The sequence below is a fragment of the Alcaligenes sp. GW821-FHT11D07 genome (assembly GCF_058808495.1).
In genome coordinates, this window is sequence record NZ_JBXART010000001.1 from 1 (window position 1) to 113,749 (window position 113,749).

Here is a 113,749-nt window from a genome sequence, read left to right on the forward strand (position 1 = left end):
CTGCTTGTGGGGGTTTTGTTTTGTGCGCTCGAAATAGACATCCACGACCAACGGTGGCGTACCTGCCACGGTCATACAGTTAAAGCTCAAAGTATGGGTAAAATGGTTCGGTATAGTTATTGTTAATGCTTGTTTCAGGAGAACCGAATGAATCAGCCCATTAGCCCCGAGCTTGAACCAGGCTTGTCGCTGCGCAAGATTACGCACATCTGCTACGGCTTGTTTTCTCTGGCTATGATCAGCGCAGGTATCTTCGGTGCTGCGGCAGTAGCAGCTGTGATTCTTGCCTACGTCAAACGCGGTGATGCATCCGGCACGATCTATGCCAGTCATCTGGACTGGGTCATCAAAACATTCTGGTGGGGTCTGCTCTGGATGGTGCTGAGCGCCTTGTTGACCACCATCTTTATTGGTTGGGTGACGGCTCTGGTCGCGCTTGTCTGGATTATCCACCGTCTGGTTAAAGGCTGGTTGGCCTTGTCGGGTGGCCAGGCTTTAGGCCACGATTACTAAACTGGCTATTTCCCAGACGGAAGTTTTAAAAAAGGTGCTCTTTGAGCACCTTTTTTTATATCTGCAGGATAGGGTATATGGACCCGCTACGTGAGTAGCCGCTTGGCCACCTACCTTTATCAAGGCACCAGCAAATGAATTTGTTCAATATGCATGTGGTGCAAGCATTCGCGTAACAGCAAGAGATAGGCGCCCAAGTTCTGATTGTTGACCAGCTTATGAACATTGTCCAAGGAGGCGGTGTCGATCATTTTCAGACTGATAGACCCTTGGCTGGCAGCGGCATAGAGCGTGAACAGGTCGTCAATAGTGTCGCGGCTGAGAATATGTTGTTCTGTTCCCTGAGCCTCGTTTAGCCAGAGGCTAAGTTCTTCTGCAAGCTCGCCACTGGCAAACACCATAAACTGACGCAGATCCAAGCTGGCGGGCATGATGGCGTCTTCAACCACCTCGATAGCATGCTCTAACTGTGCCGCGCGTGAACTGGAATCCGCAAAGCAACTGGCCAGGAGCTGGACCCCACTGAGTTCGGGGAATTGCTCGGTATGAACGGGCACGCCTTTGTGCGCCAAGCTGATTTCAGCCATATCTGTGCTGAAGTGCAGCACGGCGACTTGAGCCTGAGGGTGGGCGGCTTGCAGATTCTTCAGCAACGCGGGAGTGCTTGTATGAGGTGGTGGTCTAGAGCTGTCTGACATAGATATCCTTAAAGCGTATTTCACTCTATTTAATCTGAGGTCACGGTTTTTTGAAACAAGGCCAAGGCAAGAAGCCTTTGTGCATCATGATCCACGATAGGGGTAGGGTAGTGCTCACCCAAGGAAAACTCGAGTGGGAGCTGTTTAGCCTGCCAAGGGGCGTGAATAGCCTGTTTATCCAGAGCGGCTAATTCGGGCACATAGCGCCGAATGAATTGTCCTTCCGGATCGAATTTACGTGATTGGGTGACGGGATTAAAGATGCGAAAGTAAGGTTGCGCGTCACAGCCGGTGGAGGCTGCCCATTGCCAGCCACCCACATTCGAGGCCATATCGTAGTCAAGCAGCTTCTCTGCAAAGTATTGCTCACCCCAACGCCAGTCTATCAGCAAGTCCTTGACCAGAAAGGAAGCGCTGATCATTCGCAGCCGGTTATGCATATAGGCAGACTGGTTAAGCTGACGCATTGCCGCATCCACAATGGGATAGCCAGTTTGTCCATTTTTCCAGGCCTCGAACCAGTCTTTGCGATTAGGAAAGGCCAAGTTTTTATAAGCTGGCTTGAAGCTCTCTGTGGCACTCTCTGGGTGGTGCCATAGAAACTGCTGATAAAACTCTCGCCAGATCAGCTCGCTAAGCCAGGTGGCAGCACCTTCGGAATCACTGGGCCAGGCAAGGGAAACCGCCTGACGAACTGACAAGGTGCCAAAACGCAGGTGGGGAGCCAGATAAGACACACCCCGTTGAGCAGGAAAGTCCCGGCGTTCTTGATAGGCATGAATTCTGGGCTCGAATTGCTCCAGTAAAGTCTGTGCACCTTGCCAGCCGGCGGGGTTCAGCAGCCTTCCCCGCTGACTGTCACTGAAACCTAGGTCGGCCAAGCTGGGTAGGGTTTGTGCGGGAAGTTGAGCCCACTTCCCTTCAGAGCAATCGTAGGCCTGTACATCCTGCGCACGTATGCGGCTAAGCCAATTGCGTTTGTACGGCGTGAAGACGGTGTAGGGCTGTTGCTGTTGAGTCAGAGTTTCATCACGGGCGAAGATGAGCTGATCTTTAGATAGGGCCAGGGTACGGCCTTGCTCGGCCAATGTTCGCGCGATAGCCTGGTCACGAGCGATAGCTGCGGGCTCATAGTCTTCATTGGCATAGATTGTCTGCGCATTGAGCTTGGCCGCCAGTTCAGGGATCTTTTGCTTAGGATTGCCGTAAACGCAGATGAGCTCGCTGCCGCGCTGGTGAAGTAAATCTTGTACCTGTAGCAGGCTGTCGTGGATAAAGACCAGTCTTAAGTCGTCTGCCGGTAGAGGCTCCAGAATGGTGCTGTCAAAAATGAATACACAGGCGACGGGCAGACCGCTGGATAAGGCGTGATGCAAAGCGGCATGATCGTGCAGGCGCAAGTCTCGGCGCAGCCAGCACAATACGCGCGGCTCAGTATGGGGTGGGGTGTAAGTGTGAGTCGACATGGCAAGGTGAAAGCAGGGCGGGCTTGTGCCGCGCCATGAAAAAAGGCCGCGGCTGAAAACTCAGCGTCGCGGCCCGATAGTGCCTAAGGTGCGTAGGCACCCCTTGCTTATTTCAGGTGGGCGCTGACCAGTTTAGTCAGTTCGAACATGGAGACCTGTTCCTTTCCGAACAAGGGACGCAGCTTATCGTCAGCATTGATGTTGCGACGGTTTTTGGGGTCCTGAAGATCGTGCTTCTTTATGTATTCCCAGATCTTCTTGGTCACTTCAGTACGCGGCAGCGCGCCAGGGCCAATCACCGCAGCCAGGGTCGGGCTAGGAGTGAGTGGTTTCATGAAGGCTGCATTGGGTTTGCGGGTAGCAGGCTTTTTTTCAGTGCTGGCCATGAACGGAACTCCTGAGAAACGAGTTGAAGGGGCGGGTTATGCGCTAGGGCACGACTTGTCTGTCAGCATACCGTGATACCCCCTGTACATCCAAGCCCTTTGTGCGTATGAGCTTTTCTGGTCTGTAAGCAGATTTTCCAGTGTTTACAGCCTGCTGCATTGCACCCTGAATTCGGGCTGGGCATTCCTGTGCGCAATCATGCGCGGGGCAGGTAGCTGTAGCATAATGATGGATTCGGCCTGCTGAAAGGCAATGTTCACGCTTGTTGCTTTATTGACGGTCATAAAGCTGCGGCGTTTTGTTTGATATTGAGTATAGAGATGAGCCCTACTGTGGATACCCTAGTAATACGTCGCCCTGATGATTGGCATTTGCACTTGCGTGACGGCGCGGTGCTGGAATCGGTGTTGGGCCATACTGCGGCGCAATTTGGTCGGGCCATCATCATGCCTAACCTGACTCCTCCTGTCACCACGACGGAGCAGGCATTGGCATACCGCGAGCGTATCTTGACTGCCTTGGGCAAGACCGAGTACGTCGGAAAGTTCGAACCCTTGATGACACTGTATTTGACCGACAATACCCAGCCAGATGAAATCCGCCGTGCTAAAGACAGCGGCGTCGTGCACGGGGTAAAACTGTATCCCGCCGGGGCGACGACTAATTCCGACGCGGGTGTCACCGATTTGTTGAAAAACTGTTCCAAAGTGCTGGAGCAGATGCAGGAATCAGGTATGCCATTGTTGATGCATGGTGAAGTCACTGATCCTCGTATTGACTTATTTGACCGCGAAGCCGTCTTTATTGAGCAGGTCATGATCCCCATGCGTAAGGCATTCCCGGAGCTGAAGGTGGTATTTGAGCACCTGACGACAGCAGAAGGAGCCGAGTATGTCAGCCAGGCAGAGGGCCCGGTGGCCGCCACCATTACTGCACATCACCTGCTGTATAACCGCAATGCCTTGTTCCAAGGGGGGCTGCAGCCGCACTGGTACTGTTTGCCGGTTCTGAAACGTGAGAAGCACCGTCAGGCCTTGTTGGCTGCTGCCACCAGCGACAGCAATCGTTTCTTCCTGGGAACAGACAGCGCTCCGCACTCCCGTAGCCGTAAGGAACAAAGCTGTGGCTGTGCGGGCTGCTACACGGCACTGCACGCTATGGAGCTGTATGCCACGGCCTTTGACAAAGCCGGGCGCCTGGACCGTCTGGAGGCGTTTGCCAGCCTGAATGGGCCCGCTTTTTACAACCTGCCTGTCAATGAACAGACCATGACCTTGAAACGCGGCGAGTTCTTGATTCCCGAGTCAGTGGAAATGGCGGGTGAGCCGCTCATCCCTCTGGCTGCGGGTGAATCTCTGAACTGGAGTGTGGTGAGCTAAGTATTAAAGACACGGCCCGTCTCAGGTCTTGAAAACAGATTGGGGCGGGCAGGTCTTGATACCTCGTTTCACCGCGTGATAAGTCCGTGGATACAGTTTTTCTTGATGTTGCGTGGTCCGCCCTTGCGGTACGCATGGTGGCGACGGGCTTGGTTGTCGTGTTGGTGTCCTGGTCCGTAGGAGCCTTTGGGCCGCTGATTGGCGGTGCTTTAGCGGGTTTGCCCATGGTGCTGGGGCCAGGGTTTTATTTTCTGGCGCAACAGTTTCCGGCCGATTACGTGCAGCAGGCGGCCACCTATGCGGTGTATTCGCTCAGTGCGACCCAGCTGTTTTTGCTGTTGATCATCTTGTGCGCTCCCACCTTGTCGCCCTGGCGCACCTTGTTGTGCGCGGTGCTTGGCTGGGCAGCTGCCGCTTTTATGCTGTCCTTCATGCCCGTGCAGCCTTGGTTGGGCATTACTTTGTTCATTGCCATTACGGCCTTTAGTCTGCGCATGTCACGTCGCCTGGCAGGTATGAAGGGGACAAGTAAAGCTGCAGCTGGCTGGGGCTTGCTGATATTCAGAGGGACACTGGCAGGCTTGTTGGTCGCTGTCGTGACTACGAGCAGCTCTTTGCTGGGACCTAGCCTGTCAGGCCTGATTATGGCCTTTCCTATTGGCTACACCGTGGTGGCGGTGACCATTCATCAAACTCTGGGAGCAGGCAGTCTTGTGGCCACCTTACGCTCGGCCTTGTGGGGCACAGGTAGCTTGGCGGGGTTCTGCAGCACGCTGGCGCTAAGTTTCACCTACTTTCACTGGCTGACAGCCTTATTACTGGCTGCTGCCGTGTCCATCGCCATTACTTTGACGCTGGTTTTCCGCCCTTGGGCACGCCGGGCTTAAGGTTTATTCAGCGTCGAATAGCTCCTGACCCTGAGTGTTGCGTGGCGGCGTAAGCCCCAGGTGACGCCAGGTGTTCAGGGTTGCAATGCGGCCGCGTGGGGTGCGTTGCAGGAAACCATGTTGAATCAGGTAGGGCTCGATCACATCTTCGATGGTGTCACGCTCTTCACCAATGGCTGCTGCCAAGCTGTCTACGCCCACCGGCCCACCATCAAATCTGTGGATGATGGCTTCCAGCAGCTTTCTGTCCATCAGATCTAAACCTTGCGGGTCTACTTCCAGCATAGCCAAGGCGGCTTGTGCGCACTCAGTGTGGATGATTCCGCCTGTCTTTACCTCGGCATAGTCGCGCACACGTCGCAACAAGCGGTTGGCAATACGGGGGGTGCCGCGTGAACGGCGGGCAATTTCGTAAGTCCCTTCGTCCGTGGTGCTGACATTTAACAGCCGAGCACTGCGTGCCACGATGTGGGTCAGGTCTTTGACATCGTAAAACTCCAGGCGGGACACAATGCCAAAGCGGTCTCGCAAGGGGTTGGTCAACATGCCAGCGCGGGTGGTCGCACCCACCAGGGTAAAGGGCTGCAAATCCAATTTGACACTACGTGCTGCCGGGCCTTCACCAATCAGAATATCAATCTGAAAGTCTTCCAGCGCGGGGTACAGGATTTCCTCCACGACGGGCGAGAGACGGTGAATCTCGTCAATAAACAAGACGTCGTTGGGTTCCAGATTAGTCAGCAAGGCGGCCAGATCACCAGGGCGTTCCAGCACGGGGCCGGAGGTCTGGCGCAGGTTCACCCCCATCTCATGGGCAATGATGTGCGCCAGGGTGGTTTTGCCCAAGCCGGGCGGGCCAAAGAGTAAGACGTGATCCAAGGCTTCCTGGCGTTGCCGTGCAGCAGCAATAAAGATTTCCAACTGCTCGCATGCCCGCGCCTGTCCCACATAGTCGTCCAGCATCTTGGGCCGTAAGGCGCGCTCGATGGACTCTTCGTTGGGCGACAAGGGTTTGGGCGTGATGATGCGCTGTTCAGAAGGCAGGCTGGAGAGCGAATCGGAGTGAATTGCCATGATGACTAAGCTGATTGAATATACAGTATGGTACACCAAGCGCTAGCCGCCTGAGTACTGGGGACCCATCCATAGGGCAAGCAGCTGCACTTCAACCTCGTGCGCCGGGATGCCATGGCCGATTTTGTGTTGGCGGGTCTAGGCCTCTTTGCCAGGCATCCCGCATAATGTGGGCTGGATTTTTCAATCGAGATCTTAGCCATGTCCCTGGAATTACCTGATTTTTCTGATGTTGTGGCGGCCGCAGAGCGCTTGGCACCTGTAGCCCACCGCACGCCGGTATTGACTTCAAGCACCCTGAATGAGCGCCTGAATGGCGAAGTCTACTTCAAGTGCGAGAACTTTCAGCGTATTGGCGCTTTCAAGTTTCGAGGTGGTTTCAATGCCTTGGCGCGTTTAACGGCTGAACAGAAAAAGGCCGGTGTGGTGGCATTTTCTTCTGGCAACCATGCCCAGGCCGTGGCCTTGTCGGCCAAGCTGTTGGGAATTCCCGCCACCATCATCATGAATTCCGATGCCCCTGCTGCCAAGCTGGCGGCAACGCGCGGTTATGGGGCCAAAGTGATTGAATATGATCGCTTGACTGAAGACCGTGCCCAGATTGCACAAACGCTGGTAGAGCGTGAAGGCCTGACTTTGATTCCGCCTTTTGCTCATCCTGATGTGATTGCGGGTCAGGGGACTGCGGCACTGGAGCTGTTCCAGGAAGTCCCTGATTTGCAGCAGTTCTATGTTCCTTTAGGGGGAGGTGGTTTGTTGTCGGGTTGCCTGCTGGCGGCCAAGGCAATGGCTCCTCATTGCGAAGTCTTTGGGGTGGAGCCTCAGGCAGGCGATGATGCCCAGCAGTCTTTACGTAGTGGGGAGATCGTCAAGATTGCACCTCCCGCATCGATTGCTGATGGTGCTTTGACGCAAGCCTTGGCTCCCATGACTTTTGAATTGATAAGTAGCATGGTCACCGATATTTTGACGGTGCCTGATGACGAGTTGGTTCAGGCCATGCGTTTCTTTGCAGAACGAATGAAGATGGTGGTGGAGCCTACCGGATGTCTAGGGGCTGCGGCCGTCATGCGTCAGGGGGATCTGCAAGGCCGTAAAGTAGGTGTGCTGATCAGTGGCGGTAATGTGGATGTTTCCAACTTGGGGCGACTGCTTGCCTGATCGCTGGAATTATTTCTGAGCGCAGGAAAGACAGGCGTCCACTCTCCAAACAGTGGGTCACACTTGACTGGCGAACCAGCGAACCAGCGAACCAGCGAACCAGCGAACCAGCGAACCAGCGAACCAGCGAACCGATGAACAGGTAAGCAGGTAAGTAGGCAAGCAGATAAGCAGGCAAGTAGACAAGAGCGCAGAAACAAAAGGGGCCGTTCACATGAACGGCCCCTTTTTTATACGTAACAGCCCTTGTTATCCGCGGGATAAGGATTTCAAAGCCTGTTTGATCCCTTCAGATACATCAATATCATCGGGCAAGGTCTTGACCGCCAAACTGGCTTCCTTATTGGAATATCCCAGTGCTTCCAGTGCGTGCAAAACATCATCACGGCTATTGGGGACGGCGTTGACAGTACCACCTGTACCTAGATCGGCACCTAGTTTGCCACGCAATTCCAGCAGCAGACGTTCAGCTGTTTTCTTGCCAATACCGGGAACCTTTACCAGACGCGCTGTTTCCTGGCGCGTGATGGCATCTGCCAGTTCGTCGGCACTCATGCCCGACAACAGCGATAAAGCGGTACGGGCTCCAATGCCAGTTACTTTGATCAAGGCTTTGAACGTGCTGCGCTCATTCAGGCTGGAAAAGCCAAACAGCACATGAGCATCCTCACGAATCGCCAAGTGCGTGAACAGGGTGACCTGTGCGCCCAGTTCCGGCATTTGGTAGAGCGTGCTCATGGGGACATCAATTTCGTAACCGACTCCGCCCACATCCACACAGATGGTAGGAGGGTGTTTTTCGATCAAGGTACCCCGAATGCGACCTATCATGACATTCCTTCTGGATAGTTAACCCAAGATCCGGCCAGCGCGAATGCGGCGGCGCGGACCTGTCGTTATGGCTCCGCTTTTTTGCAGGCCGCCCACCACGCTGGCGTGATGAGCATGACTGATGGCGCAGGCCAGCGCATCGGCCGAGTCAGGTGCGGGCAGGCCATTTAATTGCAGCAGCCGCTGGACCATCAGTTGTATTTGTTCTTTGGCGGCATGGCCGCTGCCAGTGACCGTTTTTTTGATCTGCAAGGCAGTGTATTCATGCACATCCAGGCCACCCACGGCCAAGGCGCACAAGGCAGCACCCCGTGCTTGCCCCAGCAGCAGGGTAGAGGCGGGATTGCTGTTTACAAAGACTTTTTCAATGGCAGAGGTATCGGGCTTGCTTTGTTCAATCACTTCGGTGATATGAGTGAGAATCCGCTTTAGCCGCTCTGCAAGAGGCAGGTCGGACGGGACCACAATGGTCCCGCTGGCCACGTAGAGCAATCTGGGCCCCTGGACATCAATCACACCGAAACCGGTGCGACGCAAGCCAGGGTCTATGCCCAGAATTCGCATCTTAGTGACGGAAGTGACGTGTGCCGGTCAGGACCATGGCAATTCCACGCTCGTTGGCGGCGGCAATGACTTCGTCATCGCGCACACTGCCACCGGGTTGAATCACGCAGGTCGCGCCAGCTTCGGCGACGACATCCAGACCGTCGCGGAAAGGGAAGAAAGCATCGGATGCGACGGCTGAACCTTGCAGGGTCAGACCAGCATTTTCAGCCTTGATGGAGGCAATTCGCGCGGAGTCCACACGGCTCATCTGGCCGGCACCGACGCCCAGCGTCATGCCTTGTCCGCAGAACACGATGGCATTGGACTTAACGTACTTGGCCACGTTCCAGGCAAACAGCATGTCTTGCATTTGTTGGGCAGTAGGCTGAACTTGCGTGACAACCTTGAAGGCTTCCGTACTGTCGCGGAAGGTGTCGGGTGTTTGCACCAACCAGCCACCACCGACGCGCTTCACGTCAAAAGCATTGTGCGCCTGACCAGGCTGGATGCTCAGCACGCGCACGTTTTTCTTGGCCGCGAACACGTCCAGGGCGCCCTGGGTGTAGGAGGGAGCTAGCAAGACTTCAACAAACTGGCTGCTGATGGCTTGGGCAGCCGCTTCATCCACTTCACGGTTGAAGGCAATAATGCCGCCAAAAGCCGAGGTGGGGTCAGTCTGGAAGGCTTTGCGGTAGGCTTGCTCAGCAGTTTCACCCAGAGCAACACCACAAGGGTTAGCGTGTTTGACGATGACGCAAGCGCCTGCATCGAAACTGCGTACACATTCCCAGGCGGCATCCGCATCCGCAATATTGTTGTAGGACAGCTCTTTGCCCTGCAATTGCTTGTAGCGACCCAGCAGGCCTTCACCGATGCTGGCATCGGTGTAGAAAGCGGCGCTTTGGTGAGGATTCTCGCCATAGCGCAGAGTCTGCTGCTGTTTGAGCTGAATGGTCAGCACATTAGGCCAAGTGTTGGTTTCGGGCGCGCTGTCTTGGGCTGGCTCAGCTTGAGCCAGACTGCTCAGGTAGGCTGCAATTGCACCGTCGTAGGCCGCTGTGTGGGCATAGACTTTGGCAGCCAGTTCCAGACGCAGGCCGTAAGAAGGATGACCGGCGGGGCCGTCCACATCCGCCAGTACACGCTTGTAGTCGGCAGGATCAATAACGACACAGGCGCCGCCTTCAGGGGTGCCGTGGTTCTTGGCGGCTGCGCGCAGCATGGCAGGGCCACCAATGTCGATGTTTTCTACAGCATCGGCAAATGTGCAGCCAGGCTTGGCAATGGTTTCACGAAACGGGTACAGGTTTACGACCAGCAGATCGATGCGGTCAATACCGTGCTCTTCAAGCGTCTTCAGGTGTTCGGCGCTGTCGCGGCGTGCCAGCAGGCCACCGTGAATCTTGGGATGCAGTGTCTTGACACGGCCATCCAGAATTTCCGGCGAACCGGTGTGCTGGGCCACTTCGGTAACGGTCAGGCCGGCTTGGGCCAGCAGCTTGGCAGTACCACCCGTGGATAAAAGCCGTACCCCGCGCTGGGCAAGGGCTTGAGCAAACTCGACAATACCGGTTTTGTCGGAGACAGAGAGAAGAGCTGTCTGGATTTTCATGGAAGGTGAGACGTGAGAGTTAGGAATCAGGGTTGCAGATTGTGGGCGCTAAGCTTTTTGCGCAGGGTACTGCGCGTGATGCCCAGCATTTCTGCGGCCTTGGATTGGTTGCCGGCGGATTTCTCCAGAGCAACTTGCAGGACAGGCCGTTCCACGCAGGAGATGACCATCGACAACAGATCGCGTGGCTCGGATTCGCCCAGATCGGCGAAGTAGCGTTCGAGGCGTTCACGTACGGACTGTTCTAGTGGGTTGGTCGTTGACATTTTTTTCTGAAGGTATACGTAGTACTTAAATACAAAAGAGCCACACAGCCGTCTTCTATTGGAGGTAGGGCTGGTCCAGTTCGCATTCTTGAAACCAGTGAGTAATGGCTTCTAATTGATCTGCACAGTTTTCGATACGATTAATCTGATCCAGCCAGTGTCGGGAGTCAGGCATGTCCGACAGATACCAGCCAATATGCTTGCGAGCAGTACGTACACCAGTGTGCTGCCCGTAGAAAGCGTAATGGTCTTGCAGGTGTTCGATCATGCAATCACGCAGTTCGCCAAAAGTGGGCGCTGCGCGATGTTCACCATGTTCGAGGTAATGCAGGATTTCCCGGAAAATCCAGGGGCGCCCTTGCGCGGCCCGACCGATCATGACGGCATCCGCTCCGGTGTACTCTAGTACGAATTTTGCCTTTTCGGGACTATCGATATCCCCATTGGCGATGACCGGAATAGAGAGACTGTTTTTGACTTCGCGTATGGTGTCGTATTCGGCATGGCCCTGATAAAAGTCGCAGCGGGTGCGGCCATGCAAGGTCAATGCGGCAATGCCGATATCTTCGGCCAAGCGGGCAATACGAACAGCATTGCGCGATTGCGCATCCCAGCCGGTGCGGGTCTTGAGTGTAACCGGAACCTGGTGGGGAGTACATGCCTTGACAACGTGTTCAAGGATTTCAACGATACGGGCTTCATCGCGCAGCAGGGCAGAACCGGACGCCACATTACAGACTTTCTTGGCCGGACAGCCCATATTAATGTCGATGATGCGCGCGCCTTTGCTAATGTTGAACACGGCAGCTTCGGCCATCATTTCCGGGTCGGAACCGGCGATCTGGACGGCGACAGGGTCAGCTTCGCCCTCGTGGTTCAGGCGTCGTGCTGTCTTGACGCTGTCCCACAAACGCTTATTGCTGGCCGCCATTTCCGAGACCGCGTAACCGGCGCCCAAGGCTTTGCACAGACGACGATAAGGTCTGTCTGTAACTCCAGCCATGGGGGCAATGAAAATGGGATTGGGAAGGGTCCAGGGGCCGATGCGCATGAAAAAGATTTTAACCCTGCAACACGGGGTCGTGGGCAAGGACTTACAAGAGAAAGGTGGAAGGCCCCGCGTTGGGGCCGGTCGATAGTCGTGTTTAGGCGCGCATGCCTTGCAACAGTTGTCGCGCAAAAGGTTGGCGCGCGAAAGGCAGGGTGTCCATGGCCAGTAAACCCAGACCGCAGGCGTGTTGAATCAGTGGATTCTTGGTGGCGAACAGGCGGGGCAAGGTATCGGTGATGGCGGCGGTAAGCCAACGGTCGGGACGACGCAGTCGAGCATAGCGCGCTAAAAATGGGCCAGGGTGCTGGCGGCAATCTGCTTGCCAGGCGGCCAGGCACTGTGACAATTGCGCGACATCCCGCAGCCCCAGATTCAGACCTTGGCCTGCAACCGGGTGCAATGTCTGCGCCGCATTGCCTACTGCCAGCAGGCGCTCCGACAGGCGGCTGGGACCTGCATGAAAGGCCAAGGGAAAGATATGGCGTTTGGAAACCAGCTCCAGACGGCCCAGACGTTCGCCAAAGGCTTGCATCAGTTCAGCCTGGAATTGAGCGACAGGCAGATCTGCCAGAGCTTGGCTGCGCTCCGGGCTATTGCACCAGACAATCCCGTACAGATCGGGGGCATCAGGATGGGGAAGGGCGGCGAAAGGGCCGTTGTCGGTAAAGCGTTCATACGCCCAGCCTTGTTGTGGCTGGCTGGCGCGCACGGTAGTCAGCAAAGCATGTTGACCGTAATCGCGTTGTACGCCGCGGGGACGCACGCCATCGCATTGCACGGCAATCAAGGCGCTGGCTTGACCGTCGTCGTGATCCACCAGGATTTGGGTGGGGGCGGAATGGGTTTGCGCAGCTTGGGCGGGCAGCAGAGTGACGCCACTCTCGCGCAGGCGTGCGTGCAGGTTCCAGAGCAAGTCGTCGTAATGGACCACGGCTCCCAGATCGGGTACGCCTAACTCGTCGGCTTGTATCAAGCAGCGGCCCAGACGTCCTTTTTGCGACACGTGTACCGTGCGCATCAGGGCGGCCCGTTCTGGCCAGGCCTTGAGCTGATTCATGATCAGGCGGCGGCTACCGTGATTCAGTGCCAGGGTGCGCGGATCGCCCTGGGCGTGTTCGGTGCTGGCCAGATTGAAGTTTTTCCCCAGAACGGCGATGCGTGACGGGCTTGGGTGCTGGGCAGCCAGCATTAGCGCCAAAGATGCGCCTACAGGACCGGCACCACAGATGGCGATGTCGTAGTCGGTGGCATTCATGGGGACCTCATGACGGCAAGGAAGTAATTCAGGTATTGTACGGGAAGGTGGCTGCCAAATAGACCTTAAGCAGGCCTTCAGACATATGGCAGCTGTGCGCAATGGCCAGAGCACAAGACCGGATGGGATGCCCCGCATGTCTCAGCAGACTTTGTCACTTGAACAAACCAGAGCTTTTCGCCATAAAGTCACCGCCGCGTGGCTGTCTCTTTTATTAGGGGCTGTGGGCGCCCATGGGCGATATCTGGGTAGGCGCTACTGGTATGCGCCGCTCGTGTTTACCGCGCTGTGCGTCCTGGGGGCGATTGTGTTCCACCAGGGCTTGGATTCCTTATTCCCCAATTTGTTGATCCTGCCTGTCAGTGCGGGAATTGTGGAAGCCGTGATTCTGGCCTTGCGCAGCCCCCAAAATTTCGATGCCATCTATAACCCGCAAAGCAGCCAGCATAACCAGCACGGTTGGCCCAGTGTGCTGACGGCCGTTGTGGCCACGGTAGCTTTTGCCAATGTCAGCCTGTTCTGGCTGGTGCACATCATCATGGCCTTTTATCGCTACATGGGCTGGCTGGACCTGTCTGTGTATTAGACGCATCAAGTGCCTTGTAAAGTAAAGGCTTTTCCTGTGCTCTCCCTTGTGGTGGGGGCCTTGGCACGTTACAATGCAAGTTCTTTCGTTTTATAGGAGCTGTGTGGTGAATCCCGACCCCGGCGACAGTGCTAGTCGATCTAAGTTCGACTTATCTATGTCCAGGCGCGTTCAGGCCCGCTGATTCCTTCACAGCTTGCCGCGTCCTGGAAGTTTCAGGGCGTGGTGTCTTTCAGGTAGCTGTTCTGCTGCCTTAATTCCCCGCCATTTCATACTCACGAAAGCTTGTGGCTTTCCGAGTCCTGCTGTGTTGCAACATTTATGTGCAATAGGGGGAATGTATGCGTATTTTCGATCTCTTTTTGCGCCGTGCCGGCATCCAGGCTTCTGCCCTGCGTGCCCGTGCTCCTTTGTCCGTCTCGCGTTTGACGGTTGTGTGCCCTCGTGGTGATTTGGCCCAGATTCGGCGCCGCATTTATGCGGATCTGAACACCGCGGGCATCCGCGTGGCCAATGTGCAGGTAGATCATTCCGATACTCACGATACTGCTTGCGTGACCTTGACCTGCCCGCCAGAGCTGCGTGCTGAACTGATGCAACGTGCGCGCATGATTCAGGATTATCCCGGTGTACTCAATGTGAAGTGGGCAGGGCGCCAGCGTATTGCTATAAACTAAACCGCAACTGGATCTGCGGATGGCGCTGCTATGTCCTTGCTTGACTGGCTGACACCTTGGGAGTTTTCTCCTGTTCTGCTTTTGACCTTTTTCCTGGTCATTGCTTTGTACGTACAGGGGCGGAAAGTACACCGCCCCAATTTGCTGCGTCAGTGTCTGTTTTGGTCTGGTCTTTTATTACTCTATCTTTCCCTGCACACGCGCCTGGACTATTACGCTGAGCGCATGTTCTTCATCCATCGGGCCCAGCATTTGATCTTGCATCATCTGGGCCCCTTGTTGTTGATGGGCGCCTACCCGGGGCAAACACTGCGAGCTGGCCTGCCCTTAAGCTGGCGCCGTGCTTTGGCCCAATGGCTACGCCGCCCCACCGGCCGACGCGTGCAGGCAGTCCTGACCAACCCCATCCTGGTCGCCTTCCTTTTTGTGTTTCTGGTCCTGATCTGGATGCTGCCCACAGTGCAGTTCTACTCCATGCTGGATTGGCGCCTGTACCGTTTCATGAATTGGTCCGTTGTCATCAGCGGTATTTTGTACTGGAACCTGATCCTGGACCGGCGGCCTTCTCCGCCTGCACGGCTGTCTGCAGGTGGGCGTATACTTTCGCCGGTCATCACGATGGTGCCGCAAATGCTTGTGGGTGCCATCATCACCTTTACCGAGTACGATCTGTACCCCATTTTTGATTTATGTGGCCGTGCCATTCCGGGAATGGACGCCTTGGCTGACCAAGTTATGGGTGGCCTGATCATGTGGGTGCTGGCGGGCCTGGTAGAAGTGTTTGGTCTTTTGTACGCGCTGGGCACCTTGATGCGCCTGTCTGCGCGTAACCGTTTGCCAGAATCTCGCAGGCGGACAAAGGCTATGATGGCCAGGGCCAATTGATTTTGTCGGGAGTAACAATGCAGTCTAAACCCGCCCGTTCCTTGCTGTCCTTAAGTGTGGCATTGTCGCTGGCGTTCAGCGCGATTGTGCCGGTGCAGGCGCAACCCATGGGGATACCTTCTATGGGCGCTGCCTCTGGCGCTGAGTTGTCCCCCGCCTTAGAGCGGACCTTGGGCAATGCCATCATGGAGCAGGGCAGGCGGTCACCCGAATATGTGTCGGACCCGGATATCAACCAATACCTGACAGATATGGGCCGCAAGCTGGCGCAGTATGGTCCCACCATGGCGCAGCCTGTGACTGTATTCGCCTTGCGCGATAGCAGCATTAACGCCTTTGCCTTGCCCGGTGGGTACATCGGCATTCACAGTGGTCTTTTTACCGCGTCGCAGTCTGAATCGGAGTTGGCCTCGGTGCTGGCCCACGAAATTGCTCACGTGGCGCAGCGTCACGTTGCACGGGGCATTACCCAAAGTGCACAAAGCAATCATTTGTTGATCGCGGCTTTGGCGGGGGCGCTGCTGGGTGCCTTGGCCGGTAGTGGTGATCTGGCGATGGGGGCGGCGGCTTTCGGTCAGGCAGCAGCAGTAGACCGGCAGTTAGGTTTCTCGCGTCAGGCCGAGCAAGAGGCTGACCGGGTGGGCTTCGACATGTTGCTCAAGGCGGGATATGAGCCGCAAGGCATGGTGCAGATGTTTCAGCGTCTGGCTGCGGCATCGCGCTTGAATGAGCGTGCGACGGCTAATGAATACGCCAGTACTCACCCTATCTCCCAACAGCGTGAATCCGACATCGGTAACCGGGTCCGTGGTTTGCCGAGCAACAATTATCAAGATACAGCCTCGTTCTGGTATATCCGCGCCAAATTGATGGTGATGCAGGCCGGTGGCGGGCAATCGCTGCGTGTGCTGGAGCAAGGGCTGCAAAGCAATGCAAACCAGGCGAAAACTGAACTAGAGCGTTCGGCGGCGCTGTATGGCTTGGCTTATATTGCACAAGGCCGTCAGGATTATGGGCAGGCGCGCTCCCTTTTGGCACAGGCACGCGCCCAAGACAAGTATCAGGCCCCTGAGCTGGATACCCTGGATATTCGTATTGCGATTGCGGACCGGGATGTCCAGGGAGCTTTGGCCTTAGCCAAGCAGGCTTGGCAGCGTTGGCCAAAGAGTCAGGGTGTTGCCTTGGCTTATGTGCAGGTGCTGCAGCAATTGGGGCAAAACGATCAGGCCCAGTTGTTCTTGATGGACCGCATCAAGCAATGGCCGGATGTACCGCAGTTGCACCAGCTATTGGCGCAGACCTACGACAGACTGGGGGATGGCGTGAAGGCTCGCCGTGCCATGGCCGAATATTATGAATTGGTGGGGGCGCTGCCGACGGCGGTTGAGCAATTGCAGCAGGCCCGCAATCTGACTGAAGACTTCTATCAGCAGTCCGAGCTGGATACGCAAATCCGCCAATTGCGCGAGCGTGTCGAAAGTGAACGCGTGCTGCTGGAGCGGTTCCGCTCCTGATATCCGAAGCGACTTGGCCTGCCTGAGCTGGTAGCTAATTAGCTATTGGTTTCAAAGAAGCGGGCCAAGCGCGCGGGCAACCAGCCCATATTGCCCGGAATGCTGCCCGTGATGAAACCCACATGCCCGCCTTGAGCTGGCTGGTGCAGCAAGATCGAATCGGAACAATCCTGAACGGTTGGCAAGCTGGCATGCGGCACGAAAGGATCGTTGCGGGCATTCAAGACCAGCGTAGGGACTTTGATATCACGCAGCAGGGGTTTGCTGGACGCACGGGTCCAGTAATCCAGAGCATGGCTAAAACCATGCATGGGGGCGGTATAGATATCGTCAAAGTCCCGTATGGTGCGGGCCTGATTCAAGCGGGCCGTATCGACCATGCCCGGGAAACGGTGGGCCTTGTCTTGCAACTTGCGGCGCATGCTTTTCAGGAAGTAGGGCGAGTAAAACCATCGCCCCATCCGAGATTCAGACAGGTAACGACCGCAGGCCACCAAATCCAGAGGAACGGAAATAGAGGCGCAAGCCTGCAACCAAGGCAGCCCGTTGCCCGACTCACCGACAAACTTGAGCATGGCGTTGCCGCCCAATGACGTGCCAGCTGCATGCCAGCGCACATTGGGCAGATGGCTGCGAACTGTGTTCAGGATAAAGCTGATTTCTTCGGAGTCGCCCGAGTAGTAGGCGCGTGCCATGCGGTTGGGAAAGCCAGAGCATCCCCGGAAATGGGCGACCACGACAATCCAGCCACGGGCACGAAAATACTGGGCAATGGCTTGGATGTAATGGCTGCGGCTGCTGCCTTCCAGACCATGGAACAAGACCAATGCATGGGTATCTGCGCTGCTGGGCAGGCTATCCCAATCCTGGGGCTGCATCCAGCGCCGGGCGGCGGTGCGGGCCAGGTGGGCATCGGGCTGAGCGGTGGCGCCATTGGCCAGTTTGTCCGCAAATAGACCTGGCCCGGTCCAATCCAAATCCAGAAAGTCGCCATCAGGCGTATCGATCCGCTGGCGCACGAAGGCAATGTGGTGATGACGGGCAAAAAATGCCGCGTGAATGGTCTGCAGGTGTCCGCCAGGTAACCAGGCGGGCAGCGGGCAGGCGCTGGAGTCCAGACGTGCCACCACATCAGCTTGACGCCAGGGTTGCGCGTAAGCACCGGACGCAAGGTCCGGTTCTAAAGAGGCGCCAGAGGGGGGGGCAGTAGGGTCCAACGAAGCCAGATTCAGAAATTAATGACCGTGAACCTTCTCGCCTTCTTTCAGGCGGTAGCGGGCACCACAGTAAGGACAAGCGGCTTCGCCAGTTTTGCTGATATCGATAAACACGCGAGGGTGCATATTCCACAGTGGGCTGCCGGGACGGGGGCAGTGCACGGGCAGATCGTCGGCTCCGACCATAATCAGTTCGTGATCTGCTTTTTTAGGTTCGATAGCGGCGCTCATAGGGTTCCTGATAAACAATGAGAGGGGTAAGAATACCTTGCACGTGACGGCGGTGCCGAACTTTACATGCGTAGACTAGCGATTGTAGCAAGAGCCAGCCTCTTTTTTCGTGACCATATTGGGTGAGCGAGATGTTCTGCTCCGACTTTTGCTTCTAGAATAAGAAAATTACAAGCAAAGTGGCCACAGCTGTTTACAACCTGTCGGCAACTCATCTCAGGAGACGGCGTGTCAGCCATCACAAGATTATCGGCCTTGATGCCCGGTGCACAGGACCGTGTGCACATGCGCGCCGGGTTTATCGATTTCATACCCGCCATGATTGCCACCGTTGTCTGGGGCTTTGTGACCGGGGTGGCGATGGTCAAGTCAGGGCTGAGCATGTTCGAGGCCACCTTGATGACTTTGTTTGTCTACGCTGGCTCGGCGCAGCTCACGGCGTTGCCCTTGATTGAATCCCACGCACCATTGTGGCTGATTTTCACTGCGGGGTTCATCGTCAATATTCGCTTCATTATTTTTGGGGCGGCCTTGCAGCCTTTCTTTCGGCACCTGAGCTGGAAAAAACGCCTGGGCTTGGGTTACATCACCAGCGATATGGTGTTTGTGCTGTTCATGTCCAAGTATGGCGACGCCAAAGAGCGCGGCTCGCGCGAGCATTTATGGTATTACCTGGGCATTATCTTGCCGGGGTGGTTGAGCTGGCAGATCGCATCTTTGTCCGGCATTGTGCTTAGCACCTATGTGCCGCCGTCTTGGTCCCTGGAGTTTGCGGCCATTCTGGCCTTGCTGGCGCTGTTGATTCCGCTGGTCAATAACCGTGCCATGTGGTCCTGTTTGATCACAGCCAGCGTGATTGCATGGGTGGGGCAGGCCTTGCCCTTGCGTTTGGGGCTGGTCGCCGCGGTGCTCGGTGGAGTGCTGGCTGGCGTGGCGGCAGAACAACTGCAACGGCATAGGGATGCACGGTGATGAGCGATTGGCAGTATGATTGGTACGTTTTGGGTGCAATCGCCCTGTTGGTGTTGTGCAGCTTGCTGACCCGATCAGGCTATTTCATGTTTGGTGATTTGCTGCCCCTGACCGAACGTATGCGGCGCGCCTTGCGCTTTGCTCCGGTAGCTGCTCTGGCAGCAATTATTATCCCGGAACTTTTGCCTTGGTCTTATGGCGACACTCCCCGATTGGATATTAAAGCGCTGGCCAGCCTGGTAGCTGTGCTGGTCTTTATCCGTACCCGTAATGCGGTTTGGGTAATCGTGGCCGGGATGGTGGCATTTTGGCTACTACGTGCCGTGATGCCTTGAGATCCTGATGCGAAGACTTACTGTCCAATACTGCTGCACTGGCAGGCTGGCATAAGTTAAAATAGGATTGTTACAAATGCTTGCCGCTCGTGGCAAGCCGACTTTTTGCGTACATGACAGATAAAACTCCTTCGATCTCCGATGACCTTACGTTTGCTGATTTCGGTCTGCACCCTGGAATATTAAGCGCCGTTACCGCCGCTGGTTATTCCAAGCCTACGCCTATTCAGGCGGAGGCGATTCCCGTGGTGCTGGCCGGCCGTGATGTCATGGGGGCAGCCCAGACCGGTACAGGTAAGACGGCGGCTTTTTCCCTGCCCATCCTGAACCTGCTGATGGCACACGCCACGACCAGCGCGTCGCCCGCCCGCCACCCAGTGCGGGCTTTGGTGTTGACGCCAACTCGTGAGCTGGCTGATCAAGTGGCTGAAAGTATCGCGCTCTACAGCAAGTCGGTTCCGCTGCGCTCGACCGTGGTGTTTGGCGGTGTGGATATTGGCCCGCAAAAAGAAGCCCTGCGTCGTGGTGTTGAAATTGTCATCGCCACCCCAGGCCGTTTGCTTGATCACATCGATCAGCGCACGATCAATTTGAGCCAAGTCAGCGTTCTGGTGCTGGACGAGGCCGACCGCATGCTGGATATGGGCTTCTTGCCCGATCTGGACCGCATTGTTTCCATGCTGCCTAAAAGCCGTCAGGGCTTGTTGTTCTCGGCAACGTTCAGCAAGGAAATTCGCAAGCTGGCCCGCAACTTCCTGAATGATCCAGTCGAGATCGAAGTGGCGGCCCGCAATGCGACTGCCTCGAATGTGACCCAGGTGGTCTACCCGATGTCCGCGGACGACAAGCGTCGCGCGGTGGTGCATTTGGTCAAGACCAAGAAGCTGACCCAGACCATTGTCTTTTCCAATACCAAGATTGGTGCCGGGCAACTGGCTCGCTATCTTGAGCGTGAAGGCATTAAAGCAGAGTCCATTCACGGCAACAAAAGCCAGCTGGAACGCATGAAAGTGCTAGAGGCTTTCAAGGCCGGTACAGTGGATGTGTTGGTGGCAACGGATGTGGCCGCTCGCGGTCTGGACGTGGCCGGTATGCCGTGCGTAATCAACGTGGATTTGCCGTACAACGCCGAAGATTACGTGCACCGCATTGGCCGTACAGGTCGTGCTGGAGCCTCTGGCGAAGCCATTGCCTTGATGGCACCCGACGAAGAGCACTTGCTGCAAGATATCGAGAAGTTGATTGGTACCGTTGTACCGCGTCTGAAGCTGGATTTGCCGTCGACGGCTCCTGCCCGTTCCAGTTCCAACCGTCACGAACGCGGTGAGCGTCGCTCTTATCAGTCCAATACTCCGCCAGTGGACGACTTCTTCCTGAAGCCGTACGAGCCTTCAAGCACTGCCTCGTCCAAGCCTGCCGTAAGCACACCCGCCAATAGCGCCCGCAAGCGCTCTGTGGGCGTCCTGTTAGGCGGCGGCCGCTACTAAGGCGCGCAAGTCGCCAGGCCCGGCGTCAACAATCGGGCTGCGTTCTGAGATGCTGTGCACCAGACGCTCCAGATGTTCGATATGAGGCAACATGGGACCGTAAAAAACGGTCCCATTTTCATTTTGGATCAGCAAGGTCGGGAAGTCCTCGATATCTTCATCGCCCACCAGCTCGGGCTGCTCTTCAATATCAATCCAGATCAGGCAAGCCTGGGGAAAGTGTGTGGTCAAAGCCTCAAAAGCGGGCTGATATTGCTGACAGGTTTTGCACCATTCGGCGCAGAAACAGGCAATCAGCAAAGCATCCGGATTGGCTTGCAAGTGGGCCGCCAGGGCGGGTAGATCGTGTTGGGCGTTGAACAAGGCCATAATTTCATACAGACAAAAAGAAGCGACTGTGCCTATGATACTCGGGTAATTGATTTTGCTTAGCAGGAGCACTATGTCCGTTTCTTCGTCTGCCCAATCACGATCGGGCCCTGCAGGCAGCTGGGCCAGCGTTTCTACCGCTTTCAAGCGTTCCTTGGTATCGCAATTTCAGCCGCGCATGTTGGTGGCTCTGGTCATGCCATTTTTGATCATGTTTGTGGGCCTGATCTTGCTGAGCTGGCTGTTGTGGACGCCCATTCAAAACTGGCTGTTGCAGTTGCTGGGAGGCTGGAATGCCTTCGAATCCGTTGATCAGTGGCTTGTGGGGCTGGGGCTGTTTTCGCTCAAGGTGTATTTAGCTCCCTTGCTGGCGCTGGGTATTTTGTTGCCCTTGGCGGGTGTGCTCGGGCTGATTATCGCGGCCGTGCTGGTCATGCCTTTGGTATTGGGGCACTTGCAGCAGAAAGACTATCCCGATGTCATCCAACAAGGCCAAAATGCCACGGTCTTCAGTATCTGGAATGCCGTGTGGGTGGGCACTTTGTTCGTAGTGGGTTGGCTGGTGACGCTGCCTTTATGGATCTTTCCGCCTTTTGCCTTGATTCTGCCCGTGCTGTGGTGGGTCTTTGCCTTGACGCGTATTTTGCGAGTCGACTCTTTGGTTGAACACGCCACGGTAAAAGAGCGCAAGTTTCTGTGGTCTCGCCTGAACCGCCAGTATTGGCTGATCGGTCTGGTTTTTGCTTTATTGAACCTGATCCCGCCTGCCTGGCTGGTATTGCCCGTATTCTCGTCTTTGGTATTTGCCCACTTCTCTTTGGAAAACCTGCGTCGCCTGCGTCAGCAAGAAGCAGCGGCGGCTTCTCATTCGCTTATTGACTATGACAACTAAGGATCACGCCATCATTCGCCTGATTATCATCGGTGACGAAATCCTGTCTGGACGTCGTTACGATAAACATTTTTTAAAAATGATTGAGCTGCTGGGCGCCAGAGGCTTGCAACTGGGCGGGGCACAGATTATCCCTGATGATCTGGATACAATTGCCGCGACCTTGGAGCGTAGTTTCGCAACGCCGGACATTGTGTTTTGCTGTGGCGGGATTGGTGCCACGCCAGATGACCAAACCCGTCAGGCGGCTGCCAAGGCCTTGGGCCTTGCATTGACGCTGCACCCTGAAGCAGAAGCCTTGATTACTGAGCGTTGTGCCGAGAACGAGCGCAATGGCGTAGGCAGTGCGGACATGTCCCTGCCGGAGAATCAACAGCGCCTGCAGATGGGGATGTTTCCGGAAGGGGCGCAAATTGTGCCTAACTCCTATAACAAGATTCCCGGTTTTTTCATCCGCAACCACACTTTTATGCCCGGTTTCCCAGTTATGGCCTGGCCCATGATGGAGTGGACGCTGGATACCCGTTACCGGGACCTGCACCATTTGGCGCATCGGGTAGAGCATTCTTTCCTGGCCTTTAATTTGCCCGAATCCCGTATTACGCCGGCGATGGAGCATATAGAGCTGACTTGGCCGGGCGTGAAAGCATTCAGCTTGCCTAGCGTGGGGGAGTCAGGCGGACAGCCCCATATTGATCTGGGTGTAAAAGGGGAGCCCGAGCCGGCTGCCGAGGCCTTGGCGTATTTGCGGCAGCAGGTGTTGGACTTGGGAGGAAGTCTGAGTCCCGCGCTAAAATAGCACTTGCCAAGCGCGCGGCCATTTCATATTATGGAATTTGTTGCGTTGCATCATAATTCTCCTAATAATGACAACAAATTCCTTTACGCCAGCTAGTGCATCGTCCGGCAATGGTGGTCAGATGTCGATCCAGGTTCTGGAACGTGCCATGATTTTGTTGGACGAGCTGGCCAAACAATCTGAGCCGGTAGCTTTGAAGAATTTGGCCGCTGCAACTGGTCTGCATACATCGACAACTCACCGTATCCTGAATGATCTGGTGGTGGGCCGCTATGTCGAACGTGTGGACAGTGGCTTGTATCGTCTGGGCATGCGCTTGCTCGAACTAGGCTCCCTGGTCAAGGGACGCTTGAACGTACGCGCGGCCTCCTTGGCTCCTATGCGCGAGCTGCACAAATTCACCGGCCAAACAGTGAACTTGTCCTTGCAGCAAGGCGATGAAATTGTCTATGTAGAACGGTCCTGGAGCGAAAGCTCGGGAATGCAGGTGGTGCGCGCCATTGGTGGCCATGCTCCTTTGCATTTGACCTCCACCGGCAAGCTGTTTTTGGCTTCCTGGGAGCCTCGTCAAGTGCGAGCCTATGTGATGCGTACCGGCCTTGCTGGTGCTACCCGTAACAGCATCACTCAGTTGGAATTGCTGGAGCGCGAACTGGCCCAAGTGCGTCGTTTGGGTTATGCCCGCGACAATGAAGAACTGGAAATGGGCGTGCGCTGTATTGCTGCGGGTGTCTACGACGATACGGGCAAGCTTTTGGCGGGCCTGTCTCTGTCTGCTCCGGCTGAGCGCCTGCACGACGACTGGATCCCCGTTCTGCTCAGCACGGCGGCCAAGATTTCCGAAACCCTGGGATACGACAAGCAGCGCTAAGCCCGTGTTTTTACGGTGTTTATAGCGTCTGCAAGAAGAGTAAGTGTTATTTTGTTGCGTTGCAGCAAATCTCGTTGACTTTGCTTTGGATAGCGCTTAAAGTTGAATTGTTGCGCTGCAACATAGAAGGTTTGCCTTGCGTAGTTGCGAGTGGGCCGGGCCTTCTTAGACCCTTGTCTAGTAACACTGACACTAATTTCACGCTGGCTTAACCCAAGCCACGTATCTCCAAGGAAATCATCATGAGTGCTATTCCCCAAAACGTGCTGGAAGCTCAACAAGCTACTTTGAACAATCTGTTTGCCGCTCAAGGCCAATTGCTGCAAGGCTTTGAAAAACTGGTTGGTCTGAACCTGAATCTGCTGCGTAGTTCTTTTGAGCAAGCTGCTGGTCAATCCCAGCAAGCCATCAACGCCAAAGACGTGCAAGACGTAGTGGCTTTGTCGCAAAGCGCTGTCAAGCCTAATGCAGCTCAAGCTCTGCAATACGGGAAAAGCGTGTACGACATCTTCTCCGATCTGCAACTGAACCTGTCGCGCATCGCCGAAGCTCAACTGGCACAAGGCCAGCAACACGCTTCTGAAGCTATCGATCAACTGGCTAAAAATGCTCCTACGGGCACTGAAAGCGCCGTTGCTTTGCTGAAGTCTTCTTTCGCTACTGCTTCCAACGCTGCCGAGACTGTGGTTAAAGCCGCTCGTCAGGCTGCTGATGCTGCTGAAAGCAACTTCCAAGCTGCAACTAATGCCAGCCTGAAGGCTGCTGCTCAAGTTACCGAAGCCAGCAACCAGACTGTTGCAGCCGCTACCGCTGCTGCTAACGTCAAGAAGTAAATCCGGACCTGCTGCCTTTATTCGGCAGCAAGTAAAAAGCCAGCTCATTGAGCTGGCTTTTTTTATGCCTCATGCCCTTGCAAAGCGGGCAGGGCAAGTTTTACAGGGCTCGAATGCAATCGGAAATCAAAGCTGGGCCTTTGTAGATCAAACCCGTATACAGCTGAACGGCTTGAGCACCCGCCTGAATTTTTTCCTGAGCCTGACGGCCTGACTCAATACCACCCACACCAATAATGGGAAAGTCAGGGCCTAGCTGTTCGCGCAGACGGCGAATGACGTTCAAAGACAACTCATGAACGGGTGGGCCGGATAGACCGCCTTGCTCCTGAGCATGAGGAATCCCTTGGACCGCATCACGCGACAGGGTAGTGTTGGTGGCGATGATGCCATCCAAGCCTTGGCCGGGTACGGTGTCGGCAATGGCATCAATCTGCGACTGATCCAGATCGGGGGCGATCTTCACCACAATGGGCACGTAGCGTTTGTGCTCGTCGGCCAGTTCCAGGCGCAGCGCTTGCAGGGCACCCAGCAGTCGGGCCAGCTCATCCTGAGCTTGCAAGGCACGCAGGTTTTGCGTGTTGGGAGAAGAGATATTGACGGTGACGTAGTCGGCGTGAGGATAGACCGCACGCAGGCAGGTCAGGTAGTCCTGATCCGCTTGCTCAATCGGTGTACTCGCATTCTTGCCAATGTTCAGCCCCAAAATGCCACCTTGGCTGCGGAATTGGCTACGGCGCACATTTTCAATAAAGGTGTCCAGCCCGTCATTATTGAAACCAAAGCGGTTGATCAGGCTATTGGCCTGCGTCAGGCGGAAAAGACGCGGTTTAGGATTGCCGGGCTGCGCTTTGGGGGTGACAGTTCCCACTTCAACAAAACCAAAGCCCAAAGCGCCCAGTGCATCAATGTGCGCGCCGTTTTTATCCAGGCCCGCGGCCAGGCCAACGGGATTGCGCAGCTTTAGCCCCATCAGTTCCACAGGCTTGCTGGGAAGATCTTTCAGCAGGCTGCCCAGAACAGGGGTCTGGTGGGCGCAGTGCAGGGATTTCAGAGTAAGTTCGTGAGCGTGTTCAGCATCCAGACTGAACAGCACCCGGCGAGCCAAGGGATAAAGGCTGAATAGGGCAGACATGGGGATCGATACAAGAGGACGTTAAGCCAGCCATTCCCAACGACCTTTCATCAGGAGCTGGTAGGGGCGAAAGCGGGTTTTGTAGGCCATTTTACGGCTTTCTTCGATCCAATAGCCTAAATAGAGCCAGGGCAGGGATTGTTGTCGGCAATAGTCCAGTTGCCAGAGCACGGCATAGGTGCCCAGACTGCCGGTATCATCCGGGTCAAAAAAGGTATAAACGGCAGACAAGCCGTCTTGCAGCACATCGATTACCGCCACGATCTTCAAGGTGCCATCAGGTTCGCGGAACTCCAGCAAGCGTGATGTGACGTGGCTGGCCAGCAAAAACTGGGCGTACTGGGACTGGTCATCTTCGTCCATGCCTGCACCGGGGTGGCGGCTGGCTTGGTAGCGTCGGTACAGTGCGTAGTGTTCGGCGTTCCAGTGCAAGGGCAGATCTTGCACTACCAGGTTTTCATGTCGTTTTTTGGCTCGCCGTTGGGAACGATCGGGCTGAAAATGCAAGGTGTCGCAACGCAAAGGCAGGCAGGCACGGCACTGATCGCAATAGGGGCGGTACGTGAAGGTGCCGCTGCGCCGAAAGCCTTGCTGCACCAGTTTTGAATACACCGTATCGTTGATCAGGTGCGCAGGAGCGGCAACCAAAGAGCGCGCCTGTTGCTCAGGCAAGTAGCTGCAACGATAGCTGGCGGTGGAATAAAACTGCAGCGTTTGGGGACTGGGAGCTTTGGGATAATTCATGCGACTCTGCCAAGCGTGATAGAGCCATTATGGGATGCCCGCGCCTGGCTCGCAAGTTGGGGGCTGGCCTAAGGCCGCTGCGTATGACTCATCGGGGGTTCATCAAGCTGTGTCACTTGCCCCGCCGGGGTCTCAGGCCTTAGTCGTAAGGGGCCACGCGTCCAGGTGGGGGCGGGCTGTGCTTGGGCCCAGGCCAGAATATCCATGAAGTCCTCTCTGGGGACGGGGCTGGCTCCTAAACTGGCCAGATGCGCGGTCTCTTGCTGGCAATCAATGTACGGTACGCCCGCAGCCTGCAAGAAATCCACCAGATGCGCCAAGGCAATTTTGCTGGCATCGGTACGCAAGGCAAACATGGATTCGCCAAAAAAGAAGCGGCCCAAATTTACGCCATATAAGCCACCCACCAGTTCGCCATCCATCCAAGTCTCGATGCTGTGGGCGTAGCCGGTGTGATGCAGATCCGTATAGACATGTTGAATATCCGGGCTGATCCAAGTGCCACTGACGCTGCGCTGCGCGGCACATTGGCCAATGACTTGTTCAAACGCCAGATCACAGGTGACACGTATGCGGGCGTCGGGCAAATCCTGTTGCTTGGCGATTTGCCGCAGCTTCTTGCCCAAGGAGCGAGAGATCTTGAAGCGATCAACCGCCAGTATCATGCGTGGGTCCGGGGACCACCACAGAACCGGGTCGCCCGGGTTGTACCAGGGAAACATGCCCTGGCTATAGGCTTCCAGTAGGCGGGGAACGCTTAAGTCCAGTCCGGCAGCTACCAGTCCCTCGGGACTGGCGTGTTCTGGGCTGGGCAGGGCCTGATCAGGAGCGACCCAAACAAGCGTCATGATTAGTCGTGGTCGCGGGGGGCGATATCAAATTCGTGGATCTGAAAGCGGCCCGCTTTATGGTCTTCTACGTAGCGTTGCAAGGTCGCCGTTACGGTACGGAAGGCCAAATTGTCCCAAGGGATATCATCCAGATGAAAGAATCGGGCTTCCAGGGATTCTGGTCCTGGGTCCAGTACATCGCTGGTGACTTTGGCCAAATAGTAAGCATGGACCTGTTCGGCGTAAGGCACGCTGATCACGGTAAACAAAGGGCCAGGTTCAACCTGTGCGCCAGCTTCTTCTGCCATCTCGCGCAAAGCACCCTGGCCTAGCGTTTCGCCCAGTTCCATAAAGCCAGCGGGCAAGGTCCAGGTGTTGTAGCGTGGCTCGATGGCACGACGGCACAGCAACACCTGATCGTCCTTCCACATAGGCACAATACCCACCACATTGCGTGGGTTTTGATAATGAACGGCGCCACAGCTTTCGCAGACATCGCGCATGCGGTTATCGTCCGGTGGCACCAGGCGCGTCAGTTTGCTGCCGCATTGATTGCAGAAGTTTTGGGTGCGTGGTGCAGGGAAGTAGAAAGAGGCAGATGGCTGGGTCATGCAGATTCAATGATGGCGGTTCAAATAGGATCGGGTTCTGGCAAAACAATATACGCCAATTCCCGAGCGGGCGACACGCAGGAAGACCAGACTGTCAGGGAACAAGCGTTGGGATAGGCTGGCAAAAACCAACCTTCGCTGCGCTGGGCCTGGCTTAGATCCAGCGTGTCCAGCCCTTGCTGGTCCTGGTTACGCAATTGTTCCAGCAAAGCAGGCACGTCGCGGCCCGCCAGCAAAGCAGGGCCCAAGTTGCTGAGCAGATACAGCATGCCCTGAGCACTGATGTACCAGCCCAGGATCGTTTCCAGTTTGCGACCCGTGTGGTCTTGCAGATGGGCCTGGTCTTCGGACCAAGAGACAATCAAGGGCGCGCCGTCCAAGCGGACATAAACACGCTGCGGCCCGTTCTGTATAAACCAGCGACCTTGTTCATCCGCTTGGTAATTGCGATTGAAAAAGCTCTGTAAACCCTGGTGAGCCATACGTTCGCCCACTTGTTCAGGATGGGCAATGGCGTCTCCGTCTGGATGGTGACGCCAGTTGCCCGCTTGATCCAAAGAGATATAGCCCGTCACGGCGGGAACATTGGGCCATTTCTTCATGGCGTCAATTACGGCAGCATCCATAGCGTGTCTGATCTGTCAGAAAAGAAAACAAAGGGTGGTCACCGTAATGGTGCCACCCTTGAATGTATCAGGCCGGCGGTCAAGCCGGCCCATAAACCCGATACGTTTGTGTTTCAGGCCATATAGCTGCGTTGCAGCGTGCCGGGAACGCCATGGGAAAAGGGCTTTTCTACTTTGATGTCCTGGGTCTGGTCGCCTTGCAAGGCTTTGGACAATAAGCCGGACAGACGTTGACGTACATCTTGCGGTACATGGTTAAACACACCGGAGAGCCACTCAATGTAATAAGGCAGCAGGTGTTCGCACAGCTCTTGCCCGGCTTCGGTGAGTTTGACCGTGAGCACTCGGCGGTCCGACGTATTGTTTTGACGCACCAGCAGTTGCTGTTGCTCCAGACCATCGAGCAAACCGGTAATGGTGGCTCGGGTGACGCCTGCTTGTTCCGCCAACAGGGCAGGGCTTAGCCCGGCAGGTTGACGACTGAGCAAAAACAGCAGGACCAGGCGTCCTTCAGACAGGCCAAATTCATTCAGAACGCTGCTGGAGGCACGCGTAATGCTGGAGGCCAACGAAAGAACGCGTAAACACAGTTCAATATCCTCGGTTTTAGGGTGAGCCTGGCGTTGGGATTCGCTCAGGATTGTTTGATATTTAAGATCGAGTAATTTCATAGTGCTGTGCCGTTGAGTAAGGCGCGGCAGGAGCAGTAGTTAATTAGAAAGAATCAACAAAACCCAATTGAATAAGGTTTGCTTTCTTTTATTACTGAGCCGCTGATTTTAATGTGGAAATTTATCTTATTTTTTAATTCCATTTTTACTGATTTAAACATCTTTTATTGATCAGGAATTTTCATTTAGTAAAATAAGACCAGTTTTTTTCAGTATAAGCGGCCCGGCATTTATAAAGTAGTCTTAAAGCCTGGGTATATTCTTTCGCCTTTGTTTTTTTCTCAAATAACAAGGTTCCTGGACTTGATCCATGCGCCGATCTAACAGTCTTTACAGATAGATTGCTCCAGGTTTGATGGCTTTATGGGTTCAGAATGATGCAATCACGCAACGCTCGTGCTCAAAGCGCCAGACTCTTGTTACACGCAAGATGAGTGAGCTATATCTGAGATACACCGCTAAAGTATGCGGGTTTTCAACTGCAAGTCAGGAATTTATGGCAGCGCAATCCAAGAAAAACCGCAAAACGACGCGCATGTAGGCGCACGGCGTTTACAATGTTCACAGCGCTTCCCGAGCTCGACGATGCCTTCAAAAAAGGCGGTTGGATCATTCACCCCGCTTGGTGGATTGCAATAGAGGCCCGTTTTTTACGGGCCTTTGCTTTCCAAAATTGGATACAAGCATTATCCAAAGCTTATTAGCGGTATTTGCCAGCATGTCCCCGAGCCCCTGCCAAGTTCGCAAGAAATGGCAGGGCTTTGTTCCGTTTACAGTCCGGGATCGAGTATGAGGCGTATCAGAAAAGTCTTGCTATCGTTATTAAGGAAACGAAGGAATTATGAGTCAGTTCCGTATCGAACATGATTTGCTGGGAGACCGCCAGGTCCCCGATGAAGTCTATTATGGTGTTCATACCTTGCGTGCCAAGGAGAATTTCCACATTACCGGTACGCCTATTTCAACTTACCCGGAACTGATTAATGCTCTGGCGCTGGTCAAGCAGGCAGCTGCTCAGGCCAATTTCAAACTGGGTTTGCTGGAGCAGGATAAGCACGACGCCATTGTGGCCGCATGTCAGGCTGTACAGGCTGGCACGTGCCATGAGCATTTCGTGGTAGACATGATTCAAGGTGGCGCTGGTACATCGACCAATATGAATGCCAACGAGGTCATTTGTAATCTGGCCCTGGAGCATATGGGTCACAAGCGCGGCGAGTATCAATATCTTCATCCCAATGAAGATGTGAACATGGCCCAAAGCACCAACGATGTTTACCCCACGGCTTTGCACCTGGCGGCCTACCGTTCGCTGGACCCGCTGTTTGCCTCCATGGAGCGCCTGCGTGATGCCTTCTTGAAAAAGTCCGAGGAGTTCTCCTCGTACATGAAGATTGGCCGCACTCAGTTGCAAGATGCAGTGCCCATGACATTGGGTCAGGAGTTCAACGCTTTTGCCACCATGATTAACGAAGACATCGTGCGCCTGAAAGAATCGCGCAAATTGATGTGTGACGTGAACCTGGGTGGCACGGCAATTGGCACCGGTATCACTGCCCATCCTGAGTACGCTCAGCTGGCCGTGGCCTACTTGTCTGATTTGTCCGGCGTTCAACTGCGCGTCTCCGACGACCTGATCGAAGCGACTCAGGATTGCGGTGGCTTTCTGCATTTGTCGGGTGTCTTAAAGCGTGCGGCCGTCAAGCTGTCCAAGCTGTCCAACGACTTGCGCCTGCTCTCGAGCGGTCCTCGTGCCGGTATGGGTGAAATTTGCCTGCCAGCCGTGCAAGCCGGTTCGTCCATCATGCCCGGCAAAGTCAATCCTGTGATCCCTGAAGTGGTCAACCAGGTTGCCTTTGAAGTGATTGGTGCCGATATGACGGTAACGATGGCGGCTGAAGGTGGTCAGTTGCAGCTGAACGCGTTTGAGCCTGTGATCATTCACTCCTTGCTGCGCAGCATGGCGCTGTTGAGCAATGCGTGCGATACGCTGACTCAGTTCTGCGTGGTCGGTATTACAGCCAACCGTGAATGCCTGGAAAGCAATATCGAGCGTTCTATTTCCCTGGTCACTGCCTTGAACCCGATCATCGGTTACAAAGCGGCTACCTCGGTTGCCGCCGAAGCCTTCCAGACTGGTACCAATATTCGTGACGTTGTGCTCAAGCGCGGTCTGATGGACGCCGAGACCCTGAACGAAGTATTGCGTGCTGAATCGCTGATCCATCCTCGTGATCTGCGTGCTGTTGACCCAGCCTGAACCAATCTGAACCAGGCCTGATCGGCCAGCTCTGGCTGACGCCGGTGTCAGTTTGGGAAGCCTCCTTTAAGGAGGCTTTTTTCTGCCTGTTTATTTCTACACTTTATTCTGGCTACAGGGGATACTGTGGCTTGTTCAAACGCAGCAGCGGTAGGGGAATATGGAGTCTGTGTATCTTGCAGTGGCTTTTGGCGCCATTGTGGCGGGTTTTGTTCAGGGCTTGTCGGGATTTGCTTTTGGCATGGTCGCCATCTCCTGCTGGGCCTGGTTTCTGGAACCCCAGCTGGCGGCTGTGCTGGCAGTTTGCGGCGCCTGGACCGGGCAAATGATTGCTGCTTTTACCCGGCGGCGTATTTCCTATTGGCAAATTTTGCTGCCGTTCCTGTTAGGCGGCTTGGTCGGTGTGCCTTTGGGAACCTATCTATTACCGTTTCTGGACGCTGCTTTATTCAAGGCATTCCTGGGAACCTTGATGGTGATCTGGTGCCCCATCATGTTGATGTCCAGCCGTTTGGGACACGTTCGGGTACGCAGCCGCCTTGCCAATGGTGTGGCTGGTTTGATTGGCGGCATCATGGGCGGGTTGGGCGGCATGACGGGTGTCATCCCCACTTTGTGGACCACCATGACTGGCATGCCCAAGGACGAGCAACGCGCTGTTATCCAGAATTTCAATCTGGCCACCTTATCCGTGACCTTGTTGGCCTACATAGCCTCCGGCTCGATTCTGCCTTCCATGCTGCCATCCATCGGTTTAGTCATGCTGGCTGTGCTGATTCCCGTGCTGCTGGGTGCTCGTCTGTACGTGGGCATAAGCCAGAACACCTTCCGGGCTATTGTCTTGAGTCTGCTGACCTTGTCCGGCGTGGCCATGCTGGTGTCTTCTGTGCCTGAGCTGCTGGCCCGCTAAGGTTTTTGTTGAAGCCTCTAGGGTAATGCTCTATGGCGGTCAGGGTACTGGCCCCCTCATAATAAGTCTCGGCATCGGGAACGCATTTCGGGTTCCCGCCCACTGGAGCAGAGCCTGTGAGAGTTCTGGGATTTCAATTGTTGTTTGGTGATCACTTGGCACGCAGTGTGCGTGGGGTGTCCTGCGCTCCCCCCTGCAAGGTCTAAGTCCAAGTTGCAAGGCGTTTTTACGCCCTCTTTGATTACCTGAATGCATTTGGAGTCTGCTATGACTGACTTGTTTGAAAATCCAATGGGCCTGATGGGCTTTGAGTTCATCGAATTTGCCGCTCCCCAGCCTGGTGTGATGGAACCTGTTTTTGCCATGATGGGTTTCACCAAAGTGGCGGTACACCGTTCCAAGAAAGTGTCCCTGTACCGCCAGGGCGAGATCAACCTGATCCTGAATGAAGAACCCAAAAGCCACGCGGCCTACTTTGCTGCTGAGCACGGCCCTTCGGCCTGCGGCATGGCCTTTCGGGTGCGCGACGCACAACAAGCGTATGAGCGTGCACTGGAATTGGGTGCCCAGCCTGTCGATATCCCAACCGGTCCCATGGAACTGCGTCTGCCCGCCATCAAAGGCATTGGCGGCGCGCCCCTGTACCTGATTGATCGCTTTGGCGAAGGTAACTCGATCTACGACATCGACTTTGTGTATCTGGAGGGCGTAGATCGCCACCCGGTAGGCGCTGGCTTGAAGCTGATCGATCACCTGACCCATAACGTGTACCGTGGCCGCATGGCTTACTGGGCTCAGTTCTACGAGCACCTGTTCAATTTCCGCGAAATCCGTTACTTCGACATCAAGGGTGAGTACACCGGCCTGACTTCCAAAGCGATGACGGCACCGGATGGCATGATCCGCATTCCCCTGAACGAGGAATCGGCCAAGGGTTCGGGCCAGATCGAAGAGTTCCTGATGCAGTTTAATGGCGAGGGCATCCAGCACGTTGCTTTCCTGACGGACGATCTGATCGAGTCCTGGGACAAGCTCAAGGCCTTGGGCATGCGTTTTATGACAGCGCCGCCACAAACCTATTATGAAATGCTGGAAGGGCGCTTGCCTGAGCATGGTGAACCCACGCAGGAGCTGCAAAGCCGTGGCATTTTGCTGGACGGCACCTCCGAAGGAGGCCACCGCCGTCTCTTGCTGCAGATTTTCTCCGAAACGGTGATGGGCCCCGTGTTCTTTGAATTCATTCAGCGCAAGGGCGATGATGGCTTTGGTGAAGGCAATTTCAAGGCCTTGTTCGAGTCCATCGAGCGTGACCAACTGCGTCGTGGTGTATTGCAGGCTGATTAACCAGATTCTGCGCCCTTGCTAAACAAGCACAGGCGCTGATCTCTCCCCACCGTGTGGCGATGGCCTGCGGTGGGGATTTTTATTTGTGGGGTCTTAATCCTGCGGGGTACGAGGCGGCTGCAAAATTCTGAACAACTCCAGCATCAGATCGGACTGCGTAATCATGCCCACCAATTCTTTATGGTCGTTGACCACGGGCATGTGCCGATGACGACCTTGGCTGAACAAGGGAATTAGCTCGGCAACAGACCAGCTGGCATTGGCGGTAACAGCAGGCGAGGTCATGATTTCCGCCACCGTGGGTGCAGAGGGCTGCCGTGGGTTCAGAAAGCGCTTGATACGCTGGCGCAGATTGTCAGGCTGATCCAGTCCGGCGCGTTGCAAGAAGTCCGACAAGGCCAGAATGCCGATCACATGCTTGTTTTGATCCAGCACGGGCAATGCCTTGATTTTGCGCTCTCGCATCAGATCCCAGGCTTGCTGCAAAGGCGTGTTGGTCTGGCAAGACAGGGGCGAATCATTCATCAGGGTTGCGCAGCGGCGCGTACCCAGATTGCGGCGAAAGGCGGATTGATGTACATAGCTAACCAGCTTTTCCAAATCGTCATGGCTGATGTTCAGCGTCTGGTTGTAGTGGCTTAAGGCCGCATCGTAATCCTGGTCAGTAAAGCGTGCAGGGCTTGCAGCCGGGCGCGCTGCTGGCTTGTGTACCGGCGGGTAAGCCACTCCCGTCAGGCGGTTGTACAGCATCCCCAGCAAGATCAGAACGCAGGAATCGAACAGGACCGGGAACAGCACGAAATCGTAGTTCTGAATTCCATTCAAGGCGGGGAACACGGCCATCGCTACGCTGGGCGGGTGTACGCAGCGCAAGGCCAGCATGATGGGCATGGCCACGCATACGGCCATCGTAATGGCGGCAATGGGATGGGGTAGCAGAATGGCGCAGCTGATGCCGGTCAGTGCACCGACCAGATTACCCAGCAGCACATTCCAGGGCTGAGCCAGCGGGCTGCTGGGAACCAGAAAGATCAGCAGGGCGCTAGCTGCCAAAGACGCCACCAGCCAATGATGCGTGTGGGCGAAATCAGACAGGTACAGGCTCAGGGACGAGACAATTAGCACGCTTAGCGTGGCGCCCAGTGTGGCACGCAACATCTCAGGGCGCGCAATGGCCAGGGACTTGGGGCGCAGGCTGTCAAACCAGTGACGAAGTAAAGCAGGCATACCCACCAGGGGGAAGAAGAAAGACAGCTTTAAATCATACTGCTAAAGCGGCATTCAGGGCTTGGAAGCCTGTTGGATGCCCGGAATGATGGCCGGGCCCTGACGCTCGGTAGCAATTTGCTGAGGCACGGCGTCCACCGTAATGATGATGTGGTCGCGTTGTAAAGAATCCAGCAGCACGCCAGGTGCCAGCTCCTGGCCGGGGCGATAAGCTCGCACCGCTTGCTGATTAATGCTGAGCAAAGCGGCACCGTCCTTGCCACTGACAATCATGCCGTGCAAGCGCAGCTCGGGCAAAGCTGTCGTGCCGCCAAACCATTGTGCCAATTGATGGGTGCTGATCTGTTCACGATGATTTTCATCCAGCATCGGGGCAATGGTGCCGCCTGCGGGCAGGGACACATTAAGCATCAGGCTGATCAAGGCCAGGACGATGCTGGCTTGGCATAAACGCAGCCAAAGATGTGACGGAAATATGGCGGAAATAATACCCATTTAGACTGCATCGCATAGTGCTTAGGCAGACGGCCCTTGCGGCTGTCTTAAGGGCTCTTATTGTGCGTGCGCAGCATGAAGCCCGTATGACAAGAGCTTGGGTTTTTCTTGGTGGCTTATTTCTTTCATGTCTCAACCTACTTGTTCTCGCAGTCCGGCCCGTGTTTTGGCCGCCTCTGCCCAGTCTCGCGCCCAACAGGGTTTTTCTTTGATTGAGGTCATGGTGGTTGTGGTCATCATGGGGATCATGGCGGCTTTGGTTGTTCCAAGCCTGATGGATCGTCCTGACCAGGCCCGAGCGGTGGCTGCTCGCCAAGATATTGCGGCGCTGACGCAGGCACTCAAGCTGTACCGCTTGGATAACGGCCGTTATCCCACCACCGCGCAAGGCTTGTCGGCCTTGCATCAGCGGCCCGCTCAGCCTCCGGAGCCTCGTAACTGGCGTCCTTATATGGATCGTTTACCCAGTGATCCCTGGGGCGGCTCTTACCAATACTTGCAACCGGGAGTGCATGGCGAGATTGATGTGTTCTCTTTGGGGGCGGACGGGCAAGCCGGTGGCACGGGCAGCGATGCCGATATAGGCAATTGGGACTGATGTGATGCAGCGGGGCTTTTCCTTGATCGAGACCCTGGTGGTCTTGCTGATCGTGGGCATTGTCAGCAGCGCAGGTTTAAGCGTGCTGGTCCTGGACCGTGATCAGGGCATACAGCGTGAAGCCCGCCAGCTTTCTTTGCGTTTAGCTCAAGTGCAAAGCTATGTCCGTGAAAGCGGTCGTAGCGTTGCCTGGCTTGCCGATCAACAAGGCTATCGTTTCAGCCTGATTCCTGACTCGACCGATGGGAGTGCACAGGCACCGGCTTGGGTCCGCGATCAGGTCCGGTTTGCCCAATTGTTCCCTCAGCGCTCCTGGTCCTTGGAATCGGTACGAGTGCGCATGGAGCCCGCGGGTCCCTGGGTGTTTGTGAATGAATGGTTATCTGCCCCGCGTCAGCTGGAGCTGGATGACGGCCATGAAGTCCTGCATTTGCGCAGTGACGCCAGCGGCCGCTTTGATGTGCAGTCATGACAGAGCGAGGCATGAGTCTGATCGAAGTGTTGATTGCACTGGCCATTGTCTCGGTGGCGTTGACGGCGGGCCTGCGAGCCTTGGGCCTGAGCGCGTCGGGCAGCCAGGCCATGCATGAACGCAGTTTGGCCTTGCTGGCTGCAGATGCTGTGGTAGCCGAAATGCGTTTGCGTCGCCTGTTCCCGGACCCCGGTGAAACCGTGGTGCCGTGCCGTCAGGGCAATCTGGCTTTGCAATGCAGACAGACGGTTCAAGCCACGGCCAATCGTTTCTTTCGTCAGGTAACGGTGCAAGCTTTTGTGCCGGAAGGCCCAGTGCTGGCCGAGCTGCACGCGACCTTGGCTTCTTTGCCATGACGGATACGGACCAGGAGGGCTTTACCTTGGTGGAAATGCTGGTGGCATTGACCATCATGGCCCTGATCAGCCTGATGTCCTGGCGCGGGCTGGATGCTGTTTTACGTGCGGATGAGCAGCTTAGCCATCAAGCGCGGCAGACTCAGGCTCTCTTTAATGCCTTGTCCCAAATGGGCCGAGATCTGGAACTACATTTGCCCCCCGCGCCTCGCGTGGGAGATTCCACCGGGACGACGGCGGTTTTGCCTGCCAGCATTCATTGGCAAGCGCAGGGCGAAGGCCCGGCGATCTTGATGATAGAGCGCCGTGCCGAAGCTGGAGCAGGTACGCAACAGATTCAATGGCGTTTGCAGCAAGGCATTTTGCAACGGGCTATTGCCCAGGCCGGTAGCGCTTATCCCTTGCCCGAATTGGGGCCACTGCAAGATGTGCTGGAGCAGGTGACCGCCTGGCATCTGCGCATCTGGATTCCTGCTCGTGGCTGGCAGAGCTGGCCGTGGCCGGAGCAGGCGGGGGCGGCAGCAACAGGCATAGAACTGACGCTGCAACTGGAAGGGCAGGAGCACCCGTATCGCAAAGTGATGATGCTGCTATGAAACAGGCTGCGCAAAAGGGTATGGCAGTGATCAATGCCTTGGTCGTGGTGATGGCGGTATCAATGGCCACGATGGGCATTGTGCAGCGGCAAAGCGGTTTGGCGACGCAACTAGCCAGTGAGCGTGATTATCTTCAAGCCAATTGGCTGCTGCGCGGCGCGCTGGATTGGGGCGTGCTGGTCTTGCGCCTGGATTCGCAGCGTTCTGCCGTCACTCATAAGGGCGGGTTATGGGCCCAGCCACTGAGTGAGTTGAAGGTAGAGACACCGGACAAGACTCGCGCTGCTTATTTCTCCGGCTACATCCAGGACGAGCAAGGCAAGTTCAATCTGGCTCTATTGCTGAAGGATGGCCATGTTCAGTCTCGCTACGTGCAGGCATTGGAGCAGTTGCTAGGCAATGTGCAGCAGCCAACGTCTGTGGCCCTGGATTTGGCCCAGCGCCTGGAGCGGGCCCAAGCAGGCCAAGGGCCTTGGCCTTCCCATCTGCAAGATTTTTTCCCCAATGCGTCACAACAGGCCAAGCAGTTGGAAGCGTATTTGACCTATCTGCCCCAGGCCAAGTCCTTGAATGTAAATACGGCCAGCGCCGCCGTGCTGGCTGCCGTGCAGCCCTCGGTAAGCCTGGTGGAGTGGCGTGGTCTGCTGGAGCAGCGTGACCGGGGCCAATGGTTTCGGGATCAGGCCGATGTGCAGTCCCGTTTGCAGCGTCAGGAGTTTTTGGAAGGGCAGAGCCTATCCGTGCGCAGTGAATGGTTTTTATTAAGTGGCGAGCTGCGGCTTGACCATAGCCGGGTTGCCACCCAGGCCCTGATCAACAGGGCTGCGGACCGCAGCCAGATTGTCTGGATTCGTTGATGTCATGAGCAAAGTGCTGCGTATTTATTTGGATTCTCCACCCCGTCTGGATCAGCCGGTGGACTTTGTTCTGCGGGACAAGCGCGGCAAAGTGCTGCGCCGGGGACGGGGACATGGGGAGGAGGTCAGGACTTTGGCGCGCTCTCTGGAACTGGTGTTACCACCGGGTATGGCCACCGTCACACAGGCTCGCATTCCGCTTGTCAGTGCCTCGCGTCGGCAGGCTGTGGCATGTAGTGCGGTGGAGCCGTTGTGTCTAAGTCCGATTGAACAGGTCTGGGTAGCGTGTGCGGCCCCTGAACCTTCGGGGATGAGCGAACTGGCTTGGACGGAGCGCCAGCCTTTGCTGGCTTTGGGAGAGCAAGCGCGCCAATGGGGGCTGCCTGTAAGCGGCGTCTATGCGTGGTCCGCCGCCCATGAGCAGGATAGACAGGGCGAGAGCTCAATCGTGAGCAAGCCAGCGTGCTCTTTGCTGATGCCGGAGATGTCCTCAAAAAGAGGCAATAGCGTTTTGCGGCAAGGAGTGTGGTGGGGCCTGGCCGCTGTGTTGATTTGGGCTTTGGTGTTGCAGCAGCAGGCTCAAAACCTGCGGGGGCAGATGCGCCAGGTGCAAACGCAGATGGAGCAGACCCTGCGGCAAGCCTTGCCACATTTACCCGTGGTGGTGGCTCCCTTGACTCAGGCCCGCCAGCATAGAGATGCCTTGCTGGAGGAAAAAAGCCCTGCCTCTGCGCCTTTTGATCGCCTCTTAACGGCCAGTGCTGTTCAGTGGCCAGACCTGCAAGGTCAAGTCCGTGCCTTGGATTACAAGGACCAGCGCTTGGTCTTGAGCCTGGCCAGCGAAGTGCCGGTTCAGCCTCTGCCCGCGCAGTCCGAGTTGAGCTGGAGTCAGGGCGAGTCAGATCGGCAATGGAAGATTGGCTTTGCCAAAACACCTCAACAGGGGGCGCAGCCATGAATACGCTGACTGCGTTCAAACCGCTCGTGCAGGCAGTGCAGAGCAAGTTGGCGATTGCCCGACAGTACTTTCAAGCCTTGAGTCGTCGAGACCAACTGGCCTTGTCCGTTCTGGCCGTGCTCGTGGTTTTGATGCTCTTGTGGCTGCTGCTGTTACGTCCCGCTGTGCGCGATCTGGCCTTGGCGCGCCAGGATTTGCCCCGTTTGCAATACGAACTGGCGCAGTTGCAAACCGTACTGCAAGACATTCAAACCCTGGATCAGGAACTGGTAGCCCCTGTTGATGCGCAAGGGCAGGAAAAAGCCTTGCAGCGTAGCTTGCTGACTTTAGGCAGCAGTTGTCAGCAAGAGGATGCTCAGGCGGAGCAGCATGTGCTGGTGTGCCAGGCCGTAGCCGCCCCGATCCTGATGGATTGGTTGCTCCACGCTCCGCGCGTATTGGGCTTTTCGGTGCAGGAGTTAAGTGTGCATCGCTCGGTGGTAGATAGCCGTGAAAGGGCGGGCTTGCTGGATGGCCGCATTGTGCTGCGCGCGGGAGAGCCGTCATGAGAAAGCTGGCAAAAATTGCATTCGGTGGCCTGCTGGTGCTCTTGTTGCTTTTGATCAGCCTGCCTTTTTTACCAGCCCGTTTGATGCTGGCCTGGCAGCCGGAGCAGTCGCCCCTGCGATTGGAGACTGCACACGGCACCTTGGCATCAGGACAGGGTTTGTTAGTGGTGGGCTCGGGCTTGCTGGCCCGCACGGTTCCCGGCCCGGTGAGCTGGCGTTGGCGCTTGACCCCTTGGCCACAAATGGAGTTGAGCCATGCCTGGCTGGATCAGCCGCTGCGTGTGCAAGCCAGTTGGCAAGGCTGGCGTATTTCAGGCCAAAGCCTGACGGCACCGGCAGCGCTGCTGGGTCGCCTGCATCCCTTATTGCAAACCGTGCAACCTCAAGGCCAGCTGCAGTTGCGTTGGCCCAGCCAGGCCATTGCCTCCGGCACGGGGCCACTGCTGGAACTGGATTGGCGCGGTGCGCGTTCAGCCTTGGCAGCCCAAGCCGAGCTGGGAGATTACCAATTAGTGCTTAGCCGCCAAGGGCAAGGTGTGCAGTTGGCACTGCGCAGTTTGGCGGGTGATTTAACCCTGGCCGGACAAGGCCAGTGGGGGCCAAATGGCGGGCATTTTGATGGGCGAGCCCAAGCCAAACAAGCCGGCGATCAACGTTTCAACGATTTACTGGAGGCCTTGGGGCCTCAGCGTCAGGGTGTGACCCATTGGCGAATAGCCACAACGACTAGCAAGCAGGAATAACGATATTTTGACTATGAGTATCTTGACTAAGCGACTTCCCGGGCTGCAGCCTCGCTTCCTTCTTGGCGTAGGTGCAGCTGTGCTGTTGAGCGCCTGTGCCAGCACTGGTCAGAAACCCGAGCCAGGTCCGGACCCTTCATCGTTTTTTGCCGCTGTCGGCAAGACGCCCGTGCGCAGTGGTCAGGACGATCCGCGTTTTGCCAATAGCACAACACCCACCCCGCTCGTCACCCGGCGTACTCCCCAACGCGTAGGGGGCAGCGCGACGCCGATTGATGTGCCCGACGCGGCGGAGTTTCCGCAGGGCGACGACATTACCTTGAACTTTGTGGATGCCGAGCTGGATGGAGTCGTGGCGGCCCTGGCCCGTTTTACCGGCCAAAACTTCATTGTGGACCCCCGCGTCAAAGGGCAACTGACCCTGGTATCCGAGGTGCCGGTAGATGCGCGCACCGCATACGAGATGCTGTTGTCAGCCTTGCGCATGCAGGGTTTTGCGGTGCTGCGCAATGGCAAGGTCAGCCGAGTGGTGCCCGAGGCTGAAGCGCGTCAACAAGGTGGCGCGGTACGAGCAGCCGGTACTGGGGCCAGCGGTAGTGGCGAACTGGAAACCCGCGTGTTCAATTTGCGCTATGAAAATGCGACGGCACTGGTGCCTGTTTTGCGGCCCATGATTTCGCCTAACAATCCCATCAATGCCTATCCCGCCAATAACACGCTGGTGGTGACTGATTACGGAGACAATCTGGACCGGATTGCGCAAGTTATTGCCGGGATTGATACGCCTGCCGGTTTGAACACGGACATCATCCCGATTGATTACGGGGTGGCTCTGGATGTGGCGGCGCTGGCCTCGCAAATGCTGGATACGCCGGGCAACGATGTGGCCCAGCGCATTACTGTGGTGGCCGATCCGCGTAGCAACTCCGTACTGGTGCGCGCAGGTAGCCCAGCGCGTCTGGATCTGGCCCGCGATTTGATCCGGCGCATCGACAGCCCGGAAAGCAATAAAGGCAATCTGCATGTGGTCTATCTGCGAAACGCTCAGGCGGTGCAACTGGCCGAAGTGCTGCGTGCGGCACTGGCCGGGCAATCGGACTCCGGCACTTCCTCCGCCGGAAAGCAGCAGGGCAATGGGCTGGCGCCTTCAGGCAATAATTCCATGTCGCAGGCCGGAGCCAAGAGTGTTGATATCGCCGCAGCAAGTGGCCAGCCTCAAGGCGAAATGGGTCTGAGCGCTGTCAGCAATACCGGCGGAACGGTGGCATTCAGCGCCGGTGGCGCCACAGTCCAGGCAGACCCTTCCACGAACACATTGATTATTTCCGCTCCGGACCCGGTTTACCGCAGTTTGCGTGAAGTCATAGACCAATTGGACCAACGCCGGGCTCAGGTTCTGGTGGAAAGCTTGATTGTGGAAGTGAATGCCGAGGATGCGGCCGAGTTTGGTATCCAGTGGATGACTGGGGGCGGCAATATCGCTGATGGCGGTTCGGGCTTTGTGGGTGGTGCCAATTTGGGTGGCAGCGGCATTACCAAGGCTGGGGCGACCACGCTGGACTCCCTGGCGGCAGGCTTAAGCTTGGGTGTGGTGAAAGGCACGGTGAATGTGCTGGGTCAGCAGGTCGTTAACCTGGGCGTGCTGGCACGAGCGCTGGAGCGTCAGGGCGGCACCAATATCTTGTCCACGCCCAATTTGATGACGCTGGACAACGAAGAGGCCAGCATCATGGTGGGCCGCACGGTTCCCTTTGTGACAGGGCAGTACACCACGACGGGCGATGGGGCCAGCAATCCATTCCAGACCATACAGCGCGAGGACGTGGGCCTGACCTTGAAAGTACGCCCGCAGATTTCTGAAGGCGGTACCGTCAAGATGGCCTTGTACCAAGAGGTCAGCAGCATTGATACGGCCATGTCTGTATCTGCTAATTCCCCCGTTACCCGCAAGCGTGCGCTCAGCACTAATGTGCTGGTGGATGACGGTCAGATCATTGTGCTGGGCGGTTTGCTGGAAGATTCGATCGAAGATGGCACGCAGTCAGTCCCGCTGCTGGGTGATATTCCCTTGGTGGGCAATCTGTTCAAGTACGAAAAGCGCAAACGTACCAAAACCAATCTGATGGTGTTCCTGCGCCCGCACATTGTGCGCAATGCCCAAGACAGTCAGAGCTTGTCCCTGGACCGCTACAACTATATGCGGGCAGTGCAGACGGGTTTGCCGGACCGCTCCACCTGGTTCCATCCGGATGCCGGTCATATGGTGTTGCCGCAAGCGGGTGGTGCAGTGCCTGCCGTGGACTTGCGAGAGTCTCTATGACCCGTTTGCCGTATTCCTGGGCACGGCAACATAGAGCCGTGCTGACACAGCAGCAGGGAGTGGGCACGCTGGTAATCAGCGAGCGCACGCCTGATTGGGCCTTGGTAGAGTTGCGGCGGCGCTACCCTGAACTGGACGAACGGCAAATACTTGATGTTGAGCTGGATACCTTGATTGATGCCAGTTATGCGCAAGGTGATGATGCTGCCAGCGTCGTCGACGCTGCCGCGAACGAGGTTGATCTGGACCGGTTGATGCAGGAACTGCCAGCGGTCACAGACCTGTTGGAAAATCAGGATGACGCGCCGGTGATCCGCATGATCAATGCCTTGTTCACTCAGGCAGTACGTGACGGGGCCAGTGATATTCACCTGGAGCCATATGAAACGCATTCGGTTGTGCGGTATCGGGTGGATGGTCGTTTGCGCGACATCGTCAGCCCGCGGCGTGCTTTGCACGGTGCTTTGGTATCGCGTATCAAGATCATGGCCAGCCTGGATATTGCGGAAAAACGCTTGCCGCAGGATGGCCGTATTGCTTTGAAAGTAGGTGGTCGCGCACTGGATCTACGAGTCTCGATTTTGCCCACCGGACATGGCGAACGGGCGGTGATGCGCTTGCTGGACAAGTCCGCCGGGCAGCTGGAATTGGAACGTCTGGGTATGGCTCCCGATATTCTGGTGCAGCTTGATGAGCTGATTCATCAGCCGCACGGCATCGTGCTGGTCACCGGCCCAACTGGCAGCGGTAAAACCACGACTTTGTACGCTGCCTTGGGCCGCGTTGATACCGCCCGCAGCAATGTGCTGACGGTTGAAGACCCAATTGAGTATGACTTGCCAGGCGTCGGCCAGACGCAGGTCAATCCCCGGATTGAGTTGAGCTTTGCACGAGCCCTGCGTGCCATTTTGCGGCAAGACCCGGACATCATCATGATCGGCGAAATCCGTGATCTGGAAACGGCACAGATTGCGGTGCAGGCTTCCTTAACGGGCCACTTGGTGTTGGCCACCTTGCACACCAACGATGCGGTATCGGCAGCCACTCGCTTGGTGGATATGGGGATAGAGCCTTTCCTGCTGGCTTCCACCCTACGCGGTGTCCTGGCCCAACGTCTGATTCGCAAACTGTGCCGCCATTGCCGGGAGCCTGCCGAACAAGGCCAGTACCGGGCCAGTCCTACGGGCTGTGAGCACTGCGCTCACACCGGTTATCAGGGGCGTACCGGCATTCATGAGCTTTACCGCATTGACGAACGTGCCCAGCACTTATTGAATGCTGCCGGAGCGGAGCCAGCCTTGCGCCAGGCAGCGCGGGAGTCGGGCATGCGCAACCTGCGTGAGGATGCACAGCGTTGGGTGGAGCAAGGCGTCAGCACGACTGAAGAAGTACTGCGTGTGACACGCGAGTTATAGGCAAGCAGCACATCATGGGTACTTATCACTACGAGGCAGTCGATCAGGCGGGCCGCAGCGAGCGCGGTGTGCTGGAGGCGGAGAGCGAACGCTTGGCGCGTCAGCAACTGCTGGGCCGAGGCTTGTTGACAGTCTCCCTGAAGGCGGGGCGTAGCCGTGCCGCCGCTCGTGCCCGCAGTGTGGGTTTGCGTCGTACAGAACTGTCCTGGATGACCCGTCAACTAGCCAGCCTGGTTGCTGCTGGTTTGTCGCTGGAGGCCAGTCTGGGCGTGGTGATCGAACAAGCCAGCCGCCGCCCTTTGGTGCAATTGCTTACTGCTTTGCGAGCAGATATTCGCGCCGGGCAAAGTCTTAGTGATGCCTTGGCTAATCACCCACGGGACTTTCCGGACATTTATCGGGCTTTGGTACGCGCTGGCGAACAATCCGGCGAGCTGGAGCAGGTGCTGGATAGGCTGGCGAGCTTTATCGAAGATAGCGGAGCCTTGCGGGGCAAGGTACTGACGGCTTTTATTTACCCGGCCATCGTCAGCCTGATTTCAGTGGCGATGGTGGTGTTTTTGCTTAGCTATGTGGTCCCGCAAGTGGTGGGGGCTTTTACTCAGGCCAAGCAGCAATTACCCCTGCTGACTCGCGTCATGATCAGTGCCAGTGATTTATTGCGTGAATGGGGGGCGGTGCTCTTGGTGTTGATGGCGCTGGCAGCGGGTTTGTTTGTGTTTCTGCTGCGGCAAGCGCCCCTGAAGCTGGCCTTTCATCGCCGTTTGCTGGGCGTGCCGGTACTGGGGGGCTACTTGCTTGGCGTGGATACTGCCCGTTTTGCAGCCACCTTGGCGATTCTGGCTGGTAGCAATGTGGCCTTGTTGACGGCCCTGGAGGCAGCAGGACGTACGGTTTCCAATCTGGCTTTGCGTGAAGCCGTGAACCAAGCAGCCATCCATGTGCGCGAGGGCCTGCCCTTGGCGACAGCACTGCAGCGCAGTGCATTGTTTCCGCCTTTATTGGTGCAGTTGATCGCCAGTGGTGAAAAAACAGGGGAACTGGCCCCCATGCTGGATCGTGCGGCCAAGACCTTATCGACCGAACTGGAGCGCAAAGCCCTGACCATGACGGCCCTGCTGGAGCCCTTGATGATTTTGCTGATGGGCGGTTTGGTGCTGCTGATCGTGCTGGCAGTCATGTTGCCGATTATCGAGATGAATCAGCTGGTGCAGTAGGGGGATAGGGTTTTTAGCTACTAGCGTGGTTTTCTAAGTTTGAAAACAGTCTTGCGGTGATACGCCATAAAGGTTTGATGGCGATCCTCTAAGGTAATTCGGAAGCCTGTTTGGATTCCTAGCATTTCTACGCCTAGGTAGCCGGTAACAGCGCAGCGACTATCTTTATAAACAGTGCTTAGTCTTAAACCAGGCATAAAAAAACCCCGATGCTGCAGGCAGGCATCGGGGAAAAGTGCGTGTGGTGCGCACGCGCACATCGTCAGACTTTCAAGTTGAAGCGTTTACCAATTACAAGTAGGCTGGGATCCCCAAGGCCGGGTCGCTGACACCGTGCTCGCCGAACTCTACACGGCCGGCAAAGCGGCGGTAGAAGCTGGGGTCGCTGTTGCTGCGCACGACAAAGTCGTACCAGTGGCCGCTGGATTTCAAGGTCCAGGATTGCTTGGATTGCTTGCCGGGTTCCACGGTGACTTCCCATGGGCCATCTTCGCGGTAGGCCATGGACTGGATGGTAAAGGTGCAGGCAGTCTGGCCGCCATTCATCATTTCCAGATAGATGTCGCCTTTGGAGACTTCGTAGCAGACGCGGATTTCAGGACGGGCGGCTTCAGACTGGCTCAGCACACTGACGTCGCCTCGGAAGTGACGGTGAAAGCCGTTGGGGCCCAGCACCCACAAATCGTAGTGACCCAGGTTGTTCGCCTGCACGTCCCAGACATCATCCAGGATCTGATCAGGAGCAACCATATAGCGGCGCGGGATGCGGTCCAGATTCAGCTTGTCATAGACATGGAACACAGCAGCCGCTTTACCTGTGTTGGAAAACAGTAGCTGTACGCCTTTTTCGCTGTCGCAACGGGCACTGACATGCAGTTCGTAGGGCAGGGCGCGCGATGGGCGCACACCGGTTTGTTGGACTGGGATGCGCTGGTTGTCCACGGGTTGTGGAACCTGGGCCAGACGTTCCTGCGCGCTGCGGATGGAGTCCGCTTCCTGACGGTTGCGACGACCGTTCAGCGTGGGCAGGGGTTCATCGTTCGGGCTGGCAAAGTTGAAGGCGGTGGTCAGATCTCCGCACACTGCGCGGCGGTAGGGGCTGATATTGGGTTCCATCACACCAAAGCGCGCTTCCATGAAGCGGATGACGGAGGTGTGGTCGAATACTTGCGAGTTCACCCAACCGCCCCGGCTCCAAGGGGAGATCACATACATGGGCACACGTACTCCGGGGCCGAACGCTTTGCCGTCGCGTGGCGGCTGACCGGCCAGACCTTTGGGGCTGGGGTAGTTGTAGTACTCAAAGGCCAGCTCTTCTGCGCTTAAAGAGGTCTTGCCAGCAGGCTTGCCGGAGACTGGATCAATTGAAGGGGCGGAGGGCGATGGTACGTGGTCAAAGAAGCCGTCGTTTTCGTCAAAGTTGACCAGCAATACGGTCTTGCTCCAGACCTCAGGGTTGGCGGTGAGCGCATCCAGCAGCTCTTGCGTGTACCAGCCACCCTGCACCGGGCTTGATGGGCCTGGGTGTTCGGAGTAGTTGGCCGGGGCGACCACCCAGGAGATCTGCGGCAAATTGCCTTCTTCCACGTCCTTGCGCAACTGACCGAAAAAACCACCATCGGGCATGGTGTTAGCCACGCCTTTATAGAGAGGATTGCCCTTGTCGTCTGCCGGATCGTAGGGGCTGTTATTCGGTTTGCCCGACTGCTCGTTGGCGCGGCGATATTGTTTGAAGCCAGCCAGGGAGTTATCGGTGAAGTTGTCGGGCAAGTTCTGATATACCTTCCAGCTGATGCCCGCTTCTTCCAGGCGCTCTGGATAGGTTTTCCATTCATAGCCCAGGAGCGAACTTCCCAGGCTGTCCCAGGCATTGTTCACCGTACATTCGCCGCTGCCACTGGGACCGTTGGTGCCGGTCCACAAGAACATACGGTTGGAGTTGGTGCCCGTGTGCATGGAACAGTGGTAGGCATCACACAGGGTGAAGGCGTTGGCCATGGCGAACTGGAAGGGCACTTCGGCTTCGCGATAAAAGCCCATGGAGTGGCGGTTCTTGTGCTTGGGCCAAAAATCCATGCGGCCGTGATCCCAGGCGGCCTGGCCGTCAGACCAGGAGTGCGGCGTGCCGTTCACGCGTTGGGCATTACCCTTGGTGCTGTCCAGGTGATACGGCATGACGGTTTCGGTGGAACTGACGTTTTGCTGCCAGACGTTGCGGCCATTGGGCAAAGGGATGGTGAAGCGATCCCCAAAGCCACGTACACCTTTCAGAGTGCCGAAGTAGTGATCAAAGGAACGGTTTTCCTGCATCAGAACCACAATGTGTTCGACGTCTTTGATCGTGCCCGTTTTATTGTTGGCCGGGATGGCCAGTGCCTTGCGAATGCTGGGAGGAAAGGCAGCCAGGGAACCGGCCGCCAGGCTGGCACCAGTCATATTGCGTAGGAATGTGCGGCGTGAAGTCATTGTGCTTAATCTCGTCAGTCAATCAAGGGGCGCATTTGAGTTGCGGCGCAGGTTCAGGAGTGGGCTTGCCCGGTTCTGTTGGTTCCTCTGGCGAACCTGGATCTTGCGAGCCATCGGTGCCACTGCCGCTACTGCAGGCGGCCAGCAGGCCGCAGAACATCAGCAAAACGGATGCGCGTTTAAGGCGCTCGAAGGTCAATGAGGTGTTCTTGGAAGTCATGAAAAGTCCTTGCGTGGCGATCAGGGTTGGAGGCTGGACAAAGGTTGGCGGGACTCAAAAATGCTGGTCAGCTCGTCCGTGCTCAAGGCGCGGTCCCAGATGGCCAGTTCGCCAAAGTCCATATTGATGTCGCTGCGTCCCCAGCGTTTGTAGTACTGGCCGGTAACGTCTTCGTTCAAACCCAGCTCGCCGGTGCCGCTGCCGCCCAGAGCCTGAATCGTGCGGGCTTCCAGTGCGACGGAGCTGAACTGCGCGCCCTTTTTGGGATCGAATACGTGGCCCAGCATCTTGCCTTCGGCCTTGTCGATTACGACGGCTACATACGCCCACTCATTGGGTGTGACGTTGTAGCCTTGGCTCTCGTTACGGCCACCGCCGTAGCCGGTGTTAAAGCGAATGTCGCAGCCACCCGAATTGAACAGACCTAGTGCGAAACCGGCGGTGTTGCCCGAGTCGTAGTTCTTGTTGGCCATGATGGAGGCTCCATAGCCCTGACAGTTATCGGGGGTTCGGAACCAGAAGCCGATGGTCAGCTTGGGGACGCTGTTCAGGGAGAACAGATCGCGGCTCATGGACAGACGATAGCCACGGTTGCCATTGCTGTCGGCATTGCTGCCCAGAATGCGCAAACCGCCTTTGGCGCTGCTTGGGTCCAGAAAGTCAGCGGCAATTAACTGACCTGCAGGTACAGCCGGGGTGGAGGTTTGCAGGCTGCTGCCCCCTTTGCTGTCGCTAAAGGGCTGGGCACTAAACGTGTAGTAGCTTTGCAGACCTGTCTTTAGTGTGTCGGCCAGTTTCGGGGGAGGCTGGTAGCCCACCTCGGCCTTGAGGGTAGAGGCCGCTTTGCCGGTTTGCACCGAGTAATGCAGGGAATAGGTCTGTGCGCTATCCGAGGCGGGCAAAGGATCGGCGTATTGGGTCGATCCAGCAGGCAAGGTCGCGATCAGTTTGCCATCACGCATCACTTGGATTTCTTGGCTGGCCTCACCCTGCAGGACCCAGCTCAGATCCACCATATTCTTGTCGGCTGGTTTGCTATAAGCCAGGTTGCGAATACGGGTTTCGGCTTGCAAGGGCGAACCACGGAAGCGGTAGGGTTCGCTTTGTACGTCCAAGTGAGACAGCACCGTGGGGGCGATGTCGATGACGGCGGCCAGACTGTTCATGTCCGTGGTGCTGCTGACTGGGCTGTCAGCGGCAGGCAAGGAAGCCAAGGTTTTGTTTGTGGCAATGAAGCTGGTTTTGTTGCGATTGAACTGCGAACCGGTGGTGCCACCAAACTCGTCCATACCGTAGCTGGTTGTCAGAATGACCAGCCAGTCTTCTGACGCATCTGCCTGTTTGCGTGTTTCGATCAAGGCAAACAGCTTGTCCAAGGCAGCCAGAGATTCCTGCACCGCTTCTTGATAGGCCGGGCTACCCAAACCACCTTGTGCGGCAGCCCGGGCGGGAGCCTGGATTTGGGCCAGGATCAGGGACTTGCCTTCTTGCAGGTACTTTTGGGTTTGTTCGCTGACACAGCTATCGGAGTCTGTACAGTTGGCCGCTTCAATGATGCGGCCGTCTTGCAGGTCCTGGCTCCACAGTGTTCGGTAGTCCGCGTTGCTTAAGGCCAAGGCGGAGGCGGGTGTTTCTGATGCCAGGGCGACCAGCGTAGGCGCACTCAAAGCAGAAGTGGCATTGCCTACGCCACGCAAACCGTGCTGATCGGCCCAGACACCTGTAATCAGGGAAGCCCAACCGGGCAGCGGCAAGGTGCGCTGTTCGCTAGGGGTACCCACGTAGCCGCCGGTCTGGGCGGGAGCAATGATCAAGGATTTCAGAGCGGGGTGCTGACCTGCTTGACGGGCCTGCAACAAGGCCTCGTAGCTTAGGCCGTCGATGGTGACGAGCAGTGCTTTTTTGCCGCCTAATGCCTGTGGCTTGTCGCCTGGTTCGACTGTGGGTGTTTCTGGGTCGACGCCGGGGTTTGCTGTGCTGTCGCTACCGCTGGAGCCACCACTACCACACGCGCTGAGCAAGAGGGCTAGTGACAAGGAAATCCCGGCTTGTTGCATGCGATGCAAGGCCGGGGATTTGGAAAGACGGGGGGAGAAGGTCATACAGCCACTCGTAGAGGAAAGTGAAAAAGAGAGGCCGGACTGTGCGTGGGGGGCTTGCCCAGTCGGCATTGGATCAGGACTGGGGGCAGTGTAGGTAGGGCGTATGACTGCCCTGTGAACGGATGGCTAAATCCACCGATGATTGGATTGTGTTTTATGGGATGGGGGCTGAGGTGGCGTGTAGATAGGTGGGCAAGCGCTGGCCGGCTGCGGCTTGCCGGGGATGTGCTGCCTTGATGGATGGTTTGTTACGGTGGGGTGGGTTGGTGGGGTTTTAGGGTGTTTTTATGGTTTAGGTGGCAAATTTAAGGTGGGTTAGTATTGGTTTATGGCGGGTGCTTTGGTGTTTGGCTCGCTTTGAGTAGGCCGCCGCTCGAGGCCCCGGAGCAGGGGGCGGGGGCGGACAACTTGCCGACGCTATGCGTCGGTGCCCTTGTCGGAGACACCATCGGGGCGCAGTCTGAACTCGCGCGATAGCTCGTCCCCCGGACGAGCTATAAGCGTCGCGCTCAAACAGCAGACTGCTCGCATCCCCGATAGTGTCCCCGCCTGCGGCAAGTCGTTTGACTCGCCTTCGCCCCCTGCTCCGGGGCCCCAAGCGGCTCTCTATCCCTCAAGGTGATCAGGAAAGTGCGATTGAGGGACGTAAAAAACTTACCCGTAGGGGAGTTTTTTACGTCATCGCGTCACAGCGTCATCGCGTCACAGCGTCATCGCGTCACAGCGTCATCGCGTCACAGCGTCATCGCGTCACAGCGTCACAGCGTCACAGCGTCACAGCGTCAGGAGGGGCGTTCGAGGAAAGGGGAGCGGACCGGGTTGATGAGCAGACGGCTTGGTTGTTCGGTGGTTTCCGTCATGGGGAGCACGTTGCGGTATTGCGCTCTCGCAGTTTTTACTAGGTGCTGAGTGCTTGTTTCGGGAAGCTCAGCATCATGGGGTCGGCCAGTCCTGTCAGGGCGCGGATCACGCTTTGGGCCTGTGGGGCTGGGGCGCTGCTGATGAAGGCGCTGGTGCCTGCCTGTTCTTGTGTGTTCAGGCAACTGGCTTGTTCCAGACGTCGGTGCACTTGGGTGGCGACGGCAAAGGAAGGTTCCAGGATGTGGAAGCGCGAGCCGCTGATGGCTTCGATGCTAGGGCGCAAAAAGGGGTAGTGTGTGCAGCCCAGCACCAGGGTGTCGGCTTGGCTTTGTAGGGCAGGGGCTAATCGCTCTTTGAGTTCTGCTTCGATTTCGGGGCCTGACAGTTGCAGGGCCTCGACCCGGTCTGCCAGTCCTGGGCAGGGGATGCGTATGACTTCCACGTCGCAGGCATAGCGGTCGATCAGGCTTTGTAGGCCGCTGCTGTCCAGTGTGCGGCTGGTGGCCATCAAGGCGACGCTACGGCTGCGACTCAAGGCGGCAGCGGGTTTGATGGCTGGTTCGATGGCGATGATGGGGATGGAGAGCTTGGCGCGCAGCGCGGGGGCGGCAACCAAGGTGGCGGTATTGCAGGCAATGACCACCGCTTTGCAGCCCTGATCTACCAGCAATTGAATCATTTGCAGGCTGCGTTCCACAATCCATTCGGGGGAACGGTCGCCGTAGGGGGCGTAGTGTGAGTCGGCCAGGTAGAGGAGATGCTCGTTGGGCAAGGATTGGCGCAGGGCGCGCCAGATGGATAATCCGCCCACGCCCGAATCAAACACGCCAATAGGGGCTTGTGCAAATGCGGGGTGACTGGATGGACTCATGGCGCTGAACGATTCTTGTGGAGCAAAACTCCTATTATGGCGCTTTTGTCGGGTTTGGAGCAGGGGGCTGGGCCAGGGAAATAGCTTCACCCAAGCCTGTGTTGCGGGGGGTTATCTGCCGGCTAAGAAAAGCATGTTTGGACAAGCGGGGTGCTCTGGCAAGATCACCCCGCTCTGTGCTTTTACGCCAATTGCTTCAAAACTCCGCCTACCGCATCGAAGAGCGAACTGATCTGGGCAGGGGTAGAGGTAAACGTAGGCCCAAATTGCAGCGTGTCACCCCCAAAGCGAACATAAAAGCCTTGTTTCCAAAGCTGCAAACCCGCCTCGAAAGGACGAATGGCAGGGTCGCCATCGCGAGGAGCCAGTTGGATGGCACCGGCCAGCCCGCAGTTGCGGATATCGACTACGTTGGGGCTATCGCGCAATTGATGTAGTGTCTGCTCAAAGTGCGGAGCCAGTTCGGCAGAGCGCTGCAGCAAATTGTCCTGTTCCAGCAACTCCAGCGCTGCCAGTCCTGCTGCGCAGGCCACCGGGTGGGCCGAGTAGGTGTGGCCGTGGCTGAACTCCACCGCATGCAGCGGCAGATCCTGGCCCATAAAGGTTTGATAGATCTCTTTGCTAGCGATCACGGCACCCATAGGGATTGCGCCGTTGGTCAATTGCTTGGCCATGGTCATCAGATCGGGAGTGACGCCAAAGTATTCCGCCCCGGTGTAGGTACCCAGGCGGCCCAGTCCGGTGATGACTTCATCAAAGACCAGCAGAATATTGTGCTGGTCGCAGATCTGGCGAAGACGCTGTAGATAGCCGGTCGGCGGCACTAGCACTCCGGCCGAACCAGAGACAGGTTCCACAAAGACGGCCGCAATGGTGCTGGCATCGTGCAGCTCGATCAGTTTGAGCAGTTCGTCAGCCAAGCTCAGGCCGCCGGTTTCGGGCTGGCCGCGTGTAAAGGCGCAGTCTGCTTGCAACACATGCGGCAAGTGATCGGCATCCATCAGTTGACCAAACATCTTGCGGTTGCCGCCTATACCGCCCAGGCTGGTGCCAGCGACGTTCACGCCGTGGTAGCCACGAGCACGGCCAATCATGCGGGTCTTGGTGGCCTGGCCCTTGATGCGCCAGTACGCACGCACCATCTTGACGACGGTGTCAGTACATTCCGAACCCGAGTTGGTGAAAAACACATGATCCAGGCCTTCGGGTGTTTTCTGGATCAGCTTATCGGCCAGCTGAAATGCGGCGGGATGACCAAACTGGAAGGCGGGGGAGTAGTCCAGTTGCCCCAGCTGCCGGTGCACCGCTGCTTGAATTTCATGACGGGCATGGCCGGCACCGCAAGTCCACAGCCCAGACAGGCTGTCAAAAATCTGGCGGCCATCTTGATCGTAGAGCCAGTTGCCTTCGGCTTTAACGACCAGACGCGGGTCCTGCTGAAAATGTCGGTTAGCTGTAAACGGCATCCAGTGGGACTGTAGATTGAGTTCACTGGCAATCTGCTGCGGCGCAAAGTAGGGTGAGTTCACGTCGGTCTCCTCAAGGCGGTGAATACCCCCAGTGTAGGTAGCTAAGTTGTTGAGTAAAATACGTTTTTATTCAAGTTCACTTATTGATTTACTTACCTATATGCACATTAAAGGCTTGCTGCAGGTTTCCGATTTTGATTTGCGCTTGCTACGCGTGTTCAGGACGGTGGCGCAAGTAGGTGGCTTTTCAGCGGCGGAGGGGGTATTGGGCATTACTCGCTCGGCTATCAGCCTGCATATGAGCGATCTGGAAAAACGCCTGGGTGGAATCCGGCTTTGTCAGCGGGGGCGGGCGGGTTTTGCCTTGACGCAAGAAGGTCGGCAAGTTCTGCGCGCTAGTGAAACCTTGATGGCAGCGGTGGAAAACTTTCGCAGCGAGGTCAATCAATTGCACTCCAGCTTGCGGGGTGATTTGAATATTGGGCTGCTTAATAATCTGGTCACTGAGCCGCAAATGCACATTACTTCTGCCTTGCGCACCCTGCGTCAAAACAGCGAGGCGGTGCGGGTGCAGATCAGCATGAGTACGCCCGGTGAAATTGAGCGCGGCTTGCTGGACGGGCGCTTGCATATGGGGGTTTTGCCGGTCACCAACTCGTTGAGCGAATTGGAATATCGCCCTTTATATAAGGAACAGTATTTTCTGTACTGTTCTTCGCGGCATCCTTTGTTTGAGGCCGCGCAAAAAGGAGCGGTGCCTGATTCAGAATTAGTGCGTGCGGCCACTATTGCTCCCGCTTATCGCATGAGCCCCGAAGCGGTTGCTCAACATCAGGATTTGAATGGCATGGCTACCGCCAGTGACCGCGAAGGGATCGCTTTTCTGATTTTGACGGGGGAGTACATCGGCTTTTTGCCCGAGCATGCCGCCGCACGGTGGGTGGAGAAGCAGGAGATGGTGGCGCTTAATCCCCAGCAGCGTCAGTTTACGATTCCCCTGTCGCTGGCGATGCGCAAGGACCGGCGTGCCCATGCCATTGTGGATTATTTCTTAAGTATTCTGGATGCCGAGAACCAGAACTAAAACGGCCAGCTTGCGCTGGCCTTCTGTCTTTTCGCTGCCTGGTAATCAAGGGCCAATCAGCTGCCCACCCGTTCCCATAACAAAACGCCGACTCCTGGCACACCCTCGAACTCGACCTGGTTTTTCGTGCTCAGTTGCAAGAAACCCTGTTTGAATTCGACCAGCCGTTGTTGTGTCTCGTCTTTCCAGCTGGGCGCCAAGGCCATTTCCAAAAAATGGCTGACGCATTTGTTCTGCTCATCCACCTCGAAGGTGCCAGCATAGGCCAGATAGCTTTCCAGCAGAGCTTGGCATTCGTCCATGGAAGCCCTGTTACTACGACCTAGCTGTGCCGACATGTCGCCATTTTCGGTATAGATCAGCAAGCCTACCGGGTCCGGGCCAAACCCAGGACGGCTGGGGGAGCCATCAGCCGGGGTGAAGTCAAAGGACCTCAGTTTCCAGGTGCCGATCAGTTGAGTACGTAGTGATTGGGGCATTGCACACTCCAGTTGAGACAGTACGCTTCAGTCAGGAAGCTGCGCAATAATGAGGTTTTTATCTAATTATTTCAATCAATTAGCGATTTTTATTTTCTATTGATCAGTCCTTTGTTTCATTACTTTTTAAGTGACAAGGGTTTGCATAAATTGCCTAGTGTCTCCAGAGCAGGGAGGCTGCGTTCGGTCCAGGGATGACCAAAATTCAGACGCAGGCAATGGCTGTAATTTTGAGTGGTGGAAAAGATGGAGCCTGGCGCCAGGCTGATGCCTTGGGATAAAGCCTGTCGGTGCAATTCCAGGGTTTGCACGCTCTTGTCCAGTTCCACCCATAAAAAGTAACCACCTTCGGGCCGGGTTGCGCGTGTGCCTGCCGGGAAGTATCGGCCCAAGGCTTTGGAGAATTCGGCGTACTGCGCCTTGAGCTGCGCACGCAGACGGCGCAAGTGCTGATCGTAAGCGCCTTTTTCCAGATAGCTGGCCAGCGCCAACTGGGTGGGAACGGGAGAGGTCAACGTGGTGGTTAGTTTGGCTTGGGCGACTTCGCGGGTGTAGCGTCCAGGCACAGCCCAGCCTATACGATAGCCAGGGGCCAACGTTTTGGAAAAAGAGGAGCAATGCATCACCAGACCTTGCCGGTCAAAGGCTTTGGCGGGACGCGGGCGCTCCGTGTCAAAGTACAGCTCCCCATAAACATCGTCCTCGATCAAGGGGATTTCATGACGAGCCAGCAGTTCGACCAGCTGCGCTTTTTTGCTGTCCGGCATCAGGCTGCCCAGCGGATTTTGAAAGTTGGTCATCAGCCAGCAGGCCTTGGGAGCATGCCGCAGAATGGCTTTTTCCAGTGCGTCCAGATCAATGCCCTCGCGGGGATGGGTGGGAACTTCCAGCGCCTGCAGCTTCATGCGTTCCAGCGATTGCAGGGCAGCATAGAAAGTGGGGGACTCCACCAGCACGATATCGCCGGGCTGGGTGACAGCAGCCAGGCACAGGTTCAAGGCTTCCAGTGCGCCATTGGTAATCACAATGTCGTTGGCATTGATGGCCATGCCCTGCGCCAGATAGCGCAAGGCAATCTGTCGGCGCAAGGGGGCGTGGCCTTGTGTCAGGTCGTCCACGCTGGCCCAGGGGTCTTGTTGCTTAATGCTGGCTGATAGAAAGCGTCCCAGGCGCTCCAGTGGGAAAAGCAGGGGGCTGGGAAAAGCCGAACCCAAGGGGGCCACTGAGCGTTCTGAACTGGACTGCAAAATTGCCATGATCAGATCGCTATTGTTGACGCTGGTGGCTTGCAAGGGCGGCTCGGAGGCGGTATCGGCTTCCAGCGTATGAGGAGCCAGATTGGCGCATACGTAATATCCGGAGCGCGGCCTGGCCTTGATCAGGCCCTGTGCTTCCAGGCGGTAATACGCCTGGAAAATGGTCGAGGCGCTGATCTTGTGTTTGTCCATTAACTGCCGCACCGACGGCATGCGAGCGCCCGCTGCGACAGTGCCGTCCAGAATCGCTTGAGCCAGTTCTTTGGCCAGACTTTCGTACAGTTTCATCAAGGGTTCCTGTCCATCTGATACGGTAAATACAATAAATGTTGTTTTTTGATTATCTGATGCGTAGGTGAATAAGCACAAGCAAATGGCGTTTTAAGCCGCTTTCGCGCCAACTGATAGGGTTTTTTAAGCTTTAACTGATTCTTGGAATGCTCTGGGCTGACAGGTAGCCTTGCCGGGTGTTTTCGTCCGTGCCCCACGCGGGGTGCGGCCCTACCTAATCAGAGGAATACCATGAACCCGACGGCGCTTTTGCTTGCCGCATTCATCCTGTCGATTGCCGGACTTTTTGTCTTTATCTGGTCCTTGCGCAAGGGCCTGTTCGATGCCGATGTCAGCGGTGCGCGCACTATTTTCCACAAGGGCGAGATTGGTCAGCCCGAAGATCCCTCTGCCGATGCCGCTCAACGGCAGGCGCTGGCCTTGGCTGCCGTCGAACATTTGGCAGAAAACGATGGTCAGCAAACCAGTGCGGCGGAAATGCAAGCCCGTGAACTGGCAGACCGCTCCAGCTCGATGCCTGCATTTTTGCTGATTGTCTGTGCGGTGGTGTGGTTGGTGGTGGCCTCGTTTGCAGGCTTGATCAGCTCCTTAAAGCTGCACTGGCCCGAGTTTCTGGGGGACATCTCCTGGTTGAGCTTTGGCCGTTTGCGCACCATTCACTTAAATGGTGTGGCCTATGGCTGGGCCCCCATGGGCTTGCTGGGCCTGACGATCTGGATGTTGCCGCGCCTGCTGCAAACGCCTCTATTGGGTGGCCGTTTGGTGATGGTGGGCGGCATGGTTTGGAATGCCGCGTTGGTAGCAGGTATCGGCGCTTTGGCGATTGGCTTGAACGCCGGTCTGGAGTGGCTGGAAATTCCTTGGCAGATCGGGGTCTTGTTCGCTTTTGGCGGCATGATGATTGGCATGCCTTTGGCTTTGATGCTGTCGCAGCGCAAGGTCAAGCACCTGTATGTGTCGGTTTGGTATATCGGTGCCGCGCTGTTCTGGTTCCCGATCCTGTATCTGGTTGCTAAAGTGCCGGGCGTGCACTTCGGGGTAGAACAAGCCACCATGAACTGGTGGTTCGGGCATAACGTGCTGGGTCTGTTCTACACCCCCATGTCGATTGCCGCTATTTACTACTTCCTGCCTAAAGTTATCGGACGCCCTGTGCGCTCCTATAACTTGTCTTTGCTGGGTTTTTGGACCTTGGCGTTTTTCTATGGCCAGGTAGGTGCCCACCATTTGATTGGTGGTCCCATTCCTGAATGGCTGATTACCTTGTCCATCGTGCAAAGTGTGATGATGGTGATCCCGGTTCTGGCCTTCTCCGCTAACCAGCACTTGACCTTGAAAGGCCACTTCAGTGCGCTGCGTCACTCGCCAGTTCTGCGTTTCATCGTCTTTGGCGCCATGATGTACACCGCCGCTTCCTTGCAAGGTTCGGCAGAAGCGCTGCGTTCCTTGAACTCCATTACTCACTTTACCCACTTCACAGTGGCACATGCGCATTTGGGTATGTACGGCTTTGTGACGATGGTGATTTTTGGCGGCGTGTATTTCGCCTTGCCACGCATTCTGAATACGACCTGGCCGCGTCCCGCCTTGATTTCCTGGCACTTCTGGCTGGTGGTCGCAGGTTTTGCCGTCTACATGATTACGCTCAGCATCGGTGGTGTTCTGCAAGGTTTGGCTTTGCTTGACCCGGCTCGCAGCTTCATGGAATCCGTAGAAGTGACGATGCCCTGGTTGCAAGGTCGTTCTGTGGGTGGCGCCTTGATGACGCTGGGTCATCTGGTCTTTGCCTTGCACGTGCTGTTGATCATTGTGAAGTCGGGGGCTTTCGCCTTGACCGAGTCTGGTTCGGCTGCTGTGCGTCGTACCGCTGAGCTGGAGGTCTGATGAGATGGAAAACGAACTGAAACTAATCGTCGGGTCGATGGTGACCTTGTCATTGGCGACGGCCGCCATGATTGTTGTGCCTTTTTTGCAGTTGAAAGACGAGCCTGCGCCAGAGGGCTTGTCCCCCTATACCAGCCAGGAGCTGCGTGGCCGTGCGGCGTACCGGGCCAATGGGTGCATTACTTGCCACACGCAGCAGCCCAGCACGACTGGCGCGGGTGTAGCCGATGCCAGCCGTGGCTGGGGACGAGCATCGGTGGCGGGGGATTATCACTACGATGATCCGCCTTTGCTGGGCACCATGCGTACCGGTCCGGACCTGTTCAATATCGGGGTCCGTCAGCCTAGCCAGGATTGGCACTTGGGGCACTTGTACGATCCGCGTGCATACACGCCGGGCAGCAATATGCCTCCCTATCGTTTCTTGTTCGAGGCCAAGGACCCGGATCAGGTTCAGCCTGATGAGCGGGTGGTCAGCCTGCCGCCTGATGTTGCCCCGGCTGGAAAAGTGGTGGTCGCCCGTCCAGAAGCCTTGGATCTGGTGGTGTATTTGCAGTCGCTCAAGCGTGTTTATCCGGTGCTGAGTGCTGAGGCGGTGGAGCGCGAGAAATGAGCAAGCCAGTTCAAAGTCGTCAAAGCGAAAACGCAGATCCTCACGAACAGTACAACCCGATTCCCAAGGTGGTAATTCTGGTCATTCTGGCTCTGCTGGTGTGGGCGGTTTACTACATTGTTTCGGCTCAGCCCAATAGCTCTCCCCGCTTGGGGGACCAGCGTCCCTTGGCGGTCTTGGCCCCGGCTCCGGCCAGTGCAGCAGCAGATGGCAAGCAGCTTTATGCCAATGCTTGTGTGGCGTGCCACCAGGCAAGCGGGAAAGGTTTGCCGGGCGTGTTTCCCCCCTTGGCAGAGTCTGAGTGGGTAACGGGTGACGCCAAGGTGTTGGCTCAATTGGTGCTGCATGGCATGAGCGGGCCGATTACGGTCAAGGGGCAGCCGTATCAGGGGGCAATGCCTGCTTTTGCTGAACAGTTTGGAGATGCAGAGTTGGCGGCAGTGCTCAGCTTCATTCGTCATGAATGGGGCAATGAGGGTGATGCCATGACTCCCGAATTAATCGCGCAAGCACGCGCTGCCAGTGCGGATCGTAGCCAGCCCTGGCAGGGTGAAAAAGAGTTGCAGGACTGGATTGCGGCGCAGTAAGACGCCGTGGTTTGGATCTTCGTAGAGGGGATCAATAATTAGAAGTACGTTTTGAGACGGTAGCACGCCGGGAACAGGCCCCCGGCTTTTTGACACCAATGTCTTGCCCGACCCCAGGGCTGGGCATTGGTGTTTTTTTTGCTATGGGTGATTTTAGGCGAGCGCCTCTTGGGATGCCGGGCAGGGCTGTCTGCTAGCGCAGTGCGCCGTTGTCCCGGTCATAGGCAAGATTGATATATTTCTCCAGCCACAGTTTTAGCTAAGGTATCTATGAAATAGCCTTCTACCGTGACTAGGGCAGGCTTTGTTCTTTATATTTCTGGTTTCGTGCCGAAAACGACAAACGCACCGTTGTATCCCTCCACCATGGACTCTTCGCAAAATGTACGCATGAGGGTAATTCGTTCCCCCGCTTCAGTTCTTAAGTCCTTTGGGTACAGTTGTGGGCGCCATGTCAGGACGGAATCTAAAAACGCTCCTTTGCCAACTTGATCTGGGCTGATTAGTAGCACTTGAGAACGGACTTGCGTGAAGCCGGCTTCCTTCGTAAGTAGTGAAGTGATCACGCCTGGCCCACAGCCCAAATCAAGTACATTTGCACCTCGCTTTAAGCCGCCCCATAAGAGAATCTCCCTCTCTTGTTGCCAGGTGGCGCTCCCTTGCCTGACTAGGCGATCGATTTCCTTTTGTGGGAACTTGCGAGCATCGTAAGACCCAACAAGGTTGCGTTGCTTGCTGGCGGCCATCACAGCTTTGCTCCTTCGGACTTAATGGAAGCTGATAAACGGATATCCGCCATAAAACGCCTCAGTACCGCTATGCCGGGAAAGAGTAAGTTGGTTTCTTTGCGATAGTCTTCCCACTCTTTTCCTATGATGCGAAGACCACGTAAGTCCTGATGATACGTACCGACATACAAGTAAATAGTGGCCGAAATCGCAAGAAATAAGGTGTCTAGTGTCATCACAGGATGTAGCCAGAAAAAGAATATCAAGCAGGTGTGGTGAGGGAAGCGGATATAACGTTTAATACCTTGATTTCGCATTCGATAATAAACTTCAGATTTTTTTCCAGAAATTTTATTTGCGATTTGAACAATGCCAAGCCATTGCCAGAACGAAGTGGTAAATTTAAAGCAAAAGAAAAATAAAAATAGAGATAATGAAAGAAGTACAACGCTGATATGGTATGAGAATGAGCCTGGGATTAAATGGAATAAAAATATTCCGGATGGGCGCCAAAAATAGAAACCAAGGAAAATGGTTAGAACAGATATAATGCTGTAAACGAAATTCCATGTGTATTCTGGCAGGATTTTATTGTAAATATTAACTGCGGTTCTAGTCGTTAAAAGGCTATGCTGAAGGCCGTATAACAAGACAATAATAAGGTCTGTAATAAACCAATTGTTCATGATTTCACCAGTTTTGAATTGTTTAAAAGGTCACAAAAAATATTTAAGTGACGTTTCTTTTGGAATCAAAAAATGAAATAGCGGTGCCAATTAATAGTAAGGATAGAGGATAGATAATCATCAGTCCGAACCCATGGATAAGGAAGAGCCAGCATAGCGCTGCAAGAACGCCAATAAATTTATTCCATAATCCAGTTGATAGCCTAAAAAATGCTAGTATCGCAGCTCCATAGAGAATAATGAATCCTTGTGTGGTCAATAGAAACCAAAATTGTTCACCTGTTTTTGAATACCAGATAAATAATATGACTGATATATAGGCGAACATTGAATATAGTAAGCTAGCTGCGGGGACACCTCTTGAGTTGATTTTTTTCAGTGGAGATGGCAGGACTCCTGCACAAGCAGCTGAATAAAAGGCGCGGGAGCAAGAAAAAACCCAAGAGTTAGCGTTGGCGATTAGAATTAATACCATGACGCCCAGAAATATTTTTCCTAAAAAGGTGTCAGGTAGTAGCTCTGCTATTCCCGCCAAGTTTGCGACATCTTTACCTTGTAAAGCAGCTGCGGAAACAACTAAAGATAAGATTCCGTAAATTATGGCTACGATAACGAAACTTACCCAAGAAATAATAGGGATATTACGTTTTGGATTCTCTATTTCGCCAAAAATAAATGTTAGGTTTTCCCAGCCTTGAAATGCCCAAAAAACGATAGAGGCCGCTAACCAGACTCCAGATATCGTTACTTGATCAAGAGAGCTTGAATTGACGGCTGAATATTGCGTAAAAGTCATCGGAAGTGCTTGAACGGATATCAGCAGGGCCATTATTAAAACGAGTGCTACTACTGTTTTATTAACCCAGCCTAGCTTATCAAGGCCTGTTAGATTGATAGTAGTGGTCACTATGGCAAGTAAAATAGCGCATGGGATTGTCCAGGTTTCCGTATCCAGGCTAGCTAATTTTGCGATATAGCTTCCACCTACTAAAAAAAAAGCTGGCATGCCCACTACTAAGGTGCCACAGGTAACCAGCATGACGCCTTTTTTAGACCAAGATCCCAAGCCTAAACTAGCATATAAAGATAATCCTTCAGTTGATGGGTATCGCTGACCTAAATAAGAGAAAATAAATATTAGGGTGGGTAATATTAAAATTATTAATCCCCAGCCAAGTAAGGCTGTAATTGGATCTGTGGCTTTTATGGCTAGTCCAGGAAGACCGAATAACCCAGATCCAACTACCATGGAAATGGCGATAGCCACACCATTAAGAACCGATATTTTTTTCTTAAGCACGATAAAATTTCCGAGTCTTTGGGGATGGCGAGAAATCAAAGAAATTATGATTTTCTGGGTTTATATAAGTTTCAAATTTCCAGTTGTCTTCAGTTGATTTGGCAAGTAGGTCTGAAATTTTTTGAGAATTAATTTTCGATTTTTTATTCAGGATTAATGAAAGAGTTATTTTTTTTGATTCTGGGTCTATGTTGCAATCAAAATGAAAAATAGGTTCTGGGAGGGTGTAAATAATGCGTTCAATTATATTTTGCTGATGTAAGGAAATACCTTCATTTCCATTGCGGCCTTCGAAAATGAATTTGTAATTATTATCGCGACCAGAACGGTGAGCAGTAAATAAATCTCCTGTGTCGTATCTCACGATGGGCAGCATGCCTCCTCGTAGCCAAGTAACCAATAAGTTTCCTTTCACGGTTAAGTTGTCTGTTTGCTCTTCATCGATGATTTCAAAAACAAAATCTTCAGTAATCGGACGGTAGGAACAGTCGGATTGGCCCACCATGATTGTGGCTGTCTCGCTCGAACCATATACAAACGGCGTGATAATTCCATCGACACCTAAAATTCTGCGCATATTGCTGCGATTTTCTTGTGAAAAACGTTCTCCTGTAAGCAGCAATTTCCGTAGAGATGAAGGCAGTTTTCCAGAACCTATCTGTGCTAACTCATAGAGAGTTTTGTAAACAAGTGAAGGGGTCGACATTATTGTCGTAATGCGATAACGATCAATAACTTCATAGATGCGTTTGTAGTCACATACTTTTGGAATTGGATATAGGCGAACGTGGCCTACACCCAGTTCATGCAAGGCCCGCACAGAACCCTCTATGAACGGACTCAAAACAGAAGGATGCAAGACGCAGACTCTATCAACACCCGGTTGGACTAGAGGTTTGTAGGCATTGATCTGGTTAAGCACATTCCAATTAAGATCGTGTTTATTACGAGGAGTTTGTAGAGGTGATGAGGTCGTGCCTGAGGTTTCACTAAATAAAATAGCCTCCTGATGCATCAAACTCGTATATTCCTGTCCGTAATTGATCAAGTTAGTTTTATTGATCACAGGAATTGAGGACAGGAAGTTTTTCAACGTATGCCCTGTAGGGTCCGGCGTTTTGCCAAAATGCTGCTTCATGCGTTGAGAAATCAAATCGACTGCAGCCGAATGGTCATGTGTAATTACGAGATGCATGGGGACACTCACATAGATCCGGCCAAGCCGCCACCATCGACTACCAGCACCGAGCCAGTCATAAAAGAAGATGCTGTCGAGGCAAGAAAACAGATAGTTGATGCAATTTCGTCAGGCTCTCCTACTCGTCCTAATGGACGATGGCAGCCATCCTGAATCAGGGCATCGTGAGCCAAGCCGAGTTGTTTGGCTTCGGAAACCAACATAGGAGTGTTGGTATCGCCTGGACAAACACAGTTCACTCTAATCCCATCTTTTCCATGGTCCACTGCCATGGCACGTGAGATCTGAACGACTCCGCCTTTGGCGGCACAATAGCCCACGGCATTGGTACCTCCAACCAAGCCCCAGCCTGAAGCTACATTGACGATATTTCCTTTACCTTGTTGCTGCATATATGGAACAACGGCCTTGGCCAAGAGATAAATTGATTTCAAGTTGACTGCGATGGATTGATCCCATTCATCTTCAGTCAAATCAACTACGTTGGCTCGACGGATAAATCCTGCACAATTAACCAATACATCAATTTTTTGATAATTTTCTATTATTTTTGTAATAGCTGTCTGAACAGACGACTGGCTTGTCACATTCAGATTGATATAGGAAGCGCGTAAACCCTCATGCTCAATTTCTTGCAGTAGGCTTTTACCTGCCAGCTCATTAACATCAGCAATCACAACAGTGCAACCTTGGCGGGCCATGAGCTTGGCTGTCGCTCTGCCAATCCCACTGGCAGCACCCGTGATCAAGGCAAGCTGATCATTAAGATCAGGATACTTATAAGACAGTGAAGTTGAATGCATATCTTAGTTTGCGTACAAAAGTTGGGCTGTATCGCCGTAATTACGAAAGCGGCGAGAATCAAAGGCCATATTGAGTGCTTTCCTGGAACCATTCCCGATAATGGGAGTGACGCGATGAAATGCCTCGCTGGCATTGAGTAAGTAGCAGTCTCCTGCGGCAAGTTGGGATCGTTTTACACGATTTTCAGCGATTGCTTGCTGTATAGCCTCTTTAGTTTGACTGCCTGTGGAAAACCCATTTTTTGTACAGAAACTAGACCAGCTTGGAATCAGTTCAAGCTCTCCTCCAGAATTGGGTGGTGGAGCCTCTGTAATTATGATTAAGGCGTATTGTGGGTCATCAATATGCCAGCCGTGCGTATCGGCTTCACCGTCCAGAAAGTTGACCACCATAAATTCTTCAGCGTGCTGCACGGTGTGGATATGACTACCAATTATCTTTGTTAATGTTTCTCTAAGGTCTCGGTTTCCATATAGAGCAATTAGTGGCAAAGATAAATTAATAACTTTGCTTCCTCCAACTACTGACATTCGTCGCTCAGTATCGAATCCGGGCATAATGAAATCTTTTCTAGTTCTTAATCCATGTAGATATTGCAGATTTTCTTGTACAGTTTTTTTTACAGCAGGCAGGAATAAATCTGGCAATTTTACAAATTGGTTATGAAAAAATTCCTTAGAAAGATGGGAGATGATTTCCGGGTCTCGATAATAATCAGAAATCGTTAGGGACTCAGGAAGTGGTAGCGTTGCTTGCTTGGTCATCTATCTGCTCCATTCTTAGGTGGTCTGCATGGTTTCAGGCAGAGAACAACGTTCAATTTCAATCTTGCAAGCAAGCGAGTCCCATAATTTAGCTTGGCGCTTGATAGCTCCTAGTGCAGCATCCAGGCAAGTCTTGAGACACGATTCATTTCCATTTGTTTGCTCGATGAGCAGATTCGTTATATCTGAATGACGCTGATGTGGATCCGTGCTGCAACACATTTTCAAATACAGCGAAAATTTTTCTTCGGCAAAACGGCTAAGCGCTGAACCGGCGGAGCTGTGCATAAAGGATTTAGGGAAAATGTATTCATGTGCATAAATCATGCAACCTAGCACTTCCTCAACGCTGCCTGTTATAGCTATATGTGTATTCGTCAGAACAAACTCTTCTATAGCAGGAGATGCATTTGAAATTTTTAGAGCATCTTGTAGCGGCATATTTGCGGCGATCAAGTCAACAAATGTTCTGATTGAAAATGTGTTTGCGCCGATCTCCTCCATGGCACAAAGATATAGTTCAAAATGACTTAGATAGGTATTGTTTGCTAGATTGATAGACTCGTTCTCATAAACGATTTTATTAATTAGATGAGCTGCTTTTGCGCTTCTATAAGGAGTCCAAGGCAGGCAGGTGCAGGTGAACTCTAGTTGAAGTCGTTTGATGATGGACATATAAGTCCATACTGAAAAAACGTGCCAAGACATAAATAACTGAAGATCTTCATTGCTAAGAAGTTGATCAAAAACTCTATGTCGTTCAAGGCTCAGTAGACTAGTCTTGATTGGTTCTATATCTACAAGCTTATTAGATAATTCTTTTGATTCATTTGGCAAATCCATATCAATCCTTTTTGATTGCTGGGAATTTTATTTGCACGACTAATTAGAATATTTTTGTGTAGAAATCTAAATAAATTTTTTGTATATATGCTTGAGTTGTTAGTTCGAGAACTAGCTAAAAAGTAAGCTAATTAGCTGGGTTACACAGCTAGGATCAGAAGATATATTGTGAATGTATGTTTAGTCAATTGATTAAGGTGCCTAACAAAAAAATAAAACATTATATTTATATGATCAGGCTATTAACTAATAGTGTTTAAAGAAAGTTTTTATTCTATGTATTTCTCTCGAAATTCTGTGATCCGAAAGGATTTTCGAGTTCTATCTGGCTTGAAGGCGAATAATGGGAATCTGTGGTTTTATTGTTGATGGATTTATTCTCGATACCCGGACATTAGCGGCTGTATCTTCTCCCTTTATGCAAAAAGCCCAAATAGATCTACACGCTGCAATTTTTTCCCATAAGGGTGGGTTTAGCGCTGAAAAGAAGAATGAGCTTGCGTAAAGCTTCCAATGCGCTGGATAGGATCGCGCCATGATGGAGGCGCTCGTGATTCGTGCTTGCGGAGCAACCCCACGCCTGAGACTTGTATTGCTTGTGGATATCTTTACTACGGGTGAATGGGAGATGTAGGGGGAGGGGCTACTCACACATTCCAGATTCTGTAGCTCCCAGCTGCATTAGATTGATTCGCTCTAGACCCGTCCCGGCTGCGCAGGCGGCTTGTCTCATGGCAACAAGGAAAAAGCGGCTCTTGAGGCATGCTGAAGATGTGGATCAAAAACTAGAGCCAAGCGGCAAGCAAGTCAGACCTCAGAAAGAGGTTCTCAGCATTGGATGAAATGGCAGGCAAGGCTCAATGTGAACCACTCAGGGCCAGCACGGGGATTGGGCGATTCAGGGTACTGGCTGCAGTGGGGGTGGGGCTGGCGCAGGGATACGAGTGTTCTGCTATTTGAGCGAAAGTGTGTGCCTTGTCTGGGGGACAAGGGAACGGTGCGCTCCACTGGCAAATGTTCAGCTCGATCCCGCGTGCTGGCCCTGTGTGGTGGCCTCACTGAGACCACCACACAAAGCTAACAGAGCCAAAGCGACTTACTTGGAGGAAACCTGCTTGCCCTTACGCATGGTTAACCAAAGCCCTGCCAGAATAGCGACCAAGCCCAGGCCTGCCCGAGCAGCCAGCGTATTGCCCAAAATCAGAAAATCCAGTCCTGCTGTCACCACCGGAACCAGATAAAACAAGCTAGTGACATTAACCAGATTTCCACTGCGAATCATGCGATACAAGAGCAACTGGGCCAGTACCGAGATCACCACGCCCAGCCATACCACCGGCCCCCAGAACCCCAGCGTGTTGTCCCATCGGATCTCTTGCCCCAAGCCTAAAGACACTAGCAAAAACAGGCCTAACGACAGGGAATACTGCAAAGGCATCCCTTGCAAGGCTCCAACAGCCTGACGCTTTTGAACGATCGTGCCCAAGGTAATGCTGAGCAAGGCGGCAACGGCAAAGATCAAACCCGCTGCAGATAAGCGGCTCACGATCAGGCTTTGATAAACCACCAGAATCAGCCCTGTCAAAGACAAGGCCAGGCCTGCGATACGAGCCAGGGAAAAGCGCCGTTCTGTCAGGGCCAGGGTCAAAATTGGCTGTACGCCCAGGATGGTGGCCAGCAAACCGGGGGTGATGCCTTGGGCCAGGGTTTCAAAGTAGAAAAACGAATACAGGCCTATCATCAGCAAGCCGCTGATTGCAGGTAGCAGACGTTGCCCTTTGGGCGGGAGCCAGCCGCCGTTGTAATGGCCCAGCAATACAACTAAAGGCAGGGCGATGGCAAAACGCAGGATCAGCATGGCCATGACAGAGCCATGATCCAAGCCGACACGAGTGAAAATACCCGCGCTGCCCCACAGCAGCACGAACAGAGCAATAGCACCCATTTGGGCGCGAGACGAAGAAGTCATGATGTGTTCTTTATCTGTCTAAATAAATTAGGTGTGTCTGCGAAGACATTCCAAGCGCTCATTCAAAAGCGCAGGAAAAAAGATGAAGTCTTAGTGGCAGACGCTGTAGACGCGTGTGTTGACGACGGGGTCAGACACAACGACAGCCTGATTGACGACGCCCGGAGAGACGACGGTCAACAGCAAGACAGAAGGTGGGGAGACTGCCCGCAGCGACATCGCCCGCGAAGGGGGCAAGATGCTTAGCAAAGAGGATGCGGGGCAGTTCATGGAATAAGAATCAGATCGTTAAATCGATAAAAAGCACTTTAGCACGACAGGTACTTGGGCCGTCAAGTGGCAGTCGCTAGGGTAATCGCTAGTACAGGCGACGGACCGGGCTATGTAAGAATTGCACCGACCGCGATTGTTGATCGCTGTGACATATCCAAATTGAAACGACATCTGCTGCCAATGTTGCCAGCGTGGGTGTTGGGCAAAAAGGCCCGGACTGGTTCATTCCCTGAACCCGTCTGGGCCTTTTTGCTTGCTCGGAACAAAAATCCGGCCATGTAATTAGGTCGCGGATATTTGAGGTTGGATGTCACGGAAGCAGACAAGCACGGTACACAGAGCTCACGCAGCGCCCGATAGACCAGGCGCCAGCCAGGCCGGAATCGTCACCTTGTTTTGGAGGCTTATGCCATGTTGGGTGTTGCGCTTTTCTTTATTGGGGCTGTGTTGATTGTGAACGGTGTGGGTTTGACCGGGCGTATTGAAAGCCGTGATCTTGCTCCGTTCAACTTGCTGGTGGGCCTGCTGGCCTTGTTTATTAATTTGCTGGGTCTGGTGCGCGGTGAGCAGGCGGCAGACTACTTCGCGGTGGCTGGCGGGCTGCTGTTTGCCTTTACTTATTTGTATTTGGCAGTGGTGCAGTGGTGGGGCTTGAAGGGCGCCGGTTTTGGCTGGTATTGCCTGTTTGTGGCCATCAGTGCGCTGGCCTTTGCCGGAACCGCCAACGATCCTCGTTTGATTGTGATGTGGGTCTTGTGGTCCAGCCTGTGGTTCCTGTTTTTCCTGGCCTTGGGGCTGGGCAAGAGCGTGCGAATTTTGCCGGTCTACACCATCTTGATCGGCGCGTTGACTTGCTGGTTACCCGGCACTTTATTGTTGATGAATGCCTGGTAAATAAAGCCGGGATGCAAGACTGGCAGGGAGCCTGAGTCATGCTGTTTTTGGAGTAACCTGATGCTCGCTCGTAGTGTTTATTGGCAGGTCTGTCGACCTGCGCCCCTACCATGCTAGACAGGAGATGGACTTTGGCTCACAACGACCCCGTACGCGTCGGCGTTCTGTATTCCGCAACCGGCATGACCTCCACCATTGGTCAGTCGCAATGGCAGGGTACCAAGCTGGCGATTGATGAAATTAACGAGGCTGGTGGTCTGTTGGGGCGCGAGCTGGTCGCTGTCTGCTATGACCCGGCCTCCAAGCCGGCCTGCTATGCCCAGCAGGCCGAGCAGCTGATTGTGCAGGATCGCGTCAACGTGATCTTTGGTTGTTATATGTCCAGCAGCCGCAAGGCGGTTATCCCGATTGTGGAGAAGTGGAACAAGCTGCTGTTTTACCCCACCTTGTACGAGGGCTTCGAGTTCTCGGGCAACGTGATTTATACCGGCGCCGCCCCGAATCAAAACAGTGTGCAGCTGGCGCATTTCATGACCAGCAATTTTGGGGCGCGGGTCTATATGATTGGCTCGGACTACATCTACCCCTACGAGTCCAACCGCATTATGCGCGAACTGGTGATGCAGCACCCCGATAGCAAAGTGCTGGGCGAGCACTACCTACCTTTGGATGCCAGCGAAAGCGATTACAGCCGCATCATGGAAGACATACGCAGCAAGCAGCCGGACTTCATTTTTTCTACGGTTGTGGGGGACTCCACCGCCAATCTGTACCGCGCTTACGCCCATGCTGGCTTTAATCCGCAGACTATGCCCATTGCCAGCCTGACCACTTCAGAAGCGGAGGTGGCACAAATGGGGGCAGAAGTGGCCTGTGGGCACTTTACCGCTGCACCGTATTTTCAATCGATTGAGTCCGCGGTCAATGCGCGTTGTCTGGCCAGTTTGCGCAAGCATTTTGGCTCGGACTGCCACCCTAATTTGTGCTGGGAGGCGGCCTACTCGCAGATGCATTTGTTTGCTAATGCGTACCGGCAATCAGCCAGTGACCAGATCGCGGACCTGTTGCCCTATCTTTTAGGCAGTGAGCTGGATGCACCGCAGGGGCGTATCAAAGTGGACCCGACTAATCACCACACCTGGCTTTACCCCCGGATTGGGCGCATTAACGCCGATGGCGAATTCACGATTGTGCGGCAGGCAACGCGCCCCGTCTCGCCCGACCCGTATCTGGTCACCCATTCTTTGGGCGATTGGACTGCCAAGCTGGATACTCTGGAGACATAGAGCGTGGCCAACTCCTCTTCCTACGGTGATGAGCCGGCAAACAAGCCCTTGAGAGCACGGAACCGGTTTCCGCATGCGACCTCGCCACAGTTGAAAGAGCTGCGGCAGTTAAGCATGGTGGTTATGCACCCGGACGACAGTGATGGACGCTTGTTGACTCAGCAGCTGCAGCGCATTGGGTGTTCGGTTCAAACGATCTGGCCGCCCACGCAAAACCTGCCGTCTGGCACTGACTTGGTGTTTCTGGCTGTGCAGCCGGACTTGCTGCATCTGCGTCTGGACTGGATTTGTGCGGATGAAGCTCCCACGATTATTGCGGTGGTCAATTACGAAAACCCCACGATCGTGTCTGCAGTGTTGGATTTGAATATCCAGGCAATTTTGCCTGCGCCCATTCGTTCTTTCGGGCTGCTGTCTACGGTGGTTCTGGCTCGTAAATATCACAAGGAATTGCGGCAGCAACGGCGTCTGATCGACAAACTGCAGACCAAGTTGATGGGGCAACGCCATGTGGCACAAGCCAAGACGATTTTAATGCGCACCCATCAGGTTTCCGAGGAGCGGGCTTACGATTTGATCCGCGAGCAGGCCATGAACAAACGCAGCACGATTGAAGATATTTCCATTGCAATCGTAAACGCCAGTGAAGTGCTTTCCTTGGGGCAAAAGGGCTCATCTCTGTTGGGAAACTAGGTGGGCTTTGCCGCTTTTCCGGCCTGATGTTGACCGCGTGTGCCAAATACAGCGGATGGGAATGGAGGCACATCAGCTTGTGGCGCTTAGCCAGAGAGCTTCCTGTTTTCATTCCACCTACAATAGCGTTTTTGTAGCGCACTGCGCGGCCAGACGTAGAGATGATGAGTGATCAGAACCCCATGCAGACCGACGTTGTTCCCCCGCTCACGCAGGACCAAGGTGCTGCGTGGGAGCAGTTAAAGAAAGACCGGGATCAGTTGCGCGATCAATTGACTGTGCTGGAGCGAGGCCATCAGGACTTGCATAGGTTTTTGCGTAAAGCCCGGCGTCACAATCTGATTGCCTGTGTGCTGGTAGCCCTCTTTACGGTTGCAGCTTGGGCTTTGGATGCATCGCTATGGTTACGCTGGTATGTGTTGCCCATTGCTCTGGTCTGCAGCGCTTTGCTCTGGGCCGGAGGCAAGCTTTTGGACCAACTGATGAGCAGCAAGATCGCCAGCTTGTCCTTGTTTTTGGAACAGGCGGATTCACAAATAGAAAAGGGGCAGTCCATCTATGAGACAGACCACCCTCGGACTGATCCCCAGCCGTAGTTACTGCGGTGTAGCTGGCGTAGCAACTCCCCAGCCCATGGCTTGATACAGGGCGATCACATTCAGGTAGGAACCTGTTTCTGCCATCGCTAATTCCTGCCTAGTCTGGTTCAAACTACGTTGATTCTCCAAAACCTGTTGATAGGCTCCGGCACCTATTTCATAGCGAGTCAGGGCACGCTCATGCGCATTTTCCAGATGTGTGGCGGCTCGCGTCAGGCTCAGCAAACTTTCCTGATGCTGAGTCAGCCGTTGCAAGGAGCCCTGGATCTCTTCCTGGGCCTGCAGCAACACCTGTTGATAGTGCAAGCGCGATTCGTCGGCTACCGCTTCCATGCCACGTAAACGGGCTTTGGCGTGACCCAGTCGCAGGGCGGGCCATTGCATGGCTGGCGAGACATCAAAGGCTCGGGCAGCGTGGCCCAGGTCGCTACCTCGCAGAGCAAAAAAACCAATAAAGCCGGCCAGGTCCAGACGGGGATACAGCTCTGCAGTGGCTGCCGCCACTTCGTGCGAACTGGCCAGGATTTCTTGCCGCGCCGCGCGTACGTCAGGCCGGTTAAACAGCATAGCGTTCACATCCCCCAAAGGCAGTGAAGCAGCCAAGGGGGCTTTGGCGCTGGGCAATGGTGTTGAAATGGCGTCGGCTTCGCCACCGCTCAAGACTTGAATGCGCAGGCGGGCCAGTTCCAGATCGCTGCGCAATTGGGGAACCTGCGTTTTAGCCCGCTCCAGACCGGCCTGCGCATTGTCCAGATTCTCCGGCAGTTCCCGTCCCAGTGTGACACCGGCCTGGACCAGTTTTAGCGTATGTTCCCAGCTGCGTACATCGTCTTGGGCCAGTTCCAGACGGCGTTGCAAACCTTGAGCCTGCACGTATTGGCGTGCCAGTTCTGCGGCAATGGCCTGTCTGGTCCATTCCAGCTGATCCGCACTGGCTTCGCTGCGCGCTTGGGCGGAGCGCGCCAGTTGCTCCAGACGACCGAACAGGTCGATCTCCCAAGTCGCTTGCATGCCCAGACGCCAGTTTTCGGTGACGGCGTGATCTAACGAACCATCGGCTGCGGCAAACTGCGAGCCACTGCGTTGGTAGCTGGCCTGCGCGGTGACGGCAGGCAGCCTGTCATGCTGCCGCTCGTCAATCAATGCCCGCGATGCCCGCCAGCGGGCTTGGGCCTGAGCAATATCCAGATTGCTGTCCAAAGCCTTGGTGATTAAGGCATCCAGTTGCGGGTCTTCCAGCAAGGTCCACCAGTTCTCTGTCTGCTTTTCAGACTGGGCAAATTGCGCGCTCCAGTCCGGGCTGGTCAGGGTGGGGGCGGTGGGCACTGAGGTGTCCAGACCAACTGCGCACCCGGTCAACAGCAGGCTTGGGATCACCAGGCGCAGCGCACGCGCCACAGGAGCGAGCCTATTTGATAAAGCGTGTGGCGTCATGATGATTGTTCTCCATGGGAAGGGCGCAGGGCCTGAGCCAGGTCACGCGCACGCGGTGTGTCTGCTTGATGGGCGTGATCGCGCGCCAGCAAGGTATACAAGGTGGGCAAGATAAATAAGGTGAACACGGTACCGATCAGCATGCCTGAGACCAGCACAACGCCCAGACCAAAGCGGCTACTGGCGCCAGCACCCGAAGCAAAGAGCAGGGGGACCAAGCCAAAGACCATGGCACCGGTTGTCATTAATACCGGACGCAAGCGAATACGGGCGGCTTGCAAAATGGCTTCGGGTTTTTTCATGCCCTCTTTAAATTGCAGCTCATTGGCAAATTCCACCATCAAGATGCCGTGCTTGCTGATCAGACCGACCAGCGTCAGCAAGCCAATCTGGGTGTAGATATTCAAGGTGCCAAAGCCCAATGCCAACGGCAGCAAGGCTCCGCATAAGGACAGAGGTACGGTGACCAGAATGATGATGGGGTCCACCAGACTTTCGTACTGGGCTGCCAGCACCAGATAAATCACCACCAGTGCGGCCAGAAAGGCCCAGACCAATGACTGGCTTTCCTGAGTGAACTGACGCGACTCCGACTGCCAGTCATGCGTAAAGCCAGCGGGAAGTTCACGCGCAATTTCATCCAGATAGCCGACTGCTTGCCCCAGGGTGACACCGGGAGCCGGAATCGCCTGCAAGGTGGCGGAGTTTTGCTGGTTGAATTGACGCAGGCTATTCGGTTCCACTTCGCTCTGAATACGGACCATGGCAGAAAGCGGCACGAGCTCGCCATTGGCGCTGCGTACAAACTGGCGCGTCAGGGCCTGTGCCGTCAGGCGCAATTCGTGCTGGCTTTGCGGAATCACGTCATATGAACGGCCGTCCAGCGAGAAGCGGTTCAGATAGTTTTCACCCACCAGCACGGCAAGGGAGTCGGCAATATCCCGCAAGCTGATCCCTATGCTGGCGGCTTTGCTGCGGTCAATTTCTACACGGGAGACGGGTTTGTTGTAGTCCAGATCGCTGTCCACCACGACAAATAAGCCGCTTTCACGAGCTTGCTGCTTGACCCACTCCATGGTGTCGTACACAGAGCGATAGTCGCCCGGGCTGCGCAGCACTAGTTGCACAGGCAGGCCACCGCTGGAGCCGGGCAGGGGGGCCAATTGGAAAGCGAAAATGCTGCTGCCGGGAATGGCACTGACGCGGCCTTGCAGCTGGCCCTGAATGGCGCTGGCATCGCGTTCGCGCTTGTTCCAGTCAGCCAGGTTGATCCCGCCAAAGCTGGCGGCCGGGCCATCTGTGCCCACAATCAGCCAAGTGCTGTCAGTTTCGGCAAGATCACGATAGGTATCGTCCAGCAGTTTGGCGTCGCGTTCGGCGTAAGCCAAGTTGGCATTTTGTGGCGCTTTGACTGCCGTCAGCACACTGGCCTGATCTTCAATAGGAGCCAGTTCGCTGTGTGTCATTTGATAGAGCACGGGCAGGCTGATAAAGACCAGCACGGCCATTGCACCCGTAATCCAGCGGTGACGCAGGGAGCGGGCCAGCAGACGACCGTAACGAGCTGACAAGCCACCAAAAAAGCTTTCCGCCAGATGCGCCATCCGGCCTTCGTCTTGTTGCTTGGGCAATAACAAAGAGCTCATTACCGGCGATAAGGTCAGAGCCACAACACCGGATACCAGCACGGCGCCTGCCAGAGTCAGGGCGAACTCTTTGAACAAGGCACCGGTCAGGCCCCCCATCAAACCAATTGGGGCGTAGACCGCCGCCAAGGTCAAGGTCATGGCAATGACGGGCCCGGCCACTTCGCGTGCGCCTAACAAGGCAGCGACCACGGGCGAGCGTCCGGCACTGATGTGACGGTGCACGTTTTCAACCACCACAATGGCATCGTCCACCACCAGGCCTATGGCCAGCACCATGGCCAACAGGGTCAGCAAGTTGATACTGAAACCGAAGGCCAGCATCAAGCCTGCTGCTCCCAACATGGATAAGGGAATGGTCGCCAGCGGGATCAGCACACTGCGGAAAGAGCCCAGGCACAGGTAAATCACCAGCACCACAATCAGCATGGCTTCGGTCAGGGTCTTGAGCACTTCATCAATAGACGCCTGGATGAAGCGTGCTGTTTCAAAGGCCAAGGCGACTTCGACGCCGGGAGGTAGCGTGGCCTCGATGGCGGGCAGGCGGTCACGGATTCCCTCCACAATACGTAGGGGATTGCCGCCGGGGGTAGGGAACAAGCCCAAGTGAATGGCAGGCAAGCCGTCCATCAGGGCACTGGTTTCTGTGGAGGCTGCACCCAGCTCAACCTTGCCGATGTCACGCAGTCGTACCAAAGAAGTGCCGTCTTCACGCACGATCAGATCCTGGAATTCGGACACACTGGTTAGATCTGAGTTCAGCCGGATATTGCTCAGAACGTGTTGGCCTTTGACCATGCCGGGGGCGGCCTGATAGTTATTGGCACGTACGGCTTGGGCAATGTCAGCAGCGGTCAGGCCGTAGCCTGCCATGCGGTCGGAATCCAGCCACAAACGCATGGCCAATTTCTGTCCGCCAAAGGTCTGGATCTTGGCAACCCCATCAATGGTGGAAAACATGGGTTCCACCACGCGGGACAGGTAGTCACCCAGCTCCGGGATGGAGATGGAGGTGGTGGAAAATCCCACGTAGGCCACGGCGGTAGAGTCTCCGGAGGAGCGCTCTACAACCGGGTCATAAGCTCCTTCGGGCAAGCGGTAGCTGACCTGGCTGACCTTGCTCATGACTTCGGTCAGGGCCTGGGTGGAGTCGCGATTCAGCTCCATACGCAGGGTAATGATGCTGCGGCTTTGTACTGAATTGGAGGACAGGTAGTCCACCCCTTCTACCGAGGCCAAGGCCTGGGCCAACGGTTGGGTGACAAAGCCTTGCATTAATTCTGCAGAGGCGCCGGGGTACTCGGTGGTGATGGTGATGGTGGAGTTCTCCAGCAAGGGGTACTGCCGAACGGGCAGTTTTTGCAAAGAGAACAGGCCCAACATCAGGAGCAAAGCGCTGACCACCAGGGCAAGTACCGGCCGGCGCACGAACAAGTCGGTAAAGCCGGGACGGGAGGCGGTGTTCATACGGGCTCCTTATCCTTGGCGGTCTGTACGGTAGAGCCATCCTGAATTTTGATCTGACCGGCGCTGACGACCAGATCACCTTCTTTCAGGCCTTGGGTAATCTCGATACGTTCATCCCATTGCTCGCCGGTTTGCACCGATACACGGCGCACTTGCCACAGACCTGGGTCTTGCGCTGTGGCAACAAACACGGTTTGGCCATAGGCGGTATGAGTCAAGGCCGTTTCTGGCACGGTCAGTACGGGTGCTTCAGCCGGACGCGTTAATTGTGCGCGGGCGTACATGCCGGCACTCAAGCGCTTGTCCGGGTTGGGCAGCAAGGCTTGCAGGCGCACGGTGCGGGAGTCACCGATCAAAGGATCAACGGCGCTGATTTGGGCCTGAAAGCTTTCGCCAGGCCAGGCATCCACCTGAACTTGCAAGTGTTGGCCTACTTTCAGATCTGGCAGGCTTTGTTCGGGCACGGTCAGGTTCACGCGCAACTGGCTGTCATCGACCAGGCTGGCAATAGGTTGGCCGGGCTGCAAGTAGTGGCCTTGGTGCAAGCTGCTGATACCGATACGCCCTGAAAATGGGGCGGAAATCTGTTTCAGAGCTAGTTCTGCGCGTTGATATTGCAACTGGGCCTGAGCCATAGCGTGATCGGCCTGGGCTTGATCCAGTTGCTCCTGGGTTGCGGCCTGCTGCTCTTTTAGTTTGCGCACCCTCGTGAGCTGAATAGCCGTTTGCTTAACGTGCGCCTGTTCACGGCGCACGCTGGCTTGCTCCAATTCATCATTCAGTAAAACCAGCGCTTGGCCTGCCTTGACCTGCTGACCGGAGGTGAAATCAATCTTGTGAATGCGGCCACTGGTTTCAGAACTTAGCAGCACTTGCTGCCACGCTTCCAGTGCACCCACGGCATGTAAAAGACGTGGGGCGGTTTGAGACTGCACGCTGGCCAACTCAACGGTGGCGGGGGGGTAGGCACCGCTGGCCTGAGCCTCTTGCGAGGCGGGCAGCATGCGCCAGCCTATCGCCAGCACAGCCACCACAAGGGGAATCATGACCCATGTACGACGCTTGTTCATGCTGATTGTCCTCCGTCTTGTGCGGAGAGCCACAGAGGCTGAGGATGAGGGCGCGTCTGGCTGGGACGCCTGTCGTTCAGCCACCAATCTTCGGGCTTGAACAGGATCGTCAGCAGGCGATGGGGAAGGGCGGAGCTCAACGTCAAACGAAGGCTTGCCAAAGAGGGGGGGCGGTTCGTGCCTAACGGGATGGCAGACGCGGTCAGAACCAGAAGGGACTGCAGCAGCCATGACAAAGGTCTGGCAAACATGATCCAAATGAGGCGGGGCATGACAGGTTCCTGTGAAAGCAAAGACGGCAGCCGACATGGCTTGCCTTAATCAGGTTCCTGAACTATAAAACCTCAAGTTAACTTGAGGTCAAGGAGATAAAACATGCCAAAGAATATTGATTTCAAACGAGCTTTGACAGTGGGGGAGGTGGCCAAACGTAGCGGTGTACCTGTATCTACCGTGCACTTTTACGAGTCCAAGGGCTTGATTGCGAGCACGCGTAATAGTGGCAATCAGCGGCGTTTTGATTCCGTGGTGTTGCGCTATATCGCCATCATTAAAGTGGCTCAGCGTACCGGGATTCCGCTGGAGGAAATTCACGATGCCTTGAAGGGTTTACCGCCGGGCAGCAAGCCATCGAGCAAACAGTGGCGTGCCATGTCCAGCCGTTGGCAAGTGAGTTTGAATGAGCGTATTGAGCAGTTGATGCGCTTGCGCGATGAGCTGACCCACTGTATTGGCTGTGGGTGCTTGTCCATGAGTGAGTGTCCCTTGCGCAACCCGGCCGATATCTTGGGTCAGCAAGGACCCGGTCCCCAGATTCTTGAAAGAAAGCAGGAGACCGGGGTAGAAGCTTAGGTCGGGTCGGGCGACTGCGCGTAAAGAGCAGTGGCCTCGGAGGTGACCAGCGATTGATAGCGCTCGAAGTGGTTCAGGATGTCGTTGATGACCTGGCTGGAAGACAGGGCCATCAGGTCATAACCCCGACTGCCATCCGAGAAGACAGTCCGAACCTGCCATTCTTGTGGGCGTGTTTGCTCGTTACGGGCAGCGGCAGCGGTAAAGCTGGCTACTCGGCGGGCGCTCAGTTCCACACCGTAGACAAAGTTGCGCTGGTTATCGGCTTGGATAGTCAGCTGGGCTTTGTCCGGCTCTCCTGTTTCCAGGGTGACGTTCAGGTCACGCTTGCCCAGCTCATCGGCCACGGCCTGCAAGGCGGGCAGCACTGTCTCGTTCAGGAAACGGCGTGCATCCCGCTGATTAGGCGTATGCAAAATGGTCGATAGACGGCGACGCCAGGATATTTCCGAGCCGGGTGCCGGACCTGTTAGCGGGCCTTGGCGGCGCAGGCGCGACATATCCGCTTTCATGCCCTTGAACAGCCCCAGAATTAACAAGAACATGATGATGGTAAAGGGCAGGGCACTGACCAGAGTGACGGTTTGCAAGGCGGTTAAGCCCCCTGCCAGCAAGAGCAGGGAAGCGGTGGTGCCTTCCAGAGCGCACCAGTAGATACGTTGCCAGACAGGTGCATCTTCCACTCCACCCGCAGCCAGGGTGTCGATAACCAGGGAGCCGGAGTCGGCCGAGGTCACAAAGAAAATAGCCACCAGAATAATGGCCAGGATGGAGGTCACGTTGGACCAAGGCAGGTATTCCAGGAATTCGAACAAAGCAACCGACGCGTTGGCGGCGGCATCCTGGGCCAATTGTCCACCTGCTACACCCATATCCAGGAAGATGGCCGTGTTACCGAAGATCGTCATCCAGAAAAAGGTAAAGACAGTGGGGACCAGCAGTACACCCAGCACGAACTCACGTACTGTGCGGCCACGAGAAATACGGGCGATAAACATGCCTACAAAAGGCGACCATGCAATCCACCAGGCCCAGTAAAACAAGGTCCAGGCTTTCATCCAGCTTTGCCCGCGAAACGCTTGTGTACTAAATGAACGCGCGAAAAAGTTATCGAGATAACCGCCGATATTCTGTACAAAAGCATTCATTAAAAAGGCGGTAGGGCCCACAGCGAGCACAAACAGCATCAAGGCAATAGCAACCAGCAAATTTAGTTCGGATAGACGTCGAATACCCACGTCTAAACCGCTGACCACGGACAAGGTTGCCAGCGCAGTCACCACCACAATCAAGATAATTTGCAGCCAGGTTTCCTGGGGCCAGCCAAATAAATGCTCCAGACCGGCATTAATTTGAAGCACGCCCAAACCCATGGACGTGGCAATCCCAAATAGCGTGCCACAGACGGCGAAAATGTCGACGCTATCGCCAATCCAGCCTTCGATGCGTTTGCCAAATAAGGGATACAGGCCCGATCGAATAGTTAAAGGCAGGTTGTAGCGAAAGCAGAAATACGCCAGGGACAAACCCACGACCGCATAGACGGCCCAGGCATGGACGCCCCAGTGAAAGAAGGTGATGATTTGCGCCTGGTGGGCGGCTTCCACCGTGCTGGCCAGCCCGGATGGGGGGGCAGAGAAGTGTTGCAGTGGTTCGGCTACGGCAAAGAACATCAAGCCGATGCCCATACCGGCGGCAAATAGCATCGCCATCCAGGTTAAATACGGGTAATCCGGTTCAGAATCATCCGGCCCTAATTTCAGATTGCCGTACCGGCTTAACGCCAAATACACCACGGCAAAGAAAAATAAAGCGACAGCCAGGATATAGAACCAGCCGAAACTTTTGATGACCCAGTTTTGTAACTGTTCAAAAATAAGTGCGGCGTCTTTAGGGAAGATGATCCCGATCAGCAGAAAGATCAGGACGATAAAGGTAGATCCCCAGAACACCCGTGGATGTAGCGTGCTTTTAAAAGGCAGCCCCATGTCATGCTCCGTTTGTAACTAAGAGGGCACAGCTTAACGAGAACGGCTACCTAGTGAAAGGACTGTTAGATTAAGAAATATTTGCTCAGGCCCGGAAAGGATCTATTGGCAGAATTAATTCTTGATGCCCGGCCTGACGGGTCAGCTCCAGCTGGTGCAGCACATTGGCGCTGGCGGTATGCACGGCAGAGTGCAAATCCGCACCCATAATCAAGTGGGCCAGCAAGGTGGCGGCAAACAGATCACCCGTACCTTTGGCAGCGCAATCGACACGCGGGTGGCTTAACAACGTGTCTGCCAGCGGTTCGCGGCGAGTCAGCAGCAGGCGGATCAAGCCATCTTGCCAGGACTGGGGAGCAGCACTGGTGGCAATTACCCATTCTGTGCGGCCCGTCAACAGGGCGTGAGCCGCGCTGGAGCTGGCTTCTATGGTGTCGCAAGGCTGTTTGGCCAGCAAAGACAGCTCGTAATTATTAGGCGTCAGGCCATTGGCCAAAGGTAATAAGGTTTCGTGATAGGTCTGGATCAGGGCCGGGTCTACATAGACTCCGACATCCAGGTCTCCGATGACCGGGTCCACGATAACCAGGGTATCAGGCTGACGAAGCAGCAGCTTTTTCAACCAGCGGGCAATGATGACAGCCTGGCCGGCGCTGCCCAGATAACCAATCAGAACGGCCTTGACCTTGTCCAGCGCACCGCGCAGAACCAGGTCATCCAGAAACCCTTCCAGCCAGTCATCCGGGACAGCACCACCATGTACTGTGGGGTATTGGGGGTTGTTGCTAAGCAACACGGTGGGCACGGCGGCAACTTTGAAGCCGTGCCTGCGCAAGGTCGGGCCGGCAACATTGTTACCCACCCGCCCATATACCACCTGGGACTGAATGGAAACGACATCCACAGCATAGGGATGTCGTTCCCGGTCTACAAAAGTTACAGCAGTGTTCATGCAACGTAGTCAGCAGGATTAGCTTGTTTAAGTTGGCTGAGCCAGTTGTTCATCACCGTTGCAGCGGCGGCGTGCAGGCGTTTTTGTACCGCCATGGCTTCCAGTCGCAACATTTGCGGGTCGATATCAGCTTGGCCCAGTTCGTTGGCATGGCCGACCAGCCAGCGTTCCAGCTTGCTGGTGTCAGCTTCCAGGTGAAACTGCAGACCCAACACTTGGGTACCAAAGGAAAACGCCTGGTTGGCACCCACATCGGTGCTGGCCAGATGCACCGCACCATCAGGAATATCGAATTGATCCCCGTGCCAGTGCAGTACGGGAATGCCGGCAATGGCCGCCAGAGGCGACTGCTGGCCAGCTTCGCTCAGCTTCAGCGGGGAAAAACCGATTTCTTTGACACCCAGGGGGTACACATTGGCTCCCAGGGCGCGCGCAATCAATTGTGCGCCCAGGCAAACGCCCAGCAGGGGCTTGCCAGCCAGCAAGAACTTGTTGATCAGCTCCATCTCATCGGAGAGGAAAGGGTAAATCTTTTCGTCGTAGGCGCCGATAGGCCCGCCCAATACAACCAGCAGGTCAGCGTCCTGTTCACCCACATGGCGTAGTGACTCGACGGAAGGGTCAATGTAGTGGACTTGGTAGCCCTGTTCGATCAGAACAGGTTCCAGTGTGCCCAAGTCTTCAAAATGGATATGACGCAGTGCGATGACTTTCTTCATAAAATTTTCTTTCAATCCAGATGGTAAGGATGTCAGCTCGTGGTACCGATGTCTACAGTCAGGGCACCCGATACGGGGAAGGTGCAACATGCCAGCGCGTGGCCCTGGGCTTTGTCCTGATCACTCAGGCAAAAATCCGGTTCAGAGCGGTATTCGCCGTCAGAAATTTGTACCCGGCACGCGCCGCAAATGCCGGAGCGGCACTGGCTGCGGATAGGTACATCGGCCGCTTCAAGCATTTCCAGCAAGCTGCTGCCCGGCTCGGGCGAAATCGTTTGCCCCGTACTGCGCACATTGATCTGCAAGGGAGCGCTGCCTTCTTCGGGCACAACTTCCACGCCGGAATGTACGGGTGGGGAAAACGCTTCGATCAACATATGCGAGATAGGGTGCGCCTGAATGGTGTATTCGCGCAATGCCTGAGCAAATCCGTGGCTGCCGCAAATCACCACCGCTTGGGGGTTTTGCAGCTGCTCCATATTTTCAAAGGAGGGACGACCCACTTTGAAATGAGCGCTATCGCGGATTTTTTCTTGGGTGACAAACACGGTCAGCGTGAACCAGCTGGTGGTCAGATCCAGTTGCAGCAGTTCATGCAGAAAGGGAATATCGGCAATACGGGCAATACTGAGCAGCAAATGCACTTTTGGTACAGGCAAGCCGTCCTGGGCTCGCGCCGCCAGTTCACGCAGCAGGGCAATGGGCAGGGTAATGCCAATGCCGCCTGCGATCATGGCGATACGCTCGTAACCCACAATAGAGTCCACCGAGATATCGCCCGCCACGTACTGCAAAGGCACGGTCATGCCCTCGCACAGGGTGGCGTGCAAGTGATCGGAGACGCTGTTGCGTCCCGATCCTTTGACGGCAATTTCAATCAGGTCTGGATCGGCCATGCGAGTGATCGAATACATACGCTGTTGAAGGGTGCCGCCGGTATCGGGGTAGCTCAGGGCGACATGCTTGCCCGCCTGCAAGGCCTTCAGAAAATCAAAGTGGCCACTTTGCACACGCAAGGTGAATACTTTGACGTTTCCGGCCTCGGGGCGAACGGTCTCGCAGCGCGCCTGAATCATGGCTGTCATTGCAGCGCCTCCTGTTGCTCGGCTTCTGGCTGAGCCGTACCGGACTTGCTGTTCAAGCCAATACGCTCGATCAGGCTTTCAACCGAACCGGTGTATACGCCAATTTCGTTGGAGTCGCCGGTGTCATGCAAAATGTCGCGTGCATTGGGGAATTTCACCATGGAGAACACTTTTTCCCAGGCGCCCATTTCGTTGTTGGCGAACATTTCGACGGTGCGCAAAATAACGGCGCGCATGTGCTCACGCTCTTTTTGGCTCAGGCCGTGAATGATGTCCGACGCAACAAAGCTGAACACGCTGGAGTGGCTCCACTCGTCCATGGCGTGGGTGCGAGTGACTTCGTGGCAAATGGTCTGGATGCTCTTGTCTTCGGCCATCGTTTTCAGATAGTCGGTAATCAGGGTCTCGGACGCGCAGGCAATGGCAAAGCGGGTCAGGCGACGCTCGGATTCAGAACCGCAGTGGCTCAGGATTTCATTGCGCCACTGCACCAGGTTGAAGTTGGTGAAATCCAGGGGCTGCAGGCCGCGCATGGAGTAGATGTAGTTGCAGGCCATGATGGACATGCGGGTGTGCAGCGCTTCGTCCAGCAAAGCCTGGGACATGACATCTTGCAGCAGATTGCGGTTGGCGCTGGGTGGCGGCGTCTTGATGATGTCTTCGCAAGAAGGCGTGACCACGTTGCACTCAACGTAAATGGTCTTCAGGTTGTAAATACCCCAGGCGTAGGACAAGCACTGCGATTTCAATTCTTCAGGAGCTTCCAGCCAGGCTTGGTGCTCACGGAAAGGCAGCAGGCATTCGCTAAAGTCTGCTTTGCTGGCATCGAAAGCCAAATTGTCGTAATCAGGCAATTCCTGATTTACGGCAGCGCGATTTTTCCACAGTACAGACAGTTTTTGCAGCATATTTCGTACGGCATCATCTGTTTCGTAACTTTTGATTGTCATTTCAAACTTCCTTGCTGTTGATTGCGATCTGTTCGAAATGAACAGTCGTTTCGTTATTCCACCCGTCTTTATTTCCAAATGGAAATTCGCAGGTTTAAAAGGATCTTCTGATTCTTTATGCACCGGGCCCAAAAAAACCCGTAACCGGGTTAGTCAAGTTCTGCGGAATCAGCTTGGTTGAACTGCCGATAAAGCAATGGCACTTCCTGTAGTTATGGGAAAATGGCGGATGATTTTTTAGTTTTCAGATTCGAAAAAAGTGATAATCTGCTTGAGTGTTTAGATGTATGGGCGTTGAGTATTCGTTGGCTGCATTCTAATGATCCTATGACAATAAATGACAGACCATTTCAAGATCATTTAACAGACCACTTAAAAATAAATATTGCATGACAGTTTTAATTCTTGACTTCTTTTGTCGGAATTGGCGTGAGGGCTTGTTTTTAGCGGTTTTCAAGCGCTTTATGCTTTAAATGTTTATTCAAATAACAATAATTAAAAGTGGTCTGGTGAATTAATTTTTAATGGACTGTTTAAGAGGGCACTAAACAGAATAGGATGTTCATCTTTCGCCCTTGGAATCGTCCTGTCAGGGCAAATGCTTTTGCCGTCGTGCCTGGAAAGCAGCCACGAATCCGACGTTGCCAATATCGAAATAGGAACTCGAATGAAGAGTCTTGCCGGTGGCGACACCCACCACCTGCCTCTGGTGGGTTCGCAGTTTCTACAGCAAAACGACCGCAATCTTTGGGACATCATCGAAGCCGAGAGACGTCGGCAACAACACACCATTGAATTGATCGCGTCGGAGAATTACCTGAGCCGATCGGTGCTGGATGTACAGGGTTCCCTGTTAAGCAATAAGCAGGCACAGGGCTATCCTGGCCAAAGAATGTATGGCGGCTGCGAGCAGGCGGATCAAACTGAAGAATTAGCCGTTGAACGCGCCAAGTCCGTGTTTCGGGCCGCGTATGCCAATGTGCAGGCGCACTCGGGCAGTCAGGCCAATCTGGCGGTGTATTTGGCTCTGTTGTCACCTGGCGACACGATTTTGTCGTTGGATCAATGTGCTGGTGGTCACCTTAGCCATGGTTCCCATTTCAATGTGTCTGGCCGCTGGTTTCAGACCTGTGCTTACGGCGTAGATCGCCAGACCCAGTGGGTAGACATGGACGAAGTTCGTGCCATGGCGCACAGAGAGCGTCCACGTCTGATTATTGCGGGGGGTTCCTCTTACTCGCGTACCCCCAATTTTGCTGAATTCAGAAATATCGCCAACGAGATCAATGCGTATTTGATGGTGGATCTGGCGCACAGCGCAGGTCTGGTGGCTGCTGGTTTGATGGAGTCGCCCGTAGCGCATGCGCACGTCACCACCTTCTCGACGCACGGAACCTTACGCGGCCCGCGGGGCGGCATTATTTTGTGCAACGAACCCAAGCTGGCAGAGCGCTTGAATCAGGCCGTGTACCCAGGGCTACAAGGTGGACCTTTGCTGAACATCATGGCCGCCAAGGCCGTGGCCTTGGGAGAGGCCATGAGCCCCTCTTATAAAGTCTATGCCCAAGCAGTGATCGCCAATGCGCGCAGCCTGTGCCGACGCTTGTCTGAAGGCGGACTGACAGTAGTGTCTGGTGGTACAGATTGTCATTTCGGTGTGGTGGATTTGCGCCCCTGGGAGTTGTCTGGTCCTTTGGTTGAGCGGGTTCTGGCCCAGTTGGGAATCAGCTTGAGTAAGCACCGTGTGCCCTATGAGCAAATGAATGGTGCGTATTCAGGCATACGCATCGGTAGCGCTGCGTGTACGACTCGGGGATTGGGCGAGGACGACTTCAAAGAAATTGGCGACATGATCCTGGCTTTGTTGGGCGGCGTGCGCAGTGGAGCGCGTAATCCACGAACCGAGAATGCCATTTTGGAAGGGGTCGCCGACCTGAACCGGCGATACCCCTTGATGTACTGAGCTCTTGCGCTTAGCCCTTGCCTTGGCGTAATGCGTTGGCCAGACGCAACATGGCGGATTCAATTTCGTACGCCGTTAAAGAGGCGTAGCCGAGTAACCAGCCCTGTTGTTTTTCCTCACCTACGTACAAGCGACTTAAACCGGGCAGCAAGACTCCCGCACTAAGAGCGCGGCGCAAAGTATGTTCTTCAGTCCAGCCGGGTTCCAGAAAGCAGGGTATTTGCAGCCCACCTTCAGGTTTGGCAGCGCGAACAATGCCTTGCAGGTGTTGCTCGATGGCCTCCAGCATGATCTCCCGTCGCCCTGTATATAGCTTGCGCATGGCTCGGATGTGGGAGTTGTAATGGCCGTCCTCCATAAAGCGCGCTAGTGTCAGCTGCAAAATCTGCGGCGTGTGGCCATCCATAATGCTGCGGGCCTGCGTAAATGGTTTGACCAGTTCCGGCGGCAAGGCCATATAGCCCATGCGCAGCCCCGGATACAGGGTTTTGCTGAAGGTGCCCAAATAAATGGTGCGCTGGTACTTGTCTAGGCCCTGTACGCAAGCAGTCGGCAAACCGTCGTAATGAAATTCGCTGTCGTAATCGTCTTCCAGAATCCAGCGGCTATTTTCAGCAGCCCAGCGAATCAGTTCCAGACGCCGCTCCAAGGACAAGGTGGCCCCCGTGGGGTATTGATGGGAAGGGGTGACATAAATGCAATTTGCCCCGCTGCGATCCTCATGCAGCAGTTCCGTGCGCAGGCCCTGTTCGTCCACGCCGATAGGCACGATACGAGCTTCAGCTGCCTCAAAGGCTTTGCGCGCCCCGAAGTAGCCGGGGTTTTCCACCAAAATAGGTTTGCCCGCGTCCACCAGGAGCTGAGCACACAGAAACAAAGCTTGCCGGGTGCTGCTCAGAATCAAGATCTGATCCGCCGACACCTTGGCGCCGCGTTCCAGATTCAGGTAGACGGCAATCGCTTTGCGCAAAGACTCGGTCCCCTGAGGGTCGCCGTGCAACAGGATATTGGCCCGAAAGTCTTTCATGGCTTGACGCTGCAAGCGCTCCCAGACGTCGGTGGGGAAGTTGCGGGTTTCGGGCAGGCCAGTTGCAAAGGCCTTGATGGTTTGCTGGTCAGCAATGCCACCACTTTCAAAAACGGCGCGGCCTCGGCGGCTCAGGCCGGTGCCCGGTTCCATAACGCTGCGCTTCAGGTCCTGGGCCTTTAGACGTCGGTAGGCGCTGCCACGCAGCTCGGTCCCTACCGACTCGGAAACATAGCTGCCCGAGCCTTCACGCCGCACGATAAAGCCGTCGCGGTGCAATTGGACATAGGCATTTTCAACCGTATCGCGAGCCATGCTTAAAGACTTGGCCAGCGAACGAGTGGCAGGCAGCTTGACCCCTGGACCAAGGGCCCCATCCAGAATCAGTGCACGCAAGGCGCGCTGAATGCGCTGGTGAAGATCCAGGGATTGAAGTTCGTCATCGTTAAGACGCATCTTCAAGGTGTCCAGTTCAAACGAACGCGTCATGCGGTCTGCTCCAGGGAATAATAATGGTCTGACTAGTCAGACCATTGTGCTCGTAGACTTGATTGTCTTTGCCGAAATAGGGGCCTGTTTCGGCGTTCAGGTTTGTACAGGATCTCAGCAAATATGTCCCGACCCTTTAACTTCAGTGCAGGACCTAGCGCCTTGCCGATGGATGTTCTATTGCAAGTGCGTGATGAACTGCTCGATTTTGCCGGCACAGGTGTGTCTGTGATGGAAATCAGCCACCGCTCTCAGCCGTTCATGGATTTCGCCCAGCGCACTGAGTCCGCTTTGCGTCGCATTTTGCTTGTTCCGTCGGACTATCACGTCCTGCTGTTACAAGGTGGGTCTTATTTGCAGTTTTCTCAGATCCCGATGAATTTGTTCCATACAAAAAATACAGCGGACTATATACATACAGGTTTATGGTCGGAACAAGCCGCTAATGCAGCCAGGCAATATGGGAACGTGCGTATCATCGCCAGTTCTCATGAAAGTGGATTTGATCGTATTCCCGATATTAATGAATCTAATATTAATCTGGATGCGGCTTACTTGCATTACACAGAAAATGAAACCGCACAGGGATTGCAATTTCCCGCCGCACCCGTATCACCTATTCCATTGGTCTGTGATGCCTGCTCCAGCCTGATGTCAAAGCCACTTGACATTTCAGCGCACGATTTGGTTTATGCCTCGGCCCAGAAGAATATGGGCATTGCGGGCGTGACGGTCGTCTTGCTTAATCCTGCTATTTTAGACAAGCCTTTGCCTGGAACACCACAGGCGTTGGATTTTTCCATACAAGCGAAAAAACAATCCTTGCTAAATACGCCATCTACCTTTTCCTGGTACGTTTTAGGCTTAACTCTGGAATGGATTGAGCGCTCCGGTGGAATAGAAGTACTGCATGAAATAAATAAGAAAAAATCAAAAATGCTCTATGAAATTATTGATGAAAGTAAAGGTTTTTACATCAATGATGTTTTGCCTGATTATCGATCTATCAATAATGTTCCATTCCATATTGCTGAAAATAATTTAAATAGTGTATTTGCGGATAAAGCTCAAAAGAGTGGCCTGCATGGTTTGAAAGGGCACCAATCAACGGGGGGCTTGCGCGCCAGCATCTATAACGCTGTCACCTTGGATGCGGTTCAGGCACTGGGTGAGTTCATGCGCGAGTTCGAACGCACGCACGGTTAGAGCGTGTGTCTGGTTTGACGGGGCGTCCAGGGCTAAGGCTGCGACGCAAGCGGAAATTTTTTAAGGAAAATGTATGTACGACAACACACTAAGCCTGGCTGAATTCGACAAAGAGTTGGCTCAGGCCATTCAAGGCGAAGAAAGCCGCCAGGAAGACCACGTAGAGCTGATTGCATCGGAAAACTACGCCAGCCCGCTGGTGATGCAGGTGCAAAACACGGTGTTCACCAATAAGTACGCCGAGGGCTACCCTGACAAGCGCTATTACGCAGGTTGTGAGTTTGTGGATGTGGCCGAGCGCCTGGCTATTGAGCGTCTGAAAGCCTTGTTTGATTGCGACTATGCCAACGTGCAGCCCCACGCCGGGGCTCAAGCCAATACGGCCGTGTTTCTGGCCTTGCTCAAACCCGGTGACACAGTAATGGGTATGAACCTGGCGCAAGGGGGGCACTTGACCCATGGCAACCCCATCAATATTTCTGGGCGGCTTTACAACATTGTTCCTTACGGAGTCGATACTCAAACCGGCCTGATCGACTACGACGAGATGGAACGCATCGCTATCGAAACCAAGCCCAAAATGTTGATTGGCGGGTTTTCGGCGTACTCACGCGTGAAAGACTGGGCGCGTATGCGTCAGATTGCAGATAAAGTGGGCGCCTGGTTCTGGGTAGATATGGCGCACGTGGCAGGTTTAGTGGCTGCTGGCGAATACCCCAGCCCCTTGCCTTACGCGCACGTTGTAACCAGTACTACTCACAAGACCCTGCGTGGCCCGCGCGGTGGCGTGATTCTGGCTAAAGGTCAAAGTGAAGACTTTTACAAACGCTTGAATTCCGCTGTTTTCCCCGGTGTTCAAGGCGGTCCGTTGATGCACTTGATCGCAGCCAAAGCGGTTGCTTTCAAAGAGGCGCTGCAGCCAGAATTCCGTACCTATCAGCAAAATGTAGTGCGCAATGCCCGCGCGATGGCGGCGGTACTGATGCAACGCGGTCATGTCATCGTGTCGGGTGGGACGGACAATCACATGATGCTGATTAATCTGGCAGACAAGCCCTATACCGGCCAAGAGGCCAGCGATGCCTTGGCCGACGCCTACATTACGGTGAACAAAAACTCGGTCCCCAATGACCCTCGTTCCCCGATGGTGACGTCAGGTATCCGCATTGGCACGCCAGCCGTCACGACCCGTGGTTTTAACGTGGCTGATTGCGAGCAACTGGCGCATTACTTGTGCGATGTGCTGGATGCTTACGAGACTGGCACCTTGGACAAGATCAAGCACGATATCCGAGAGAAAATCGTGACTTTGTGTCGTCGTTATCCGGTGTATCAAGTGCAGACAGAGCCAGCACAGCTGTAAGCTGCTCCCGACCTCAAGAAAAAAAGCCCTGCAATTTGCAGGGCTTTTTGGTAGAGATCTTTGGAATGAGGTTGATGCACTCGCAGGGCAAGTTGTTTAGCCCCGCGCCTTCCAGTCAGTGTGGCCTTTAGCGCGCAGCTCACAGGCCGGGCAGTGGCCGCAGCCATAGCCCCAGTCGTGCAGGGTGTCGCGCTCGTTCTGATAGCAGGTATGGCTGTCTGTGCGGATCAGCTCCACTAGTGTGTCTGAACCCAATTGGCGGGCCAGCTCCCAGGTATCGGCTTTATCCAGCCACATCAGTGGTGTTTCTACTGTCAGTGGGCGATCTATGCCCAGGCTCAGGGCGACTTGCAGCGCTTTGAGCGTATTGTCGCGGCAGTCCGGGTAGCCGGAGTAATCCGTTTCGGACATGCCACCCACCAGCGTATCCAGATCCCGGCGGTAGGCCAGAGCGCCAGCCAAGGTAAAAAACAATAGATTTCGACCCGGCACGAAAGTATTGGGCAGACCGTCTTCTTGCATGGCCATCGTCATGGATTCGGTCATGGCGCTGCCACCTATTTGAGCCAGTACGCTGGCATCCAGAACATGATCCGGCCCCAGGCGTTCAGCCCAATGGGGAAATTGCTGGCAGAGCTTTTCCCTTAAGATTTGGCGGCACTGCAATTCGGCCTTATTGCGTTGGCCGTAGTCAAAACCCACGGTTTCGACCAAGGCAAAGCGATCTAGTGCCCATGCCAGGCAGGTGGCTGAATCTTGGCCACCAGAAAATAAAACCAGCGCACGGCGGGTGGGGTTGAGCGGTTTCATGCCTTGACCTGTGCCGCTGTCAGGGCACGGCGCTTCATGGTGTTGATCAAAGAGTTGAGCAGTACGCCATACATGGGAACGAACAAGAGCAGGCTGACGCCCAGCTTGATCACGTAATCCACGATGGCAATCTCGCCCCAGTGTTCGGCCATAAAGGGGTTGCTGCTGCGCCAGAAGGCAATGCCGAAGAAAGCCAGAGTATCCAGCGCCTGTCCGAAGATGGACGCGGCTGCCGGGGCAATCCACCATTGCTTGTAATCACGGCGGATGCGGTCAAACACTTGCACATCCAGCAACTGGCCCAGCACGTAGGCGGCAAAGCTGGCCAGCGCAATTCGAAATACAAAGCTGTTGAATTCGCTTAACGCCTGCAAGCCATTGAAATGGCCTTCATGAAACAGCACGGACACTAAATAAGAGGCAATCAGCGCAGGAAACATGGCGCGGGTAATCACGCGACGTGCTTCGGTTTTACCCATCAGGCGAACGGTGAGGTCCGTTGCCAAAAAGACGAAAGGAAAGCTGAAGGCTCCCCAAGTGCTGTGAAAGCCGAATAATTCAATGGGAAGTTGAACCAGGTAATTGCTGGCAATCACAATAAAAATGTGAAAGGCAATTAAAAGCCGCAAATAGAACGACAGCCGTGAAGACGGCACGGTAGGCAGAGTCATGTCTGAACCTTTTTGGTGGATGGGGTGAGGGAACCCATTGAAAATGGACTGCAACCGACTATTGTACGGGCAGTTGGTGTTCGAGGGAATGAGAGTTCGGCACAAGTGTAGCGCGCCCCTCAGCCCCACTTATATGGATAGCTTGATGATGCTTATGGGCTGCTGTGGGCGACTTACGGGCGAGTCAGTCCGGTTCGGCTAGGTACAAGCCTGAAGGACAGGCTTGTAGTGCGCATTTAGTCCGCGGTCGGCTGCAGGCGCTCTATTAATAAGCGCTTGTGCAAAAGACGGACTTCCTCAAACGACACGGGCGATTTCTCAGGACCCATGATCAGCAAAACCATTAGCCACATCAGGGAAGGGGAGGCGGCCAGGGTGTAGTCGGAGGCGCTGACGTCGGGGCGGATAAGGCCCCGTTGTATGCCCAGATCAAAAAACGCCTGATTCGCGGTGTAGTTCTGGCTGATCAGTTGCTGGCCCCAGTAATGCGCCAATTCTGGCACGCGGCCGCTTTCTGTCATCAACAGTCGAAACATGGCCTGCACGTCCGCACTGGACAGCCGCGTGTACAGCTCATTGAGGTATTCGTCCACGATACAGGACAGGGTGTCCGCATCCGAAGTATCGGACAGCTCAAAACTGTTGTTGCCGGGCGGCAGCAAGGTGGTGTGGAGCATGTCCTCGAAAACCTCATCCTTGCTGCTGTAGTGCGCGTAGATGCCAGACTTGGAAATTCCCGCGCGGGCGGCGATCCGTTCCAAAGAGGTGCCCAGAAAGCCCCGATGCGAAAACTCTTCGAAAGCGGCTTGCAGGATCTCGCGTTTGCGCTCTGCCGAAGGCAGGTAGCGTCGCTTGGGTGTGGTTTCGTTTTTTTGGGGTTTATTTTGGTGCTTGTCTGTCATGTCATCCTGTGTGGATGGGCAAGATATGGGGCTTGCAGTATATCAGGCCGTGGCCGTGAGCCCCGCGCCAGGCCGCGGCAGCGGCGGTTTTGCGGGGCCTTTGGGGCCGTGCTTGATTTGTCATATTCATAAGGAAATAATTAGCCTGACAAGTCCTTGATTTAACAACTGTTTCAAGATATTTCACCGTTTTTGTTATTTTTAAAACCTGCTCTTTTTAGCCCGCTTATTTAGTCTTTTTAGGCATGTTTTATTTACCCTATTTCATATCAGGCACGGTATAACAACGAAGGGACTTGCCCGGGCTGTTTTTTTTCTGTCATGTACTTGATCTAACGCAAAGGTTTTTTAGGGGGCTTTGCTAAATGACCTGCATGCAAAAAGTTTAGATGTAAACTGGTGTATTATTAAAAAGACTAAGCAGTCGTATCTGCTTTTTTCTTTGTGTGTACTTTTTGCGGAGTGGCAATGGTAACCAGGCAGTCCATCGATCAGACTGAACATTTAGACGCATCCGCCCGAGCCGCCTGGGCTCGTATCTGGAGCTCCATCTCTCCCGAATCGCAGCTCATGGCCTGGATTGACTGGATACGCCATCTGGCCCTCAGTCCTGGAAAACAAGAACAATTACGCCAGTTAGCCCTGAGCCAGTGGGAACAGTTGTTTCGCGAATGGAACGATGAACTGGCCACCGCCTCTCAAGAGGCTCCCCCCGCCCAAACAGACCGCCGCTTTTCCGATCCCGCCTGGGATCGTTGGCCTTTTAATTTATTGCGCCAGACCTATCAAGCGCAGCAAGAATGGTGGCAAACGGCTACCGCTGGCGTGTCTGGTGTGGAGCCTCATCATCAGAAACTGGTTGCCTTTGGTGCAGAGCAATGGCTGAACATGCTCAGCCCCAGCAACTTTGCGCTGACCAATCCGTTGGTATGGGATAAAACCCTTGCCGAACAAGGAGATAACTTCAGCCGTGGCCTGGCGCATTGGCAGCAGGATATGCAGGCCCAGTGTGCCGGCGAGCCACCAGTGGGTGCTGAAGATTTCAAAGTCGGGCAAGATGTGGCTGCCACTCCCGGCAAGGTGGTGCTGCGCAATGAACTGGTTGAATTGATCCAGTACACAGCGACGACTAAACAGGTTCATCCAGAGCCAATTTTGATCGTGCCGGCCTGGATTATGAAGTACTACATCCTGGATCTTTCGCAGCAAAATTCCTTGATTAAGTACTTGGTCGACCAAGGTCATACGGTGTTTTGCCTATCCTGGAAAAATCCGGGTGCCGAAGACCACGCCTTTGGCATGGACGATTACATCAGCCTGGGCTGGAAAGCCAGTCTGGATGCCGTCAATGCCATTGTCCCTGGCCAGAAAATTCATGCTACCGGCTATTGCCTGGGCGGCACCTTGCTGGCTATTGCTGCCGCTGCAATGGCGCGCGATGGCGACGAGCGCTTGGCTTCCCTAACCTTCTTTGCAGCCCAGACGGATTTCTCCGAACCGGGTGATTTGTCCTTGTTCATTGATGAAAGCCAGGTCAGCCTGCTGGAATCGCAAATGGCCGACGAAGGCTATTTGCGTGCCAATCAAATGGAAGCGGCTTTTCAAATGCTGCGCTCGGCGGATTTATTGTGGGCGCCCATGGTTAATAAATATTTATTGGGCGATCGTCGCCCCATGAATGATTTAATGGCCTGGAATGCGGATGCCACGCGCATGCCCGCCACTATGCATTCGCAATATTTGCGCCGCCTGTATTTGAATAATGATTTAAGCCAAAACCGTTATCCCGTTCAAGGCCGTCAAGTTTCTCTGTCACACATCAATTTGCCCGTTTTTTGTGTGGGCACGGTTTCCGATCACGTGGCGCCCTGGCGTTCCGTTTACAAATTGCACTACCTGGTGCCTGCCGAAATCACCTTTGTATTGACCACCGGTGGTCATAACGCCGGGATTGTCAGCCCACCGGGCCATCCGCGTCGCAAATATCAGCTCAATACCCGTGCAGCGGGTACGCCCCCCATTCTGGTTGACGAGTGGCAGGATCAGGCCAGCTCGCATCAGGGCTCCTGGTGGCCTGCTTGGGCTGACTGGCTGAAAGTGCGTTCGGGTGGGCAGGTAAAGCCACCCCAGATGGGCGCCGCCAAACAAGGCTTGGCGCCTGTAGGCCCCGCACCCGGTCAATACGTTTTAGTTAAGTAAGCACCCGTTCATACAAGCCTCGCTCAAAGCCGGGCTTGTCACTCTGTTTTGTCTGTCGGCGATGGCTACACGCGCATCGCTGACCCCTTGTTTCGTCTTGACGGCAGTCCCCATTTTTCTCATTAGGCATTTTTTCCAATGGCCCTACAGACCTACGATTTGAGCAACAAGCACCGAAGCTCTGCGCGTCGCCCTCATTTCGCGCTGGCCGCATTGCTTGTCGCTCTGGCTGGTTGCGCCTCGATGGCGCCCGATTACGATCAGCCTGTCTCTCCTGTTCCGCAAGCCTATACCGATCTGTTTGGCGGTCAGGCCAATGCGCTGCGCGCTCGTGATTTGGGCTGGCGGGAGTTTTTTAAAGATCCGGTGCTAAGCAAGCTCATTGAAACGGCGCTGGAAAACAACCGCGATATGCGTGTGGCTGTTTTGCGCGTGGATGAAGCGCGGGCAACCTTGCGCTTACAACGCAGCGAGCGTTTTCCTGAGTTCACGGTAGGTGGCCAGGCTGCCCGTTCGCGGCTGCCCGGTGATATGAACCCCAGTGGACAGGCAGTCACCGGGGGCGATTACCGCGCTCAAGTTGGCCTGACCAGTTGGGAACTGGATTTGTGGGGACGGGTGCGAAGTCTGGAAGATGCCGCCTTGCAAGGCTGGCTGGCTACGGAGGCGGGCCGGCAGGCCGTGCATGTCGCCCTGGTGTCGCAAGTGGCCAATAACTATATTGTGGTCCGCGAGCTGGACGAGCGTGTGCAGATTGCGCGTAAAAGCGTGGAAACTCGCCAAGAATCCTATCGCATCTTTTCGCGTCGCTATGAGGTGGGGGCTACCTCCAAGCTGGATGTGACTCAGGTCCAAACCCTGTTGACGCAGGCCCAGTCCATGTTGGCGCAGCTGGAACAGCAGCGCGCTGTGCAGCTAAACGCCCTGCAGCAATTATTGGGCGCTGATCCCGGTGTTGCGCCTACCGGCTTGCCATTGGATAGCACGATTTTGCTGGCCGATTTGGCGCCGGGCTTGCCTTCTGATCTGATGGTCTGGCGTCCCGACATTATTGCCGCCGAACATCGTCTGCGTGCTGCCAACGCCAATATCGGCGCCGCACGGGCAGCGTTTTTCCCGCGCATCGCCTTGACCGGCAGCTTTGGTACCGCCAGCGCCGAACTGGATGGCTTGTTTGATTCGGGCAGCAAGGCCTGGACCTTTGCCCCGACGATCTCTTTACCTATTTTTGACGGTGGCCGTCGTAGCGCCAATCTGGATGTGTCCTACGTGCGTCGTGATATGCGGGTCGCTGAATACGAAAAAGCCATTCAGACCGCATTTCGTGAAGTGTCCGATGCCTTGTCCGCTCGCCACTGGTTAAGCCAGCAGCTGGAGGTTCAACTGGTTGCGCGTGAAGCACAAACCGAGCGGGCCCGCTTGGCACAAATGCGCTACGACAACGGTTCGGCCGCCTATTTAGAGGTGCTGGATGCGCAGCGCGACTTGCTCGATGTTGAGCAGCAAGTTGTGCAAACGCGTCGTGCCTTGGTGGCCAGCCAGATCGCCATGTACAGCGCCTTGGGCGGTGGGCTGGATCCCTCCGATCCCCTGACTAATACCCATAACTCCTCTACTTCAGATCCATCCTCGAGCCAGCTATGAGCAAACAATCTTCCTCTTTGAAAAAAAATCTTGTTCCTGTTCTGATCGTCGCCGGGGTACTTGGCCTGGGGTGGTGGGCATGGCAGAAAATGGCCGACACCGGCCCTGGAGACGGTTTCGTCAGTGGTAACGGCCGTATCGAAGCAACTGAGATTGATATCTCCACCAAGTTTGCCGGACGTATTCAAAGTATTGCTGCCCACGAGGGCGACTTCGTCAAAGAGGGCCAGGTTCTGGCCGTCATGCAGCAAGACAGTCTGGAAGCCGCGCGTGATGAAGCCGTAGCCGGTTTACGTCAGGCTGAAAACAATGTGGCAGCTGCGCAGGCCCAGGTCGTTTTGCGTGAAAGTGATGCCATTGCGGCCAAGGCCCTGGTCGGCCAACGAGACTCTGAACTGGATGCCGCCCAGCGTCGTCTGGCTCGTTCCACTACCTTGTCCAAAGAAGGTGCTGCATCGGTTCAGGAACTGGACGATGACCGCGCCCGCGTTCGTGGCGCCCAGGCTGCTCTCGCCGCTACCAAAGCACAGGCCAATGCGGCTGTTGCTGCGATTAATGCGGCCAAGGCTCAATTGGTGGGTGCGCAGTCTGCCGTTGAAGCGGCCACGGCTGCCGTGGCGCGTATTCAGGCTGATTTGACTGATAGCGAACTGGTCAGCCCTCGGGATGGTCGTGTGCAGTTTCGTGTGGCCCAGCCCGGCGAGGTTCTGGGAGCTGGTGGTCGCGTATTGAACGTGCTGGATCTGTCCGATGTTTACATGACTTTCTTCCTGCCTAGCGAAGTGGCTGGCAAGGTCGCCTTGGGTACCGAGGTGCGCCTGGTGCTGGATGCGATTCCCACTCTGCCTATTCCCGCTACGGTGTCCTTTGTCGCCAGCTCGGCTCAGTTCACGCCCAAGAGCGTAGAGACAGCTTCGGAACGCCAAAAACTGATGTTCCGCGTTAAAGCGCAGATTGCGCCGGAACTGTTGAAAAAGCATCTGGAACAGGTCAAAACAGGCTTGCCCGGCATGGCTTGGGTGAAATTGGACCCGAACGCCAGCTGGCCTGAGTCGCTGACTTCTACCTTGACGGAGTAAACCATGCCAAAGCAGCAAGCGGCAGCCGTTGCTCGCATTGTTGAGGTGAGCCAGCGTTACGGTGACACGCTCGCACTGGATCGTTTAAGCCTGGAGGTTCCTGCCTCTTGTATGGTCGGACTGATTGGTCCTGACGGCGTGGGTAAATCCAGCTTGCTGTCCCTGCTGGCAGGTGCCCGCGTCATTCAAGAAGGCCGCATCGAAGTGCTGGGTGGCGATATGGCTGAAAAAAGCCATCGCGACCAGATCTGCCCGCGCATTGCCTATATGCCGCAAGGCTTGGGCAAGAACTTGTACCCCACCTTGTCGGTGGAAGAGAACCTGCAGTTTTTTGGCCGTCTGTTTGGGCATGATGCGGCCGAGCGTCGCCGTCGAATTGATGATTTGACGCGCAGTACCGGCTTGCATCCTTTCTTGACGCGTCCTGCTGGCAAGTTGTCTGGCGGTATGAAACAAAAACTGGGTCTGTGCTGCGCGCTGATTCATGACCCGGACTTTCTGCTGCTGGACGAACCCACCACGGGTGTGGACCCCTTGGCACGTAAGCAGTTCTGGGACTTGATCGAGCGCATTCGCCTTGAGCGTCCCAGCATGAGCGTGATTGTGGCTACCGCCTATATGGACGAGGCCCAGCGCTTTGATTGGCTGGTGGCGATGGACGATGGCCAGATTCTGGCCACGGGTACCCCCAAGGAATTGTTGCAGCGTACGGAAAGTAAAAGTTTGGAGCAGGCCTTTATTCGCCTTTTGCCAGAGGACAAGCGCCAAGGTCACCAGGCGGTAGAAATCCCGCCGCTGGATGTGGATGCTGACGACATCGCTATTGAAGCCGAAGGGCTGACGATCCGTTTTGGCGATTTTACTGCGGTCGACAACGTGTCGTTCCGTATTCGCCGTGGCGAGATTTTCGGCTTTCTGGGTTCGAATGGTTGCGGTAAGTCCACCACCATGAAGATGCTGACCGGGCTCTTGCCTGCCTCAGAAGGGCAAGCCTGGCTGTTCGGTCATGAAGTGAATCCTAAAGACATTGATACCCGCCGTCGGGTGGGATATATGTCGCAGGCTTTTTCACTGTATAGCGAGCTGACGGTTCGCCAGAACCTGGTCCTGCATGCGCAGCTGTTCCACGTCCCGGATGACGAAGTAGAAGGGCGTGTGGCTGAAATGGTCGAACGCTTTGATCTGTCGCAGATTCTGGACCGCCTGCCGGACGCCATTCCCCTGGGGATGCGTCAGCGCCTGTCTTTGGCTGTGGCGATGGTACACAAGCCAGAGCTGTTGATTCTGGACGAACCGACATCCGGTGTTGACCCGGTTGCCCGGGACAATTTCTGGCGTTTGCTCATTGAGCTGTCTCGGCGCGATAAGGTCACGATTTTCATCTCGACCCACTTCATGAACGAGGCTGAACGCTGCGACCGCATGTCCATGATGCATGCGGGCAAAGTGCTGGACAGCGACACGCCTGCCAATTTGGTTAAAAAGCGGGGCGCAGCCGACTTGGAAGAAGCCTTTATTGGCTATTTGCTGGAAGCCAGTGGGCCTGAGCCTGAAATGGAAGCGGCTACTGAACAAGCACCTGTGGCGCCGGAAGGGCAGGAACACACCGGCAAGCCCGAGCGCTTTAGCCTGCAACGCTTGTTGAGCTACACCTGGCGCGAGTCGCTGGAACTGCGCCGTGACCCGGTGCGCGCTACCTTGGCCTTGGCCGGCTCCCTGATTCTGTTGTTTGTGATGGGTTTTGGGATTACGCTGGACGTGGAGGATTTGCGCTACGCCGTACTGGACCGCGACCAGACCTCCATCAGTCAGAACTACGCCTTGAACCTGTCAGGCTCACGCTATTTTCTGGAACAAGCGCCCTTAACAGATTACGAAGATCTGGATAACCGGATGCGGCGCGGCAAGATTGCGCTGGCTATCGAAATTCCTCCCGGCTTTGGACGTGATGTCTTGCGAGGCAGTAATCCGCAGATTGCCGCCTGGATTGATGGCTCCATGCCCACTCGTGCCGAAACGATTCAAGGCTATGTGCAAGGCATGCACCAGCAATGGTTGATTACTCAGGCCAAGGAGCGCCTGGGATCGGGGGCCGTGGTGGCAGCGGCCAGCATTCAGGACCGTTATCGCTACAACCCGGACGTCAAGAGTTTGCCAGCCATGGTGCCCGCGGTCATTCCTGTGTTGCTGTTGATGCTGCCTGCCATGTTGACTGCTTTATCGGTGGTCCGGGAAAAAGAGCTGGGTTCCATCATCAACCTGTACGTAACCCCGGTCACCCGAGTCGAATTTTTGCTGGGCAAGCAAATCCCGTATATCGGCTTGGCGATGGTGAACTTTTTGTGCATGTGTCTGCTGGCGATAACGATATTTGATGTGCCCATCAAGGGCAGCTTTTTGACACTGAGTTTGGCCACCCTGTTTTTCTGCATTATTTCGACCGGAATGGGGTTGTTGGCATCGACTGTTACCAAGAGCCAGATTGCGGCCATGTTTTTTGCCATGATCGGCACGATGCTGCCCGCTACGCAATTGTCCGGTTTGTTGAACCCGGTCTCGTCGATGGAAGGAATCAGCCGCCTGGCCGGGCAGATTTACCCCGCCACGCATATGTTCAATATCAGCCGTGGGGTGTTTAACAAGGCTTTGGTGTTCTCCGATCTGCACGGCGCATTTTTGGCCCTGTTGCTGGCGGTACCCGTTGTTTTGGGTGCGGCGGTGATGTTGCTGCAAAAGCAGGAGAAGTGAGATGAGAAAACTCAAGAATGTGCTGTTACTGGGCCGCAAGGAGTTATGGAGTCTGGCGCGAGACCCCATGATGTTGCTGCTGATTGTGTATGTGTTTTCGGTCTCGATCTATACCTCGGCCACCGCTCAGCCCGAGACTTTGAACAATGCTCCGATTGCCATTGTGGATCAGGACCAATCGCCCTTGTCTGCTCGCATTAGCTCGGCTTTTTACCCGCCGGAGTTTATCCATCCGCGCATGATTGGCTATGACGAGATGGACTCGGGCATGGATAGTGGTCAGTTCACCTTTGTGCTGAATATTCCGCCGAACTTCCAGCGCGATGTGCTGGCAGGCCGTAGCCCGGAGGTGCAGCTCAATATTGACGCTACCCGCATGAGTCAGGCCTTTACGGGCAATAACTACATCCAGCAGGTGGTGATGGGCGAGGTCAACGAGTTCGTGCGGCGTTACCGGGCAGTAGATGTGCTGCCCGTGGATCTGGCCTTGCGAGTCCGCTTTAACCCCACGCTGGAAAAAGCTTGGTTTGGCAGTATTGCGGAGGTCATCAACTCGGTAGCGATGCTGTCCATCATTCTGACCGGAGCGGCTCTTATCCGCGAACGCGAGCACGGCACGATTGAACACTTGCTGGTCATGCCTGTTACGCCCGGCGAGATCATGGCGTCCAAGGTCACCGCCATGGGCCTGGTGGTGCTGGTTGCTACCGCAGCGTCGCTGAACTTTGTGGTGCGTGGCCTGCTTGGAGTTCCGATTGAAGGGTCCATCCCGCTGTTTTTATGCGGGGCGGTGCTGTGTCTGTTTGCCATGACCTCCATGGGGATTTATCTGGCTACCTTGTCGCGCAGCATGCCGCAGTTCGGTTTGCTCCTGATGCTGACGTTGCTGCCCATGAACTTGCTCTCGGGCGGGCGTACTCCCCGAGAAAGCATGCCGGAAATCGTTCAGAACCTGATGCAGCTGGCTCCTACCACGCACTTTGTGTCCTTGGGCCAGGCCATCCTGTTTCGCGGTGCCGGTATTGAAACTGTATGGCAACCCTTTTTAGCTTTGCTGGTGATAGGAACTGCCTTGTTCCTCCTGTCGCTACGTCGTTTTCGTAACACCATCTCTCAGATGGCTTGATTGGTGTTGAGTCCCATCGTGGGGCACTTTTTTCCTTTAAGGAGATTGAGATGAGCATGGAGACACTTCCCCTGGATCTGTACAAAGCCAATGTCGAGTTGCAGCTGCGTATCACTCGCCTATTGCAGGAAGGTGGACATCGCTGGCTGGAGTCGGTACAGAAAAGCAGCATGAGAAGCATGGAGCAGACCACCGCTGAAATCGAAGGTTTGCTGCAAACCGCAAATTGGCAGTCGCTGGCGACCTTGCCCGCCGACACGTTCTGGCGTTTGTTCCAGCATGGCGTCAACGACAACCAGACCATTAACCAACTGGCTATCCAGAACCAGGCCGAGTTCACCAGCGGCTTGCAAGAAGCGCTGGAAGCTTGGCAGAAGTCAGTGCTGGGTGTGGTGGCCAACACCAACGCAGCAGTGCCAGTCATGGATATTTTCAAGCAATGGGGCGCACCTTGGGCAAATCTTGCCGGTGCCTCTGACAAACAAAAGGGAGCATAAGCGGTATGTCTACGGTTAAACGCACGGCGCTAGTGACAGGTGGGATGGGGGGCTTGGGCCAGGAGATTGCCCGAGCCTTGCATGACGCAGGCCATCAAGTCCTGGTGACTCACTCGCGCAGCGAGGCCGATGCCCAGGTCTGGCTCAAAGAGCAGTCGGATGCAGGTTATGACTTCAAGGGCTACCACGTTGATGTGGCCGAATACGAGTCGTGCCAGCAAATGGCCCAGAGCATTGAAAAAGATGGTTTTCAGGTTGATATCCTGATCAATAACGCGGGTATCACACGCGATGGCACGTTCCGCAAATTGAGCAAAGACAAGTGGGACGATGTATTGCGCGTCAATCTGGACTCGGTCTTTAACGTCACCAAGCCATTTATTGACGGCATGCTGGAGCGGTCCTGGGGACGAGTGATCAATATCTCGTCCATCAACGGCAGCAAGGGCCAGTTCGGTCAAACCAACTACTCCGCCGCCAAGGCGGGCATGCACGGTTTTACCAAGGCATTGGCGCAAGAAGTGGCCCGCAAGGGCGTCACGGTGAACACGATCTCCCCCGGTTATCTGGCGACGCAAATGGTCATGGCCGTGCCTGAAGAGGTGCGTAACAACATCATCGCGGGTATTCCTGTGGGTCGTTTGGGCCAGCCAGAAGAAATCGCGGCCTTGGTGAGCTTCATTGCCAGCGACGCAGCCGGGTTTATGACAGGTAGTAATGTCGCCATGAACGGCGGCCAGCATATGTACTAAGCCCGGCCCTGATCGGCTGCTGCCTGTACTGGCCCGCGTGGCGGGCCGTTGAATCAAAAAAGGAATGGATATGCACAAAGATATCGCTATTGTTGCGGCTACTCGTACCCCCATTGGCCGCTTTCAGGGGGGGCTGTCCACTGTGCCAGCTCACGAATTAAGTGCCCAACTGATCCGTGCCGTGCTCCAAAGTACAGGCGTGCCAGCCGAGCAGATTGATGAAGTTATTCTGGGGCAGATCCTGACGGCAGGTGCAGGCCAAAATCCGGCTCGTCAGGCTGCCGTCAATGCCGGTCTGCCCCATGAAGTTCCCTCCATGTCCCTGAACAAGCTGTGCGGTTCAGGTTTGAAGGCCGTGCACCTGGCTGCGCAGGCCATTGCGGTGGGCGATGCTGATTTGGTCCTGGCCGGTGGTCAGGAAAGCATGAGCCTGGCTCCATTTGTGGTGCACAAGGCGCGTACCGGTTTGGGTCTGGGCCATGCCACCATGGACGACAGCTTGCTGCGTGATGGTCTGACCGATGCCTTTCACAACTACCACATGGGAATTACGGCTGAAAACTTGGCTGAACGCTATGGCATCAGCCGCGAGCAGCAAGATGCGTTTTCGGTGGAGTCCCAGCGCAAAGCGGTAGACGCAATGCAAGCCGGACGTTTCAAAGACGAAATTACTCCCATTGAGGTGCCGCAGCGCAAGGGCGACCCGCTGCGTGTTGAAGACGATGAACAGCCTCGCGCTCAAACTACGCTGGAGTCCTTGGCCAAGTTGCGTCCCGCCTTCAAAAAAGACGGTACGGTGACAGCAGGCAATGCCTCGACGATCAATGACGGTGCGGCGGTGCTCTTGCTGGCCAGCGCAGAAAAGGCCAAGGAATTGGGTTTGCCTGTTCTGGCATGGATTCGTGGCTGGGCCAGCACCGGTGTCGATCCAGCCATCATGGGTATTGGCCCGGTATCGGCCAGTCGCAAAGTCTTGAAGAAAGTGGGCTGGGATATTGATCAGCTGGATCTGATTGAAGCGAACGAAGCGTTTGCGGCTCAATCGCTGGCGGTGGCCCATGATTTGAAGTGGGACATGAACAAAGTGAACGTCAATGGCGGTGCCATTGCCTTGGGTCACCCCATTGGTGCATCTGGTGCCCGTGTGCTGGTGACGCTAGTTCATGAAATGCGTCGTCGTGGGGCCCAAAAGGGTCTGGCGACCTTGTGCATCGGGGGCGGCCAGGGCGTGGCTATTGCCATTGAGGCCGCCTGAACGGATAGCAAATGCAAGGGAGAAGATGATGGCAGATAAGTCTCGTGATGACAGCACGGCCTGGTCCCAATGGATGATGAATCCATGGAACATGGGTCAGACCGTTTCCTCGTACTTTGTTGATGCTTGGCAGCGAGCGGTTTTGTACGCCGATATCGAGCGTCAGGTAGGGGACCAGTACCAGGCACAGCGCAAAGTCGAGGTGCCCAATGTACTGAACTTCCCGGCCGAACTGGTCATGTCAGGACTGACTCTGCCCAGACCCGTCAATTATTTGATGGTTCGTATTCTGGCTCCCGAGGATCAGCCTACTGACCCTGCCAAGCGTCCGTTTCTGGTGGTGGACCCGCGTGCGGGCCACGGACCAGGGATAGGCGGGTTCAAGGCCGACAGTGAAATTGGTGCTGCGCTGCAAGCGGGGCACCCTTGCTACTTTGTTGGCTTCTTGCCTGACCCTGTTCCCGGCCAGACCGTTGAAGACGTGATGCACGCCCATGCCGCTTTTGTCCGCAAGGCCGCAGAGCTGCATCCGGAAAGCCAGGGCAAGCCTGCTGTAATCGGTAATTGCCAGGCAGGCTGGCAGGTGATGATGTCTGCCGCCGTGTGGCCCGAGCTGTTTGGCCCGCTGATCTTGGCCGGTGCCCCGGTGTCCTATTGGGCAGGCAATAATCCCATGCGTTATGCCGGTGGTTTGTTGGGCGGTAGTTGGTTGACCGCCCTGACCAGCGACTTGGGCGCAGGGCGCTTTGATGGTGCCTGGCTGGTAAAGAACTTTGAAAATCTGGACCCGGCTAATACCCTGTGGTCCAAGCAGTACAACGTCTATGCCAAGGCAGACACCGAGGCCGAGCGCTATATCGGCTTTGAGAAATACTGGGGCGGCTATGTGTTTCTTAACGATGTAGAGATGCAGTACATCGTGGACAACTTGTTCATCGGCAATAAGTTGTCAACGGCTCAATTACTGACCTCTGATGGCGTTCGGATTGATCTGCGCAATATCCGCTCGCCCATTGTGGTGTTCAGCTCGTTTGGTGACAACATCACCCCGCCTGCACAGGCTTTGGGCTGGATTACGGACCTGTACCTGGACGATGATGATGTGCGCAGTCACGACCAGACCATCGTCTTTACCACGCACGATCGCATCGGGCATTTGGGCATTTTTGTGTCCGGCAGTGTGGGCAGTAAAGAACACCGCAAGTTCGCCAGCACGATTGACCAGATTGATCTGCTGCCGGCAGGGATTTATCGGGCCACGGTTGAGGACACGCCTGATGATGACACCTTGCTGGACGACCCCTATTTGATGTCGGTGCGCCAAAGTAATCTGGCTGAAATTGCCGAGATTGTGCAGCCCGACCCCGAGTCGGATCGCCGCTTTGCCGCGGCTGCACGCGTGTCGGAAATCAACCTGGCTTTTTACAAAAGCACCTTGCAGCCGTGGGTGAAAGCTTTGTCCACGCCGTATACCGCCGCGTTGCTGGAAGCCTTGCATCCCATGCGTTTGTCCTACGAGTCCTGGACCAGCGCCCACCCTTGGGCGGCCCTGACCCATCAATGGGCCGAGCGCATCAAGGAACAGCGTCAGGCCGTAGAGCCAGATAACCCTCTTTTGGAGGCGCAAGAAAACCTTTCCAATGCGATGGAGCGGGTGCTGAACAACTACCGCGACCGGCGCGACAGCATCTATCAAATCTGGTTTGACACGGTTTACGGATCGCCGTTGATGATGGCTTTGGCCGGTCACGCACCGGGTGAATCTGCGCCAGCTCGTCCGCATCCTGGCAGCTCACCGGAGCACCTGGCTTTTGTGCGTGAGCAAATGCATAGGCTGGATGGTTTGCTGAACGAGGGCGGTTTGTTGGAAGCCGCTTTGCGTGGCCTGTTCCATATTGCCAAGCAGCGTAACAGCGTGGACGAGCGTTATCACAATGCCGCCATGCGTTTGCGCGAGCAGTACGACACGGGCAACTTCGATATTGAAAAAATGCGGGCTGCGATTCGTGAGCAAGCCCTGATTCTGGCGCATCACGGCCACAAGGCTGTGGAGGCGATTCCACATCTGCTCAGTGGGCAAACTCCTGAAGAAATCCGTCTGGTTGCCTCCTTGATCAAGAAGTTGATCAGTGCAATTGACGAGCAAGATGCTGCTCCTGAAGCGGTCGTCCAGGCGTCGGAAGAAGTGCTGGGCTTATTTGAGTCTGCAGCGCGACAGCAGGAGAAAGAGCAGGGGGTTACGGCGGCTGCCCAACCAGCAGTTCAACCTGCCCTTAAAGTGGCGACCCAACCGGCTGCCCAGCCTTCTGCTAAGGCTCCCGCCACAGCAGTCCCATCTACGGCGACAGAAAAGGCGAAGCCAACAGCTGCGGCTCCGGCTGTCAGCCGTGAAGCAACTGCTCCAGTCGCCAAATCAGCAATTACGACATCGACTGATGCGCAGGCCAAGACAGCTGTGGACTCAAGCGGTGCAAAGCAGGGCAATACCGCAAGCAAGTCTGCTAGCTCCACATCGGCTACTGCTGCCTCTTTGCCAAAAGAGCAGCCCGCCAGCAAGCCGGTAGCGGCGTCCGCAGGCAAGCCCGCTAGTGCGGCAAGTACAGCAAGCAGGGCAGTACCTGATGTAGCTAAATCTGCTGTGGTAGCACCGGCTGTGGAAAAAACAGCTACGGCGAAACCGGCTGCGACAAAACCCGCTGCTGATGTGAGCAAGCAAACACCAACTGCCGTAGCGAACAAACCTGCTGCACCGGTTCCGCCTGCCAAGCCTGCGTCGGCTCCTGCCAAGTCTGCAAGCGTGGCAAACAAACAGGCCCCCGCTTCCGTGGCAAGCAAGCCAGCGGCCCCTGTAACGCCAGCCTCCCAAAGCAAAGCGGCGGTGAAAAAACCTGCTGCCAACAATCGCACTGAGTCCAAGACCAGCCCGCGTAAATCCAAGCCTTAAGTAAGGCGGGCAGCGTATTTTTGAAGGAGTTTCGAACATGAAGTATTCATTTTCTGGCCACTCTGTTTTGGTGACAGGTGCTGCTTCTGGAATTGGCGCGGCAACAGCCCGCCTGCTGGCTGCGAATGGCTTGTCCGTGGTGGTCTCGGATGTGCAGGCGGATGCCGTTCACGCAGTAGTGGCTGAAATTACGCAGGCTGGCGGTAAAGCCGTTGCCAACGTGGCAGACGTCACCCAGCACGAGCAGCTTGAGGCAGCGGTTCAATGCGCTATCGAGCATTTCGGTGCTCTGCACTTTGCCGTTAACAACGCCGGTGCGGGTGGTGATTCAGGCCCGGCAGGTGAAATGGATCTGGATGCTTGGCGTCGTGTGATCGACATCAATCTGAATGGTGTGGCTTACGGCATGCGTTATCAAATCCCTGCCATCCAGGCGGCGGGCGGCGGTGCGATCGTCAATATGTCTTCCATTATGGGGGTGGTCTCCAACCCCACCTTGCCTGGCTACAACGCTGCAAAGCATGGTGTGGTTGGTTTGAGCCGCTCTGCCGCGCTGGAGTATTCCTCCAAGGGAATTCGCATCAATACCATTCACCCTGGCTACGTTGATACGCCGATCTTGTCGGGCTTTGATGATGACGCACGTGCCGCTTTGGTGGCGCAGCACCCGATTGGCCGTCTGGGTCATGCTGATGAAATCGCACATGCGATTGCTTTCCTGTTGTCTGATGGCGCCAGCTTTATGACGGGAGCATGCCTGCTGGCTGATGGAGGCTATACCGCTCGTTAAGTAGGGGACCACATCGCTGCAGAATAAAACCAGTCTTTCAAACCCATACTCGCCAGCGAAAATCCGGGCCCCTCATTTAAAAGGGGCCTATTTTTTTGGAAATCCAAAATGAAGTATTCATTTGCTGGTCACTCTGTCTTAGTGACGGGGGCAACCTCGGGTATTGGTGCCGCAACGGCCCGTCTGCTGGCGGCTAATGGTTTGTCGGTGGTGGTCTCTGGTCGCAATGAGGCTGCACTGCAGGCCGTAGTCACGGAAATCAAGCAAGCCGGTGGTACAGCCGTTGCCAAGCTTGCCGATGTCACACAGCCCGATCAGGTGAAGGCCTTGGTTGATTGCGCTATTGAGCATTTCGGTGCTTTGCACTTTGCGGTTAATAATGCGGGTGCTTTGGGTAGCGCTTTGCCTGCTGGCGAGTTGGATCTGGATGATTGGCATCGTTTGATTGATACCAATTTGAATGGGGTGGCCTACGGTTTGCGCTATCAGATTCCCGCAATTTTGGCGGCAGGCGGGGGCGCAATTGTGAATATGTCCTCCATTGTGGGCCTGGTATCCAATCCGAATTTGCCCGGCTACAGCGCGGCCAAACATGCTGTGGTGGGCTTGAGCCGTTCTGCCGCGCTGGAGTATTCATCCCAGGGTATTCGCATCAACACCATTCACCCTGGTTATGTGGATACGCCGATTTTGTCGGACTACGACCAGGCTGCGCGTGCTGATTTGGTTACCCTGCATCCTATTGGCCGTTTGGGCCATTCGGATGAGATTGCTCACGCGATTGCCTTCCTGCTCTCAGAAGGGGCCAGCTTTATGACAGGCGCTTGCCTGGTCGCTGATGGGGGTTATACCGCTCGTTAAAAGTCTGTTCTGGCCGTTCCCCTTGTCGTGATGGGGGGCCGCCAGAACAAGCGCCACGTAGACGCAAAAAAATCGCACCGTCCTCTAGCGAGGGCGGCGCGATCAGGCTGGGATTTGAAGTAGGCCAGCATCTTACTGAGCTGGAAGGATGTTGATCTAGGACTCGTGCGCTTTTGAGGATGGGATATACGCCAAGGAGGCGAGCAGCAGCGCCAGGCAGATGAAGCCAGACAGGACATTGGTGCCGCTCCAGCCCAGCAGGCTAAATAGCAACGCCGGTGCAAACGCACCCAGCGTGGCAAAAACCGAGATGCCTAGATCGTTCAAACCCTGTACTTCCAGAAAATGGGGTTTGCCTTCCAGGCTGCTAGTTAGCAAGGCGCTGCCCCCCACATAAGTGAAGTTCCAGCCTAGACCCAGAATCAGCAGGGATGTGCTGAGCGCCATATAGCTTTGAGCGACGATATTGATCACGCTACTTAACAATAAAAGCAAAATACCGCTGATTACGATGCTTTTCAGGCCAAGTGCCTGGATTAGTCTGCCGGTAAAAAAAGAAGGCGCAAACATGGCCAATACATGCCATTGGATAGCTGTGCTGATGGCCGAGAAATGCACATGCAGGTGGGACAGTTGCATGGAAGCCTGGATCATCAATAGATTCATGATGCCGTAGCCGATGGCTGCGACGCAGATTGCAGTAGCCAGGGGCTTGTTATGTAGCACCAGCTTCAGCGTGTGGCCTCTGTTGGTTTTTTTAGTGGTGGTCCTGTGAGCCGGTTTTTCTTCTTTGATAAACAGATTCAGGATTAAGGAAGCCAAGGCCAGCAGTGTGAAAGCGGCATAGCAGGCGGCAAATTCCTCTGTGAAGCTGCTGTTTTTCAGTCCCCGTATCAGCAAAGGCCCCAACAGGGCAGCAATCACCCCTCCGGCCACAACAAGAGAAATAGCTCGGGGTTTAAGTGTGGCGCTGAGTCCATCAGTAGCGGCAAAGCGGTTGAAGTTGGCAAAGGCGATATACATCCCCAACAAGGCATGTGAAGCGACTAGCCAGGAAAATTGCTGCCTTTCAATAGCCAGATAGCCGACCACGCCCGATGCCGCCAAGGGTAATGTCGCCAGTAGAAAGGATTTTTTCCGACCTATCAGGGCCATCAATCTAGAAGCGGGCAAGGTGAACAGCATCACAAACAAGAACTGGAAACCGTAAGGCACGGTGGAGAGCCAGGGCTCAGGAGCCAGGCTGCTACCGACTAAAGCCGCCATGGTGACGGACATGACGGCAGTCGTCAGGTTGATGGACTGAGCCAGAAAGTAGAGATAGGTTCTAAAAGGAAGTTGGGTGGCGGTCATGGTGCTACGGGCAGAAGGGCGTCGGGAGGCGGCAGCGAAGCTCAAGCCAACCGCAGGAAAGGGGTTGCCATGATTTTGAGTTTTGGGGCTGTGATTGTCTCGAACAGTGGCTGTACTATTCTGAAAACTGTTAGCCAATTTCTTCTAACAGTATGCAAAGGCAGCGGGCATGGATTTTTATGAACATCTGAAGGCGGGCATTCTTCAAGGCGATTGGGCAGTGGGGCAGCAACTGCCTTCAGTGCGCAAGATGATGAATCAAGAGGGCTTAAGCCATCACAAGGTTGTCAGCGTCTACACCCGTCTGGTGGGTGAAGGGATGCTGGAGGCTCATCAGGGGCGTGGCTATTTTGTGGCTCGTTGGAGCGGCTTGAAGGAGCAGTTGCCTATCTTGCCTTCGGAGGCGCCTTTAGACCCTTTGCTCAAGCTGCTGCAGGCCAAGCCGGAGAAATGCAAGCTGGGTTGCGGTTGGCTGCCTGTGCCCTGGCGCGATACGGACGCTTTAGCCAAAGCAATACGCAAGACGGCGCGTTCCGGGCGCAGTGGTTTGGTGGAATACGGAGATATTCAAGGCTACCTGCCCTTACGCAAACAGTTGTCCATGTTGCTGCGCCAATCTACGTCTATCGAGGTTTCTCCCCAGCAGTTTTTGACGACTCTCGGGGCTACAGAGGCCTTGGATCTGATTTCCAGGACCTGGATTCGCCAGGGCGATTATGTGCTTGTGGACGAGCCTTGCAGCAGCAATCTGATCAAGCTGATTCGTTTATGCGGTGGGGTGCCTCTTGGGGTGCCGCGCTTGGCGGACGGGCCGGATGTAGCGGCCTTGGATCAAATTTTGCAGATGCACAAGGTACGGGCTTTTTTCTGCAATAGCACTTTTCACAATCCGACGGGCGGGGGTTTGAGCGCCAAGGTTGCGTTTGCTGTGCTCAAGCGTGCAGTGGAGCACGATTTTCTGATTGTTGAGGATGATGTTTACGGGGATTTCTTTCCCGGTGTGCGGCAGACTTTTGCTGCTTTGGATAACTTTGAGCATGTTGTTTATATAGGCAGTTTTTCCAAGTCGCTGTCAGCGTCGTTACGGATTGGGTATCTGGTTTGCGGACCGCAGTTGATGGAGCCTTTGTTGCGCTTGAAGCTGCTGACCAGTGTGGCGGTTCCGGGGTTCTGCGAGCGGTTTGTAAACACGATTTTGGCCGATGGAACCTATGCCAAGCATACGCAGGCGATTCAGCGTCAGTTAATGACGCATCAGCACCTTGCTCAGAAGGTGTTGACGCAGTATGGCTGGGTGTTTGATGTGCAGGCTCAGGGTGGGATGTTTTTGTGGGTAGGGCATCCTGATCTACCCGATTTGTCAGCCTTTATTGCGCGGCTGGAACAACAGAGGGTGTTGTTAATGCCCGGAGGCGCGTTTGCGGTTGATGCGGATTTCAGGCATCGAAGCAGGTTGAATGTGGCGCATTTGACGGAGAGTGTATTTCCTTGTCTGGAGGTGTGACAGTGAGGTCTGGAGCTCATATTGCTTGGATGGAAATACAGAAGATCTCTGGGCGGTGTACGCCCCTCAAACCCGAGTCCATGCTGATCGGCTGAGACCTTGCCGGTGCTGCGCACCGGTGCCCTTGTCCAGCTATGGCTACGGGCGCACCTTGAACTCGTCCGGTGCTTTGTCCACCGGACAAAGCACAAGCGCCGGACTCAAACAGCAAGGTGCTTGCACCCCTGCGCCATACCCGGAACGCGGCAAGTTCTCTGACCCGCCGATCAGCATGAACTCGGGCTTGAGGGGCTTGGCAAAAAAAGATGCGCTGACTATGTGCTGCAAGATGGCTGCGGTGCTCGCCGTGCTGGCGATGGTCAGGAAGGAAAGGGAAGGGAAGGTGGAGATAGGGATCAGGATCAGGATGGGGGGAACATCTATGTGGGGGATGGTTCAGTTGCTGAACGAATTCTGCGCTTATGGATCTGTGTGGGGGGGGGGTAGGCCTACTGGGTACTTGTTCGTGAAGTAGCCTTCAGTTGTGTATTGATTTAACACCCATTGCTTCGGCCTGGCACTCAAAGAAAAACAAGCCAGAGTGCGGCCTCTGGCTTGTGGTCTGGCGTATAGAATCGGCCCCGCCTGCCTATGCAATACAGGGGAGGCCGGGCGGGGCTTAGGGCTTCAGAACGGGTTGGTGTCCTGCCAGAGGCTTCATTGCTTCTACGGCGTAGGCCACGTTCAGGATGCGTGCTTCTTCAAAGGCGGGGCCAATGATTTGCAGGCCTACTGGCATGCCGTTGGAGATTCCGGCGGGCACCGTGACGGCCGGCAGACCGGTCAGGTTGCTGGGGCCGGTGAAACGGATGCCTTCGTCGATGAAGTCCAGCGTTTTGCCGTTGATGTTGACGGTATCCACACCGATATCCGGTACCTGGCAAGGCAGGGTAGGGGCGATGATGACGTCCACATCTTTGAAGGTGCCGGTGAATTGTTGCTTCAAGGCTCGGCGTACTTGCTGGGCTTGCAGGTAGTCGATGCCACTGAACAGCTCGCCCAGCTCAAACAGGAAGCGGATATCGCCACCAAAGTCTTCAGGGCGTTTGATCAGATCCTGGTGGTGGATGGTGGCAGCTTCGGTCAGGCTGACGGCCAGCTCTGCCCATTCGGAGTAGCGCAACGCAGGGACTTTCAGCGGCACGATGGTGGCGCCTTGTTTCTCAAGGTCGGCCAGGCGGTCGCGGATCACTTTTTCGATTCCGGCATCCACGTTTTTGAAGAAGTAGTCTTCAATGATGCCGATGCGCAGCCCTTTGACATTACCGTTCAGCACGCTCAGGTAGGAGCCCACAGGGACGTTGGCGCAAGTGGGGTCGCGGGGGTCGAAACCGGCGATCACTTCCAGCATGGCGGCAGCGTCAGCCACGGTTTTGGACATGGGACCTACGTGGTCCAGAGTCCAGGCCAGGGGATACACACCAAACTTGCTGACGCGTCCGTGGGTTGGCTTCAGACCCACGATGCCGCATGCGGCGGAGGGGATGCGAATGGAGCCTGCGGTATCTGTGCCCAGGGTGTTGTAGGAGCTGTGGGAGGCCACTGCTGCACCCGACCCACCGCTGGAGCCACCTGGCACGCGATCGGCATTCCAGGGGTTATGCACCGCACCAAAATGGGGATTGTTGTTGTCGATGCCCCAAGCGTATTCGTGCATGTTCAGCTTGCCGGTAAAGATCACGCCCGCATCACGCAGCTTGGAGGCCACGGTGGCATCGTCTTTGGAGACAAAGTCTTTGTGAATCTTGGAGGCCATGGTGGTGACCTCGTTCGCAAAGTAAATATTGTCTTTCAGGGCCAGGGGCACGCCGTGAAACACGCCTTTGTATTTGCCACCCATGATGTCCTGCTCGGCTTGCTTGGCGCTTTCGCGGGCTTGATCGGCCGTGACGGAGATGTAGGCGTTGGTTTGCGGGTTCGACTTGTCGATATAGGCCAGCAAATTGTCGGTGACTTCCACAGGGGAGACCGCTTTGCTGCGCAGTTTTTCCGCCAGTTCAATAACGCTTAGCTCAAGCAATTCCTTATTCATGGTGGTCCCCTCCGGCAAGGTGTTTGATTGCAAGGTCAGCATCGTCGATGGCAATGCCTTCCAGATTGCTCTTCATGGCTTGAATCTCTTGCCATTTGGTCTCCAGCTTGGCCAGATGTTCGGGGCTCGGGTGTATCCCTTTTGCAGCCAGGGTGTCTTTGACACTTACCGTCATATGTCTTCTCCTTGTGGTTTTCAAAACGTGCATACGCAAACGACGCGCACAAAAAAAGCCCCACCCCTTGCGAAAGGGGATGAGGCTTTATTGCCTGCATGTCACTGGCAACTTTGGCAGCGCATGCATCTGTTTTGGCAGACCTGAATGTCTGCTTATTTAATCTACAAAATATCCTGGATGGAAAATACTGGGGTTTACCAGCGGGTC

The 113,749-nt window shown here is 55.1% G+C and carries 105 protein-coding genes and 1 pseudogene; 53 read left to right on the plus strand and 53 right to left on the minus strand.

All coding sequences use genetic code 11. The annotated features are described in order from the left end of the window. The first annotated feature begins 147 nt into the window (after positions 1-147). Positions 148-513 (plus strand): DUF4870 family protein, encoded by a 366-nt coding sequence (locus tag AC1RSM_RS00005; RefSeq protein ID WP_492928201.1) that lies wholly within the window; start codon positions 148-150, stop codon positions 511-513. Positions 514-632: 119 nt separating this feature from the next. Here AC1RSM_RS00005 and AC1RSM_RS00010 read toward each other — a convergent pair whose 3' ends face one another. The 3 genes from AC1RSM_RS00010 to AC1RSM_RS00020 form a co-directional block, all read right to left on the minus strand. After that, positions 633-1,211: a hypothetical protein gene (locus AC1RSM_RS00010; RefSeq protein WP_492928202.1), complete on the minus strand. Its 579-nt coding sequence runs from the start codon at positions 1,209-1,211 to the stop codon at positions 633-635. Positions 1,212-1,240: 29 nt separating this feature from the next. After that, positions 1,241-2,677: a cryptochrome/photolyase family protein gene (locus AC1RSM_RS00015; protein ID WP_492928204.1), complete on the minus strand. Its 1,437-nt coding sequence runs from the start codon at positions 2,675-2,677 to the stop codon at positions 1,241-1,243. A 107-nt stretch (positions 2,678-2,784) separates the two neighbouring features. Further along, on the minus strand, positions 2,785-3,063 hold the full coding sequence (locus AC1RSM_RS00020) for an SWIB/MDM2 domain-containing protein (protein WP_492928206.1): 279 nt from the start codon (positions 3,061-3,063) through the stop codon (positions 2,785-2,787). 321 nt (positions 3,064-3,384) lie between these two features. Between AC1RSM_RS00020 and pyrC the strand changes: the two genes are divergently transcribed. Together pyrC and AC1RSM_RS00030 are read left to right on the plus strand one after the other, a co-directional pair. Then, entirely contained in the window at positions 3,385-4,443 is a 1,059-nt protein-coding gene (pyrC, locus tag AC1RSM_RS00025) for a dihydroorotase (RefSeq protein WP_492928208.1), read from the plus strand. Between the two features lie 86 nt (positions 4,444-4,529). After that, complete coding sequence (locus tag AC1RSM_RS00030) at positions 4,530-5,330, plus strand: hypothetical protein (protein ID WP_492928211.1); 801 nt, start codon at positions 4,530-4,532, stop codon at positions 5,328-5,330. Positions 5,331-5,333: 3 nt separating this feature from the next. Here AC1RSM_RS00030 and ruvB read toward each other — a convergent pair whose 3' ends face one another. After that, entirely contained in the window at positions 5,334-6,404 is a 1,071-nt protein-coding gene (ruvB, locus tag AC1RSM_RS00035) for a Holliday junction branch migration DNA helicase RuvB (RefSeq protein WP_492928213.1), read from the minus strand. A gap of 201 nt (positions 6,405-6,605) precedes the next feature. On the opposite strand from ruvB, the gene AC1RSM_RS00040 reads away from it, so the two are divergent. Next, complete coding sequence (locus tag AC1RSM_RS00040) at positions 6,606-7,565, plus strand: threo-3-hydroxy-L-aspartate ammonia-lyase (RefSeq protein WP_492928215.1); 960 nt, start codon at positions 6,606-6,608, stop codon at positions 7,563-7,565. A gap of 249 nt (positions 7,566-7,814) precedes the next feature. Here AC1RSM_RS00040 and ruvA read toward each other — a convergent pair whose 3' ends face one another. From ruvA to AC1RSM_RS00070, 6 genes are all read right to left on the minus strand, one after another. Further along, positions 7,815-8,396, minus strand: a complete 582-nt coding sequence (gene ruvA / locus AC1RSM_RS00045) for a Holliday junction branch migration protein RuvA (RefSeq protein ID WP_492928217.1) — start codon at positions 8,394-8,396, stop codon at positions 7,815-7,817. A gap of 18 nt (positions 8,397-8,414) precedes the next feature. Continuing rightward, entirely contained in the window at positions 8,415-8,960 is a 546-nt protein-coding gene (gene ruvC, locus AC1RSM_RS00050) for a crossover junction endodeoxyribonuclease RuvC (RefSeq protein WP_492928219.1), read from the minus strand. A 1-nt stretch (position 8,961) separates the two neighbouring features. Beyond that, complete coding sequence (purH, locus tag AC1RSM_RS00055) at positions 8,962-10,554, minus strand: bifunctional phosphoribosylaminoimidazolecarboxamide formyltransferase/IMP cyclohydrolase (RefSeq protein ID WP_492928221.1); 1,593 nt, start codon at positions 10,552-10,554, stop codon at positions 8,962-8,964. Positions 10,555-10,580: 26 nt separating this feature from the next. Continuing rightward, positions 10,581-10,820, minus strand: coding sequence for a helix-turn-helix domain-containing protein (locus tag AC1RSM_RS00060; RefSeq protein ID WP_003803089.1), 240 nt, complete (start codon positions 10,818-10,820; stop codon positions 10,581-10,583). A 55-nt stretch (positions 10,821-10,875) separates the two neighbouring features. Beyond that, positions 10,876-11,871: a tRNA dihydrouridine synthase DusB gene (gene dusB, locus AC1RSM_RS00065; RefSeq protein WP_492928224.1), complete on the minus strand. Its 996-nt coding sequence runs from the start codon at positions 11,869-11,871 to the stop codon at positions 10,876-10,878. A 94-nt stretch (positions 11,872-11,965) separates the two neighbouring features. Further along, positions 11,966-13,126, minus strand: coding sequence for an FAD-dependent monooxygenase (locus AC1RSM_RS00070; protein ID WP_492928227.1), 1,161 nt, complete (start codon positions 13,124-13,126; stop codon positions 11,966-11,968). 136 nt (positions 13,127-13,262) lie between these two features. On the opposite strand from AC1RSM_RS00070, the gene AC1RSM_RS00075 reads away from it, so the two are divergent. The 4 genes from AC1RSM_RS00075 (at position 13,263) to AC1RSM_RS00090 (ending at position 16,788) form a co-directional block, all read left to right on the plus strand. Continuing rightward, on the plus strand, positions 13,263-13,712 hold the full coding sequence (locus tag AC1RSM_RS00075; protein WP_492928231.1) for a TM2 domain-containing protein: 450 nt from the start codon (positions 13,263-13,265) through the stop codon (positions 13,710-13,712). Positions 13,713-14,053: 341 nt separating this feature from the next. After that, a complete protein-coding gene (locus AC1RSM_RS00080; RefSeq protein ID WP_492928234.1) occupies positions 14,054-14,389 on the plus strand; it encodes a hypothetical protein in 336 nt (111 codons plus the stop codon). A 30-nt stretch (positions 14,390-14,419) separates the two neighbouring features. Then, positions 14,420-15,274, plus strand: a complete 855-nt coding sequence (locus tag AC1RSM_RS00085) for a cytochrome c oxidase assembly protein (RefSeq protein WP_492928237.1) — start codon at positions 14,420-14,422, stop codon at positions 15,272-15,274. A gap of 17 nt (positions 15,275-15,291) precedes the next feature. Beyond that, the gene (locus AC1RSM_RS00090; protein WP_492928239.1) at positions 15,292-16,788 is read left to right on the plus strand and encodes a M48 family metalloprotease; all 1,497 of its coding nucleotides are present in this window, start codon (positions 15,292-15,294) and stop codon (positions 16,786-16,788) included. A 38-nt stretch (positions 16,789-16,826) separates the two neighbouring features. Here the strand turns inward: AC1RSM_RS00090 and AC1RSM_RS00095 are convergent, their stop codons facing one another. Then, on the minus strand, positions 16,827-17,918 hold the full coding sequence (locus AC1RSM_RS00095; protein ID WP_492931396.1) for a YheT family hydrolase: 1,092 nt from the start codon (positions 17,916-17,918) through the stop codon (positions 16,827-16,829). 105 nt (positions 17,919-18,023) lie between these two features. Further along, positions 18,024-18,236 carry a zinc-finger domain-containing protein gene (locus AC1RSM_RS00100; protein ID WP_492928241.1) on the minus strand — a complete coding sequence of 71 codons (213 nt, stop codon included), beginning with the start codon at positions 18,234-18,236 and terminating at the stop codon, positions 18,024-18,026. A gap of 285 nt (positions 18,237-18,521) precedes the next feature. Between AC1RSM_RS00100 and AC1RSM_RS00105 the strand changes: the two genes are divergently transcribed. From AC1RSM_RS00105 to AC1RSM_RS00115, 3 genes are all read left to right on the plus strand, one after another. Beyond that, positions 18,522-19,208 carry an AzlC family ABC transporter permease gene (locus AC1RSM_RS00105; protein ID WP_492931398.1) on the plus strand — a complete coding sequence of 229 codons (687 nt, stop codon included), beginning with the start codon at positions 18,522-18,524 and terminating at the stop codon, positions 19,206-19,208. Further along, positions 19,208-19,543 (plus strand): AzlD domain-containing protein, encoded by a 336-nt coding sequence (locus AC1RSM_RS00110; RefSeq protein ID WP_492928245.1) that lies wholly within the window; start codon positions 19,208-19,210, stop codon positions 19,541-19,543. The genes AC1RSM_RS00105 and AC1RSM_RS00110 overlap by 1 nt, the downstream gene beginning before the upstream one ends. A gap of 113 nt (positions 19,544-19,656) precedes the next feature. Further along, positions 19,657-21,030, plus strand: a complete 1,374-nt coding sequence (locus AC1RSM_RS00115; protein ID WP_492928247.1) for a DEAD/DEAH box helicase — start codon at positions 19,657-19,659, stop codon at positions 21,028-21,030. On the opposite strand, the gene AC1RSM_RS00120 is transcribed toward AC1RSM_RS00115, so the two are convergent. Continuing rightward, entirely contained in the window at positions 21,010-21,399 is a 390-nt protein-coding gene (locus tag AC1RSM_RS00120) for a thioredoxin family protein (protein WP_492928250.1), read from the minus strand. The two genes, AC1RSM_RS00115 and AC1RSM_RS00120, sit on opposite strands and share 21 nt — an antisense overlap. A gap of 73 nt (positions 21,400-21,472) precedes the next feature. Between AC1RSM_RS00120 and AC1RSM_RS00125 the strand changes: the two genes are divergently transcribed. The 4 genes from AC1RSM_RS00125 to phaP all read left to right on the plus strand — a co-directional run bounded on the left by AC1RSM_RS00125 (position 21,473) and on the right by phaP (position 24,794). Next, positions 21,473-22,291, plus strand: a complete 819-nt coding sequence (locus tag AC1RSM_RS00125; protein WP_492928252.1) for an EI24 domain-containing protein — start codon at positions 21,473-21,475, stop codon at positions 22,289-22,291. Further along, on the plus strand, positions 22,281-23,090 hold the full coding sequence (locus tag AC1RSM_RS00130; RefSeq protein WP_492928256.1) for a competence/damage-inducible protein A: 810 nt from the start codon (positions 22,281-22,283) through the stop codon (positions 23,088-23,090). The genes AC1RSM_RS00125 and AC1RSM_RS00130 overlap by 11 nt, the downstream gene beginning before the upstream one ends. A gap of 121 nt (positions 23,091-23,211) precedes the next feature. Continuing rightward, the gene (locus AC1RSM_RS00135) at positions 23,212-23,961 is read left to right on the plus strand and encodes an IclR family transcriptional regulator (RefSeq protein WP_492928258.1); all 750 of its coding nucleotides are present in this window, start codon (positions 23,212-23,214) and stop codon (positions 23,959-23,961) included. A gap of 242 nt (positions 23,962-24,203) precedes the next feature. Further along, positions 24,204-24,794, plus strand: coding sequence for a TIGR01841 family phasin (phaP, locus tag AC1RSM_RS00140; RefSeq protein WP_492928260.1), 591 nt, complete (start codon positions 24,204-24,206; stop codon positions 24,792-24,794). Positions 24,795-24,894: 100 nt separating this feature from the next. Here the strand turns inward: phaP and AC1RSM_RS00145 are convergent, their stop codons facing one another. From AC1RSM_RS00145 to AC1RSM_RS00170, 6 genes are all read right to left on the minus strand, one after another. Next, on the minus strand, positions 24,895-25,929 hold the full coding sequence (locus tag AC1RSM_RS00145; RefSeq protein WP_492928262.1) for a quinone-dependent dihydroorotate dehydrogenase: 1,035 nt from the start codon (positions 25,927-25,929) through the stop codon (positions 24,895-24,897). Positions 25,930-25,950: 21 nt separating this feature from the next. Continuing rightward, positions 25,951-26,673, minus strand: coding sequence for an arginyltransferase (locus AC1RSM_RS00150; RefSeq protein WP_492928264.1), 723 nt, complete (start codon positions 26,671-26,673; stop codon positions 25,951-25,953). 68 nt (positions 26,674-26,741) lie between these two features. Then, positions 26,742-27,521: a leucyl/phenylalanyl-tRNA--protein transferase gene (gene aat, locus AC1RSM_RS00155; protein WP_492928267.1), complete on the minus strand. Its 780-nt coding sequence runs from the start codon at positions 27,519-27,521 to the stop codon at positions 26,742-26,744. 2 nt (positions 27,522-27,523) lie between these two features. Then, entirely contained in the window at positions 27,524-28,114 is a 591-nt protein-coding gene (locus tag AC1RSM_RS00160) for an NUDIX hydrolase (protein ID WP_492928270.1), read from the minus strand. A 20-nt stretch (positions 28,115-28,134) separates the two neighbouring features. Then, complete coding sequence (locus AC1RSM_RS00165) at positions 28,135-28,740, minus strand: DUF2946 family protein (RefSeq protein ID WP_492928273.1); 606 nt, start codon at positions 28,738-28,740, stop codon at positions 28,135-28,137. Between the two features lie 113 nt (positions 28,741-28,853). Further along, positions 28,854-29,411, minus strand: coding sequence for a MarR family winged helix-turn-helix transcriptional regulator (locus AC1RSM_RS00170; protein ID WP_492928275.1), 558 nt, complete (start codon positions 29,409-29,411; stop codon positions 28,854-28,856). A gap of 841 nt (positions 29,412-30,252) precedes the next feature. On the opposite strand from AC1RSM_RS00170, the gene AC1RSM_RS00175 reads away from it, so the two are divergent. The 3 genes from AC1RSM_RS00175 to hppD all read left to right on the plus strand — a co-directional run bounded on the left by AC1RSM_RS00175 (position 30,253) and on the right by hppD (position 33,925). Next, complete coding sequence (locus AC1RSM_RS00175) at positions 30,253-31,671, plus strand: aspartate ammonia-lyase (protein WP_492928277.1); 1,419 nt, start codon at positions 30,253-30,255, stop codon at positions 31,669-31,671. A gap of 160 nt (positions 31,672-31,831) precedes the next feature. Next, positions 31,832-32,581: a sulfite exporter TauE/SafE family protein gene (locus AC1RSM_RS00180; RefSeq protein ID WP_492928279.1), complete on the plus strand. Its 750-nt coding sequence runs from the start codon at positions 31,832-31,834 to the stop codon at positions 32,579-32,581. A 267-nt stretch (positions 32,582-32,848) separates the two neighbouring features. Continuing rightward, on the plus strand, positions 32,849-33,925 hold the full coding sequence (gene hppD, locus AC1RSM_RS00185; RefSeq protein WP_492928282.1) for a 4-hydroxyphenylpyruvate dioxygenase: 1,077 nt from the start codon (positions 32,849-32,851) through the stop codon (positions 33,923-33,925). A gap of 93 nt (positions 33,926-34,018) precedes the next feature. Here hppD and AC1RSM_RS00190 read toward each other — a convergent pair whose 3' ends face one another. Next, the gene (locus tag AC1RSM_RS00190; RefSeq protein WP_492928284.1) at positions 34,019-35,152 is read right to left on the minus strand and encodes an HPP family protein; all 1,134 of its coding nucleotides are present in this window, start codon (positions 35,150-35,152) and stop codon (positions 34,019-34,021) included. A gap of 54 nt (positions 35,153-35,206) precedes the next feature. After that, positions 35,207-35,647 carry a hypothetical protein gene (locus AC1RSM_RS00195; RefSeq protein WP_492928286.1) on the minus strand — a complete coding sequence of 147 codons (441 nt, stop codon included), beginning with the start codon at positions 35,645-35,647 and terminating at the stop codon, positions 35,207-35,209. Between the two features lie 127 nt (positions 35,648-35,774). Here AC1RSM_RS00195 and gspG point away from each other — a divergent pair, with 127 nt between their 5' ends. From gspG to gspF, 11 genes are read left to right on the plus strand one after another with little or no spacing between them, the layout of a single operon-like run. Beyond that, positions 35,775-36,245, plus strand: a complete 471-nt coding sequence (gspG, locus tag AC1RSM_RS00200; RefSeq protein WP_492928288.1) for a type II secretion system major pseudopilin GspG — start codon at positions 35,775-35,777, stop codon at positions 36,243-36,245. Between the two features lie 4 nt (positions 36,246-36,249). After that, positions 36,250-36,717, plus strand: coding sequence for a prepilin-type N-terminal cleavage/methylation domain-containing protein (locus tag AC1RSM_RS00205; protein ID WP_492928290.1), 468 nt, complete (start codon positions 36,250-36,252; stop codon positions 36,715-36,717). Further along, positions 36,714-37,073, plus strand: a complete 360-nt coding sequence (gene gspI, locus AC1RSM_RS00210; RefSeq protein WP_492928292.1) for a type II secretion system minor pseudopilin GspI — start codon at positions 36,714-36,716, stop codon at positions 37,071-37,073. Before AC1RSM_RS00205 ends, gspI begins: the two co-directional genes overlap by 4 nt. Then, positions 37,070-37,669, plus strand: coding sequence for a PulJ/GspJ family protein (locus AC1RSM_RS00215; RefSeq protein ID WP_492928295.1), 600 nt, complete (start codon positions 37,070-37,072; stop codon positions 37,667-37,669). The genes gspI and AC1RSM_RS00215 overlap by 4 nt, the downstream gene beginning before the upstream one ends. Beyond that, on the plus strand, positions 37,666-38,526 hold the full coding sequence (gene gspK, locus AC1RSM_RS00220) for a type II secretion system minor pseudopilin GspK (protein ID WP_492928297.1): 861 nt from the start codon (positions 37,666-37,668) through the stop codon (positions 38,524-38,526). Before AC1RSM_RS00215 ends, gspK begins: the two co-directional genes overlap by 4 nt. Before the next feature lie 4 nt (positions 38,527-38,530). Beyond that, positions 38,531-39,484: a GspL/Epsl periplasmic domain-containing protein gene (locus AC1RSM_RS00225; RefSeq protein WP_492928298.1), complete on the plus strand. Its 954-nt coding sequence runs from the start codon at positions 38,531-38,533 to the stop codon at positions 39,482-39,484. Next, positions 39,481-40,032 (plus strand): type II secretion system protein M, encoded by a 552-nt coding sequence (locus tag AC1RSM_RS00230; RefSeq protein ID WP_492928300.1) that lies wholly within the window; start codon positions 39,481-39,483, stop codon positions 40,030-40,032. The genes AC1RSM_RS00225 and AC1RSM_RS00230 overlap by 4 nt, the downstream gene beginning before the upstream one ends. Further along, positions 40,029-40,775, plus strand: a complete 747-nt coding sequence (gene gspN / locus AC1RSM_RS00235; protein WP_492928303.1) for a type II secretion system protein N — start codon at positions 40,029-40,031, stop codon at positions 40,773-40,775. Before AC1RSM_RS00230 ends, gspN begins: the two co-directional genes overlap by 4 nt. 13 nt (positions 40,776-40,788) lie before the next feature. Then, the gene (gene gspD / locus AC1RSM_RS00240; protein WP_492928305.1) at positions 40,789-43,095 is read left to right on the plus strand and encodes a type II secretion system secretin GspD; all 2,307 of its coding nucleotides are present in this window, start codon (positions 40,789-40,791) and stop codon (positions 43,093-43,095) included. Then, the gene (gene gspE, locus AC1RSM_RS00245; RefSeq protein WP_492928307.1) at positions 43,092-44,510 is read left to right on the plus strand and encodes a type II secretion system ATPase GspE; all 1,419 of its coding nucleotides are present in this window, start codon (positions 43,092-43,094) and stop codon (positions 44,508-44,510) included. Before gspD ends, gspE begins: the two co-directional genes overlap by 4 nt. Positions 44,511-44,524: 14 nt before the next feature. Then, positions 44,525-45,727 carry a type II secretion system inner membrane protein GspF gene (gene gspF / locus AC1RSM_RS00250; RefSeq protein ID WP_492928309.1) on the plus strand — a complete coding sequence of 401 codons (1,203 nt, stop codon included), beginning with the start codon at positions 44,525-44,527 and terminating at the stop codon, positions 45,725-45,727. Between the two features lie 291 nt (positions 45,728-46,018). On the opposite strand, the gene AC1RSM_RS00255 is transcribed toward gspF, so the two are convergent. The 5 genes from AC1RSM_RS00255 to aptA form a co-directional block, all read right to left on the minus strand. Then, positions 46,019-48,193: a phosphocholine-specific phospholipase C gene (locus AC1RSM_RS00255; RefSeq protein ID WP_492928311.1), complete on the minus strand. Its 2,175-nt coding sequence runs from the start codon at positions 48,191-48,193 to the stop codon at positions 46,019-46,021. 22 nt (positions 48,194-48,215) lie between these two features. Next, positions 48,216-48,413 (minus strand): hypothetical protein, encoded by a 198-nt coding sequence (locus AC1RSM_RS00260; RefSeq protein WP_492928313.1) that lies wholly within the window; start codon positions 48,411-48,413, stop codon positions 48,216-48,218. Between the two features lie 20 nt (positions 48,414-48,433). Further along, positions 48,434-50,515, minus strand: coding sequence for a LamG-like jellyroll fold domain-containing protein (locus tag AC1RSM_RS00265; protein WP_492928315.1), 2,082 nt, complete (start codon positions 50,513-50,515; stop codon positions 48,434-48,436). Between the two features lie 898 nt (positions 50,516-51,413). After that, complete coding sequence (murI, locus tag AC1RSM_RS00270; RefSeq protein WP_492928317.1) at positions 51,414-52,247, minus strand: glutamate racemase; 834 nt, start codon at positions 52,245-52,247, stop codon at positions 51,414-51,416. A gap of 182 nt (positions 52,248-52,429) precedes the next feature. Continuing rightward, positions 52,430-53,776 carry an omega-aminotransferase AptA gene (gene aptA, locus AC1RSM_RS00275; RefSeq protein WP_492928319.1) on the minus strand — a complete coding sequence of 449 codons (1,347 nt, stop codon included), beginning with the start codon at positions 53,774-53,776 and terminating at the stop codon, positions 52,430-52,432. 49 nt (positions 53,777-53,825) lie between these two features. Between aptA and AC1RSM_RS00280 the strand changes: the two genes are divergently transcribed. Beyond that, positions 53,826-54,800, plus strand: coding sequence for a LysR family transcriptional regulator (locus AC1RSM_RS00280; RefSeq protein ID WP_492928321.1), 975 nt, complete (start codon positions 53,826-53,828; stop codon positions 54,798-54,800). Between the two features lie 56 nt (positions 54,801-54,856). Here AC1RSM_RS00280 and AC1RSM_RS00285 read toward each other — a convergent pair whose 3' ends face one another. Further along, on the minus strand, positions 54,857-55,279 hold the full coding sequence (locus tag AC1RSM_RS00285) for a lipocalin-like domain-containing protein (RefSeq protein WP_492928323.1): 423 nt from the start codon (positions 55,277-55,279) through the stop codon (positions 54,857-54,859). A gap of 119 nt (positions 55,280-55,398) precedes the next feature. After that, entirely contained in the window at positions 55,399-56,823 is a 1,425-nt protein-coding gene (locus tag AC1RSM_RS00290) for an aminotransferase-like domain-containing protein (protein ID WP_492928325.1), read from the minus strand. Positions 56,824-57,057: 234 nt separating this feature from the next. Here AC1RSM_RS00290 and AC1RSM_RS00295 point away from each other — a divergent pair, with 234 nt between their 5' ends. From AC1RSM_RS00295 to AC1RSM_RS00305, 3 genes are read left to right on the plus strand one after another with little or no spacing between them, the layout of a single operon-like run. Further along, positions 57,058-58,710 carry a cbb3-type cytochrome c oxidase subunit I gene (locus tag AC1RSM_RS00295; protein ID WP_492928327.1) on the plus strand — a complete coding sequence of 551 codons (1,653 nt, stop codon included), beginning with the start codon at positions 57,058-57,060 and terminating at the stop codon, positions 58,708-58,710. A 4-nt stretch (positions 58,711-58,714) separates the two neighbouring features. Next, complete coding sequence (locus AC1RSM_RS00300; protein WP_492928329.1) at positions 58,715-59,323, plus strand: cbb3-type cytochrome c oxidase subunit II; 609 nt, start codon at positions 58,715-58,717, stop codon at positions 59,321-59,323. Then, positions 59,320-59,910, plus strand: coding sequence for a c-type cytochrome (locus AC1RSM_RS00305; protein ID WP_492928331.1), 591 nt, complete (start codon positions 59,320-59,322; stop codon positions 59,908-59,910). The genes AC1RSM_RS00300 and AC1RSM_RS00305 overlap by 4 nt, the downstream gene beginning before the upstream one ends. Positions 59,911-60,221: 311 nt before the next feature. Here AC1RSM_RS00305 and AC1RSM_RS00310 read toward each other — a convergent pair whose 3' ends face one another. The 9 genes from AC1RSM_RS00310 to AC1RSM_RS00350 form a co-directional block, all read right to left on the minus strand. After that, positions 60,222-60,659: a hypothetical protein gene (locus AC1RSM_RS00310; RefSeq protein ID WP_492928333.1), complete on the minus strand. Its 438-nt coding sequence runs from the start codon at positions 60,657-60,659 to the stop codon at positions 60,222-60,224. Then, positions 60,656-61,324, minus strand: a complete 669-nt coding sequence (locus AC1RSM_RS00315) for a hypothetical protein (RefSeq protein ID WP_492928336.1) — start codon at positions 61,322-61,324, stop codon at positions 60,656-60,658. Before AC1RSM_RS00315 ends, AC1RSM_RS00310 begins: the two co-directional genes overlap by 4 nt. Positions 61,325-61,367: 43 nt before the next feature. Then, positions 61,368-62,624, minus strand: a complete 1,257-nt coding sequence (locus AC1RSM_RS00320) for an APC family permease (protein WP_492928339.1) — start codon at positions 62,622-62,624, stop codon at positions 61,368-61,370. Beyond that, positions 62,617-63,819, minus strand: a complete 1,203-nt coding sequence (locus AC1RSM_RS00325; RefSeq protein WP_492928340.1) for an AMP-binding protein — start codon at positions 63,817-63,819, stop codon at positions 62,617-62,619. The genes AC1RSM_RS00320 and AC1RSM_RS00325 overlap by 8 nt, the downstream gene beginning before the upstream one ends. Before the next feature lie 8 nt (positions 63,820-63,827). Continuing rightward, entirely contained in the window at positions 63,828-64,625 is a 798-nt protein-coding gene (locus tag AC1RSM_RS00330) for an SDR family NAD(P)-dependent oxidoreductase (protein WP_492928342.1), read from the minus strand. A 3-nt stretch (positions 64,626-64,628) separates the two neighbouring features. Further along, on the minus strand, positions 64,629-65,390 hold the full coding sequence (locus AC1RSM_RS00335; RefSeq protein WP_492928344.1) for a HalD/BesD family halogenase: 762 nt from the start codon (positions 65,388-65,390) through the stop codon (positions 64,629-64,631). Positions 65,391-65,405: 15 nt separating this feature from the next. Next, positions 65,406-66,233: a DUF3050 domain-containing protein gene (locus AC1RSM_RS00340; protein ID WP_492928347.1), complete on the minus strand. Its 828-nt coding sequence runs from the start codon at positions 66,231-66,233 to the stop codon at positions 65,406-65,408. Positions 66,234-67,329: 1,096 nt separating this feature from the next. Further along, entirely contained in the window at positions 67,330-68,202 is an 873-nt protein-coding gene (locus AC1RSM_RS00345; protein ID WP_492928350.1) for a DMT family transporter, read from the minus strand. A gap of 90 nt (positions 68,203-68,292) precedes the next feature. Beyond that, entirely contained in the window at positions 68,293-68,472 is a 180-nt protein-coding gene (locus AC1RSM_RS00350) for a hypothetical protein (protein ID WP_492928352.1), read from the minus strand. A 414-nt stretch (positions 68,473-68,886) separates the two neighbouring features. On the opposite strand from AC1RSM_RS00350, the gene AC1RSM_RS00355 reads away from it, so the two are divergent. The 4 genes from AC1RSM_RS00355 to AC1RSM_RS00370 all read left to right on the plus strand — a co-directional run bounded on the left by AC1RSM_RS00355 (position 68,887) and on the right by AC1RSM_RS00370 (position 71,944). Then, positions 68,887-69,369 (plus strand): AmiS/UreI family transporter, encoded by a 483-nt coding sequence (locus AC1RSM_RS00355; RefSeq protein ID WP_492928355.1) that lies wholly within the window; start codon positions 68,887-68,889, stop codon positions 69,367-69,369. 110 nt (positions 69,370-69,479) lie between these two features. Beyond that, positions 69,480-70,655 carry a transporter substrate-binding domain-containing protein gene (locus AC1RSM_RS00360; protein WP_492928357.1) on the plus strand — a complete coding sequence of 392 codons (1,176 nt, stop codon included), beginning with the start codon at positions 69,480-69,482 and terminating at the stop codon, positions 70,653-70,655. Between the two features lie 3 nt (positions 70,656-70,658). After that, positions 70,659-71,348: an ANTAR domain-containing response regulator gene (locus AC1RSM_RS00365; protein ID WP_492928359.1), complete on the plus strand. Its 690-nt coding sequence runs from the start codon at positions 70,659-70,661 to the stop codon at positions 71,346-71,348. A 164-nt stretch (positions 71,349-71,512) separates the two neighbouring features. After that, positions 71,513-71,944, plus strand: coding sequence for a hypothetical protein (locus AC1RSM_RS00370; protein WP_492928361.1), 432 nt, complete (start codon positions 71,513-71,515; stop codon positions 71,942-71,944). On the opposite strand, the gene AC1RSM_RS00375 is transcribed toward AC1RSM_RS00370, so the two are convergent. The 4 genes from AC1RSM_RS00375 to AC1RSM_RS00390 are packed head-to-tail and all read right to left on the minus strand — an operon-like array spanning position 71,945 to position 77,836. Beyond that, positions 71,945-73,381 carry an efflux transporter outer membrane subunit gene (locus tag AC1RSM_RS00375; RefSeq protein WP_492928364.1) on the minus strand — a complete coding sequence of 479 codons (1,437 nt, stop codon included), beginning with the start codon at positions 73,379-73,381 and terminating at the stop codon, positions 71,945-71,947. Next, entirely contained in the window at positions 73,378-76,494 is a 3,117-nt protein-coding gene (locus tag AC1RSM_RS00380; protein WP_492928366.1) for a MexW/MexI family multidrug efflux RND transporter permease subunit, read from the minus strand. Before AC1RSM_RS00380 ends, AC1RSM_RS00375 begins: the two co-directional genes overlap by 4 nt. Continuing rightward, positions 76,491-77,564 carry an efflux RND transporter periplasmic adaptor subunit gene (locus tag AC1RSM_RS00385; protein WP_492928369.1) on the minus strand — a complete coding sequence of 358 codons (1,074 nt, stop codon included), beginning with the start codon at positions 77,562-77,564 and terminating at the stop codon, positions 76,491-76,493. Before AC1RSM_RS00385 ends, AC1RSM_RS00380 begins: the two co-directional genes overlap by 4 nt. Then, positions 77,561-77,836 carry a hypothetical protein gene (locus AC1RSM_RS00390; protein ID WP_492928372.1) on the minus strand — a complete coding sequence of 92 codons (276 nt, stop codon included), beginning with the start codon at positions 77,834-77,836 and terminating at the stop codon, positions 77,561-77,563. Before AC1RSM_RS00390 ends, AC1RSM_RS00385 begins: the two co-directional genes overlap by 4 nt. A 103-nt stretch (positions 77,837-77,939) precedes the next feature. Here AC1RSM_RS00390 and soxR point away from each other — a divergent pair, with 103 nt between their 5' ends. Beyond that, complete coding sequence (soxR, locus tag AC1RSM_RS00395) at positions 77,940-78,416, plus strand: redox-sensitive transcriptional activator SoxR (RefSeq protein WP_492928374.1); 477 nt, start codon at positions 77,940-77,942, stop codon at positions 78,414-78,416. On the opposite strand, the gene AC1RSM_RS00400 is transcribed toward soxR, so the two are convergent. The 5 genes from AC1RSM_RS00400 to AC1RSM_RS00420 form a co-directional block, all read right to left on the minus strand. Continuing rightward, positions 78,413-80,404: a BCCT family transporter gene (locus tag AC1RSM_RS00400; RefSeq protein WP_492928375.1), complete on the minus strand. Its 1,992-nt coding sequence runs from the start codon at positions 80,402-80,404 to the stop codon at positions 78,413-78,415. The two genes, soxR and AC1RSM_RS00400, sit on opposite strands and share 4 nt — an antisense overlap. A gap of 85 nt (positions 80,405-80,489) precedes the next feature. Beyond that, a complete protein-coding gene (pdxK, locus tag AC1RSM_RS00405; protein WP_492928377.1) occupies positions 80,490-81,356 on the minus strand; it encodes a pyridoxine/pyridoxal/pyridoxamine kinase in 867 nt (288 codons plus the stop codon). Then, positions 81,353-82,075, minus strand: a complete 723-nt coding sequence (locus AC1RSM_RS00410; protein WP_492928378.1) for a glutamine amidotransferase — start codon at positions 82,073-82,075, stop codon at positions 81,353-81,355. Before AC1RSM_RS00410 ends, pdxK begins: the two co-directional genes overlap by 4 nt. A gap of 32 nt (positions 82,076-82,107) precedes the next feature. Continuing rightward, positions 82,108-83,160 (minus strand): 2Fe-2S iron-sulfur cluster-binding protein, encoded by a 1,053-nt coding sequence (locus AC1RSM_RS00415; protein WP_492928380.1) that lies wholly within the window; start codon positions 83,158-83,160, stop codon positions 82,108-82,110. Next, a complete protein-coding gene (locus AC1RSM_RS00420) occupies positions 83,157-84,110 on the minus strand; it encodes an AurF N-oxygenase family protein (protein ID WP_492928382.1) in 954 nt (317 codons plus the stop codon). The genes AC1RSM_RS00415 and AC1RSM_RS00420 overlap by 4 nt, the downstream gene beginning before the upstream one ends. Before the next feature lie 667 nt (positions 84,111-84,777). Here AC1RSM_RS00420 and glyA (AC1RSM_RS00425) point away from each other — a divergent pair. Next, positions 84,778-86,073, plus strand: coding sequence for a serine hydroxymethyltransferase (gene glyA / locus AC1RSM_RS00425; protein ID WP_492928384.1), 1,296 nt, complete (start codon positions 84,778-84,780; stop codon positions 86,071-86,073). Positions 86,074-86,083: 10 nt separating this feature from the next. On the opposite strand, the gene pdxR is transcribed toward glyA (AC1RSM_RS00425), so the two are convergent. Beyond that, positions 86,084-87,589 (minus strand): MocR-like pyridoxine biosynthesis transcription factor PdxR, encoded by a 1,506-nt coding sequence (gene pdxR / locus AC1RSM_RS00430; protein ID WP_492928387.1) that lies wholly within the window; start codon positions 87,587-87,589, stop codon positions 86,084-86,086. 123 nt (positions 87,590-87,712) lie between these two features. Between pdxR and serC the strand changes: the two genes are divergently transcribed. Next, positions 87,713-88,795, plus strand: a complete 1,083-nt coding sequence (gene serC, locus AC1RSM_RS00435) for a 3-phosphoserine/phosphohydroxythreonine transaminase (protein ID WP_492928390.1) — start codon at positions 87,713-87,715, stop codon at positions 88,793-88,795. A 73-nt stretch (positions 88,796-88,868) separates the two neighbouring features. Continuing rightward, positions 88,869-90,158: a serine hydroxymethyltransferase gene (glyA, locus tag AC1RSM_RS00440; RefSeq protein WP_492928392.1), complete on the plus strand. Its 1,290-nt coding sequence runs from the start codon at positions 88,869-88,871 to the stop codon at positions 90,156-90,158. 96 nt (positions 90,159-90,254) lie between these two features. On the opposite strand, the gene queC is transcribed toward glyA (AC1RSM_RS00440), so the two are convergent. The 3 genes from queC to AC1RSM_RS00455 form a co-directional block, all read right to left on the minus strand. Continuing rightward, a complete protein-coding gene (gene queC, locus AC1RSM_RS00445) occupies positions 90,255-90,968 on the minus strand; it encodes a 7-cyano-7-deazaguanine synthase QueC (RefSeq protein WP_492928394.1) in 714 nt (237 codons plus the stop codon). Continuing rightward, positions 90,965-91,639 (minus strand): 7-cyano-7-deazaguanine/7-aminomethyl-7-deazaguanine transporter, encoded by a 675-nt coding sequence (locus tag AC1RSM_RS00450; RefSeq protein WP_492928397.1) that lies wholly within the window; start codon positions 91,637-91,639, stop codon positions 90,965-90,967. The genes queC and AC1RSM_RS00450 overlap by 4 nt, the downstream gene beginning before the upstream one ends. Positions 91,640-91,875: 236 nt before the next feature. Continuing rightward, positions 91,876-92,541, minus strand: a complete 666-nt coding sequence (locus tag AC1RSM_RS00455; RefSeq protein ID WP_492928399.1) for a TetR/AcrR family transcriptional regulator — start codon at positions 92,539-92,541, stop codon at positions 91,876-91,878. 468 nt (positions 92,542-93,009) lie between these two features. Here AC1RSM_RS00455 and AC1RSM_RS00460 point away from each other — a divergent pair, with 468 nt between their 5' ends. The 11 genes and pseudogenes from AC1RSM_RS00460 to AC1RSM_RS00510 all read left to right on the plus strand — a co-directional run bounded on the left by AC1RSM_RS00460 (position 93,010) and on the right by AC1RSM_RS00510 (position 108,436). Beyond that, positions 93,010-94,740, plus strand: coding sequence for a PHA/PHB synthase family protein (locus AC1RSM_RS00460; RefSeq protein ID WP_492928400.1), 1,731 nt, complete (start codon positions 93,010-93,012; stop codon positions 94,738-94,740). A gap of 138 nt (positions 94,741-94,878) precedes the next feature. Further along, entirely contained in the window at positions 94,879-96,384 is a 1,506-nt protein-coding gene (locus AC1RSM_RS00465; protein WP_492928401.1) for an efflux transporter outer membrane subunit, read from the plus strand. Further along, on the plus strand, positions 96,381-97,463 hold the full coding sequence (locus AC1RSM_RS00470) for an HlyD family secretion protein (RefSeq protein ID WP_492928403.1): 1,083 nt from the start codon (positions 96,381-96,383) through the stop codon (positions 97,461-97,463). The genes AC1RSM_RS00465 and AC1RSM_RS00470 overlap by 4 nt, the downstream gene beginning before the upstream one ends. Positions 97,464-97,466: 3 nt before the next feature. After that, positions 97,467-100,211, plus strand: coding sequence for a ribosome-associated ATPase/putative transporter RbbA (gene rbbA, locus AC1RSM_RS00475; RefSeq protein ID WP_492928406.1), 2,745 nt, complete (start codon positions 97,467-97,469; stop codon positions 100,209-100,211). Between the two features lies 1 nt (position 100,212). Next, entirely contained in the window at positions 100,213-101,337 is a 1,125-nt protein-coding gene (locus AC1RSM_RS00480) for an ABC transporter permease (RefSeq protein WP_492928408.1), read from the plus strand. A 50-nt stretch (positions 101,338-101,387) separates the two neighbouring features. Next, entirely contained in the window at positions 101,388-101,834 is a 447-nt protein-coding gene (locus AC1RSM_RS00485; protein ID WP_492928409.1) for a phasin family protein, read from the plus strand. A 5-nt stretch (positions 101,835-101,839) separates the two neighbouring features. Further along, positions 101,840-102,586 carry an acetoacetyl-CoA reductase gene (phbB, locus tag AC1RSM_RS00490; RefSeq protein WP_492928411.1) on the plus strand — a complete coding sequence of 249 codons (747 nt, stop codon included), beginning with the start codon at positions 101,840-101,842 and terminating at the stop codon, positions 102,584-102,586. 70 nt (positions 102,587-102,656) lie between these two features. Continuing rightward, positions 102,657-103,841 (plus strand): acetyl-CoA C-acetyltransferase, encoded by a 1,185-nt coding sequence (locus tag AC1RSM_RS00495; protein ID WP_492928413.1) that lies wholly within the window; start codon positions 102,657-102,659, stop codon positions 103,839-103,841. 73 nt (positions 103,842-103,914) lie between these two features. Beyond that, positions 103,915-106,266: pseudogene (locus tag AC1RSM_RS00500) on the plus strand (DUF3141 domain-containing protein); the annotation flags it as partial. A 556-nt stretch (positions 106,267-106,822) separates the two neighbouring features. After that, entirely contained in the window at positions 106,823-107,575 is a 753-nt protein-coding gene (locus tag AC1RSM_RS00505; protein WP_492928415.1) for an SDR family NAD(P)-dependent oxidoreductase, read from the plus strand. A gap of 108 nt (positions 107,576-107,683) precedes the next feature. Next, the gene (locus tag AC1RSM_RS00510) at positions 107,684-108,436 is read left to right on the plus strand and encodes an SDR family NAD(P)-dependent oxidoreductase (protein WP_492928417.1); all 753 of its coding nucleotides are present in this window, start codon (positions 107,684-107,686) and stop codon (positions 108,434-108,436) included. 156 nt (positions 108,437-108,592) lie between these two features. Here AC1RSM_RS00510 and AC1RSM_RS00515 read toward each other — a convergent pair whose 3' ends face one another. Further along, on the minus strand, positions 108,593-109,834 hold the full coding sequence (locus tag AC1RSM_RS00515) for an MFS transporter (protein WP_492928419.1): 1,242 nt from the start codon (positions 109,832-109,834) through the stop codon (positions 108,593-108,595). Positions 109,835-109,958: 124 nt separating this feature from the next. Here AC1RSM_RS00515 and AC1RSM_RS00520 point away from each other — a divergent pair, with 124 nt between their 5' ends. After that, complete coding sequence (locus AC1RSM_RS00520; protein WP_492928422.1) at positions 109,959-111,293, plus strand: aminotransferase-like domain-containing protein; 1,335 nt, start codon at positions 109,959-109,961, stop codon at positions 111,291-111,293. Between the two features lie 658 nt (positions 111,294-111,951). Here AC1RSM_RS00520 and AC1RSM_RS00525 read toward each other — a convergent pair. Together AC1RSM_RS00525 and AC1RSM_RS00530 are read right to left on the minus strand one after the other, a co-directional pair. Further along, on the minus strand, positions 111,952-113,364 hold the full coding sequence (locus tag AC1RSM_RS00525; RefSeq protein ID WP_492928425.1) for an amidase: 1,413 nt from the start codon (positions 113,362-113,364) through the stop codon (positions 111,952-111,954). Next, entirely contained in the window at positions 113,357-113,539 is a 183-nt protein-coding gene (locus AC1RSM_RS00530; protein ID WP_492928427.1) for a hypothetical protein, read from the minus strand. Before AC1RSM_RS00530 ends, AC1RSM_RS00525 begins: the two co-directional genes overlap by 8 nt. Positions 113,540-113,749: the final 210 nt, after the last annotated feature.

Coding starts and splice junctions, on each gene's coding strand:
- AC1RSM_RS00005 (WP_492928201.1), top strand. CDS start 148: ATGAATCAGCCCATTAGCCCCGAGCTTGAACCAGGCTTGTCGCTGCGC.
- AC1RSM_RS00010 (WP_492928202.1), bottom strand. CDS start 1,211: ATGTCAGACAGCTCTAGACCACCACCTCATACAAGCACTCCCGCGTTG.
- AC1RSM_RS00015 (WP_492928204.1), bottom strand. CDS start 2,677: ATGTCGACTCACACTTACACCCCACCCCATACTGAGCCGCGCGTATTG.
- AC1RSM_RS00020 (WP_492928206.1), bottom strand. CDS start 3,063: ATGGCCAGCACTGAAAAAAAGCCTGCTACCCGCAAACCCAATGCAGCC.
- pyrC (WP_492928208.1), top strand. CDS start 3,385: ATGAGCCCTACTGTGGATACCCTAGTAATACGTCGCCCTGATGATTGG.
- ruvB (WP_492928213.1), bottom strand. CDS start 6,404: ATGGCAATTCACTCCGATTCGCTCTCCAGCCTGCCTTCTGAACAGCGC.
- AC1RSM_RS00040 (WP_492928215.1), top strand. CDS start 6,606: ATGTCCCTGGAATTACCTGATTTTTCTGATGTTGTGGCGGCCGCAGAG.
- ruvA (WP_492928217.1), bottom strand. CDS start 8,396: ATGATAGGTCGCATTCGGGGTACCTTGATCGAAAAACACCCTCCTACC.
- ruvC (WP_492928219.1), bottom strand. CDS start 8,960: ATGCGAATTCTGGGCATAGACCCTGGCTTGCGTCGCACCGGTTTCGGT.
- purH (WP_492928221.1), bottom strand. CDS start 10,554: ATGAAAATCCAGACAGCTCTTCTCTCTGTCTCCGACAAAACCGGTATT.
- AC1RSM_RS00060 (WP_003803089.1), bottom strand. CDS start 10,820: ATGTCAACGACCAACCCACTAGAACAGTCCGTACGTGAACGCCTCGAA.
- dusB (WP_492928224.1), bottom strand. CDS start 11,871: ATGCGCATCGGCCCCTGGACCCTTCCCAATCCCATTTTCATTGCCCCC.
- AC1RSM_RS00070 (WP_492928227.1), bottom strand. CDS start 13,126: ATGAATGCCACCGACTACGACATCGCCATCTGTGGTGCCGGTCCTGTA.
- AC1RSM_RS00075 (WP_492928231.1), top strand. CDS start 13,263: ATGTCTCAGCAGACTTTGTCACTTGAACAAACCAGAGCTTTTCGCCAT.
- AC1RSM_RS00080 (WP_492928234.1), top strand. CDS start 14,054: ATGCGTATTTTCGATCTCTTTTTGCGCCGTGCCGGCATCCAGGCTTCT.
- AC1RSM_RS00085 (WP_492928237.1), top strand. CDS start 14,420: ATGTCCTTGCTTGACTGGCTGACACCTTGGGAGTTTTCTCCTGTTCTG.
- AC1RSM_RS00090 (WP_492928239.1), top strand. CDS start 15,292: ATGCAGTCTAAACCCGCCCGTTCCTTGCTGTCCTTAAGTGTGGCATTG.
- AC1RSM_RS00100 (WP_492928241.1), bottom strand. CDS start 18,236: ATGAGCGCCGCTATCGAACCTAAAAAAGCAGATCACGAACTGATTATG.
- AC1RSM_RS00105 (WP_492931398.1), top strand. CDS start 18,522: ATGCGCGCCGGGTTTATCGATTTCATACCCGCCATGATTGCCACCGTT.
- AC1RSM_RS00110 (WP_492928245.1), top strand. CDS start 19,208: ATGAGCGATTGGCAGTATGATTGGTACGTTTTGGGTGCAATCGCCCTG.
- AC1RSM_RS00115 (WP_492928247.1), top strand. CDS start 19,657: ATGACAGATAAAACTCCTTCGATCTCCGATGACCTTACGTTTGCTGAT.
- AC1RSM_RS00120 (WP_492928250.1), bottom strand. CDS start 21,399: ATGGCCTTGTTCAACGCCCAACACGATCTACCCGCCCTGGCGGCCCAC.
- AC1RSM_RS00125 (WP_492928252.1), top strand. CDS start 21,473: ATGTCCGTTTCTTCGTCTGCCCAATCACGATCGGGCCCTGCAGGCAGC.
- AC1RSM_RS00130 (WP_492928256.1), top strand. CDS start 22,281: ATGACAACTAAGGATCACGCCATCATTCGCCTGATTATCATCGGTGAC.
- AC1RSM_RS00135 (WP_492928258.1), top strand. CDS start 23,212: ATGTCGATCCAGGTTCTGGAACGTGCCATGATTTTGTTGGACGAGCTG.
- phaP (WP_492928260.1), top strand. CDS start 24,204: ATGAGTGCTATTCCCCAAAACGTGCTGGAAGCTCAACAAGCTACTTTG.
- AC1RSM_RS00145 (WP_492928262.1), bottom strand. CDS start 25,929: ATGTCTGCCCTATTCAGCCTTTATCCCTTGGCTCGCCGGGTGCTGTTC.
- AC1RSM_RS00150 (WP_492928264.1), bottom strand. CDS start 26,673: ATGAATTATCCCAAAGCTCCCAGTCCCCAAACGCTGCAGTTTTATTCC.
- aat (WP_492928267.1), bottom strand. CDS start 27,521: ATGACGCTTGTTTGGGTCGCTCCTGATCAGGCCCTGCCCAGCCCAGAA.
- AC1RSM_RS00160 (WP_492928270.1), bottom strand. CDS start 28,114: ATGACCCAGCCATCTGCCTCTTTCTACTTCCCTGCACCACGCACCCAA.
- AC1RSM_RS00165 (WP_492928273.1), bottom strand. CDS start 28,740: ATGGATGCTGCCGTAATTGACGCCATGAAGAAATGGCCCAATGTTCCC.
- AC1RSM_RS00170 (WP_492928275.1), bottom strand. CDS start 29,411: ATGAAATTACTCGATCTTAAATATCAAACAATCCTGAGCGAATCCCAA.
- AC1RSM_RS00175 (WP_492928277.1), top strand. CDS start 30,253: ATGAGTCAGTTCCGTATCGAACATGATTTGCTGGGAGACCGCCAGGTC.
- AC1RSM_RS00180 (WP_492928279.1), top strand. CDS start 31,832: ATGGAGTCTGTGTATCTTGCAGTGGCTTTTGGCGCCATTGTGGCGGGT.
- hppD (WP_492928282.1), top strand. CDS start 32,849: ATGACTGACTTGTTTGAAAATCCAATGGGCCTGATGGGCTTTGAGTTC.
- AC1RSM_RS00190 (WP_492928284.1), bottom strand. CDS start 35,152: ATGCCTGCTTTACTTCGTCACTGGTTTGACAGCCTGCGCCCCAAGTCC.
- AC1RSM_RS00195 (WP_492928286.1), bottom strand. CDS start 35,647: ATGGGTATTATTTCCGCCATATTTCCGTCACATCTTTGGCTGCGTTTA.
- gspG (WP_492928288.1), top strand. CDS start 35,775: ATGTCTCAACCTACTTGTTCTCGCAGTCCGGCCCGTGTTTTGGCCGCC.
- AC1RSM_RS00205 (WP_492928290.1), top strand. CDS start 36,250: ATGCAGCGGGGCTTTTCCTTGATCGAGACCCTGGTGGTCTTGCTGATC.
- gspI (WP_492928292.1), top strand. CDS start 36,714: ATGACAGAGCGAGGCATGAGTCTGATCGAAGTGTTGATTGCACTGGCC.
- AC1RSM_RS00215 (WP_492928295.1), top strand. CDS start 37,070: ATGACGGATACGGACCAGGAGGGCTTTACCTTGGTGGAAATGCTGGTG.
- gspK (WP_492928297.1), top strand. CDS start 37,666: ATGAAACAGGCTGCGCAAAAGGGTATGGCAGTGATCAATGCCTTGGTC.
- AC1RSM_RS00225 (WP_492928298.1), top strand. CDS start 38,531: ATGAGCAAAGTGCTGCGTATTTATTTGGATTCTCCACCCCGTCTGGAT.
- AC1RSM_RS00230 (WP_492928300.1), top strand. CDS start 39,481: ATGAATACGCTGACTGCGTTCAAACCGCTCGTGCAGGCAGTGCAGAGC.
- gspN (WP_492928303.1), top strand. CDS start 40,029: ATGAGAAAGCTGGCAAAAATTGCATTCGGTGGCCTGCTGGTGCTCTTG.
- gspD (WP_492928305.1), top strand. CDS start 40,789: ATGAGTATCTTGACTAAGCGACTTCCCGGGCTGCAGCCTCGCTTCCTT.
- gspE (WP_492928307.1), top strand. CDS start 43,092: ATGACCCGTTTGCCGTATTCCTGGGCACGGCAACATAGAGCCGTGCTG.
- gspF (WP_492928309.1), top strand. CDS start 44,525: ATGGGTACTTATCACTACGAGGCAGTCGATCAGGCGGGCCGCAGCGAG.
- AC1RSM_RS00255 (WP_492928311.1), bottom strand. CDS start 48,193: ATGACTTCACGCCGCACATTCCTACGCAATATGACTGGTGCCAGCCTG.
- AC1RSM_RS00260 (WP_492928313.1), bottom strand. CDS start 48,413: ATGACTTCCAAGAACACCTCATTGACCTTCGAGCGCCTTAAACGCGCA.
- AC1RSM_RS00265 (WP_492928315.1), bottom strand. CDS start 50,515: ATGACCTTCTCCCCCCGTCTTTCCAAATCCCCGGCCTTGCATCGCATG.
- murI (WP_492928317.1), bottom strand. CDS start 52,247: ATGAGTCCATCCAGTCACCCCGCATTTGCACAAGCCCCTATTGGCGTG.
- AC1RSM_RS00285 (WP_492928323.1), bottom strand. CDS start 55,279: ATGCCCCAATCACTACGTACTCAACTGATCGGCACCTGGAAACTGAGG.
- AC1RSM_RS00290 (WP_492928325.1), bottom strand. CDS start 56,823: ATGAAACTGTACGAAAGTCTGGCCAAAGAACTGGCTCAAGCGATTCTG.
- AC1RSM_RS00295 (WP_492928327.1), top strand. CDS start 57,058: ATGAACCCGACGGCGCTTTTGCTTGCCGCATTCATCCTGTCGATTGCC.
- AC1RSM_RS00300 (WP_492928329.1), top strand. CDS start 58,715: ATGGAAAACGAACTGAAACTAATCGTCGGGTCGATGGTGACCTTGTCA.
- AC1RSM_RS00305 (WP_492928331.1), top strand. CDS start 59,320: ATGAGCAAGCCAGTTCAAAGTCGTCAAAGCGAAAACGCAGATCCTCAC.
- AC1RSM_RS00315 (WP_492928336.1), bottom strand. CDS start 61,324: ATGAACAATTGGTTTATTACAGACCTTATTATTGTCTTGTTATACGGC.
- AC1RSM_RS00325 (WP_492928340.1), bottom strand. CDS start 63,819: ATGCATCTCGTAATTACACATGACCATTCGGCTGCAGTCGATTTGATT.
- AC1RSM_RS00330 (WP_492928342.1), bottom strand. CDS start 64,625: ATGCATTCAACTTCACTGTCTTATAAGTATCCTGATCTTAATGATCAG.
- AC1RSM_RS00335 (WP_492928344.1), bottom strand. CDS start 65,390: ATGACCAAGCAAGCAACGCTACCACTTCCTGAGTCCCTAACGATTTCT.
- AC1RSM_RS00340 (WP_492928347.1), bottom strand. CDS start 66,233: ATGGATTTGCCAAATGAATCAAAAGAATTATCTAATAAGCTTGTAGAT.
- AC1RSM_RS00345 (WP_492928350.1), bottom strand. CDS start 68,202: ATGACTTCTTCGTCTCGCGCCCAAATGGGTGCTATTGCTCTGTTCGTG.
- AC1RSM_RS00350 (WP_492928352.1), bottom strand. CDS start 68,472: ATGAACTGCCCCGCATCCTCTTTGCTAAGCATCTTGCCCCCTTCGCGG.
- AC1RSM_RS00355 (WP_492928355.1), top strand. CDS start 68,887: ATGTTGGGTGTTGCGCTTTTCTTTATTGGGGCTGTGTTGATTGTGAAC.
- AC1RSM_RS00360 (WP_492928357.1), top strand. CDS start 69,480: ATGCTAGACAGGAGATGGACTTTGGCTCACAACGACCCCGTACGCGTC.
- AC1RSM_RS00370 (WP_492928361.1), top strand. CDS start 71,513: ATGAGTGATCAGAACCCCATGCAGACCGACGTTGTTCCCCCGCTCACG.
- AC1RSM_RS00375 (WP_492928364.1), bottom strand. CDS start 73,381: ATGACGCCACACGCTTTATCAAATAGGCTCGCTCCTGTGGCGCGTGCG.
- AC1RSM_RS00380 (WP_492928366.1), bottom strand. CDS start 76,494: ATGAACACCGCCTCCCGTCCCGGCTTTACCGACTTGTTCGTGCGCCGG.
- AC1RSM_RS00385 (WP_492928369.1), bottom strand. CDS start 77,564: ATGAACAAGCGTCGTACATGGGTCATGATTCCCCTTGTGGTGGCTGTG.
- AC1RSM_RS00390 (WP_492928372.1), bottom strand. CDS start 77,836: ATGCCCCGCCTCATTTGGATCATGTTTGCCAGACCTTTGTCATGGCTG.
- soxR (WP_492928374.1), top strand. CDS start 77,940: ATGCCAAAGAATATTGATTTCAAACGAGCTTTGACAGTGGGGGAGGTG.
- AC1RSM_RS00400 (WP_492928375.1), bottom strand. CDS start 80,404: ATGGGGCTGCCTTTTAAAAGCACGCTACATCCACGGGTGTTCTGGGGA.
- pdxK (WP_492928377.1), bottom strand. CDS start 81,356: ATGAACACTGCTGTAACTTTTGTAGACCGGGAACGACATCCCTATGCT.
- AC1RSM_RS00410 (WP_492928378.1), bottom strand. CDS start 82,075: ATGAAGAAAGTCATCGCACTGCGTCATATCCATTTTGAAGACTTGGGC.
- AC1RSM_RS00415 (WP_492928380.1), bottom strand. CDS start 83,160: ATGACAGCCATGATTCAGGCGCGCTGCGAGACCGTTCGCCCCGAGGCC.
- AC1RSM_RS00420 (WP_492928382.1), bottom strand. CDS start 84,110: ATGACAATCAAAAGTTACGAAACAGATGATGCCGTACGAAATATGCTG.
- glyA (WP_492928384.1), top strand. CDS start 84,778: ATGAAGAGTCTTGCCGGTGGCGACACCCACCACCTGCCTCTGGTGGGT.
- pdxR (WP_492928387.1), bottom strand. CDS start 87,589: ATGACGCGTTCGTTTGAACTGGACACCTTGAAGATGCGTCTTAACGAT.
- serC (WP_492928390.1), top strand. CDS start 87,713: ATGTCCCGACCCTTTAACTTCAGTGCAGGACCTAGCGCCTTGCCGATG.
- glyA (WP_492928392.1), top strand. CDS start 88,869: ATGTACGACAACACACTAAGCCTGGCTGAATTCGACAAAGAGTTGGCT.
- queC (WP_492928394.1), bottom strand. CDS start 90,968: ATGAAACCGCTCAACCCCACCCGCCGTGCGCTGGTTTTATTTTCTGGT.
- AC1RSM_RS00450 (WP_492928397.1), bottom strand. CDS start 91,639: ATGACTCTGCCTACCGTGCCGTCTTCACGGCTGTCGTTCTATTTGCGG.
- AC1RSM_RS00455 (WP_492928399.1), bottom strand. CDS start 92,541: ATGACAGACAAGCACCAAAATAAACCCCAAAAAAACGAAACCACACCC.
- AC1RSM_RS00460 (WP_492928400.1), top strand. CDS start 93,010: ATGGTAACCAGGCAGTCCATCGATCAGACTGAACATTTAGACGCATCC.
- AC1RSM_RS00465 (WP_492928401.1), top strand. CDS start 94,879: ATGGCCCTACAGACCTACGATTTGAGCAACAAGCACCGAAGCTCTGCG.
- AC1RSM_RS00470 (WP_492928403.1), top strand. CDS start 96,381: ATGAGCAAACAATCTTCCTCTTTGAAAAAAAATCTTGTTCCTGTTCTG.
- rbbA (WP_492928406.1), top strand. CDS start 97,467: ATGCCAAAGCAGCAAGCGGCAGCCGTTGCTCGCATTGTTGAGGTGAGC.
- AC1RSM_RS00480 (WP_492928408.1), top strand. CDS start 100,213: ATGAGAAAACTCAAGAATGTGCTGTTACTGGGCCGCAAGGAGTTATGG.
- AC1RSM_RS00485 (WP_492928409.1), top strand. CDS start 101,388: ATGAGCATGGAGACACTTCCCCTGGATCTGTACAAAGCCAATGTCGAG.
- phbB (WP_492928411.1), top strand. CDS start 101,840: ATGTCTACGGTTAAACGCACGGCGCTAGTGACAGGTGGGATGGGGGGC.
- AC1RSM_RS00495 (WP_492928413.1), top strand. CDS start 102,657: ATGCACAAAGATATCGCTATTGTTGCGGCTACTCGTACCCCCATTGGC.
- AC1RSM_RS00505 (WP_492928415.1), top strand. CDS start 106,823: ATGAAGTATTCATTTTCTGGCCACTCTGTTTTGGTGACAGGTGCTGCT.
- AC1RSM_RS00510 (WP_492928417.1), top strand. CDS start 107,684: ATGAAGTATTCATTTGCTGGTCACTCTGTCTTAGTGACGGGGGCAACC.
- AC1RSM_RS00520 (WP_492928422.1), top strand. CDS start 109,959: ATGGATTTTTATGAACATCTGAAGGCGGGCATTCTTCAAGGCGATTGG.
- AC1RSM_RS00525 (WP_492928425.1), bottom strand. CDS start 113,364: ATGAATAAGGAATTGCTTGAGCTAAGCGTTATTGAACTGGCGGAAAAA.
- AC1RSM_RS00530 (WP_492928427.1), bottom strand. CDS start 113,539: ATGACGGTAAGTGTCAAAGACACCCTGGCTGCAAAAGGGATACACCCG.